Origin of the sequence: Streptomyces arenae, from assembly GCF_022343545.1 — a bacterium.
In the GTDB taxonomy this organism is placed as follows: Bacteria; Actinomycetota; Actinomycetes; order Streptomycetales; family Streptomycetaceae; genus Streptomyces; species Streptomyces humi.
On record NZ_JAKQYH010000078.1, the window covers coordinates 1 to 109,073 of the forward strand.

The following is a 109,073-nucleotide window of genomic DNA, read 5'->3' on the forward strand; positions in this document are numbered from 1 at the left end:
GGGATTTCATTCCCTCAGACACCCAACAGCGTGCCCGACACCCTCGCCTCTTCTTCATCCGTTCCACGCCGAAGCAGTACTGGGAAGAGAAAAGATCAAGTGTGCCGAGTAGTCAACGTTCCACCCATGAGCAACCGTGCAAGACATTTGCTTGCAGTCGGCTATGTGCTCCTTAGAAAGGAGGTGATCCAGCCGCACCTTCCGGTACGGCTACCTTGTTACGACTTCGTCCCAATCGCCAGTCCCACCTTCGACAGCTCCCTCCCACAAGGGGTTGGGCCACCGGCTTCGGGTGTTACCGACTTTCGTGACGTGACGGGCGGTGTGTACAAGGCCCGGGAACGTATTCACCGCAGCAATGCTGATCTGCGATTACTAGCGACTCCGACTTCATGGGGTCGAGTTGCAGACCCCAATCCGAACTGAGACCGGCTTTTTGAGATTCGCTCCACCTCACGGTATCGCAGCTCATTGTACCGGCCATTGTAGCACGTGTGCAGCCCAAGACATAAGGGGCATGATGACTTGACGTCGTCCCCACCTTCCTCCGAGTTGACCCCGGCGGTCTCCCGTGAGTCCCCAGCACCACAAGGGCCTGCTGGCAACACGGGACAAGGGTTGCGCTCGTTGCGGGACTTAACCCAACATCTCACGACACGAGCTGACGACAGCCATGCACCACCTGTACACCGACCACAAGGGGGCGCCTGTCTCCAGACGTTTCCGGTGTATGTCAAGCCTTGGTAAGGTTCTTCGCGTTGCGTCGAATTAAGCCACATGCTCCGCCGCTTGTGCGGGCCCCCGTCAATTCCTTTGAGTTTTAGCCTTGCGGCCGTACTCCCCAGGCGGGGAACTTAATGCGTTAGCTGCGGCACCGACGACGTGGAATGTCGCCAACACCTAGTTCCCACCGTTTACGGCGTGGACTACCAGGGTATCTAATCCTGTTCGCTCCCCACGCTTTCGCTCCTCAGCGTCAGTAATGGCCCAGAGATCCGCCTTCGCCACCGGTGTTCCTCCTGATATCTGCGCATTTCACCGCTACACCAGGAATTCCGATCTCCCCTACCACACTCTAGCTAGCCCGTATCGACTGCAGACCCGGAGTTAAGCCCCGGGCTTTCACAATCGACGTGACAAGCCGCCTACGAGCTCTTTACGCCCAATAATTCCGGACAACGCTTGCGCCCTACGTATTACCGCGGCTGCTGGCACGTAGTTAGCCGGCGCTTCTTCTGCAGGTACCGTCACTTTCGCTTCTTCCCTGCTGAAAGAGGTTTACAACCCGAAGGCCGTCATCCCTCACGCGGCGTCGCTGCATCAGGCTTTCGCCCATTGTGCAATATTCCCCACTGCTGCCTCCCGTAGGAGTCTGGGCCGTGTCTCAGTCCCAGTGTGGCCGGTCGCCCTCTCAGGCCGGCTACCCGTCGTCGCCTTGGTGAGCCACTACCTCACCAACAAGCTGATAGGCCGCGGGCTCATCCTTCACCGCCGGAGCTTTTAACCCTCACAGATGCCTGCGAGAGTGTTATCCGGTATTAGACCCCGTTTCCAGGGCTTGTCCCAGAGTGAAGGGCAGATTGCCCACGTGTTACTCACCCGTTCGCCACTAATCCCCACCGAAGTGGTTCATCGTTCGACTTGCATGTGTTAAGCACGCCGCCAGCGTTCGTCCTGAGCCAGGATCAAACTCTCCGTGAATGTTTTCCCGTAATCGGGACGACACCACGAGAGCGGAACGATCGGAGGAATGATCCGACCGTTCACAGCGTCCTCGCTGTGTTATTTCTTCAAAGGAACCACGCCCCAGCCGATGTCGGCCGGAGACGGGGTATCAACATATCTGGCGTTGACTTTTGGCACGCTGTTGAGTTCTCAAGGAACGGTCGCTTCCTTTGTACTCACCCTCTCGGGCTTTCCTCCGGGCTTCCCTTCGGTCTTGCGTTTCCGACTCTATCAGATCTTTTCTCGATCCGATTTCCTCGGCGCTTTCCAGGTTTCCGCTCTCGCGTTTCCCTTTCCGGCGGTTCCGACTCTATCAGATCCTTTCGGCGTCTGATTCCCAGTCAGCGGGAGTTGTCTTCCCGGCCGTTGGGCCGTTCCGACGAGTGAGACTTTAGCGGATTCCCAGCCTCCGAGCTAATCGGGGGCCGCGTCCTTTCGAACGTGGATTCCTCATTTCGCAAATACGCACACCGAGACAACACGACACCATGGCGCCGATTGCTGGTAGGTACTTGCGGAATGGCTGTCCGGGGACCGACCGGGGTCGGCGCTCACGTCGGACAACTCGGAGAACACTACGTATCCGGTCTGGGCGTGTCAACTTGCGGGCGGGACGGCACCCCGGCGGCGTATGGTGAGCGGCATGACTACGCGTACGTGCACCCAGCAGTGGTGGGCCGCCTGACGGCGGCCGCGCTCACGTACGCATTCAACGGCCGCCGCCTCGGCGGCCGTTCGCGTTTCCCTCTCCGAAGCTCCTGAGGGCCGGCCGCCCGGGACGGCGGCCGCGACCAGGAGGTGGAGAAGGAATGACACGGGTCTTCAGCGGGATCAAGCCGACCGGGCACCTGACCCTGGGGAACTACCTGGGAGCCATGCGCCAGTGGGCTGCCGTGGACCAGTACCAGGCGGACGCCCTGTTCTGCGTCGTCGACCTGCACGGGATGACCGTGGACCACGATCCGGCGCGGTTGCGCAGGCTCACCCGGCAGGCGACGACGCTGCTGCTGGCGGCGGGGCTGGATCCGGAGCTGTGCACCGTGTTCGTGCAGAGTCACGTCGACGAGCACACCCGGCTGTCGTACGTCATGGAGTGCGTGGCGACCGACGGTGAGATGCGGCGGATGATCCAGTACAAGGAGAAGGTCGCGAAGGAGGGCGTCCGGGGGCGCGGGGTGCGGCTGTCCCTGCTGACCTATCCGGCGCTGATGGCGGCGGACATCCTGGCGTACGGGGCGGACGAGGTACCGGTCGGGGACGACCAGACGCAGCACGTCGAGCTGACCCGGGACCTGGCGGTGCGGTTCAACCAGCGGTACGGGCACACGTTCGTGGTGCCGAAGGCCACCGTGCCGGCCGTGGCCGCGCGGGTCATGAACCTCCAGGACCCGACGTCCAAGATGGGCAAGAGCGATGACTCGGGGCCCGGGATCGTCTACCTCCTCGACGAGCCGGACGTGATCCGGAAGAAGGTCATGCGGGCCGTGACGGACAGCGGGCGGGAGGTCGTGTACGACCGGGAGGAGCGGCCGGGGGTCGCGAATCTGCTGGAGATTCTCGCTGCGTGCACGGGCGGGAACCCTGAGTCACTGGCAACCGTTCACGATTCGTACGGCGCTCTGAAGCAGGCCACCGCGGAGGCGGTGGTGGAGGTGCTCAGGCCCGTGCAGGCCAGGCACAAGGAGTTGTGTGCCGATCCGGGACATGTGGAGGAGGTGCTGCGGCATGGGGCGGAGAAGGCTCGGGCGATCGCCCGGCCGATCGTCGATACGGCTTACCGGGCGATCGGGCTGTTGCCGCCGGGCGCTTTCGCGGAGACGGCCGGGTCCGGGCCCGCGTTGAACGCGGCGCGGTAGGCGCCGGGGGCCCGGTGAGTGTCACCGGGCCGGGCGGGGCTAGTCCTTCTTGCCGGTGGCGAGTTCGCGGCTGCGGTCGCGGGCGGCTTCGAGGGCGGCGATGAGGGCGGCCCGTACGCCGTGGTTCTCCAGTTCGCGGATGGCGTTGATGGTGGTGCCCGCGGGGGAGGTGACGTTCTCGCGGAGCTTGACGGGGTGTTCGCCGCTGTCGCGGAGCATCACGGCGGCGCCGATCGCGGACTGGACGATGAGGTCGTGGGCCTTGTCGCGCGGCAGGCCGAGCAGGATGCCGGCGTCGGTCATGGCCTCGACCAGGTAGAAGAAGTACGCCGGGCCCGAGCCGGAAAGTGCGGTGCAGGCGTCCTGCTGGGACTCGGGGACGCGCAGCGTCTTGCCGACGGCGCCGAAGATCTCCTCGGCGTGGGCGAGGTGGGCGGCGGTGGCGTGGCTGCCGGCGGAGATGACGGACATCGCCTCGTCCACGAGGGCGGGGGTGTTGGTCATGACACGGACGACCGGGGTGCCGGGGGCGAGCCGCTCCTCGAAGAAGGAGGTGGGGATACCGGCGGCGCCGCTGATGACGAGGCGGTCGGCGGGCAGGTGCGGGGCGAGTTCGTCGAGGAGTACGCCCATGTCCTGGGGCTTGACGGTGAGGATCAGGGTGTCGGCGGTCTTCGCGGCCTCGGCGTTGGTGACCGGGGTGACTCCGTGGCGGGTGCGGAGTTCTTCGGCACGTTCGGGGCGGCGGGCGGTGACCAGGAGGTCGGCGGGTGCCCAGCCGGCGCGGATCACTCCGCTGAGCAGGGCTTCGCCGATCTTGCCGGTGCCGAGGACTGCGACTTTCTGGCTCATGCGGTTCAGTCTGGCACCGGGGTGGAGGCGGCGGGTGTGGCTGTCCGCTGGCCGGACGCCGTTCCGGGCGGCTATGCGGTGCGTCGCCTCAGGGTGGCCGCCCCCAGGGCCAGGACGAGCAGGGCGCAGCCGGCGACGATCAGGACGTCCCTGACGAAGGTGGTGGTCATGTCGGTGTGGTGGAGGACCTCGTTCATGCCGTCGACGGCATAGGACATGGGCAGTACGTCGGAGACGGCCTTGAGGGCGGGGTGCATGTCGGAGCGGGGTGTGAAGAGGCCGCAGAGGAGGAGTTGGGGGAAGATCACCGCCGGCATGAACTGGACCGCCTGGAATTCCGAGGCCGCGAAGGCCGAGACGAAGAGACCGAGGGCCGTGCCGAGCAGGGCGTCGAGCAGGGCGACCAGGAGCAGCAGCCAGGGTGAGCCGGTGACGTCGAGGCCCAGGAACCAGACGGCGAGGCCGGTGGCGAGGGCCGACTGGACGATGGCGAGGATGCCGAAGGCGAGGGCGTAGCCGGCGATGAGGTCGGCCTTGCCGAGGGGCATGGCGAGGAGGCGTTCGAGGGTGCCGGAGGTGCGTTCGCGGAGGGTGGCGATGGAGGTCACCAGGAACATCGTGATGAGCGGGAAGATGCCGAGGAGCGAGGCGCCGATGTTGTCGAAGGTGCGCGGGCTGGCGTCGAAGACGTAGCGGAGCAGGACCAGCATCAGGCAGGGGATGAGGAGGAGCAGCGCGATCGTGCGGGGGTCGTGGCGGAGCTGGCGCAGGACGCGGGCGGCGGTGGCGGTGGTGCGGGCGAGGTTGAGGGCGCTGACGGGGGCGGTTGCGGCTGTCGCGGTGGTCGCCGTCTGAGAGGTCATCGTGCTGTTTCCTTCGCGCGGGCGTGGGCGGCCGCTTCGTCGACCAGGTGGAGGAAGGCGGCTTCGACGGTTTCGGAGCCGGTGCGGGTGCGGAGGGCCTCGGGGCTGTCGTCGGCGAGGATCCGGCCGTCGCGCATGAGGAGGAGGCGGTGACAGCGCTCGGCCTCGTCCATCACGTGGGAGGAGATGAGGAGGGTGGCGCCGTGGTCGGCGACGAGGGAGTGGAAGAGGTGCCAGAGGTCGCGGCGCAGGACGGGGTCGAGGCCGACGGTGGGTTCGTCGAGGACGAGGAGTTCGGGGGTGCCGAGCAGGGCGACGGCGAGGGAGACGCGGCTGCGCTGGCCGCCGGAGAGGTTGCCGGCCAGGGCGTCGGCGTGGCTGGTGAGGTCGACTTCGCCGAGGACGCGTTCGGTGTCGGCGCGGCGGTCGGCGGCGGTGCGGGTGGGGTCGAGGACGGAGCCGAAGTAGTCGAGGTTCTGGCGGATGGTCAGGTCGCTGTAGACGGAGGGGGCTTGGGTGACGTAGCCGATGCGGGTGCGCAGGGTGGGGTGGCCGGCCGGTCGGCCGAGGACGTTCAGGGTGCCGGTGACCTTGGCCTGGGTGCCGACGACGGAACGCATCAGGGTCGATTTGCCGCAGCCGGAGGGACCGAGCAGGCCGGTGATCTGACCGCGGGGGACGGTGAAGTCGAGCCCGCGCAGGACGGCGCGGGAACCACGGGTCACATCGACCCCACGGGCTTCGACGGCTGGAGGCAGGGCTGTGCTGCCGGGGGCCTCGACGGGCTCCGGCGAATAATTCACCATGCGATGAATAATGCGCCGCCCCACGAACACCGTCAAGCGCCCCGTCAGGAACGCGGGACGCCTCCGCCAGAGGCACGAAGGCGTCCCGCCGGAGGGACCCCGTCGAGAGCGGGGGGCAGCCTCGCCACAAGCCCCCGCGGCAGCGCCCCGCCAGGGGCGCTGGGGGTACCCCCGGCCGAAGGCTGGGGGAGGAACTGCGCGACCAGCCCCCACCCACCCGCACCCGACTCCCGAACCGCGCACCCCGGGTGGCCCCCACCGGCACCCCGCTCCCGAAATCGTCATGCGCCCCGCCGAGAGCAGAGGGGCGGCGACCCCGTCACAAGCCCCCGCGGCAGCGCCCCGCCAGGGGCGCTGGGGGTACCCCCGGCCGAAGGCTGGGGGAGGAACTGCGCGACCAGCCCCCACCCACCCGCACCCAACTCCCGAACCGGGCACCCCACCCCCCTCGGGGCGGCGCTCAGGCGTTGCGGGCGACGAGCAGGAGGACGTCGTACGTCTCCTCCACGACCCCCTCGGGGAAGGCCTTCAGCAGGTGGGTGCGTTCCTCGGCGAGGAAGGCGGCGCGGTGGTCCTCCGGGATGACCAGGAACGCCGAGTGGCTGCCGATGTTGGCGAGATGGGTGTCGACGGGTACCCGCCGGCTCCAGCGGACCTCACGGCGGCTGAAGCGGAGGCGCCCTGTGGGGTCGGCGAGCTCCGTCTGGTCGGCCCTGCTGCGCTTCTCGGCGGCGACGTCGATGCCGAAGAAGCGGGCCAGCCGGTCGCCCTGCCCGGCGATCCAGTCGACGTCGACGGCGTTGGTGTTCCACCACAGTGCCAGCGCCCCGCCGGGGCGCAGCACGCGCAGGGCCTCCGGTACGGACTGCGCGGGGTCGGTCCAGTGCCAGGCCTGGGCGTAGGTGAGGAAGTCGGCGGTGGCGTCGGCGAGGGGAAGGGCATTGCCGTTGCCACGGACGACGGGGACGCCGGGCAGGGCGGCCCGGAACTGCGCCGCCATGCCCTCCCCCGGCTCCACCGCGACCACGTCGGCGCCGCGGGCGTGCAGCAGGGCGGTCGCGATGCCGGTGCCCGCGCCGACGTCGACCGCCCTGGCCCCCGCGAGGGCACGGCCGGCCTCCTCCTCGACGGCGTCCAGCAGGGCGGCCGGGTAGGAGGGGCGGTTCGCGGCGTACTGGGCCGCGGCGGCGTTGAAGGAGTGGGCGCGGGCGGCGTGGGAGGAGGGGAAGGGGGTGCGGGGGTTCGGCTGGTGTGTGGTCATGCGGCCATCGTCGCGGGGCCGGGACGAGCGCGACAGGGCGTCTCCGGGCCCTGAGGCGGCAGGGCCCGCGTCACTGCCGCACGTGCGGGCTCAGCGCTTCCGCTTCTTCTTCGACGGGTTGCCCGTGCGGCGGGTGGTGCGGCGTTCGTGGTCCTGGACGGCGGTGTCGTACTCGGCGCGGTGGAGTTTCTCGCCGGGTGCCTCGACGAGGGAGCGGAAGAAGTAGGCGAGCAGCGAGCCGACGAAGCCGATGGCGAGGAGGCCGCGCAGGGAGGCCTGGCGTTCGGGGTCGGGGCGCTTGCCGAAGGACTCCCAGGTGTTGCGGAAGGCCAGGGCGCTGCAGATGGCGAACATCGCGACGACGAGGACGGTGACGAAAGCGCCGGTGTCGGCGAGCTGTACGCCCTCGTAGGCGAGGCGCAGGACCAGGCAGGAGACGACGGCGGCGGCGAGCGAGCCGGCGGCGACGCCGATACGGCGGGCGGTGTAGCCGTCGTCGTGGTCGACCCAGGACGTGCCGAAGAAGCGGAGGGGCTCGGGGCGGGGTCCGCCGGTGGAGCCCGCGGAGGTGTCCGGGGTGCCTGGTTCGTCGCTCACGGGACGATTATGGCTCCGCCTGCTCCACGGGCTCCGGGTCGGGGTTGCTACGGCATCAGGCGCAGCGGTCGGCCACGTAGCCGTCGCTGCCGGTGTGGACGTAGGTGTCCGAGACGAATTCGCCGTTGCTGATGTTGTCCCAGATGTTCGACGTGCCGTAGTAACCGGACACCGTCGAGCCGGGGGTCTGGCAGTAGATCGGCACCTTGGCGCCCTCGGTGAGGACGCGGGTGACGGAGTAGCTGGTGCCGGGGCCGCTGCGGACGTTGAGGCGGATACCCGGGGCGGTGTCGTAGTAGCGGACACTGGCGGCCGCGTTCGCCGTGGCGGCGGAGCCGAGAAGCATGAGGAAGGCGCTGCCGGTGACCGCTGCCAGCAGGGTGGATCTGCGTCTGAGCGATGTCATGCGAATCCCCTGGAGACGAAGACCGGGTCAGGCGCAGCGGTCGGCCACGTAGCCGTCGCTGCCGGTGTGGACGTAGGTGTCCGAGACGTACTCGCCGTTGTCGATGTTGTCCCAGATGTTCGACGTGCCGTAGTAACCGGACACCGTCGTACCGGGCGTCTGGCAGAAGATGGGCACGCGGGTGCCCTCGGCCAGGGTGCGCGTGATGCTGTAGCTGGTGCCGGGGCCGCTGCGGACGTTGAGGCGGACGCCCGGGGCGACCGCGTACGTCTTGACGGACGCCGCCGCCAGCGTCGTGACGGCCTCGTCCTCGCCGCCGCCCGCCGCTTCCTGAACCTGTTCGACAGACATGTGGTGCTCCCCCCATTGGACCCATGAGTGTCATGGAGTCCCGTTGATTCCCCTGAATCGAGCCACGAAACACATGTTCGTAACTCGATCGTGGACGCTAGCAAGCCGCCTCTGTGTCGCACGCGTCATCGACTAGGCTCCGTGCGTCGCGCTCCGCGGAATCAGCACGGGGGTGGTCCCTTGACGCCACAGCGCAACACCGGAGCGGGCGCGGAAGCGGAACTTCCCGAGTACGCCGGGCACTACCGTCTGGAGTCCTGCCTGGGCTCGGGCGGCATGGGCGTGGTGCACCTGGCCCGTAGCACCTCGGGGCTGAAGCTCGCGGTGAAGGTCGTGCATGCCGAGTTCGCCAAGGACCGTGAGTTCAGGGGCCGTTTCCGGCAGGAGGTGGCCGCCGCACGGAAGGTCAGCGGTGCCTTCACCGCCCCTGTCGTGGACGCCGATCCGGAGGCCGACCGGCCCTGGATGGCCACCCTCTACATCCCCGGCCCGACTCTCTCCGAGCATGTGAAGCGGAACGGGCCGATGCCCCCCGCCCAGTTGCGCCGGCTGATGGCCGGACTGGCGGAGGCGCTGCGCGACATCCACCGGGTCGGCGTGGTGCACCGGGACCTGAAGCCGAGCAATGTGCTGCTCGCCGAGGACGGTCCCAAGGTCATCGACTTCGGGATCTCCCGGCCGAAAGACAGCGAACTGCGGACCGAGACGGGCAAGTTGATCGGAACGCCGCCGTTCATGGCGCCCGAGCAGTTCCGGCGGCCGCGTGAGGTGGGGCCCGCCGCGGACATCTTCGCGCTGGGGTCGGTGCTGGTGCACGCGTCGACCGGGCGGGGTCCGTTCGACTCCGACAGCCCTTATGTCGTCGCCTACCAGGTCGTGCACGACGAGCCGGACATCGCCGGGGTGCCGGAGGAACTGGCGCCGCTGGTGCTGCGCTGCCTCGCCAAGGAGCCCGAGGACCGGCCGACTCCCGACGAGTTGATGCGGGAGCTCAGGTCGTTGTCGGCGTCGTACGACACGCAGGCGTTCATACCGGCGCAGCGGATCAGGGACGAGGACGGCGACAGCGCGACGCCGGCCGAGCAGCCGCCGGCCGCCGCGCCGGAGCCGAAGCCGCGCGGTCCGTGGAAGGCCACTCGGCCGTGGAAGGCCACCCGGCGGCGGATGGCCGTCGCCGCCGGGTCGAGCCTGCTGGTGCTGGGCGGTCTGGCCGGCTCGGTGCTGTGGCTCGGGGGCGGCGATCCGACGCCCGCGGGCGCCACGGGGCAGGGCTCGGCACCCGCGTTCACGGCGTGGCATGCGGACGCGGCGGTCAAGGACGGCTCGGGGATGCCCCAATGCGTGGCCGGGGCGGGGAAGTTGCTGTGCGTCCGGTCGGGGCTGGCGTTCGCCCTCGACCCGACGGACGGCCGTCTGCTGTGGCGGCACAGGCTCGCGGACGAGCGGACGAGCGTCTCGCCGTCCCTGTCGGGCGGGCTTCTGCTGCTGCCGACGGACAGGCGCCGGCAGGTGACCGCCCTGGATCCCGCCACCGGTTCGCCGCGCTGGGAACGGGACCTCTCGGCGTTCCAGGGCATGGAGATCACCAGGAGCATGCTGCTGGCGGTCGGCGCCGACGGGAAGGTGACCGGCATGGACAGCACGTCCGGCCGCGCGAGGTGGAGCCGGTCCCTGTCCGGAAGCGGTACGCCGTCCCTCAGTTCGTTCGCCGGAGATCCGCTGGTGTACGTGACCAGCACGTCGGACACGGGAGCGCACACCCTGGTCACCGCGCTGGATCCGGTCACGGGTGCCCAGCGCTGGCAGGGCCGGCCTGCGGGGGACCTGCGGCCGGTCGGCAGTGCGGGCGGGTCCCTGTTCCTGCTGTCCCTGGACACGTCCGCCGGGGAGACGGACGCGGTCGTGCGCTACACGCCCGGCACCGGGGCGACGCGCCGGGTGGCGCTGCCCGTGCCCCGGGTTGCACCGGCCGCCACGGTGCGCGGCGACGTCGTCTACCTGCTGGCCGCCGGCGGCTCGCTGGAGGCCGTCGACGTCGGGAGCGGCCGGCGGCTCTGGGAGCTCCAGACGTCGGTGACGCGGGGCTCGGCGCCCGCTGTCGACGGCCGGTACGTCTACTTCACCGCGGCCGACGGACGCCTGCTCGCCGCGGACGCCCGCCAGGGGACCCTCGTCGGCCAGACCCCGGCGCGCCTGGGTGCGAACGCCGGCGAGGTGACCGCGTCGCTAGCGGCTCCGCTGGTCCTCGGCCCCCACGTCTACGCCACCGCCCCCGACGGTTCCGTCTTCGCCGTGGATGCCGGGGATCCCGAGGGCTGGTGACGTCGTAGCGGACTCGGACCCGGACGCAGACCCGGACTCGGACCCGAACGCGGACTCGGACCCGGACGCAGACCCGGACCCGGACCCGGACGCGAACGCGGACTCGGACCCGGACGCAGACCCGGACCCGGACGGTGAAGGGGCCGCCCCCCTGTGGGAAGCGGCCCCCGGTCGGGTGCTTTGGGTCAGCCGAGTTTGGAGACGTCGCGGACGGCGCCCTTGTCGGCGCTGGTGGCCATCGCCGCGTAGGCGCGGAGCGCCGCCGAGACCTTGCGCTCGCGGTTCTTCGGGGCGTACACGCCGTTCAGGGCCTGCTCGCGGCGGGACAGCTCGGCCTCGTCGACGAGGAGCTCGATCGTGCGGTTCGGGATGTCGATGCGGATGCGGTCGCCGTCCTCGACGAGGGCGATGGTGCCGCCGGAGGCCGCCTCGGGGGAGGCGTGGCCGATGGACAGGCCCGACGTGCCGCCGGAGAAGCGGCCGTCGGTGATCAGCGCGCAGGTCTTGCCGAGGCCGCGGCCCTTGAGGAAGGACGTCGGGTAGAGCATCTCCTGCATACCGGGGCCGCCCTTGGGGCCCTCGTAGCGGATGACCACGACGTCGCCGTCCGTCACCTGCTTGTTGAGGATCTTTTCGACGGCCTCTTCCTGCGACTCGCAGACGACCGCGGGGCCCTCGAAGGTCCAGATGGACTCGTCGACGCCGGCCGTCTTCACCACGCAGCCGTCGACGGCGAGGTTGCCCTTGAGGACCGCGAGGCCGCCGTCCTTGGAGTACGCGTGCTCGACGCTGCGGATGCAGCCCTCCGCCGCGTCCTCGTCCAGCGCCTCCCAGCGCTCGGACTGGGAGAAGGCCTCGGCGGAGCGGACGCAGCCGGGGGCCGCGTGCCACAGCTCGACGGCCTCGGGGGACGGGGAGCCGCCGCGCACGTCCCAGGTCTTCAGCCAGTCGCTCAGGGAGGGGCTGTGGACGGAGTGCACGTCCTCGTTGAGGAGGCCGCCGCGGTGCAGTTCGCCGAGGAGGGCGGGGATGCCACCGGCGCGGTGCACGTCCTCCATGTAGTACGTGCGGGTCTTGGCGACGTTCGGGGCGACCTTCGCCAGGCAGGGGACCCGGCGGGACACCTCGTTGATCTGCTCCAGGCCGAAGGGGACGCCCGCCTCCTGGGCGGCGGCCAGCAGGTGCAGGATCGTGTTCGTGGAGCCGCCCATCGCGATGTCGAGGGCCATGGCGTTCTCGAACGCGGCGAAGGTCGCGACGCTGCGGGGCAGGACCGTGTCGTCGTCCTGCTCGTAGTAGCGGCGGGTGATGTCCATGACCGTGGTGGCCGCGTCGACGTACAGCCGCTTGCGGGCCGTGTGGGTGGCGAGGACCGAGCCGTTGCCGGGCAGGGAGAGGCCGATCGCCTCGGTCAGGCAGTTCATCGAGTTGGCGGTGAACATGCCGGAACAGGAGCCGCAGGTCGGACAGGCGTTCTCCTCGATACGGAGGATGTCCTCGTCCGAGATCTTGTCGTTCACCGCGTCGGAGATCGCGTCGACGAGGTCGAGGGTGCGGACCGTACCGTCGACGAGGGTCGCGCGGCCGGCCTCCATGGGGCCGCCGGAGACGAAGACCGTCGGGATGTTCAGCCGCAGGGCGGCCATCAGCATGCCCGGGGTGATCTTGTCGCAGTTGGAGATGCAGACCAGGGCGTCGGCGCAGTGCGCCTCGACCATGTACTCGACCGAGTCCGCGATCAGGTCGCGGGAGGGCAGGGAGTACAGCATGCCGCCGTGGCCCATCGCGATGCCGTCGTCCACGGCGATCGTGTTGAACTCGCGCGGGATGCCGCCCGCCTCCTTGATCGCCTCGGAGACGATCCGGCCGACCGGCTGGAGGTGGGTGTGGCCCGGCACGAACTCGGTGAAGGAGTTGGCCACGGCGATGATCGGCTTACGGCCGATGTCCGCGCCGGGTACACCGGAGGCGCGCATAAGGGCGCGGGCGCCCGCCATGTTGCGGCCGTGGGTGACTGTGCGGGACCTCAGCTCGGGCATCGCGCTCGCTCCTTCAGACAGATAGGGCTGCTATTGAGCGTACGCCCGTTGTTCAGGCCTCGGGACGAGGTGTCCGGAATGCGGGACACATGTCTCAGCGGCGCAGGTCACGGCCCGGTCAGATGCCCCTGCACCACCGGGGCGATCCGCCGCACGATCTGCTCCAGGTCTGCCGACGCCAGCGGCTCCACCTTGATCACGTAGCGCAGCATCGCGCAGCCCACCAGCTGCGCCGCCGCCAGTGCGGCGCGCAGCTCCGCGTCCGGCAGGTCCAGCTGTCCGGCGATCCTACGCAGCAGCTGGGCGGCGACCAGGCGGCGGAAGACGGCGGCCGCGGCCTCGTTGTTGACGGCGGAACGGACGATCGCCAGCAGGGGGGCGCGGCTGGTGGGGTTCTCCCAGATACCGAAGATGAACCGGGTCAGGCGCTCGCCGACCCCGTCCAGCGGGCCGTCGGCGATCGCAGCCGGCGCGTTCACGGCGGGGGCGAAGGCCACCGAGACGGCGGCCTCGAAGATCTGTTCCTTGGTGCCGAAGTAGTGGTGGACCAGGGCCGGGTCGACCCCGGCGGCCTTGGCGATACCGCGCACGGACGTCTTCTCGTAGCCGCGTTCGGAGAACTCCTCGCGGGCGGCGGCGAGGATACGGTCCCGGGTGCCGGCCGACTCGGTGCGCGGCGGGCGGCCCCGGCGGCGGGCACCGGGGGCGTGGCCGACGTCGGAGCCGTGGTCGGCTTCGGTCATCGGCGGGGCACCTTCACCGCCGAGGCCAGGTGCAGGCGGGTGAAGGCCAGGGCCTCCGCCAGATCGGCCTCGCGCTCCGCGCCGGACATCGCGCGCCGGGTGTTGACCTCGATGACGACATGCCCGTCGAAACCGGTCAGCGCGAGGCGCTCCAGCAGCTCGGCGCAGGGCTGGGTGCCGCGGCCGGGCACCAGGTGCTCGTCCTTGGCGGAACCGCGGCCGTCGGCGAGGTGGACGTGGCCGAGCCGGTCGCTCATCCGGTCGAGCATGGCGAGGGCGTCCACCCGGGACGTCGAGGCATGGCTGAGATCGATCGTGAAGTGCCGGTAGTCGTCCTTGGTGACGTCCCAGTCGGGGGCGTACGCCAGCATCTCGCGGTCGCGGTAGCGCCACGGATACATGTTCTCCACCGCGAACCGCACATCCGTCTCGTTCGCCATCCGCCAGATCCCCTCGACGAAGTCGCGGGCGTACTGGCGCTGCCAGCGGAACGGGGGGTGCACGACGACCGTGCTCGCGCCCAGCTTCTCGGCGGCGGCCCGGGCCCGCTGGAGCTTGACCCAGGGGTCGGTGGACCAGACCCGCTGGGTGATCAGCAGACAGGGGGCGTGAACGGCGAGGATCGGGATGCGGTGGTAGTCGCTGAGCCTGCGCAGGGCCTCGATGTCCTGGCTGACCGGGTCGGTCCACACCATGACCTCGACGCCGTCGTAGCCGAGGCGTGCGGCGATCTCGAAGGCCGTCGCCGTCGACTCCGGATAGACGGAGGCCGTGGAGAGCGCGACCTTCGCATCCGGGATGCGGACGACGTGCCTTGGAATTGCCACGAGGGACAGGTTACGGGGTGGGGACGAGTGGGCAGGGGGCGTCTGCTCGCCGTTGTGACCACCGTCATGCGCGGCTCTCGTGCTCCGCTACGCCGAACCCATGTGGTCGAGGCGCCTCAGGATGACGCCCTCCCGCAGGGCCCACGGGCAGACCTCCACGCTCTCCACCTCGAAGAGGTCCATCGCGGCCTCCGCCACCAGGGCGCCCGCCACCAGCTGGTTCGCCCGGCCCTCCGACACTCCCGGCAGCGCGGAGCGCTGCGCCGTGCTCATGGCCGCCAGCCGCGGGACCCAGGTCTCCAGGGAGTTCCGCTTGAGTTCGCGCTGCACGTAGAGGCCGTCGGCGGAGCGGGCCGCGCCGGCGATGCGGGCCAGCTGCTTGAACGTCTTGGACGTGGCGACCACGTGATCGGGCGCGCCGAAGCGGCTGAACTCACCGACCGTACGGGCGATCTCGGCGCGTACATGGCGACGCAGTGCCCGTATGTCGTCGGCGGACGGCGGGTCGCCGGGCAGCCAGCCGGCGGTGAGCCGCCCGGCGCCGAGCGGGAGGGAGACGGCCGCGTCCGGCTCCTCGTCGATGCCGTAGCCGACCTCGAGGGAACCGCCGCCGATGTCCAGGACCAGCAGCTTTCCGGCGGACCAGCCGAACCAGCGGCGGGCGGCGAGGAAGGTCAGCCGGGCCTCCTCGGCGCCGGTGAGGACCTGGAGCTCGACACCGGTCTCGGCCTGCACGCGCGCGAGGACGTCGTCGGCGTTGCTGGCCTCGCGTACCGCGGAGGTCGCGAACGGCAGCAGGTCCTCGACGCCCTTGTCCTCCGCGGCCTGCAAGGCGCCCTTGACGACACCGACCAGTTTCTCGACGCCGTCGGCGCCGATGGCCCCGTCGCCGTCGAGGAGTTGGGCGAGGCGCAGCTCCGCCTTGTGCGAGTGCGCCGGGAGCGGGCGTGCGCCGGGGTGCGCGTCCACCACCAGCAGATGCACCGTGTTAGATCCCACGTCGAGGACACCGAGTCTCATGTACGGAACTGTACGGAACACCGCAGGGAGCGGGTGTCGAGCAGTCCCCGCGCGGACCTCCGGCGTCTTACCCTGGACGGGTGCCAAAGACGAAAAAGACGAAGGACCACAAGGGCGCCGAATCAGCCGACGGTTCTTCGCGGGTGACGCCACCGCGGCCGTCGCGGACGCCGAAGCTGTCGAAGAAGGCCCTCGCCAAGGACGAGAAGGGCCTCGACTTCGCGCGCGCGTGGGTGGAGTTCCCCGATCCGGCGGACGACGAGCAGGTGTTCCGCTGTGATCTGACCTGGCTGACGTCCCGCTGGAACTGCATCTTCGGCAGCGGCTGCCAGGGCATCCAGGCGGGCCGCGCGGACGACGGCTGCTGCACGCTGGGCGCGCACTTCTCCGACGAGGACGACGAGAAGCGGGTCGCCGAGCATGTGGCGCGGCTCACGCCGGAGATCTGGCAGCACCATGACGAGGGCACCCGGGGCGGCTGGATCTCGGAGGACGAGGACGGCTCCCGTCAGACCCGTCCCTTCAACGGCTCGTGCATCTTCCAGAACCGCCCGGGGTTCGCCGGCGGCGCGGGCTGCTCGCTGCACATCCTGGCGCTGAAGGAGGGCCGGGAGCCGCTGGAGACCAAGCCGGACGTCTGCTGGCAGCTGCCGATCCGCCGGACGTACGACTGGATCGACCGGCCCGACGACACACGCGTCCTCCAGGTCTCGATCGGCGAGTACGACCGCAGGGGCTGGGGCCCGGGTGGCCACGACCTCCACTGGTGGTGCACGTCGGCGACGTCGGCGCACGGCGCGGGCGACCCGGTCTACGTCTCGTACCGCCCGGAACTGACCGAGCTGATGGGCAAGGCGGGCTACGACCGCCTGGTGGAACTCTGCGAACAACGCCTGTCCTCCCACCTCCCCCTACTGGCCCCCCACCCAGCAGACCCGACGAGCTGACGCCCACGGCAGCGCCCCGAAAGGGGCGCGGGGAACTGCGCGAGCAACCACACCCCACCCGCACCCCCGACGCACAACAACCCCCACGGCGCCCACGGCCCGGGCGCCGCCGACCTCAGACGGGACCGGCGGGGGAAGGGGCCGGTCGGTTGGGTCATGGGGTTGGTGGGGGTGGGGCGGTGTCGGGGGGTGTCGGCGTAGCCGAATCCGGCGGGGTGCCGGTGTCCGACTCCGTCGGTGTCGGGCTGGGTTCGCTCGGCGTCGGGGGCTCGCTTGCCGGTGGCGGCGGCTGCGTCGGGGCGGAGGGTGTCGGTGTCGGCTGCCCCGGAGGGGTCGGTTTCGGTCCCCGGCGCGTCGGCGGAGCCGTCCCGTATCCGTGGATCGACACCACCGCTCCCGCCGGCGCCACCGCCACCCGCGCGCTCCAGTGCCCCGACGGCTCCCGCAGATGATCGACGTACACCTTGACCGTGAACGACTCGCCCGGCCGCAGCGTCCCCGAGGACCGCGAGAAGTACAGCCAGCCCGCCGGAGTGGACACCGACCACCGCACCGGCGCGTCCCCGGCCGCCGCCAGCGTGACCAGCGTCGTGTCGCCGTCGTTCTCGGCGGTCACCGTGAGGTGCCCCGCACCGGCCTGCTTCCGTCCGGCTCCGACGACGCTGATCACCTCCACCGACACGTCGGCCTTGCCGTCACCGCCGACGCGCGGCCCGGGTCTGGTGGTGGCGTTGCCGGCGTTCTCGTAGCCGCCCGCGTCGTCACCGCCCAGCACGCCCGGACCGGCGGCCTCGCGCGCGGTCGCGGACGGCCCGTCGTGCCCGTCCCCCGCCGGCGAGCCCCGGTAGGCGGCCCACAGGGCGAGCACCGGCGCCGCCACCACCGTCGCGACGACGGTCGTCGTGACGGCACGCGCGCGCAGCCGGTCGCGACGGGCGGCGTGGTCCTTCGGGTCCATCGGGAAACCGCGCCGGTCGAAGCGCGGGGCCGCCGCACCCCGCGCGCGCGGCTGGTGCGCCATCGCCATGTGCAGGGCCGCGCGGGGCGCCTCCAGGACGGGCAGCTCGGCGGGTGTGGTCATCGCGCCGGGCCACCGGCCGGGGGCCGCGCGTTCGGCGGTACGGCGGCAGCGCGGACAGTCGTCGACGTGCCGGACGAGTTCGCGGCGCAGGGCGCTGCTGAGCACCAGCTGGCTGTCCCCGGTGAGGTGGGAGACGCTCGGGCAGCCGCCGGTCTCGACCACCGCGAGGGCCGCGCGGGTGCGTTCGACCTCGCAGGCGGCGGAGGCGAGCAGTTCGCGGGCGCCGGCCAGGTCCATGCCGAGGACCGCGGCGACCTCCTCGGCGGTGAGGTGGTGGCGTACGGCGAGTTCGAGCGCCTCGCGCTGCTCGGGGGTGGTACCGGCGGCCTCGGGCCAGGCGAGCAGGGCGAGTTCACGGCTCCGCTGCTCCTGGTCGGCGGTGGCCGCCTGCGGTTCGGGCGCGTGGCGGCGGCCCGCCGCGTGGGTGGCCTGACGTTTCTGCTTGGCCTGGGCGAGCCCGCGCAGGCAGGCCCAGCGGGCCAGCGCGTACAGCCAGGCCCTGCGGTCACCGGCGGCCTCCGGGACGCGCTGGCCGCGCCGCTCGGCGACGGCGAGGACGTCCCCGAGGGCGGCGGTGGCCGTGTCGTGGTCGCACAGCACCGAGAGGCAGTAGGTGAACAGCCCGTCGAGGTACGGCTCGTAGCGCGCCGGCGGTCGCTGCGCCAGCGCGCGCGCCGCCGTACGGTCACGCGCCGCGCGCGCCTCCCGGTGCGCCCGGTGTGCACCGGTCATGCGGGTCGAGGTCTCCGGTGTGCTGCTCATCACCCGTGCGACCGTAGGCGGCGGCGTAACGTCCCTTCTTGCGGCTTGAGCACTTTTAATCCGTACGGGTGAAACGATCCCTCAATAGGGGACAGCGGGCCGCGATTGCGTGGCTCGTTCCCGACCCGGCATGGCCGGGACCGGTCCACCCACACCTGTCACGGGGGCCACTCCGGCCCCGGTGTCAGTGGCGGGGGCTACGGTTTCCGCATGGCCACCCGTACCAAGACCGCGAAGGACCGACCGTCGTACCGCTGCACCGAGTGCGGCTGGCAGACGGCCAAGTGGCTCGGCCGCTGCGCCGAGTGCCAGGCCTGGGGCACGATCGAGGAGTACGGCGCGCCCGCGGTCCGTACGACGGCACCCGGCCGGGTCACCACCTCCGCGGTGCCCATCGGCCAGGTCGACGGCCGGCAGGCCACCGCCCGCGCCACCGGCGTGCCCGAGCTGGACCGAGTCCTCGGCGGGGGCCTGGTCCCCGGCGCGGTCGTGCTCCTGGCCGGCGAGCCCGGCGTCGGCAAGTCCACCCTCCTGCTCGACGTGGCGGCCAAGTCGGCGAGCGACGAGCACCGCACGCTCTACGTCACCGGCGAGGAGTCCGCGAGCCAGGTCCGCCTGCGCGCGGACCGCATCGGCGCCATCGACGACCACCTCTATCTGGCCGCCGAGACCGACCTGTCCGCCGTTCTCGGCCACTTGGACGCGGTGAAGCCGTCGCTGCTGATCCTGGACTCGGTGCAGACGGTCGCCTCCCCCGAGATCGACGGCGCGCCCGGCGGCATGGCCCAGGTGCGGGAGGTGGCCGGAGCCCTCATCCGCGCCTCCAAGGAGCGGGGCATGTCGACGCTCCTCGTGGGCCACGTCACCAAGGACGGCGCGATCGCGGGCCCGCGCCTGCTGGAACACCTGGTGGACGTCGTCCTGCACTTCGAGGGCGACCGGCACGCGCGGCTGCGGCTCGTGCGCGGCGTCAAGAACCGGTACGGCGCCACCGACGAGGTCGGCTGCTTCGAACTGCACGACGAGGGCATCACGGGCCTCGCCGACCCGAGCGGACTTTTCCTGACACGACGTGACGAACCGGTCCCCGGCACCTGCCTGACCGTCACCCTGGAGGGCCGCCGCCCGCTGGTCGCCGAGGTCCAGGCGCTCACCGTGGACTCGCAGATCCCCTCCCCCCGCCGGACCACCTCCGGTCTGGAGACCTCCCGGGTCTCGATGATGCTGGCGGTGCTGGAGCAGCGCGGCCGGATCAGCGCGCTCGGCAAGCGGGACATCTACTCCGCGACGGTGGGCGGTGTGAAGCTCTCCGAGCCGGCGGCGGATCTCGCGATCGCGCTGGCGCTGGCGTCGGCCGCGAGCGACACCCCGCTCCCCAAGAACCTGGTCGCCATCGGCGAGGTCGGTCTCGCGGGCGAGGTCAGACGGGTCACCGGCGTCCAGCGCAGGCTCTCGGAGGCGCACCGGCTCGGCTTCACCCACGCGCTCGTACCGGGCGATCCCGGCAAGGTCCCGCCGGGCATGAAGGTCCTGGAGGTCGCCGACATGGGGGACGCGCTGCGGGTGCTGCCGCGCTCCCGTCGCCGGGAGGCCCCACGGGAGGCGGAGGAGCGCCGGTAGACTTTGCCCTGGTCTCGCCCGTCCGTACGAACCGAGTGCGGGTGCGGCGGCGCCTCAGAACCTGCGACCGGAGGAGTGCAGTGGCAGCCAACGACCGGGCAGCAGCTCCCGGAAAGTCCGGCGGGAGCGCCGGTTCCGATGGCCTGATGCGCGCCTCGCTGAGCGCCGTGGCTCCGGGCACGTCCCTGCGGGACGGCCTGGAGCGGGTCCTCCGTGGCAACACGGGCGGGCTCATCGTCCTCGGCTTCGACAAGTCGGTCGAGACGATGTGCACGGGCGGCTTCGTGCTCGACGTCGAGTTCACGGCGACCCGGCTGCGGGAGCTGTGCAAGCTCGACGGCGGCATCGTGATCTCCTCCGACCTGTCGAAGATCCTGCGGGCGGGTGTCCAGTTCGTACCGGACGCCACCATCCCGACGGAGGAGACGGGCACCCGGCACCGGACGGCGGACCGGATCTCCAAGCAGGTCGGCTTCCCGGTGGTGTCGGTCTCGCAGTCGATGCGGCTGGTCGCGCTCTACGTCGACGGGCAGCGCCGGGTCCTGGAGGACTCGGCGGCGATCCTGTCCCGCGCGAACCAGGCGCTCGCGACCCTGGAGCGGTACAAGCTCCGGCTGGACGAGGTGGCCGGCACGCTGTCGGCGCTGGAGATCGAGGACCTGGTGACGGTCCGGGACGTGTCCGCCGTCGCCCAGCGCCTCGAGATGGTCCGCCGGATCGCCACGGAGATCGCCGAGTACGTGGTCGAACTGGGCACCGACGGGCGGCTCCTCGCGCTCCAGCTGGACGAGTTGATCGCCGGGGTCGAGCCCGAGCGGGAGCTGGTGGTCCGGGACTACGTGCCCGAGCCGACGGCGAAGCGGTCCCGCACGGTCGACGAGGCGCTGTCCGAGCTGGACGCCCTGAGCCATGCGGAGCTGCTGGAACTGCCGACGGTGGCACGGGCGTTGGGGTACACGGGGTCGCCGGAGACGCTGGACTCGGCGGTGTCGCCGCGCGGTTTCCGGCTGCTGGCGAAGGTGCCGCGGCTGCCGGGCGCGATCATCGACCGGCTGGTGGAGCACTTCGGGGGCCTGCAGAAGCTGCTCGCCGCGAGCGTGGACGATCTGCAGACCGTGGACGGGGTCGGCGAGGCTCGGGCGCGCAGTGTGCGCGAGGGGTTGTCGCGGCTGGCGGAGTCTTCGATTCTCGAGCGGTATGTCTGATTTCGCCTGCTAGCTCGGGCGATTGCGATGTACGGCGACCGCGGGCCGATGGGGGCTGATCGCGCAGTTCCTCGCGCCCCTGACGGGGCGCTTCAACCGGGCCTCAGTCCGCCGACAGCACGAAGGACGCCTGGGCCTTCGCGTAGCCCGGGGTCGTTGCTTGCAGGAGGTACGTGCCCGGTCCGGCCGAGCCCGCCGGGGGTGTCGCGCACTGGGGCGCGCTCGGCTTGCGGTCCCACTTCAGGGTGTACGTGATGCTGCTGCCCGACGGCACCCGGTACCAGCGGCTCGCCGCCGCCTTCGGGCAGTCGGCCGAGGACCAGTAGCTGTCGTCCGCGGACGCCGCGGTGATCGTCAACACGGCGTTCTTCGGGCCGAGATCGATCTTGCAGTCGCTGGACGACGTGTTCTTCGCGGTGAGTTCGAAGGTCGGCGTCTGCTCCGGCGAGTACGAGTTGTGCAGGCTCTTCAACGTCAACGACACCGCGCCCGCCGTGCAGTTGGGGAGCGTGGAGGACCCCGGCAGGGAGGCGGCCGTACCGCCGGAGCCGGAGGTCACGTCGTTGCCCGAGCCGGCCGAGGAACCGCCGGAACCGGCCGAACCCGAGGACGAGCCGTCACCGGAACCGTCCGAACTCCCGTCACCGGCACCGGAACTCGCGCCGGCGCTGGACCCGGACCCGTTGCCGGATCCGCTCCCGCCGGACTCGTTCCGGCCGCCCGGCGCCTGGCTGATCGCGGGCCCGCTGCCGGACGGCCCCGGCGTGATCGTGGACACGGGATTCTTGCCGTTGGACCCGTCGGCGCCCTTCTTGCCGCCCCCGCCGCCCGAGGTGACGATCCACGTGATCACCAGCGCCAGGACGACGACCGCGGACAGCATGATGACCCTCCGTCGCCAGTAGATGGAGGAGGGAAGCGGCCCGACCGGATTGCGCAGAGATCCCACGGCGCAAACTGTACGAGAGATCCGTGCACTTCCTCGCCCCACCCGCCGCCCGAACCTCAACTTTTCCGGATCATCATTTCGGCAACTCCCCTCGACACGGCTCCTCTTCGTCGGCGACGCCGTCGGCCCCGGCCTCGTCGCCCACCACGTCCGCCCCAGCCGTCGCCGGACGTGGCAGGATCGGTAGGGCCATGACTGAGAAGCTGCACACCCCTGTGATCGCCTGGTTCGACGCCCACGCCCGTGACCTCCCCTGGCGCCGCCCGGAGGCGGGCCCGTGGGGTGTGATGGTCAGCGAGTTCATGTTGCAGCAGACGCCGGTCAGCCGCGTGCTGCCGGTGTACGAGCAGTGGCTGGCCCGCTGGCCGCGCCCCGCCGACCTCGCCGCGGAGGCACCCGGCGAGGCGGTCCGCGCCTGGGGCCGGCTCGGCTACCCGCGCCGCGCCCTCAGGCTGCACGGCGCGGCGGTCGCCATAACGGAACGGCACGGCGGGGACGTGCCCACCGATCACGCGCAGCTGCTCGCGCTGCCCGGCATCGGCGAGTACACGGCCGCGGCGGTGGCGTCGTTCGCGTACGGGCAGCGGCACGCCGTGCTGGACACGAACGTGCGGCGGGTCCTCGCGCGGGCCGTCACCGGGGTGCAGTACCCGCCGAACGCCACCACCGCCGCCGAACGCAAGCTCGCCCGTGAGCTGCTGCCGGCCGACGAGCGGACCGCCGCCCGCTGGGCCGCCGCCTCCATGGAGCTGGGCGCGCTGGTGTGCACGGCGAAGAACGAGACGTGCCTGCGGTGCCCCATCGCCGGCGAGTGCGCCTGGCGGCTGGCCGGCAAGCCGGAGCACGAGGGGCCGCCGCGGCGCGGGCAGACCTACGCCGGTACCGACCGGCAGGTGCGCGGCAAGCTGCTCGCCGTACTGCGCGAGGCGCACGCCCCCGTTGCGCAGGCGGCGCTCGACCGGGTGTGGCACGAGCCGGTGCAGCGGGCCCGCGCCCTGGACGGGCTGGTCGCGGACGGTCTTGTGGAGCCGCTCGCGGGCGGTCTCTACCGGCTCCCGCAGGGCTGACGTACAGCCACATCACAGGAGAACGGGCCGTGTTACGGCCCCGGGTGCCAGAAAAATCGCCCGATAACCGGGCATAGCAACCCGCCCGCTTACCCCGAACCTACTTCCGTTACACAACCGACGGACAGCCGATTGCTACCCGCAGGCTGCTCCGCACAGCGCCGTGACAACGAGTCCGTAGCTTCGTTTCTGTGCCCGCCACGACCGGCGGGACGGCAGGGACCACAGCAGGACCTCAAGGCCGAGGGCCGGGGAAAACGGGGATCGGGAGGCGGTTGATCATGGCGCAGGGCGAGGTGCTCGAATTCGAGGAGTACGTGCGCACCCGGCAGGACGCGCTGCTGCGCAGCGCCCGCCGGCTGGTCCCGGACCCGACCGACGCCCAGGACCTGCTCCAGACCGCGCTGGTGCGGACGTACGGCCGCTGGGAAGGCATCGCCGACAAGAAACTCGCCGACGCCTACCTGCGCCGGGTCATGATCAACACACGGACCGAGTGGTGGCGCGCCCGCAAGCTGGAGGAGGTCCCCACCGAGCAGCTGCCCGACGCCTCGGTCGAGGACGCCACCGAGCAGCACGCGGACCGCGCTCTCCTCATGGACATCATGAAGGTGCTCGCTCCGAAGCAGCGCAGTGTCGTGGTGCTGCGACACTGGGAGCAGATGTCCACGGAGGAGACGGCCGCCGCCCTCGGCATGTCGGCCGGAACGGTCAAGAGCACGCTGCACCGGGCGCTCGCCCGGCTCCGCGAGGAGCTGGAGTCCCGCGACCTCGACGCACGCGCGCTGGAGCGTGAGGAGCGGGAGCGTTGCGCGGCCTGACCGACGCGGGGCCCGACAAGGGCCCGGCAGGCGCACAGGCGGTGATCACGGCGGCGGCCGTGGTCGCCGCCGTCGCCCTTTTCGCCGCCGCCTGCGGCACCGGCGGCACCGGCGCCCGTGACGAGGGCCCAGCGCACTCCGACTCGGTCGGGCAGGCCCCGGCCGCCAAGGTTCCCGCGCCCAATCCGTCCCAGACGTACGCCAAGGTCGACGCGGTCGCCCTGGTGAAGGCCGACCCGGCGGTCTCGGCCACGGTGAAACGGGACCTGAAGCCGTGCGCAGGGGACGACTACCCGGTCGACGTGACCTACGGCGACCTGACCGGCGGCCAGGTCGACGACGTCGTCGTCAACGTACTGACCTGCGGGGACGCCGTGGGAGTGGGGGCGTACGTGTACCGCAGCGAGAGCGGCTCGTACAAGAATGTGTTCAAGGCCGAGGAGTCCCCGGTCTACGCGGAGATCGACAAGGGCGACCTGAGCGTCACCAAGCAGGTGTACGAGAAGGGGGACCCGGTGTCGAGTCCCTCGGGTGAGAACGTGATCACCTACCGCTGGACGTCGGGGCGGTTCGTCCAGGAGGACTTCCACCACACCGACTACGGCAACGCGGCCGGCGGCGACCCCACCGAGGCCCCCTCCACCGCCGGCTGAACCCGGCCCCGCCCCCACCCCAACGACGACACGAGAGAGCCGGATGGCAGACCAGACCCACGTCCTGTTCGTCGAGGACGACGACGTCATCCGCGAGGCCACCCAGCTCGCCCTGGAGCGGGACGGCTTCGCGGTCACCGCCATGCCCGACGGGCTGTCGGGCCTGGAGGCGTTCCGGGCCGACCGGCCCGACATCGCGCTGCTGGACGTGATGGTCCCGGGCCTGGACGGGGTGAGCCTGTGCCGGCGTATCCGGGACGAGTCGACCGTCCCGGTGATCATGCTGTCGGCGCGGGCCGACTCCATCGACGTGGTGCTGGGCCTGGAGGCGGGCGCCGACGACTACGTCACCAAGCCGTTCGACGGCGCCGTGCTGGTCGCCCGGATCAGGGCCGTACTGCGCCGCTTCGGGCATGCGAGCGGCGGCGAGAAGCCGCACGAGGACGCGGCGCCGGTGAACGGCGGGCTGCTCTCCTTCGGCGACCTGGAGATCGACACGGAGGGCATGGAGGTGCGCCGGGCCGGGCAGCCGGTCGCGCTCACCCCGACCGAGATGCGGCTGCTCCTGGAGTTCTCCTCGGCGCCCGGGACCGTCCTCTCCCGCGACAAGCTGCTGGAACGCGTCTGGGACTACGGCTGGGGCGGGGACACCCGGGTCGTCGACGTCCATGTGCAGCGGCTGCGCACGAAGATCGGCCAGGACCGGATCGAGACGGTCCGTGGTTTCGGCTACAAGTTGAAGGCCTGAGCGGGGCGGCCATGCGGGGGATCACCAGACACATCCGGCACAGCGGCCCGGGACTGCGCACCGGGCTCCGGTGGAAGCTGAGCGCGGCCATCGCGCTGGTCGGCGCGCTGGTCGCGATCGCGCTGAGCCTGGTGGTGCACAACGCCGCCCGGGTCTCGATGCTGGACAACGCCCGTGACCTGGCCAACGAGCGGCTCCAGATCGCGCAGCGCAACTACGAGCTGTTCGGCCGGGCGAACTTCCCCGACGTCAAGGTCAACGACCCGCTGCTGCCGGACGCCCTGCGCGACAGGGTCGACGCGGGCCGCCGGGCGACCGACGTCATCGACCACGGCAGCGGCGCGCCGGACATCTGGGCGGCCGTGCAGGCCAAGGACGGACGGGTGCTGTCCCTGCACGGCACCTTCCCGAACCGCAGCAGCAACGTGCTGAAGGATCTCGACCAGGCCCTCGTCATCGGCTCCATCGCGGTCGTCCTCGGCGGCAGCGCGCTCGGGGTGCTGATCGGCGGGCAGCTCTCGCGCCGGCTGCGCAAGGCGGCGGCCGCGGCCAACCAGGTCGCCCAGGGCGAGCCGGACGTGCGGGTGCGGGAGGCGATCGGCGGGGTCGTCCGGGACGAGACCGACGACCTCGCGCGCGCGGTGGACGCGATGGCGGACGCGTTGCAGCAGCGGCTGGAGGCCGAGCGGCGGGTGACCGCCGACATCGCGCACGAGCTGCGGACGCCGGTGACCGGTCTGCTCACGGCGGCCGAGCTGCTGCCGCCCGGCCGTCCGACCGAACTGGTCCTGGACCGGGCGAAGGCGATGCGCACCCTCGTCGAGGACGTCCTGGAGGTGGCCCGGCTCGACAGCGCCTCCGAGCGCGCCGAGCTCCAGGACATCATGCTGGGTGAGTTCGTGGCCCGGCGGGTGACGGCGAAGGACCCCGCGATCGAGGTGCGGGTGGTGCACGAGTCGGAGGTGACCACCGATCCGCGCCGGCTGGAACGGGTGCTGTTCAACCTGCTCGCCAACGCGGCCCGGCACGGCAAGCCGCCGATCGAGGTGACCGTCGAGGGCCGGGTCATCCGGGTCCGGGACCACGGTCCCGGCTTCCCCGAGGAACTTCTCGCGGAGGGGCCGAGCCGCTTCCGCACCGGCAGCGAGGACCGTGCGGGGCAGGGGCACGGGCTGGGGCTGACCATCGCGGCCGGGCAGGCACGGGTGCTGGGCGCCCGCCTGACCTTCCGCAACATCCGGCCGGCGGGCTCCCCCGCGCACGTTCCCGCGGAGGGCGCGGTGGCCGTCCTGTGGCTCCCCGAACACGCCCCCACAGCCACCGGCAGCTACCCCATACTCCCGGGGCCGGCCCAGGCGGGGGGCCGGTGAGCCGACGGGGCTCAGGGGCATGGGCGTGAGGGGATTTCCTGCGGGCCGATGGGGTCTGGTCGTCCTGCGGGCCGGTGGGGGCTGGCCGCGCAGTTCCCCGCGCCCCTGACGGGGCGCTTGAGGCGGCGGTGCCTTCAGGTGTGGGCCAGGAGGAGTTCCTCGCCTTGGGAAGGGCGTAGGCCGTCGGTGCGGGCGGTGAACCAGCGGGCCGTCAGTTGCTGCGCCGGGACGTGCCGGGTACGGCGGAAGCCGGCCGTGCGGGCCAGCTCGGCGATCCGCTCCGGCGTGTAGAAGCTGAGGAAGGGCGTGCCGGCGGCCCGTGCGCCCCGCTGGGCCACCCGCAGCTGCTCCCGCTGCTCGGGCTCGACGTCCTCGATCGGCCGCAGGAACGTCGTGACCAGCGTCGACCCCGGCGCGAGCCGCGCGACGCGCCGGAGGGTGGCGGCGAGGGCCTCCTCGGTGAGATACATGGTGACCCCGGCGGACGCGACCACGGCCGGCCGGCCGGGATCGAACCCGGCGGCCACCAGCTGCCCCCACCAGTCCCCCTCGAAGTCCACCGGCACCAGCCGCAGCCAGCCGGGCACGCCGTACCCCAGCTCCGCCAGCCGCCCCCGCTTCCACTCCACCGCGCCGGCGCGGTCGGCCTCGAAGACCCGCAGCCCCGCGGCCTCCGCGTCGGCCGCCCGGCGCTGCGCGAACGTGTCGAGCCCGGCGCCGAGGACGACGTACTGGTCCACCCCGCGTCCGGCCTCCGTCAGCACCAGGTCCTCCACGAACCGGGCCCGGGCCACGATGGACGCCCGGGTGCGCCGGGTCGCCCCGACGTCCATGTCCGGGCGCGCCCGCCAGTCGTCACCGGCGCCGGACAGCCGTAGCCCCACCTCGTCCTCGATGACGTGCGGCGGTGCGTCGGCGTGCAGGTGCAGCGCCCGCCACAGGGCGGTGCGGACGGCGGTGTGATCGGGCCCGGCCTCCACGGCCGGGTCCGCGGGCCGCTCCACGGTCGGCTCCGGGGTCGGCTCAGCCGGCATGCTCAGAACTCCTTGGAGAAGTCGAGCTCTTCGCTGCGCTGGGTCAGCGAGTACCAGTTGCCGTTGTCGTCGCGGAAGATCGCCTCGATGCCGTACGGCCGCTCCTTGGGCTCCTGGACGAACTCGACGCCCCGGGCCCGGAACGTCTCGTAGTCGCCCCGGCAGTCGTCGGTACGGAACGCGCCCGCACCGATGGCCCCCTTGGCGACCAGCCTGCGCAGCGCCTCGGCGGACTCGAGGTCGAGGCCCGGGCCGTCCACACTCATCAGGGCCAGTTCGACGCCGGGCTGGTCCTTGGCGCCGACGGTGATCCAGCGCATGTCGCCCATCGCGAGGTCGGCGCGGATCTCGAAGCCGAGCTTCTCGGTGAAGAAGGCCTTGGTGCGCTGCTGGTCGAAGGTCCACACGGTGCTGATGGCCAGGCCCTGGATCATGGCTGTGCTCTCCCGCTTCCCCGGCCTCTGTCGCCGGACGGCTGCTGTTCCTGTCCGTCACGGTAGGCAGCGGGCCGGCCGGCGCGCTTCTCGGGAATTGCGCTCCTGCCCGGGAACCCGCCGGCCCAGAGCAGGGCGTAGCAGCCGGGGATGAGGGAGGCGCCCCGGCCGACGTGTGCGATCCGGTAGTCGGTGGGGCTGAGCCCGGTACGGGCCTTGAACGTCGCCGAGAAGCTGCCGAGGCTGTCGTAGCCGACCAGGTGGCAGATCTCGGTGACGGTGAGGTCGGCGGCGCGCAGCAGTTCCTCGGCCCGCTCGATCCTGCGGTGCGTCAGGTACCGGCCGGGCGTCTCGCCGTACGCCTCCTTGAAGGCGCGGACGAAGTGGTACCGCGAGTACCCGGCGTGTGCGGCGACCGCGTCGAGGTCCAGGGCCGGGTCGGCCCAGTCCCGGTCCATGGCGTCCTTGGCCCGCCGCAGCTGACGCAGTCTGTCCATGAGGCCGATGGTGGCACGCGGCACTGACAACGCCGGAGGGCTGCGGAACCGGACAACGCCGGAGGGCTGGTTCCCCAGCCCTCCGGCGTGTGACAGGCGACCTCGTCAGACCTGACGGCCGACCTCGTCAGACCGCTTCGACCACCGGCATCGGCGCCACCTCGTCGGCGTCGCCGGCCTTCTGCGGCCCGCCCTTGAGCGGCACCTCCTTGACGAACACCGCCGCCACCAGCACCGCCACCGCGACTCCGGCGCCCAGCAGGAACGCCGAGTGCGTGCCGGCCGACACCGCGTGCTGGTACGCGTCGCGCACCGGGGCCGGCAGCTTCGCCAGGCTCGCCGCGTCCAGCGACGCGGACTTCTCGGTGACCTTGGCCGCCAGCGCGCCGCCGCGCTCGGCCATGACGTCCTTGACCCGGGCGTTGAAGATCGCGCCCATGATGGCGACGCCGAAGGAGGACCCGAGCGTACGGAACAGGGTGGTGGAGGAGGACGCGACGCCCATGTCCTTCATCTGCACGCTGTTCTGCGCGACCAGCATGGTGATCTGCATCAGGCAGCCCATGCCGAGGCCGACGACGGCCATGAACAGACCGGAGGTGAACCGGGTGGTGTCCGTGTCCATGGTGGACAGCAGGTACATGCCGACGGCCAGCAGCACACCGCCCGCGAGGGGGAAGATCTTGTAGCGCCCGGTGTTGGTGGTGACCCGCCCGGCGACCATCGAGGTCACCAGCATCGCGCCGAGCATCGGGAGCAGCAGCAGACCGGAGTTGGTCGCGGACGCGCCCTGCACGGACTGCTGGTACAGCGGCAGGAAGAGCGTGGCGCCGAACATCACGAAGCCCACGATGAAGCCGATGATCGACATCAGGGTGAAGTTGCGGCTGCGGAAGATGTGCAGCGGCAGCACCGGCTCGGCGGCCTTGGTCTGCCAGAAGACGAACCCGACCAGCGCGGCGACACCGATGGCGATGAGTTCCATGATGCGCGCGGACGTCCAGGCGTACTCCGAGCCGCCCCAGGTGGTGACCAGCACGATCGAGGTGATGCCGAGGGTCAGCAGGCCGGCCCCGAGGTAGTCGATGCGGGCCTTGGTCCGCTTCCTCGGCAGGTGCAGCACGGCGCTGATGGCGACCAGCGCGACGACGCCGAGCGGCAGGTTGATGTAGAAGGCCCAGCGCCAGCCCCAGTTGTCGGTGATGGTGCCGCCGACCAGCGGGCCGCCGATCATCGCGAGCGCCATGACGCCGGCCATCATGCCCTGGTACTTGCCGCGCTCGCGGGGCGGGATCAGGTCGCCGATGATCGCCATGACGCCGACCATCAGACCACCGGCGCCGAGCCCCTGAACGGCCCGGAACCCGATCAGCTCGCCCATGTTCTGGGCCATGCCGCTGAGCGCGGAGCCGATCAGGAAGATGACTATGGAGGTCATGAAGGCGCCCTTGCGCCCGTACATGTCGCCGAGCTTGCCCCAGATCGGGGTCGACGCGGCGGTCGCCAGGGTGTACCCGGTCACCACCCACGACAGGTGCTCGAGACCGCCCAGTTCGCCCACGATCGTCGGCATCGCGGTGCCCACGATCATGTTGTCGAGCATCGCGAGCATCATCGCGATCATGAGCGCGAGCAGTACGACCCGTACGCTCTTCGGCTGTTTCTCCGGCTGCTCCGCCGTTTCCGGTGCCCCCGGAGTCTCCTGGCCGGTGCCGGCCGCCTGGGTGTCCGCCATCTCTCCCACTCCCCCTGGCGGCAGGTACTTACTTGCCGCCCGGCTAGTTCACTACACTGGGAAGGTAGACCTGTCACTAGCCGGGCGTCAAGTAAGTTTCCCGGGGAGGCAGGCAGCCGGACGACGGCGTCCGACGGGGTGGTTTTCGCGGGAGTGCGAGGAGTAAGAGGATGGGCGTCACCATGGACGGCACCAAGCAGCAGCGGCGCGGCAACACCCGTCAGCGCATCCAGGACGTGGCCCTCGAACTCTTCGCCGAGCAGGGCTACGAGAAGACCTCCCTGCGGGAGATCGCCGAGCGCCTCGACGTGACCAAGGCGGCCCTGTACTACCACTTCAAGACCAAGGAAGAGATCCTGGTCAGCGTCTTCGAGGACCTGACGCGGCCGATCGGCGACCTGATCGAGTGGGGCAAGGGCCAGCCGCACACGCTGGAGACCAAGCAGGAGATCGTACGGCGCTACAGCAAGGCGCTCACCGACGCGGAGCCGCTGTTCCGGTTCATGCAGGAGAACCAGGCGACCGTTCGCGAACTGCGCATCGGCGACACCTTCAAGGACCGCATGCGCGGGCTGCGCGACATCCTCATGGACCCGGACGCACCGCTGACCGACCAAGTCCGCTGCGTGAGCGCGATGTTCACGCTGCACGCCGGGATGTTCGTGATGCAGGACATCGAAGGCGACCTCCAGAAGAAGCAGGAAGCCGTTCTGGAAGTCGCCCTGGACCTGGTGACCCAGGCCCACCAGGGGTCGGACCGGCCCGCTTAGACGGTCACGCCCTTGGCGCGCAGGAAGGCGACCGGGTCGACGGCGGAGCCGTAGTTCGGGGTGGTGCGGATCTCGAAGTGCAAGTGCGGGCCGGTGGAGTTGCCGGTGCTGCCGGACAGGGCTATGTGCTGACCGGTCTTCACGACCTGCCCGACCCGGACGTCGACCCGCGACAGGTGCGCGTACTGCGAGTACTGGCCGTCGGCGTGCTTGATGACGATGGCGTTGCCGTACGCGGGACCGTCACCGGCGCCGTTGCCGCCGGTCTTGACGACGGTGCCGCCGTGCGCGGCGACGACCTCGGTACCGGTCGGCACGGCGAAGTCCTGGCCGCTGTGCTTGGCGCTCCACAGGCTGCCGGACTGGGCGAAGCTGGCGGAGAGGGTGTACTTCTTCACCGGGTCGACCCAGGCGGCGGCGCTGGAGGTGGCCGCCGACGCGACCCCCGACCCCACGACTGCCGTCACTCCGACACCGGCGGCCAGCACGGCGGCACGCTTGCGGAGCGAGGACATACGGGGGGCACGGAGAGTGGCGCACAGGGACATCGGAACCTCGTGGGGTAGGCGACAGGGGGTCCCACCGGCGCACCGGCGCTCAGGGCGGCCGCGCTCCGGGTGGGGCATCCCTTGGTAACCCGGAGGCCGGTCCGCGCTCAAACGTCCCGGCTACGACTCCCCCTAGTATCCGGCGCCGGAATTGACCGTTTCTTGACAGAGCGGCCGGGCCGGGAAACCGGGCCCCCACGTCGTCGCCTCTCCCGGGCTTTCGGGCGGAATTTCCCCTTTACCCGCCCTATAGGTCCCACTATCTCAGCTAGTACCCGACATTTCGCCCGTGCGCTATGTCACCGGCCGCCGGGGTCCGCACCCGCGGAAATGTGACGGGCACTACTCCCGCCCGACCAGCGCCATTCGCGGGTTTCACGGACGCGGCCGGAAAGCCGGCGGCGACTCCTGGTGCACACCTCTAGCCACCTACCCACCGGTAACCCTACGGTTCCCCTCGCGCCACCTGCCCCGCTCATCATGCCCCTGACAGTCGTGGACGTGAGAGGACACCCCCACCGATGACCCCAGGCACCTGGCTCCACCGCATATCCGTCACCGCCGTCGCCGTGGCCGCGCTCGCCGGGGCGGCCGCGCCGGCCCAGGCCGCGACAGCACAGGCCGCGACAGCACAGGCCGCGACAGCTCAGGCCGCGACGGAGAGCGCCGCCACCACGGTCGACTACGCGACCTGGCAGCAGGACTGCCAGTCCGTGATGGACCAGGCCCTGCCGTACCTGAAGAGCCGTGTCGCCGCCGCGAAGCCGGGCGAGAAGCAGGCGATCGTCTTCGACATCGACAACACCACGCTGGAGACCGACTTCGGCTTCAGCTGGCCCCAGCCGGCCAACAAGCCGGTCCTGGACGTGGCCGAGTACGCCCAGGAGCACGGCGTCTCCCTGTTCTTCGTGACGGCCCGCCCGGGGATCCTCTACCTGCCCACCGAGTACAACCTCGAACACGACGGCTACGACGTCTCCGGCCTCTACGTCCGCGGTCTCCTCGACCTCTTCAAGGACGTCGCCGCCTACAAGACCGCCCAGCGCGTGGACATCGAGAACAAGGGCTACGACATCATCGCCAACATCGGCAACAGCGCCACCGACCTCTCGGGCGGCCACGCCGACCGGACGTTCAAGCTCCCGGACTACGACGGCCAGTTGTCGTAGTCCGCCGCTAGGCTCCATCCGTTCGCAGAGACGCACGGGGGTGGCGGATGGAGCCGACGGTACTGGGCGGCAAGCTGGCGTCGAGCCTGATGGGCCCGCTGCTGAAGAAGCTGTTCGTGCCGGACGGACCGGGCGCGGGACTGGTGGACCGGCCGGTGCGGCTGAGGAGCCTGGTGTCCTTCAGGGGCGAGAAGCGCGCACTGGTCGAGAAGGACGTGCACAAGCTCGCCGAGCACCTGGTCCGGCAGGCGGTCGACTCGCCCGGTGAGCCGCCCTTCCGGGGCGGGGAACAGATCGCGGTCGCCGACGCGCTGGCCCGCAGACTGCTCGCCCTCGGCGATCTCGACATGGACGACGTCCAGGCCGTCCGGCTGGGCCACCGCGAACTGGCCGCGAAACTCGAGCACGCGGCCCCCGCACCCGACGGCCTCTCCTCCGACGCCGTCCTCTTCCTCGACTCCGCGACCGCATGGGCCTGCCTCCAGATCCTGGAGTTCTTCACCCGCCGCTCCACCTTCGTGGCGCGCACGCTGGTGGAACAGAGCCGGGCCCAGGCGGAACTGATCGCCAAGACCGACGAGCTGATCGCCCGCGTCCCCCGGCCCGACGCCCGTGACACGGCCTTCGAGCGCCGCTATCTCCCGCACGTCGCCGAACACCACAACCACATCACCATCTACGGCATCGACCTGCGCGACTCCCCGGACCGCTGGCCCCTCGAGGTGGCCTACCTGAGCCTGGAGGCGACGACCGCCGAGAAGGCCGCCGACCGGCCGGAGGCCGAACACCTCACACCCGTCACCGTCCAGCTGCCGGCCGAGGAGGCCATGCACGGCCATGACCGGGTGCTGCTGCGCGGTGACGCTGGTTCCGGCAAGACCACGCTGGTCCAGTGGCTCGCGGTGACCACCGCGCGCACCGGCGAGCGCATCCCGTACGTCCTCCCCCTGCGCACCCTGATACGCGCGGGCGCACTGCCCACCCCGGCCGCCTTCCTGACCGCCGTCAGCTGCCCGCTCACGCCCCCCGAGGGCTGGACGGAACGCGTCCTGGCAGCCGGCCGGGGCCTGGTCCTGGTCGACGGCCTCGACGAGATCCCGGCGGCCGACCGCCACCGCACCCGCGACTGGCTGCTCGCCCTGATCCGGGCGTTCCCGGGCAACCGCTGGATGCTGACCTCACGTCCCACCGCCGTGCGCCCCGACTGGCTCGCCGCCGAGGGCTTCCGCGAACTCACGCTGGCCCCCATGCGCCGCCCGGACGTCGCGACCTTCGTGGAGCGCTGGCACACGGCGGCTCAGGCCCCGCAGTTCCAGGGTCCTCTTCTCGACGCCCTGCGCACCAAACGCGACCTGGCCCGCCTCGCCACCAATCCCCTGATGTGCGGTTTGATCTGCGCCCTGCACCGGGAGCGTCGCGGTTATCTCCCCACCGGCCGCAAGGAGCTGTACGACGCTGCCCTCGCGATGCTGCTGGCCCGCCGGGACCGGGAGCGGGGCATGGGAGTGGTGGACGAGGTGGAGCTGAGCGAGGAGGTACAGCTGGAGCTGCTGCAACGCCTCTCCTACGCGCTGGTGTTGAGCGGCCGTACCGAGATGGACCTGGAGGCGGCCGAGGGGATCGTGGAGCGCTGCCTGCCGTCGCTGGCGCTCAGCTCGGACGCGTCGACCGTCCTCCGCACCCTGTTGCTGCGCAGCGGCCTGGTCCGCCAGCCGGCCGACGGTGTCCTGGACTTCGTGCACCGCACCTTCCAGGACTATCTGGGCGCGCGGTGCGCGGTGGAGGAGGGCCACCTGGACGTCCTCGCGAGCCACGCGGCCGACACCCAGTGGGAGGACGTGATCCGCATGGCGGTGGCCCACGCCCGGTCCCGGGAACGCGTCTCACTGCTACGACGGTTGCTCAGCCACGACACCCCTCGGCTGACCCTGCTGGCGCTGGCCTGCCTGGAGCACGCGACGGCGTTGGATCCGGGGGTGCGGGCGGAGGTGGAGCAGCGGGCGGCGGCGCTGATTCCGCCGCGCACGACGGAGGACGCGAAGCTCCTCGCGGAGGCCGGCCCCCTGGTGCTGGAACTGCTGCCGGGGCCGGAGGGGCTGAGCGACGAGGAGGCCCGGGGAGTCACGGTCACGGCGTCGATATTGGGGGCGGAGGAACCGGCAGGGGCGGTAGGGGTCCTGCGACGGTTCCGGGACCATCCGGACCTGGACGTACGGCGCCAACTCGTGGGTACCTGGGGGCGGTTCGAGACCGAGGAGTACGCGAGGGAGGTGCTGGACCACCTGAACCGCGAGGATCTCTCCCTCACCTGCGAGTCGGCCGGACAACTGGGGGCACTTGCCGGGATGCGGCCTTGGCGACGCCTGGAATTCCGCGGTGAGCACCGGGGCGAGGAGATCGTGGCCGCGGTCCCGGCACCTGAGGCGGTGACCGCGCTCAACCTGAGGGACAACCCTCTGCTCTCCGACCTGAGTGTCCTCCTGCCGTTCGGTTCCCTCGACGCCCTCACGCTCTTCAAGTGCCCGGCCGCACATGGTCTGGCCGGCCTCGCGGAACTTCCTCTCACCTATCTCGACTGCGGGGAGATCGCGGATCTGACCGGTCTCGGATCGCTGCGCACCCTTGAATCTCTCTTCTTGCACAACCAGGAACTCCCCGGCGACAGCCTCACCGACGTGCTGCCACTCGACGCCCCCTTGCAGTCCCTGCTCCTGGGCGGCACCAGCACGAATCGCACCGGCCTGCGCGGGCTACAGCACTGGACGAGTCTCAGGCAGCTCAGCCTCTCCCCGCTCACCTCGGCACTGACGGCCGCCGACTGGCAAGCCGTCGTCGAGCTCCCCCTGCTGGCCGGTATGACCTTCAACGCGAAACTGATCAGGGAATCGCCGGACTTCATCGAGGCCATGCCCGAGTTGCCGGGAATCAAAGTTCTCTCCATCACCCCCCTGAACGGACACGAGGACCTCTCCACGTTGGCTTCCCGGCTACCGGGTCTTCAACGGGTGATCCTCCACGGCCTTCCCCACAAGAACCTCCCGGCCGACCGCTACACGCCCGTCTTCCCGAACGCCGCCGTCACCATGTACCAGCTCTGAGAACGCGAGAAGGGCCGGTGCTCCGAAAAGCACCGGCCCCTCACTCGGCGAATCCCCGAAGGGTTACGCCTCCTTGCTCAGGTTCGGGCCGGCTCCGCCGGCCGCCTGCTCGATCGGCGGGACGTCGGGGAGGGCCGACTTCTCCTCGCCGCGGAAGGTGAAGGTCGCGGTGTCGCCCTCGCCCTCCGTGTCGACGACCACGATGTGGCCGGGACGCAGCTCGCCGAAGAGAATCTTCTCCGAGAGCGTGTCCTCGACCTCGCGCTGGATCGTGCGACGCAGCGGACGCGCGCCCAGCACCGGGTCGTAGCCCTTCTTGGACAGCAGCTCCTTGGCGGACTGGGAGAGCTCGATGCCCATGTCCCGGTCCTTCAGGCGCTCGTCCACCTTGCTGATCATCAGGTCGACGATCCGCAGGATGTCCTCCTGCGTCAGCTGCGGGAAGACGACCACGTCGTCGACGCGGTTGAGGAACTCGGGCCGGAAGTGCTGCTTGAGCTCGTCCTGGACCTTGTTCTTCATGCGCTCGTAGTTGGTCTTCGTGTCACCCGAGGCCGCGAAGCCCAGGTTGAAGCCCTTGGAGATGTCCCGGGTGCCGAGGTTGGTCGTCATGATGATGACCGTGTTCTTGAAGTCCACGACCCGGCCCTGGGAGTCGGTCAGGCGACCGTCCTCCAGGATCTGCAGCAGGCTGTTGAAGATGTCCGGGTGGGCCTTCTCGACCTCGTCGAAGAGGACGACGGAGAACGGCTTGCGGCGGACCTTCTCGGTCAGCTGGCCGCCCTCTTCGTAGCCCACGTATCCGGGGGGCGAACCGAAGAGACGCGACACCGTGTGCTTCTCGCTGAACTCCGACATGTCGAGGGAGATCAGCGCGTCCTCGTCACCGAAGAGGAACTCGGCGAGGGCCTTGGACAGCTCGGTCTTACCGACACCGGACGGGCCGGCGAAGATGAACGAGCCACCGGGGCGCTTCGGGTCCTTCAGACCGGCACGCGTACGGCGGATCGCCTTCGACAGCGCCTTGACGGCGTCGACCTGGCCGATGACCCGCTTGTGGAGCTCGTCCTCCATGCGCAGCAGGCGGGACGACTCCTCCTCCGTGAGCTTGAAGACCGGGATGCCGGTGGCCGTGGCGAGGACCTCGGCGATCAGCTCGCCGTCGACCTCGGCGACGACGTCCATGTCGCCGGCCTTCCACTCCTTCTCCCGCTTGGCCTTGGCGGCCAGGAGCTGCTTCTCCTTGTCGCGGAGGGAGGCGGCCTTCTCGAAGTCCTGCGAGTCGATCGCGGACTCCTTGTCCCGGCGGACGGCGGCGATCTTCTCGTCGAACTCGCGCAGGTCCGGCGGCGCGGTCATCCGGCGGATGCGCATCCGGGAACCCGCCTCGTCGATCAGGTCGATCGCCTTGTCCGGCAGGAAGCGGTCCGAGATGTAGCGGTCGGCCAGGGTGGCCGCCTGGACCAGCGCCTCGTCCGTGATGGAGACCCGGTGGTGGGCCTCGTACCGGTCACGCAGACCCTTGAGGATCTCGATCGTGTGCGGCAGGGACGGCTCGGCGACCTGGATGGGCTGGAAGCGGCGCTCCAGGGCCGCGTCCTTCTCCAGGTGCTTGCGGTACTCGTCCAGGGTGGTGGCACCGATGGTCTGCAGCTCACCGCGGGCCAGCATCGGCTTCAGGATGGAGGCCGCGTCGATGGCGCCCTCGGCGGCACCCGCACCGACCAGCGTGTGGAGCTCGTCGATGAACAGGATGATGTCGCCGCGGGTGCGGATCTCCTTGAGCACCTTCTTCAGGCGCTCCTCGAAGTCACCGCGGTAGCGGGAGCCGGCGACCAGGGCGCCGAGGTCCAGGGTGTAGAGGTGCTTGTCCTTGAGGGTCTCGGGCACCTCGCCCTTGACGATGGCCTGGGCGAGGCCCTCGACGACGGCGGTCTTGCCGACGCCGGGCTCACCGATCAGGACCGGGTTGTTCTTGGTACGGCGGGACAGCACCTGCATGACCCGCTCGATCTCCTTCTCGCGCCCGATGACCGGGTCGAGCTTGGACTCACGAGCGGCCTGGGTGAGGTTCCGGCCGAACTGGTCGAGGACCAGGGACGTCGAGGGGGTGCCCTCGGCAGGGCCGCCGGCGGTGGCGGTCTCCTTGCCCTGGTAACCGGAGAGCAGCTGGATGACCTGCTGCCGCACCCGGTTGAGATCAGCGCCCAGCTTGACCAGGACCTGGGCGGCGACGCCCTCGCCCTCACGGATCAGGCCGAGCAGGATGTGCTCCGTGCCGATGTAGTTGTGGCCCAGCTGAAGGGCCTCGCGGAGCGACAGCTCCAGGACCTTCTTGGCACGGGGGGTGAAGGGGATGTGCCCGGACGGGGCCTGCTGGCCCTGGCCGATGATCTCCTCCACCTGCTGGCGGACCGCCTCGAGCGAAATCCCGAGGCTCTCAAGGGCCTTGGCGGCGACACCCTCACCCTCGTGGATCAGGCCCAGGAGGATGTGCTCGGTGCCGATGTAGTTGTGGTTGAGCATCCGGGCTTCTTCCTGAGCCAGGACGACAACCCGCCGCGCGCGGTCGGTGAACCTCTCGAACATCGTTAATCGCTCCTCAGAGCGGTCAGGCAGTGGGGGGAACTTCCCCTCCCTGTCCTTCCGCAGCTTAGTCCCGCAAGCGGGGACCGCTCATTCCAACTGCCGACACCGTCGATGGCCTCCTGACCCCGAACGCCGACATCTGCTCCAACCCGATGGTGCGAGACGATGTTCCCGCAGGCCAGGCAGTTACCCCTTCCGCCAGTACGCCCGTGGCGAACGTGAGACGGCCTCGCATGTGTGTCGCCCCCTCCCACTAGGGATGTCTTACCCGCTGCGACGGACAGTCCATGCCGTGAGCCCCCGGTCCCTCCGCTATGGGCGAACAACCTTGCGTCCCTCCGGACCCCCGAGGGCCGCCCTTTCCGGGACTCTGCGCGGTCGCACGCGCACTCAGCGTAACCCGCGCGGGTTTCCGGCGGTTTCAGGTGCATGGCTGGCTCGGCTCCCCTGGCTGCTTCCACGGTCCCTCACCCCCGTCGTCCTCTCGATCCCGTACGGCACTGGTACGAGAACGATCTGGGGTGGCCGACAGTGCCCGCGCCGCCCGGCGAGCCGCTGCGGCTGGTCACGGGCGTGCGTTTCGACGTGCTGGACGTGCCGGCCGGGGCGGGCGCGAAGGCGCTCAGGCATCTGCTGCCGGGCTCTCCGGTGGCGCTCCAGGGCGACCGGATGCGGCTGCTGGTGGCCGCGGGCAGCGCGGAGGAGCTGCCCGGGCTGCTGGACTGGCTGGAGTGGGGCGTGCCGGGCCTCGACCTGCGGGCGCTGGGCGCCGGGGGCCGGACGGAGGCTCCGGCGCGGCCGGGGCGGGCCGAGGGGACCTCGTGGGGGGAGGCGCAGCCCGCACAGGGGGCCGCCGTCTGGTTGCGGCCCCCCGAGCCGGGGCGCGAGGTCGAAATCTCGCTGCCGACGCTGTCGGCCGTGGGGGGCGGTGGGGGCGCCCCCGATCTCGTACGACTGGTGGACACGGTGGCCACCGAGTGCCACCGCATCCGGCTGCGGCGCGCGGACCGCGGGCCGGGGAGCCGTCAGGCGTTGGCGTCCTCGTAGGCCTGCCGAATGGTCGCGGGAACACGGCCGCGGTCGTTGACCTCGTAGCCGTTCTCCTTGGCCCAGGCGCGAATCTGCGCGGTGTCCTGGCTGCCGCCGGAAGCCGCACGGGCCTTTCCGCGTCCGCCCGAGGCACGGCCACCGGTACGCCGGCCGCCCTTGACATAGGGGTCGAGAAGACCGCGCAGCTTGTCCGCATTGGCGGTCGTGAGGTCGATCTCGTAAGTCTTGCCGTCCAGCGCGAACGTCACGGTCTCGTCCGCCTCGCCGCCGTCGAGGTCGTCGACAAGAAGGACCTGAACCTTCTGTGCCACCGGATTTCCTTTCATCGAAAACTTGAGGGCCGGGGGTCCGCGGCGTCCGCCGTTACGCCGCCCCCTGTTATATGCAGTACTGCAGTACGTCGGAAAGCAAACCGCTTTTGCGGAGAAAACACAAACCCCTGGGAGAGACCGAGGGGCCCGCTCCCACCCGGAAACATGCGCGTTTCGGACATAGGGCACCGGGGGAAGACGGGGGCCCGGAATAGCGGATCGATCTCCCGCCCTCTCGGCGATCACAGATGCAGAAGCATCCGGCTGTTGCCCAAGGTGTTCGGTTTCACTCGTTCGAGTCCGAGGAACTCCGCGACGCCCTCGTCATAGGAACGCAACAGCTCCGCGTAGACATCGGTGTCCACGGGCGTCTCGCCGATCTCCACGAAGCCGTGCTTCCCGAAGAACTCGACTTCGAAGGTCAGACAGAAAACGCGGCGAACACCGAGCCAACGCGCGGTCTCCACCAACTTCTCCAGCAACTGATGACCGACACCGGCGCCCTTGAGGCCCGGCTTCACCGCGAGAGTGCGCACTTCGGCGAGGTCTTCCCACATCACGTGCAGTGCGCCGCAGCCGACGACCTCGGCGTTGTCGTCGCGTTCCGCGACCCAGAACTCCTGGATGTCCTCGTAAAGCGTCACCGTGGCTTTGTCGAGCAGGATGCGGTCGCGGACGTACGCGTCAAGGAGGCGGCGCACCGCCTGGACATCGCTGGTCCTGGCCCGCCTGACGGTGATGGCTTTTGCGGTGACTTCGGGGCGCATCGCTGACATGAGCGGACGCTATCGCCCGCCGTGGTCCACCACCGAGCCGGGGTTCTCCTCTTGGCGGACCGGCCGGTCCCGGCGTTCTTCGGGCTCTTCCGGCCTATCCGGTCCCTGCACGATCCGCACGGCGTCGCGCAGAGCCTGGCGCTGTTCGTCGCTCATCATCCCGAAGAAGGCGACGAGAGCGGCGGCCGGGTTGTCGCTCTGTGACCAGGCGTCGTTCATCAGAGCGGCGGCGTAGGCGGCCCGGGTGGAGACGGCCTCATATCGATAGGCGCGGCCTTCGGCCTCCCGGCGGACCCAGCCCTTCTGATGGAGATTGTCCAGAACGGTCATCACGGTGGTGTACGCGATGGACCGTTCCTGCTGAAGGTCTTCCAGGACTTCCCGAACGGTCACCGGGCGGTTCCACTTCCACACCCGCGTCATGACCGCGTCTTCGAGTTCTCCCAATGGGCGAGGCACAGCTCAGACAATAGTGGGAGATCCCGCCAATGGCGTGCCGGACGTGCGCTTTCGCCAACAAACACGGGCAAAAAGGGCGTACGACGGCCCAGAAACCCAGGTGAGCGGGCCGGGGGAGGTGCGGGTCGGCGTCGGCCGGAGGCTCAGGCGTCGCTCTTCGGCGCGGCGGCCCGGCGGACGCCCTCCGCGTGGGCGAAGGCGGCGTCGACGGCCGCGTCCTCCTTGGCCTTGGCGGCGCCCCCCTGGGTCTTCACGATCACCCGGACCAGGCCGATGAAGAAGATGGCCATGACGACCGGAGGCAGCAGCGCGGCGGCGTATTCCATGGGGTCCAGAGTAGCCACGGGACACCGGGCGAAAGGGGCGGGGTGGGCAAACCGCGCCGCAACACTCCCGAGCTGCCCCTTCGCCTTGCGCACGCAGCCCCGGGCCGGTCTCGCCGCGGCCTCCACCCCGCCACTGCCCGCTCGCGCGGTCTCTCGGTCGGTGGTTCAGCCGGTGGTTCAGCCTGCGGCGAGCTGCTGCGGGGGGCCGGCGGGTGGCGGGGTGGGGCGGCGGCGGGGGAAGACCTCGCCCGGGGTGGGGATGGGGCGCTTCGGCGTGGCCGGCTCGGGGGCCGCGGGCCGGGGGGCGGGCCGCTCGGCGGGCTTCTCCTTGGGCTTGCGCTCCGGCTCCTCGGCCACACCGCCCGGCAGGGCCGTCAGACGGGCCCTGGAGGCCGGAACGGCGGGCGCCGGCACCCTGCGGGCACCCTGCGCGAGCCGGGCCCGCACATCGCGCTCGGCGAGGTCCTGGCACCGGGCCAGCAGCGCGGCGGCGCCGGGGTTCCCGCGCAGCGCCCGCAGCGCGGCGAGATCGTCCGGCGTGGGCCGGTGCCCGGCACCGAGCGCCTCCTCCAGGAGGGCCAGGTAGCCGGTGACGGTCCCCGGCAGGGCGGCCCGGTACCGGGCGAGATCGGCCACCAGGAAGGCTCGCAGCCGGGCCGCCTCACGCGTCGCCTCGTCGAGCGACTCGGCGAGCCGATGACAGTGCTTGATGTCGTCGGCGGAGGCGGGACCGGGGTGAAGGGCGAGGGCGAGAGCACGGCGGAGCACACGCAGCTCCTCCGCACCGAACGCCATGCCGCCGCGGGATCCATAGGGCGTGGGCATGGACCGAAGATACGCGTAAATCAGACAAACTCGACATACGGTGCGGGTGTGGCGCGGGAGGGCCACCCACCTGGACGGCGCTCACCGCCAACCCGCCCGCGTCTCACATCCGCGACACGTTCCGCTCGTACACCAGCCGCAGTCCCACCAGGGTCAGCCAGGGCTCGTGCTCGTCGATCACCGAGGACTCGCCCAGCACCATCGGAGCCAGCCCACCGGTCGCGATCACCGTCACGTCGTCCGGGTCGTCCGCCAGTTCCCGTGCCATCCGGCCGACCACCCCGTCGACCTGTCCGGCGAACCCGTACACGATGCCCGCCTGCATGGCCTCCACCGTGTTCTTCCCGATCACGCTCCGCGGCCGGGCCACCTCGATCTTGCGCAGCTGCGCGCCCTTGACGCCCAGCGCCTCCACGGAGATCTCGATGCCGGGCGCGATCACGCCTCCGACGTACTCCCCGCGCGCGGACACCGCGTCGAAGGTGGTCGCCGTACCGAAGTCGACGACGATCGCCGGTCCCCCGAAGAGCTCGACGGCCGCGACGGCGTTGATGATCCGGTCCGCGCCCACCTCCTTGGGGTTGTCGGTCAGGACCGGCACACCGGTCTTCACCCCCGGCTCCACGAGAACCGCCGGCACGTCGCCGTAGTACCGCCGGGTGACCTCACGCAGCTCGTGCAGGACGGACGGCACGGTCGCGCAGATCGCGATCCCGTCGATGCCGTCGCCCAGCTCGTCGCCGAGGAGCGGGTGCATGCCCATCAGGCCCTGGAGGAGCACCGCCAGCTCGTCGGCGGTACGGCGCGCGTCCGTGGAGATGCGCCAGTGCTCGACGATGTCCTCGCCGTCGAAGAGGCCGAGGACGGTGTGCGTGTTGCCGACGTCGATCGTGAGGAGCATGACGTCACTCCGCCGCGCGCAGGTCCAGGCCGATGTCCAGGATCGGCGAGGAGTGGGTCAGGGCGCCGACGGCCAGGAAGTCCACGCCGGTGTCGGCGTACGCGCGCGCGTTGTCCAGGGTGAGCCGCCCGGACGCCTCCAGGAGCGCGCGCCCGTGCACGATCGCGACGGCCTCCTCGCACTCCCCGGGCGTGAAGTTGTCCAGCAGGATCAGGTCGGCGCCCGCGTCGACGACCTCACGCAGCTGATGCAGCGTGTCGACCTCGACCTCGATGGCCAGGTCGGGGAAGGCCTCGCGGACGGCCTTGAAGGCCTGGGCGACGCCACCGGCGGCCAGCACGTGGTTGTCCTTGACGAGCGCCGCGTCGGAGAGCGACATGCGGTGGTTGACGCCGCCCCCGCAGCGCACGGCGAACTTCTCCAGGGAGCGCAGCCCCGGGGTGGTCTTGCGGGTGTCGCGCACGCGCGTGTCCGTGCCCTCCAGGGCGTCCGCCCACGCGCGCGTGGCGGTCGCGATGCCGGACAGGCGGTTCAGGATGTTGAGCGCGCTGCGCTCGGCGGTGAGCAGGTCGCGGGTGCGCGTGGTGACGGACAGCAGCGGCTGCCCGGCCTCGACCCGGTCGCCGTCCTCGACGTGCCGCTCGACCTCGAACTCGTCGGTGCAGACCACGGAGACCACGGCCTCGGCGACCCGGAGGCCCGCGACCACGCCCGCCTCGCGCGCGACGAAGTCGGCGGTCGCCACGGCCTCCTCGGGGATCGTCGCGACGGTCGTCACGTCCACGCCGTTGTCGAGGTCCTCCTGGATGGCCACGTTGGCGATGTCCTCGACCTCCAGGGGGTCGAGTCCGGCGGCGGCGAGGAGTTCGGCGAGCGCGGGGTCGAGCCCGCACTCCAGATACTCCTCGTCGCCCTCGGCGCCACAGGCACAGCCGTCGCCGCAGCCGCCGCCGTCGGCGAGGGGAAGGTCGTTGGTGCTCACGTCTGTCACTGCTCCTGGGATGGCTGGTGCGGCCGGGTAGGGGGGAAGTCTGCGGTGTCGGTGGTGCGTACGGCCAGCGAACGGTCCGGATTGAGCCGTACGACGATGTGCCGCCGCCAGTGTGCGTCGTCGCGGTCGGCGTGGTCCTCGCGCCAGTGGCAGCCGCGGGTCTCCTCGCGGCGGCGGGCCGCCTCGACCAGCACGCGCGCGACGCACAGGAGGTTGGTGGCCTCCCAGGTGTCCACGCCGGGCTCGGCGGTCTTGCCGTTCTCGTCGAGGGCGTCGCGGGCCTCGGTGTGCAGGCGCTGGAGCTGCTCGGCGGCCCTGCCCAGCGAGTCCTCCGAGCGCAGCACCCCGGCGCCCTCCGTCATGATCCGCTGGATCGCGAACCGGGCCTCGGGGACCTGGAGCGGGTGCGCGGGCCGGTCCGGGTGCGGTACCGGGACGGGCACGCGCGCGTGCAGGCGGTCCGCCGCGTGGCGCTCCGTGATGTCGGCGACGATGCGCTCGGCGTAGACCAGTCCCTCCAGGAGGGAGTTGGACGCGAGCCGGTTCGCGCCGTGCACGCCGGTGCACGCGACCTCTCCGCAGGCATAGAGCCCCGGCACGGTCGTGCGCCCGCGCGCGTCGGTGCGCACGCCCCCGGAGGCGTAGTGCGCGGCCGGCGCAATCGGGATGGGCTCGGTCACCGGGTCGATGCCGTGCGCCCGGCAGGCGGCCAGGATGGTCGGGAAGCGGTGCTCCCACATGTCCGCGCCGAAGTGCCGGGCGTCCAGGAACATGTGCTCGGCGTCCTGCTCCTGCATGCGCCGCATGATGCCCTTGGCGACGATGTCCCGGGGCGCCAGCTCGGCCAGCTCGTGCTGCCCCACCATGAAGCGCACGCCGGCCGCGTCGACCAGGTGCGCGCCCTCGCCGCGCACCGCCTCGGAGACCAGCGGCTGCTGCCCCTCCGCGTCGGCGCCGAGGAACAGCACGGTGGGGTGGAACTGCACGAACTCGAGGTCGCTGACCTCCGCGCCCGCGCGCAGCGCGAGCGCCACGCCGTCCCCCGTGGACACCGAGGGGTTGGTGGTCGCGGAGAAGACCTGGCCCATGCCGCCGGTGGCGAGGACCACCGCGGGGGCGTGCACGGCGCCCACGCCGTCGTGCTGGCCCTCGCCCATCACGTGCAGGGTCACGCCCGCCGTGCGCCCCTCGGCGTCGGTCAGCAGGTCCAGCACCAGGGCGTTCTCGATCATCCGCACGCCCCGCGCGCGGGCCGCCTCGACCAGCGCGCGGGAGATCTCCGCGCCGGTGGCGTCGCCGCCCGCGTGGGCGATCCGGCGCCGGTGGTGGCCGCCCTCGCGGGTGAGCTCGATGCCGCCGTCCGCGTCGGTGTCGAAGTGGGCGCCGGTCGAGATGAGCCGTCGTACCGCGTCGGGGCCCTCGGTGACGAGGATCCGTACGGCCTCCTCGTCGCACAGGCCGGCGCCCGCGACCAGGGTGTCGTCCAGGTGCTGCTCGGGGGTGTCGCCCTCGCCCAGGGCGGCCGCGACGCCGCCCTGCGCCCAGCGCGTGGAGCCGTCGTCGAGGAGCGCCTTGGTGACGACGACCGTGGTCAGTCCCGCGGCCTCGCAGCGCAGGGCGGCGGTCAGGCCGGCCACGCCGGACCCGACGACCACCACGTCCGCGTCGATGGACCAGCCGGGGGCGGGCGCGTGCAGTCGTATGCCGGTGCTGGTCACGAGGCGGCTCCGGGGGCGGCGAAGGTGAGGGGGATGTTGTCGATCAGCCGGGTGCCGCCGACCCGGGCGGCGACGGCGAGGACGGCCTCTCCCGTGAAGTCGTCGTCGATGTCGGTGAAGTCGGCGGGGTCGACCAGGACGAGGTAGTCCAGTTCGAGCGGCGGGTCGAAGTGCACGCCCTCGTCCAGGACCGCACGGGCGGCCGCGCGGACCGCCGCGGCGGCGTTCGGCACGGCCTTGGCGACGGCGTGCGCGTCGGCGGCGGCGCGGGACTCCCCTATGGCGCTGAGGGCCTCGGCACGCGCGCGCGTGGACGGCGTTTCGAGGGCCCGCGCGCGCAGTGCCTCCTGCGCCGCGTGCCGGTCGCGGCCGGCGAACAGCGCACGGGAGAGCGTGAGCGCCGTGCGCCGCTCGTCGGCCGACAGGTAGCGGTTGCGGCTGGACAGCGCGAGTCCGTCGCTCTCGCGCACGGTCGGCACGCCGACGATCTCGATGCCGAAGTTCAGATCGCGCACCATGCGCCGGATCACGGCCAGCTGCTGGGCGTCCTTCTGCCCGAACAGGGCCACGTCGGGGCGGGTGAGGTGCAGCAGCTTGGCGACGACGGTGAGCACGCCGTCGAAGTGACCGGGGCGCGAGGCACCCTCCAGGAGGGTGCCCATCGGGCCCGCGGTGACCCGGACCTGGGGCTGCCCGCCCGGGTAGACCTCGTCGACCGAGGGGGCGAAGACGGCGTCCGCGCCCGCCTGCTCGGCGATCTTCAGGTCGGCTTCCAGCGTGCGCGGGTAGCGGTCAAGGTCCTCGCCGGCCCCGAACTGGAGCGGGTTGACGAAGACCGTGACGACGACCTCGCCGTCCGGGCCCGCGATCTCCCGCGCGGTGCGGATCAGCGTGGCGTGGCCCTCGTGCAGGGCGCCCATGGTCATCACGACGGCGCGGCGGCCGCGGCGTACGCGCGCGTGCAGTTCGTCGGCGGTGCTCAGCAGGGCGGTGGTCATCGGGCGTTCCCCTCGGGGCCTTCGGTGCCGTCAATGCCGTCGGTGCCGTTCGCGTGACCGGCACGGTTCGCGAGGACGCCGAGGAGGTCCTCGGCGAGTTCCGGCTTCAGCAGGCCGTGCGCGAGGGCACGGTCGGCCGTCGCGCGGGCCATCGCCAGGTAGCCGTCGACGGCCTGCGGGGCGTGCCTGCGCAACTCCGTGACGTGCGCGGCGACGGTGCCCGCGTCCCCGCGCGCGACCGGCCCGGTCAGCGCCGCGTCACCGGAGCGCAGGGCGTTGTCCAGGGCGGCGCCCAGCAGCGGGCCGAGCATCCGGTCGGGGGCCTCGACACCGGCGGTGCGCAGCAGCTCCATGGACTGGGCGACCAGGGTGACCAGGTGGTTGGCGCCGAGAGCGAGGGCCGCGTGGTAGAGCGGGCGGTTCTCCTCGGAGATCCACTCAGGTTCGCCGCCCATCTCGATGACCAGGGCCTGCGCCGCCATCCGCAGTTCCTCGGGCGCGGTGACGCCGAACGAGCAGCCGGCCAGCCGCTGCACGTCCACCGGTGTCCCCGTGAAGGTCATCGCGGGATGCAGGGCCAGCGGCAGCGCGCCCACGCGCAGGGCGGGGTCCAGGACCTTCGCGCCGTAGCGTCCGGAGGTGTGCACGAGCAGCTGACCCGGGCGCACCGCGCCGGTCTCGGCGAGGCCGGTGACCAGGCCGGGCAGCGCGTCGTCGGGGACGGTCAGGAGCACCAGGTCGGCACGCTGGAGCACCTCGGCGGGCGGCACCAGCGGGACGTCGGGCAGCATCGCCTCGGCGCGCCGCCGGGAGGTGTCGGAGACGCCGGAGACGGCCACCGGACGGTGGCCCGCGAGCCGCAGGGACGCGGCGAGCGCGGGGCCCACCCGGCCGGCGCCGACGACGCCCACGGTGAGCCGTGCGGGGCGGTCGCTGGGATCTGGCTGTTGGACTGTGCTCACGCGGCAGTGCCTTCCCGTTCCAGTCCGCTCTGGGTACCGGACGATTTCTCGTCATGTTAACGCTATCGGGTCCGGGCCCAGTTGGCCGTCCACAGGCTGTGGGTGACCCGTCACACCGCAGCGGACACCGCCGGGACAGGGCGCCGGATGCCGCCGGGCGGAAAAAGCCGGGCCGCACGGACCCGCGCCACGGCATCATCCAGGGCATGAGCGACCAGCCCACCCCCCAGGACGGAACCGGCCCGGGCGACACCCCCGGGGACGAGATCCGCGGCACCGAGCGACCGGAGACACCCCTGTCGGCCGAACAACGGCTGAAGGAGCGGCGCGCGACCGCCTACCGGACGGCGGAACGCGTCCTCGCGCGCGTGAACCTGCGCGCCACCCTCAGGGAACAGCTCGCGCGGCTCCAGGAAGCGGCCCCTGGGGCCTACGACCTGGACGAGTCCGTGGACATCTACGGCAACGGTGTCGTCGAGGCCCTGGAGAAGCGGGTCGCGGACCTGCTCGGCACGGAGGCCGCCGCGTTCTTCCCGACCGGCACGATGGCCCAGCAGGTCGCCCTGCGCTGCTGGGCGGCCCGCACCGGCAGCCCCACGGTCGCCCTGCACGCCCTCGCCCATCCCGAGGTGCACGAACTCGACGCCTTCCGCGAGGTGGCCGGCCTGCGCACGGTGCGTGTCACCGGTGAGCCCCGGCTCCCCACCGCCCAGGAGATACGCGACTTCGAGGAGCCGTTCGGCGCCCTGATGCTGGAACTGCCGCTGCGGGACGCCGGTTTCGTGCTGCCCTCCTGGGAGCAGCTCACCGAGGTCGTCGAGGCGGCCCGGGAACGCGACGCGGTGGTGCACTTCGACGGCGCGCGCCTGTGGGAGACCACCGTCCACTTCGGGCGGCCGCTGCCCGAGATCGCGGACCTCGCGGACAGCGTCTACGTGTCGTTCTACAAGTCCCTGGGCGGTATCGGCGGGGCCGCGCTGGCCGGCCCCGGGAGCCTGGTCGAGGAGGCGAAGACCTGGCGCCACCGGTACGGCGGGATGGTCTTCCAGCAGTTCCCGACCGCCCTCGCGGCGCTCATCGGGCTGGACCGTGAACTGCCCCGCCTGCCGGAGTACGTACGGCACGCGCGCGTGGTGGCCAGGGCGCTGCGCGACGCGCTCCGGGAGACCGGCGTCCCCTGGTCCCGGGTGCACCCCGGGGAACCGCACACCCACCAGTTCCAGGTCTGGCTGCCGTACGACGCGGAGGTGCTCACGGAGGTGTCGCTCCGGCAGGCCGAGGAGACCGGCACCTACCTGTTCGCCGGCTTCTGGAACGCGAAGGGCCCGGGCGTCTCGATGACCGAGGTGACGGTGGCGGCGGCGGGCCTGGACTGGACGCCGCAGGAGGTAGCGGCGGCGGTCGCGGACTTCGCGGGCCGCCTGCCCGAGGCGCCGCTTTCCTGAAGCCAGGACCCGAACCATGGCCGCGGGAACGCCTGAGGGCGGCCCAGGGGAGCGTGTTCTTCGCGGGGCGGCCGCACGTGGCCAGGCCGGCGGGGCGTTGTCAGTGGCGGGGTGCACGATGGGGACATGAGCGTACGCATCGACATCGCGGGGCTGCGGCCCGAGCGGGTCGCTGTCGTGCCCTCACCGCTGGCCGAGCTCGGCATGGCGCTGCACGCGCTGTCCGAGCCGGGGCACCACCCCGGCCTCCAGGGCTGGGTGACGGGCGTGACCGCGCGCCTGGAACCGGACCTGGCGGACCGGATGTCCGAGGCGGACTTCCTGTGGCGGTCCACGTTCTCGGACCTGTTCCTGCCCTGTGCGGGCCTGCCGGGCGCGGTGCCGGCCGGGACGCTCGCGGAGGAACTTGACCAGCTGGACAAGCTGACGGACGCCCAGTTCGTGGACGCCGCCCTGGAGTTCACCTGCGTGTGGTCGTACGACACCCGGGCACCGGACATCCTGGCGGACCCCGTGGTGCGTCGGCGGGCGCTGGAGGTGGCGGCCTCGCGCGGCCCCCGGCAGGTCCGGTTCGCCCAGCGCCTGCTCGACGACCCGCCGAGCGTGCGCGCCTGGCTGCGCCGGTTCCTGGAGGACTGCGCGACCGCGTTCTTCGACGAGGCCTGGTCGCGGCTGCGCCACCAGCTGGCGGCCGACGCCCGGCACAAGACCGAGCTGCTGCGGCGCAAGGGGCTGGCCGAGGCGCTGACCGCGGTCTCGCCGTCCGTGACGCTGGACGGGACGGGTTCGCGCATCATCGTGGACAAGCTGACCGACGGGCACGCGGTGACGGACGCCGACGGGCTGCTGCTGGTGCCCACGAGCCTCGGCTGGCCGCACCTGATGGTGCTGCACCGGTTCGGCTGGCAGCCGGTGCTGCACTATCCGGCCGATGCGCCGGAGCTGGCCTCTCCGGCGTCCGTGGAGCAGCTGACGCTGCGGATGGCCGCGCTCTCCCACCCCGTGCGGATGCGGCTGTGCCGGTACCTGGCGCGCAGCGCGTACACCACCAGCGAGCTGGCGCAGGCGCACGGTCTGTCGGCACCCGAGGTGTCCCGGCATCTGGGTGTGCTCAAGAAGGCGGGCCTGGTCACGACGCGCCGCCGCGGGCGGTACGTGCTGCACCAGCTGGACGTCACGGTCGTCGCCCGCCTGGGCAGCGACTTCCTGGAGGGCATACTCCGCTAGCCCGCAAGCCGCGCGCGAGGGGGGCAGCGCCCGCGAAGGGGGCAGCGCCCGCGAAGGGGGCAGCGCGCTCGAAGGGGGCAGCGCGCTCGAAGGGTGTCAGCCGCGTCCGCCGCTCGCCCGGACCAGCCCGGTCTCGTACGCCAGCACGACGACCTGGACGCGGTCGCGCAGCCCGAGCTTGGTCAGGATGCGGCCCACATGGGTCTTCACGGTCGCCTCGGACAGCACCAGCCGGCCCGCGATCTCGCCGTTCGACAGGCCCTGCGCGACCAGCACCATGACCTCGCGCTCACGGTCGGTGAGCCGCTGCAGTTCCTGGTGCCGGGGCTCCTTGCCGGCCGAGGGCAGCATCGGCGCGAACCGGTCGAGCAGCCGCCTCGTGGTGGAGGGCGCGACGACGGCGTCACCGCTGTGCACGGACCGGATCGCGGCCAGCAGCTCGCCCGGGGGCACGTCCTTGAGCATGAAGCCGGAGGCGCCCGCCTTCAGCCCGGAGAAGGCGTACTCGTCGAGGTCGAAGGTGGTCAGGATGAGCACCTTGGGCGGATCGGGCTCGACGCAGATGCGGCGGGTGGCCTCCACGCCGTCCAGCTTGGGCATGCGCACGTCCATCAGCACCACGTCCACCTCGGTGGACCGCAGCACCTGGAGGGCCTCGACGCCGTCGCCCGCCTCCGCGACGACCTCCATGTCCGGCTGGGCGGCGAGCACCATCCGGAACCCGGTGCGCAGCAGCACCTGGTCGTCGACGAGCATCACGCGGATCGTCATCGGCTCCTCTTCCGTTTCCGTTCGTCTGTTTACGCCCGGATTCTCCGGGGCGTGACAGGTGTCAACCGGGGGCGTGCGTCAGTGTCAGTGCGCCGGTTTGAGCGGCAGCAGGGCACTGATGCGGAATCCTCCGCCAGGGCGGGGGCCGGCGTCGAGGGTGCCCCCCACCATGCCGACCCGCTCGCGCATGCCGATCAGGCCGTGGCCCTGGCCGTCGGCGCCGCCCTCCTCGTACATCTCGTGCGGGGCGCCCGTACCGTCGTCCTCCACCAGCAGGCCGAGGCCGTCGTCGAAGTACACCAGCCGCACGCTCGCGCCCGCGTTGGGCCCGCCGTGCTTGCGGGTGTTGGTCAGCGCCTCCTGCACGATCCGGTACGCCGTGAGCTCGACGCCGCTGGGCAGCGGGCGCGGGGTGCCCTCGACCTTGAAGTCGACGGGCAGTCCGGAGGTGCGGCACTGCTCGACGAGGTCGTCGATCTGCTCGACGTCGGGCTGCGGGACGTACTCGCCGACCTCCTTGTGCTCGCCGGTACGCAGCACACCCAGCAGGCGGCGCATCTCGGCGAGGGCCTGCCGGCCGGTGGACGAGATCGTCTCCAGGGCCTTCTTCGCCTGGTCCGGGGCGGCGTCCAGGACGTAGGCGGCGCCGTCGGCCTGGACCACCATCACCGACACGTTGTGCGCCACCACGTCGTGCAGCTCGCGCGCAATGCGGGCGCGCTCGGCGGCGACCGCGACCTTGGCCTGCGCCTCGCGCTCCTTCTCCAGCCGGGCGGCACGCTCCTCCAGCTGCGCGAAGTAGGCGCGGCGGGTGCGCATGGAGTCGCCGAGCACCCAGGCGAGCACGAACGGCACCGTCTGGAAGAGCACGATCGCGACATGGCCGGGGAGACTCGCGTCGTGCTGCGGCCAGCGGATCTCCGCCAGGGGCGCCGCGCACAGGCCGCCGTACAGGCCGAACCGGGACGCCCAGCGGGCGCCCACCGCGGCGTTGGTGCAGACGATCACCAGCATGGCGAAGTTGGCGACGGTCGTCTCCACGTCCAGCACCAGCTGGGCCAGGCCGGTGGCCGCGGCCAGCAGCAGCATCCGCTCCGGGAACCGGCGGCGCAGCGCGACGACGACGCCCATCACGACCGACACGGCGACCATGGCGGCGGTCGAGCCGTGGTGGTCCGGACCCAGGGCGAGCCTCCAGGCGCTCGCGCCGGAGAGCCCGAACAGGACGACGGCCCAGAAGGTGTCGACCCATGTCGGGTGCCTGCGGAGGAAGTCATAGAGGCGCTGCACGTAACCCAGAGTAGGGAAGCGTGATAGGTGCAGGGGTCAACCGGAGGGCCGATCCCTGTTCCGCACGCGTACTCCGCAAGGTGGAGAAGGTGATCACCTGTGCGCCTAGTCTGGCCCGGTGACGGATGAGGCGACGCGAGAGACGGCCGACGACGCCCGGGGCTGGCGTGCGGCCACCGAGGCGGCCCTGTACGGCCCCGGCGGCTTCTACCGCCGCCCGGAGGGCCCTGCCGGGCACTTCCGTACGTCGGTGCACGCCTCGCGGCTGTTCGCCGAGGCGGTGGCCGAGCTGCTGTGCCGGGTCGACGAGGCGCTGGGACGCCCCGAGGAGCTCGACTTCGTCGACATGGGCGCCGGCCGCGGCGAACTGGTCACCGGTGTGCTCGCCGCGCTGCCCGCCGAGGTGGCGGCCCGCACGCGCGCGTACGCCGTCGAGATCGCCGACCGCCCGGCCCGCGTCCCCGACCGGGTCACCTGGCTGACCGAGCTGCCGCGCACGGTCACCGGTCTGCTGTTCGCCAACGAGTGGCTGGACAACGTCCCGGTCGACGTCGCCGAGGTGGACCCCGCCGGGGTGGCCCGGCTGGTGCTCGTCCGGCGGGACGGCACCGAGCTGCTGGGCGAGCCGGTGTCGGGCGCGGACGCGGAGTGGCTGGCGCGATGGTGGCCGCTGGGCGCCGAGCCGGGGCTGCGCGCGGAGATCGGCCTGTCCCGGGACCAGGCGTGGGCGTCCGCGGTCACCAGCCTCCAGCGGGGGCTCGCGGTGGCCGTGGACTACGCGCACACCGCGGCCGCCCGTCCGGCCTTCGGGACGCTCACCGGCTTCCGCAGGGGGCGTGGGACGGCGCCCGTGCCGGACGGGGCGTGCGACATCACGGCGCACGTCGCGCTGGACGCGTGCGCGGCGCTCGACCCGGCGCTCAGGCTGCCCGAGGCGCTGCTGTGCACCCAACGCGACGCCCTGCGCGCCCTGGGCGTGGTCGGCGCCCGCCCGCCGCTCACGCTCGCCTCCACGCACCCCGCCGCCTACGTACGCGCGCTCGCCGTCAGCGGCGAGGCCGCCGAACTCACCGCCTCCGGCGGCCTCGGTGACTTCGGCTGGCTGGTCCAGCCGGTCGGGATCAAGGACGCACTCCTGTAGCAGCCGGCTCGGCGCCGTGCTGTGGCAGCCGGCTTGGCGCTGCCTACGTGCCGCTGCCTACGTGCCGCCGCCTACTTGTCGATGTCCCCGACGACGAAGAACATCGACCCCAGGATCGCCACCATGTCCGCCACCAGGGTCCCCGGCAGCAGTTCGGTCAGGGCCTGGATGTTGTTGTACGAGGCGGAGCGCAGCTTCAGCCGGTACGGGGTCTTCTCGCCCTTGCTGACCAGGTAGTAGCCGTTGATGCCGAGGGGGTTCTCGGTCCAGGCGTAGGTGTGGCCCTCGGGCGCCTTGAGGACCTTGGGGAGCCGCTGGTTGATCGGGCCGGGCGGCAGCTCGGCGACCCGGTCCAGGCAGGCGTCGGCCAGGTCCAGGGCGTTGTGCGTCTGCTCCAGGAGGCACTCGAAGCGGGCCAGGCAGTCTCCCTCGGACCGGGTGACCACCCGGAGGGTGTCCTGGAGCTCGCCGTACGCCAGGTAGGGCTCGTCGCGGCGCAGGTCGAAGTCGACGCCCGAGGCGCGCGCGATGGGCCCGCTCACGCCGTACGCGTGCACGGCCTCCGGCGCGAGTACACCCACGCCCCGCGTCCGCCCCCGGAAGATCTCGTTGCCGATCACCAGGTCGTCGAAGACGTCCATCCGGGAGCGCACGGCGGAGACGGCAGCACGCGCGCGTGCGGTCCAGCCGGCCGGCAGGTCCTCCTTGAGGCCGCCCACGCGGTTGAACATGTAGTGCATCCGCCCGCCGGAGACCTCCTCCATGACGTTCTGGAGCACCTCGCGCTCGCGGAACGCGTAGAAGACCGGCGTGATCCCGCCCAGCTCCAGCGGATAGGAGCCGAGGAACATCAGGTGGTTCAGCACCCGGTTCAGCTCGGCGAGCAGGGTGCGCGTCCACACCGCGCGGACCGGCACCTCCATGCCGAGCATGCGCTCGACGGCGAGGACCACGCCCAGCTCGTTCGAGAAGGCCGACAGCCAGTCGTGACGGTTGGCGAGCATGATGATCTGCCGGTAGTCACGCGCCTCGAAGAGTTTCTCGGCGCCCCGGTGCATGTAGCCGATCACCGGTTCCGCGGAGACGATCCGCTCGCCGTCCAGCACCAGCCTCAGCCGCAGCACGCCGTGCGTGGAGGGGTGCTGGGGGCCGATGTTGAGCACCATGTCGGTGCTCTCCGCGGCGCCGCCGATCCCGACCGTGGTCTCCGTCGTAGGAGTCATGCACCCAGTCTCCCCTACGTACGCTGGGCGCATGGAGACGGGGAGCGCCGCCGGCGCCGAGACCACGGGGACCGAGCCGGTGTGGACGGGGCTGCCGCCCGGCCTGCTCCGGATGCGCCGGCTGTTGCTGGTGGTGTGGCTGGGGCTGACCGCCCTCGCCGTGGGGCTGCTGCTGGGCCTGCTCGCGGGCGCGGTGTGGGCGGCGTTCGCGCTGCTGCCGCTGGCCGTGCTGGCGTGGGGCTGGGTGCTGCTGGGCCGCAACTGGCGGTCCTGGCGGTACGCCGAGCGGGCCGACGACCTGCTGATCAGCCGTGGTGTCCTGTGGCGCGAGGAGACCGTGGTGCCGTACGGGCGGATGCAGCTGGTGGAAGTGACCTCGGGGCCCGTCGAGCGGCACTTCAAGCTGGCCAGCGTGCAGCTGCACACCGCCGCCGCGGCCACCGACGCGACCATCCCGGGCCTCGACCCGGCCGAGGCGGAACGGCTGCGCGACCGGCTCACCGAGCTCGGCGAGGCCCGATCGGCGGGCCTGTGAGCACGTCCGGCGTCGACGACGCCATACGCCCGGACGGGCCGGACGGGATCGTCGCCGAGCGCCGGCTGCACCCCGTGACACCGTTCCGGCGGGCCTGGGCGCCGGTCGCGGTGATCGCCGGCTGGGCCGTGCACGACCCGAACCAGGCGCAGGAACAGCTGACCAGGCTGACCACGACCATGCTGCTCGGCGGACTCGCCGTCCTGGTCGCCGCGGGCTCCCTGTACGGCTTCCTCACCTGGTGGTTCACCTACTTCGCGGTGACCGAGAGCGAACTGCGCATACGCACCGGCCTGTTGTTCCGGCGCACCGCGCACATCCGGCTGGAGCGGATCCAGGCCGTCGACGTCACCCAGCCGCTCCTCGCGCGCGTGGCGGGCGTCGCCAAGCTGCGCATAGACGTCGTCGGCACCGACAAGAAGGACGAACTCGCCTTCCTGGGACAGGGCGAGGCACGCAGACTGCGCGCGGAGCTGCTCGCGCGCGCCGCCGGTTTCGCGCCCGAGACGGCGCACGAGGTCGGCGAGGCACCGGCGCACGAGCTGATGCGGGTGCCGCCGGCCAAGCTGGCGCTCTCGCTCGTGCTGACGGGCGCCACGTGGGGTTCGCTGGCCGCCGCGCTCGTCGTACCGCCCTTGCTGTGGCTGGCCACGCACAGTGTGTGGACGGTCCTCGCCACCGCCCTGCCGCTGCTCGGCGCGGCGGCCACGGCCAGCGTGGGGCGGTTCGTCTCGGAGTACGACTGGACGCTCGCCGAGTCCCCGGACGGGCTGCGCATCGACCACGGGCTGCTGGACCGCACCCACGAGACGGTGCCGCCGGGGCGGGTGCAGACCGTGCGGATCGTGGCGCCGCTGCTGTGGCGGCCGCTGCGCTGGGTGCGGGTGGAGCTGGACGTGGCCGGGTCGGAGAACTCCGTGCTGGTGCCGGTCGCCCCGCGCGCGGTGGCCGAGTCCGTCGTCGCGCGCGTGCTGGCCGGGGTGACCGTGCCGGGTGAGCTGTCGCGGCCGCCGCGACGGGCCCGCTGGTGCGTCCCGCTGTGGTGGCGCGGCCACGGTCTGGCGGTCACGGACGCGGTGTTCGCGGCGCGGCACGGACTGCTGCGCCGGAAGCTGTCGCTCGTGCCGCATGCCAAGGTCCAGAGCGTACGGGTGACGCAGGGGCCGTGGGGGCGGTTGTGGCGGCTCGCGGACGTCCACGTGGACACGGGAGCCAACAAGACCGTCACGGCCCGCCTGCGGGACGCCCAGGAGGCCGCGGGCCTGCTGCGCGAGCAGGCCGAACGCTCACGGACGGGCCGCCGCTCGGCCCGCCCGGACCGCTGGATGGCTTGACGCCCAGAGCACTGGGGCCGACAGGTCGTCGGCCGGGTGCGGCGCCGCCGTGGCCGATCGCGCAGTTCCCCGCGCCCCTTCGGGGGCGCCCTCGACAACCGCAAGCCCTGAACGAACGGATAGCTCATCGGCCGGGCGCGGCGCCGCCGTGGCCGATCGCGCAGTTCCCCGCGCCCCTTCGGGGGCGCCCTCGACAACCGCAAGCCCTGAACGAACGGATAGCTCATCGGTCGAGTGCGGCACCGCCGTGGCCGATCGCGCAGTTCCCCGCGCCCCTTCGGGGGCGCCCTCGACAACCGCAAGCCCTGAACGAACGGATAGCTCATCGGTCGGGCGCGGCGCCGCCGTGGCCGATCGCGCAGTTCCCCGCGCCCCTTCGGGGGCGCCCTCGACAACCGCAAGCCCTGAACGAACGGATAGCTCATCGGTCGAGTGCGGCACCGCCGTGGCCGATCGCGCAGTTCCCCGCGCCCCTTCGGGGGCGCCCTCGACGACCGCAAGCCCTGAACGAACGGGGGCTCATCGGCCGGGTGCGGCGCCGTCGTCGCTGGGCGCGCAGTTTGCCCGCCCCTTCGGCGGTGGTGCGGGAAGCGCCCCTTCAGGTGCGCGGGCGCACCCGAACGGCGACCCGTCGGGCCCGGAACGGTCTGAGCCGGGGCGCCCCGTGGGGTGCCCCGGCTCAGGATCGCCGCGTGTTCAGGACCCGGCGCTGCTTCAGGACGCGGCGCTGCGTAGGCCTCCGAGGTTGATCTGCTCCGTCTCGTCGTGCGCGGTCAGGTCGATGACCTGGCCGACGCCCCGGGACTCCGGGTCCGCGGGCTTGAAGTCCGCCTCGGACTCGGCCTTGTGGAGCGCGAGCGCCTCCTGGCCGACGACGTCCGCGAGGTCCTCGTTGTGCATGGAGTCGAGGCCGCCCGACGAAGCGCCCTTCTGCGTGCCGAAGAAGTCGAAGCCGCCGGTGACCAGCGGGCGCGGGATGGGCGCGGCCGGCAGCACGGCCACGGCGGTCGGCACCGTGAAGTGCCCGGAGGGCTGCACGGAGTTGGCGGACGGCGCCGTGCTGACGTGCACGTCCTCCTCAGCGCCGCGGACGTCCTCCTCGGTGCCGCGGACGTCTTCCTCGGCCTCCGCCGCCGGGGCGGTGGGCTCCGGCGCGGCCGGGGTGTCGGCGGCCGCGCGCGTGTGCCCGTCGGCCGCCTCGGGCTTCCCCTGTGCCTCGTCCTCCGGGGCCTCCGGCGCGGCCGCCGCCTTCGGCGCCGCGTGCTCGGTGGCCTGCTCCGGCGCGGCCTCGGTGTCCGCGTCGGCGGCGGCCGCCACCGCCGGGGCGTCGCCCTCGTCGAACCGGGCCAGTGCCACCTTGGCCCGCAGGAACAGCTTGGAACCCGCCGGTGAGAACACCGCGGGAACCTCGGGAGCGGTCCCCTCGGGAGCGTTCTCCTCGGAAGCGGTCCCCTCGGCCGCGTCCTCGGCCGCCGACGCCCCGTCCGTCAGCGCACCGTCCGTCGGCGCCTCGTCCGTCGGCTCCGCGGGGTCGTCCCCGCTCCGGGCGGCCGGCAGCGCGTTCGTCGGTTCGGCGGCCTCGATCTCCAGCAGGCGGCGGCCCTCCAGCGCGCTGGCCCGCTCGGTCTCGGCGGTGGCGTAACGGCGCAGCAGGGACGCGTGCTCGTTACGCAGGCCCGCCAGCTCGGTCCGCTTCGCGCGCAGCCGCTGCTCCAGCTTGGTACGCAGCTCCCGCGACTCCTCGAGGTCGGTCTCCAGCTCGGCGATCCGCTCCTCGTGGCGCCACTCGTCGCTCGCCCGCGCGCGGGACAGGTCGGCCACCTGCTTGCCCGCCTCGCTGTCCCAGCGGCGCATGACGGCGGCGCCGACCGCGGCGGTGGCCGCGGCTATCGCGGCCAGGGTGCGCAGCACCGTCCGATCCGAGAACAACCAGGGGCCCAGGGCGCAGACGAGGGAGACACCGGCGATCGCCGAAGGAGGCAACAGCCTGTGCAAGGGCGGGGAATGACGGTGGCGTCCACGTGGCATGGCCAGAAACTTACCGCGCGTAGGCGAATGATGGTGCCAGGGGCCGTAAAAACACGGCGACAACGAAGTCTTCACACGACTTCGCCGGCGCCCGCGTTCAGCGCTCGGCCAATCGCCCGCTGATCCACTCCAGTGTCGCGGGGATCTCACGGCGCCAGGTATTGAAGTTGTGACCTCCGCTGTCGAGGATGATCGACGAGATCCGGGTCCGGTTCGTGGCCTGCACGCGCGCGATGAATTTCAGCGTGTCCTTGTAGTTGGATTCCCCGACCTTGCTGCTGGTGACCAGCAGCGAGGTGTCCGGAGCCGGTTCGTGGGCGAGGAACCACCACAGGTTCGCGCGGTTCTTCAGTCCCTGGTCGCCCTGGAAGAGGTCTCCGGTCGTGGCGTCCTTGGGCGCCTTGTACGAGGGGGAGAGCCCGGCACCGGCCCCGTACACACCGGGGTGGTGCATCGCGAGCTTGAGCGCGCAGTAGCCGCCCGTCGAGTCGCCGACGATCCCCCAGCCGCCCGGCTTCCCGTCGACCCGGTAGTGCGCGCGTACGGCGTCGGGCAGGTCCTTGGCGAAGAAGGTCTCGGTCCCCGGCCCGTGCGGCACGTCGACGCACTCGGTGTCCCGGGGCGGGGCGACCGTGGGCCGCAGCATCACCAGGATCGTCGGCCGCATCCGGCCGGCCTGCACCAGGTGCTGCGCCGTGCGCGGGTAGTGCAGTTTGTCGACCAGCGCCCGCGCGGTGCCGGGGTAGCCGCTGAGGACGACCAGCACCGGGAACGTACGCGTGCGGTACTGCGGCTGGAAGTACTCCGCCGGCAGGTACACGTACGCGGGCGTGGCGATGTGGGTCGTACGGCCGACTATGTCGACCTGCTGGATCTGCCCTGCCGTCCGGGGCAGCGAACCGCCCATGCCGTGCACCTCGGACGTCGCCACCAGCCGGACCGGTCCGGCCGCCGAGCCACCCGGGGTGTGGTCGACGACGACCCCCTGGTCGGTTTCGGTGCCCATCAGGTCCGCCCAGCTCGCGTAGAAACCGAAAGCCTGGTTGACCGCTATCCCCACGCACGCGAAGAGCGCCAGCTGGGTGGCCAGCAAAAGACCGACGCGGCCGCTGACGGCGCGCCAGTTGCGCCGGGCGAGCCGGGGCCACAGCCACACCGTGCCTGCGAACAGCAGAACGGCGCACAAGATCGTCAATGCCAGCATTTTATTGCTCGTGAGACCCATGAGGTGCTTCCTGCCTGCGCTTTCCCCCGTGCCGCCCGCTGCTTTCAGCAAGGCTTGCCCCGGGCTTTCCCTGGCCTTTGAACCGGCTTTCCGGTGAGGAGTGAACCTCTCCCCCCGAGACACCGTCCTAGAGGGCGCAATGTCGCCGGATGCCCGAATCGGCACCGGAATCAAGGTCTCTCGCGGAACTACGGGATGCGATGTCTGTCAGGATAGATGGGGAAATGTCGGGCGAGGTTCCGAGCCGATCAGGCCGGGCGCGGCGCATAGTCCGTGGTCCGCGCCCCGAGGCCGTCCCCGCCCTGGTCGGCAGGGCGTGTGCCGTCGTGGGCGTCCTGGACATCGCGGCGGGCGTGTTCCCGCGCTTCCGGCACAGCCGCATGCACGCCATGGCCGAGGTGCTGCCCGGGTCGCTCGGGCCGTTCGCCGCCGCGCTGTCGCTCAGCGCCGGCGTGCTGTTGCTGCTGCTCGCGCACGGGCTCAAGCGGCGCAAGCGCCGGGCGTGGCGGGCCGCCGTGGCACTGCTGCCCGCCGGCGCGGTCTCGCAGTTCGTGTACCGGCACTCGGTCATCGGCGCGCTCATCTCACTGGCGCTGTTCGTGCCGCTCGTGATCCACCGAGACGAGTTCAAAGCGCTGCCCGATCCGCGCAGCCGATGGCGGGCGCTCGCCAACTTCGTCCTGATGAGCGCCGGTTCACTCGCGCTCGGCCTGGTCATCGTGAGCGCCCACCCGAAGCGCACGATCGGCGACCCGAGCCTGGCCGACCGCCTCACGCACGTCCTGTACGGCCTGTTCGGCTTCGAGGGCCCCGTGGACTACGAGGGCTCCACGTCCTGGACGGTCGCCTTCTCGCTCGGCGCGCTCGGCCTGATCACCGCCGTCACCACCATCTACCTGGCGTTCCGCCCCGAACACCCCGCCGCCCACCTCACCGAGCAGGACGAGGCCCAGCTGCGCGCCCTCCTCGAGAAGCACGGTGCCCGCGACTCCCTCGGCCACTTCGCGCTCCGCCGTGACAAGGCGGTCGTCTTCTCGCCCAGCGGCAAGGCGGCGGTCACCTACCGGGTGGTCTCCGGCGTGATGCTGGCCAGCGGCGACCCGATCGGCGACGTCGAGGCCTGGCCCGGTGCCATCGAACGCTTCATGGACGAGGCCAAGGCCCACTCCTGGACGCCCGCCGTCATGGGCTGCTCCGAGACCGGCGGCGAGGTGTGGACCCGCGAGACCGGCCTGGACGCCCTCGAACTGGGCGACGAGGCGGTGGTGGACGTGGCGGATTTCTCGCTCGCCGGACGCGCGATGCGCAACGTGCGCCAGATGGTCAAGCGCATCGAGCGGGCCGGCTACGAAACCCGGGTACGGCGTATCCGTGACCTCGGCGACGCCGAACTGGAGCGCATCCGCCGCGCCGCGGAGGACTGGCGCGGCACCGACACCGAACGCGGCTTCTCGATGGCGCTCGGCCGCATCGGCGACCCCGCCGACGGCGACTGCCTGATCGCCACCGCCCACAAGGCCGACGAGACACCCGGCCCCTACGGTGACCTCAAGGCGATCCTGCACTTCGTGCCCTGGGGCACCGACGGCGTCTCCCTCGACCTGATGCGCCGCGACCGTGCCGCCGACCCCGGCATGAACGAACTGCTCATCGTGGCCGCCCTCCAGGCCGCCCCGAAACTCGGCGTCGCCCGGATCTCGCTCAACTTCGCGATGTTCCGCTCGGCGCTCGCCCGCGGCGAGAAGATCGGCGCGGGACCGGTGCTGCGCGCCTGGCGCGGACTGCTGGTCTTCCTCTCCCGCTGGTTCCAGATCGAGTCGCTGTACAAGTTCAACGCCAAGTTCCAGCCGCGCTGGGAGCCGCGCTTCGTGGTTTACCGGGCCTCCGGCGACCTCCCGCGCATCGGGCTCGCGGCCATGCAGGCCGAGGGCTTCGTGAGCCTCGCCCTGCCGCTGCCGCGCTTCCTGCGCCGCGGCGGCGCCCCGGCCCGTCCCTGCCCGCACCACGCCGCCGAACGCGACATCCGCGCGGCCTGACCCGACAGACCGGCCCGAGCGGACGCCCCTCCCCCTCCAGCCCGGGGGGCTCCGCTCGGGCCACCGCCCGCGGGCCGCGCTCAGGCCACCGCCCGCGGGCTCCGCTCGGGCCACCCGGGCTCCCGGGCCCGGCCTGGGCCTACGCTGAACGTATGAGCAACCACAGCGGGCGTGGCCAGGTGACAGGGCTTCCGGCATGGGACCGGTGCGCGGTCATGGGTGTCGTGAACGTGACCCCCGACTCCTTCTCCGACGGCGGCCGCTGGTTCGACACGACGGCCGCCGTCAAGCACGGCCTCGCCCTCGTGGACGAGGGCGCCGACCTGGTCGACGTCGGCGGCGAGTCCACCCGCCCCGGTGCCACCCGCGTCGACGAGGCCGAGGAGCTGCGCCGGGTCGTGCCCGTCGTCCGCGGCCTCGCCTCCGAAGGCGTCGTGGTCTCCGTCGACACCATGCGCGCCTCGGTCGCCCGGCAGGCCCTCGCGGCCGGCGCCGCACTCGTCAACGACGTCAGCGGCGGTCTCGCCGACCCCGACATGATCCCGGCCGTGGCCGACTCCGGCGCCCCCTTCGTCGTCATGCACTGGCGGGGCTTCCTGGCGGGCGGCAACGTCAAGGGGGTGTACGACGACGTCGTCACCGAGGTCCTCGACGAACTGCACGCGCGCGTGGAGGCCGTGCTGGCCGGCGGCATCTCCCCGGACCGGATCGTCGTCGACCCGGGGCTCGGCTTCTCCAAGAACTCCGAGCACGACCTGATCCTGCTCGCCCACCTCGACCGGCTGCACGCCCTGGGCCACCCGCTGCTCGTCGCCGCCTCCCGCAAGCGGTTCCTCGGCCGGGTCCTGGCCGGACCCGAGGGGGCGCCCCCGCCGGCCCGGGAGCGCGACGCGGCCACGGCCGCCGTCTCCGCGCTCGCGGCGCACGCCGGCGCGTGGGCGGTACGCGTGCACGAGGTGCGCGCCACGGCGGACGCGGTACGCGTCACGCGCGCCATAGAAGACGCGCGCACGGCGACCGCCACGCCCGGCGTGCCCGCCACGCCCGGCGTGCCCGGCGCCGAGCGCGCAGAGGGAGCCCGGTGAGCGCCCCCCACACCGACGTCGAGCACGTCGAGGCCGCCAACACCGCCTTCTACGAGGCACTGGAACGCGGGGACTTCGAAACCGTCTCCGGCCTCTGGCTCACCCCCGCCGACCTGGGCGTCGACGAGGAGTACCACGACCCGGCCGACACCGGCGCGATCTCCTGCGTGCACCCGGGCTGGCCGGTGCTGACCGGCCGGGGCGAGGTCCTGAGGTCGTACGCGCTGATCATGGCGAACACCGACTACATCCAGTTCTTCCTCACCGACGTGCACGTCTCCGTCACCGGCGACACCGCCCTGGTGACCTGCACCGAGAACATCCTCAGCGGCGGCCCGGCCCCCGAGGGCAGCCATGAGCTCGGTCCGCTGGTCGGGCAGCTGGTCGTCGCCACGAACGTCTTCCGGCGCACCGACGACGGCTGGAAGCTCTGGTCCCACCACGCCTCCCCGGTGCTGTCCGAGGCCGACGAGGACGAGGAGGAGGACACCCCTTCCTGAGGAGGAAGACGTTCGTCCTGACACGGCCCGGGTGCTCCGAACGGCCCCCACGGCCCGCACCCGCCGCAGAAGTGGCTGGAATCACGAACTCGCCGGTAGCTCCGGCCACCGGCCCGTGAGCCACCGGGTTCTACCGGGGAAACTCGCGGTGAACCCTGGCCCGCCCGGCACACGCCACCGCCCTGTACCCCCGGCACTGTCGGTGCCCGCAGGTAGATTCGTCAGTGGCCGGTCCATCGTCCGCACGCGATGCGTCCGCGCCGTCACCGACGATTGCAGGAGTGATTCGCGTGGATCGTGTCGCGCTGCGCGGCCTGAGGGCCCGCGGGCACCACGGTGTCTTCCCGAAGGAGCGCGAGGAGGGCCAGACCTTCCTCGTGGACCTCGTCCTCGGCCTGGACACCCGGCCCGCGGCGGCCGACGACGACCTGGCGAAGACCGTGCACTACGGCATCGTGGCCGAGGAGGTCGTCGCCGTGGTCGAGGGGGAGCCGGTGAACCTGATCGAGACGCTCGCCGAGCGGATCGCCCAGGCCTGCCTGAAACACGAGGGGGTAAGAGAGGTCGAGGTCTGCGTTCACAAGCCCGACGCACCCATCACCGTCCCCTTCGACGACGTCACCGTCACCATCACCCGGAGCCGAGTATGACCGCATCCTCCCTGCGCGGGCCCAGCGACCCGACCGTACAGCCGGTGCCCGCCTCCGTCGTCGAGCAGGTCGACGCCGCCGACACCACCCTGTCCAACCCCAAACGCGCCGTGGTCGCCCTCGGCTCCAACCTCGGCAACCGCCTGGAGACCCTCCAGGGCGCCGTCGACGCGCTGGAGGACACCCCCGGCGTCCGCATCAAGGCCGTGTCCCCGGTGTACGAGACGGAGCCGTGGGGCGTCGCCCCCGGCAGCCAGCCCACGTACTACAACGCGGTCGTCGTGCTGAAGACCACCCTCCCGCCGTCCTCCCTGCTGGAGCGGGCGCACGCGATCGAGGAGGCCTTCAACCGGGTGCGGGACGAGCACTGGGGCCCGCGCACCCTCGACGTCGACATCGTCGCGTACGCCGACGTCGTCTCCGACGACCCGCGGCTCACCCTCCCCCACCCGCGCGCCCACGAACGCGCGTTCGTGCTCGCGCCCTGGTACGACGTGGACCCCGAGGCACTGCTGCCCGGCCGCGGCCCGGTGGCCGAGCTGCTGACGGCCGTCACGCGGCACGGTGTGGAAGCACGCGGGGACCTGGAACTCCGACTGCCCGAGTAGTCGTTAAGGTCGAGACGACCACATCGCTGCGGGGGAGCTGAAGGAAGACAGTGAAAGAGCTGCGGATCAGGGTGCTGGCGGGCGTCTTCGTCGTGGCGGCGGTGCTGTCCTGGGCGGCCGCCCGCCTGTGGAACTCGGTGGGGACCCTGCCCAGCGTGCCGGTGGCCGCCCCGATCGTCCTGGCGCTGATCGCGGTGGTCCTGCTCTCCACGGCGCTCTCGCTGCGCGCCCGCTTCCGGGCCCAGCGCGAGCGCCGCCCGGGCGCCAAGGGCGTCGACCCCCTGATGGCCGCCCGCGCGGTGGTCTTCGGCCAGGCCAGCGCCCTGGTCGCGGCCCTGGTCGCCGGCATGTACGGCGGTGCGGGCCTGTTCCTCCTGGAACTCCTCGACATCCCCGCCCGCCGCGACCAGGCCCTCTACGCGGCCTTCTCGGTCGTCGCCGGCATCGCCGTCATAGCGGCAGCCATCTTCCTGGAACGCGTCTGCAAACTCCCGGAGGACGACGACGACAACCACACCGGGGCCGAGCCGGTGGCCTGACCCCTGTCAGGGATCAGCAAGAATCAGCGGGCCATGATGAGGCTCATCGCCTCGTTCCGCGTGGCCGCGTCCCGCAGCTGGCCGCGCACCGCCGACGTTATGGTCTTCGCGCCGGGCTTGCGGATCCCCCGCATCGACATGCACATGTGCTCGCACTCGATGACCACGATCACGCCCCGCGGCTCCAGGATCTGCATGAGGGAGTCGGCGATCTGCGTGGTGAGTCGTTCCTGCACCTGCGGACGGCGCGCGTAGACGTCGACCAGCCGGGCCAGCTTGGACAGCCCCGTGATCTTCCCGCTCTCCGACGGGATGTACCCCACGTGGGCCACGCCCCGGAACGGGACCAGATGATGTTCACATGTGCTGTAGACCTCGATGTCCTTGACCAGCACCATCTCGTCGTGGCCGATGTCGAACGTGGTGGTCAGAACGTCCTCGGGCTTCTGCCACAGCCCCGCGAAGATCTCCTTGTACGCCCGTGCCACCCGCGCCGGGGTTTCCCGGAGGCCCTCTCGGTCGGGGTCTTCGCCGATTGCGAGGAGGAGTTCGCGTACGGCGTTCTCGGCGCGTTTCTCGTCGAACTCGCCGATGGTTCCCTCGCCGTCCAGGGTCACGGGGTCGGTCATGTGTGCCTCGTTCCTCAACCTGTACACGTGTGGATCACGCGCCTCATGTGCGGGCATTACCGAAATGCCGCGCCCCCCAGGCTAGGTCCTGGGGGGCGCGGCATCCATTCCGGGCCGGGTGGGGCCGGTGAGGTCAGCTCTCGGGGCGGTCCTCCGGGGCCGGCTCGGTCGCCGGGGCGGACTCGGCCGCCGTGGACTTCACCGTGCTGATCGCCGGCGTGGAGCCGTTCGCCCCGTTGGTCAGTGCGAGCTCCTTGGGGGAGAGCACCGGCGGGCGGGTGGACGGCGTACGGCGGGAGGAACCGGTCCAGGCGGGCCGGGCCGGGCGCTTGACGATGGCGGAGAAGATCTCGGCGATCTCCTCCTTGCCCAGGGTCTCCTTCTCCAGGAGCTGGAGAACGAGGTTGTCGAGGACGTCGCGGTTCTCGACCAGGATCTCCCAGGCCTCGTTGTGCGCGTTCTCGATGAGCTTCTTCACTTCCTCGTCCACCAGGGCGGCGACCTCTTCCGAGTAGTCGCGCTGGTGGGACATCTCACGGCCGAGGAAGGGCTCGGTGTTGTCGCCGCCGAACTTGATCGCGCCGAGACGCTCGGTCATGCCGTACTGCGTGACCATGGCGCGCGCCGTGGACGTGGCCTTCTCGATGTCGTTCGCGGCGCCCGTGGTCGGGTCGTGGAAGACCAGTTCCTCGGCCGCGCGGCCGCCCAGCATGTAGGCGAGCTGGTCGAGCATCTCGTTGCGGGTGGTGGAGTACTTGTCCTCGTCCGGCAGGACCATCGTGTAGCCGAGGGCGCGCCCGCGGGACAGGATGGTGATCTTGTGGACGGGGTCGGAGTTCGGGGAGGCCGCCGCGACCAGGGCGTGTCCGCCCTCGTGGTACGCGGTGATCTTCTTCTCCTTGTCCGACATGATCCGGGTCCGCTTCTGCGGGCCCGCGACCACACGGTCGATCGCCTCGTCGAGCATCTGGTTGTCGATGAGCTTGCGGTCGCTGCGGGCCGTGAGCAGGGCCGCCTCGTTCAGCACGTTCGACAGGTCGGCGCCGGTGAAGCCCGGCGTGCGGCGGGCGACCGCCGCGAGGTCGACGTCGGGCGCTACCGGCTTGCCCTTCTGGTGGACCTTGAGGATCTCCAGACGGCCCTGCAGGTCCGGCGGGTCGACCGCGATCTGGCGGTCGAAGCGGCCGGGGCGCAGCAGCGCCGGGTCGAGGATGTCGGGCCGGTTCGTCGCGGCGATGAGGATCACGCCGCCCTTGACGTCGAAGCCGTCCATCTCGACGAGCAGCTGGTTCAGGGTCTGCTCGCGCTCGTCGTGACCGCCGCCGAGGCCGGCGCCGCGGTGGCGGCCGACCGCGTCGATCTCGTCGACGAAGACGATCGCCGGGGCGTTCGCCTTGGCCTGCTCGAAGAGGTCACGCACCCGGGAGGCACCGACACCGACGAACATCTCGACGAAGTCGGAACCGGAGATCGAGTAGAAGGGCACCCCGGCCTCGCCGGCGACGGCACGCGCGAGGAGCGTCTTGCCGGTACCGGGGCGGCCGTAGAGGAGCACACCCTTGGGGATCTTGGCGCCGACGGCCTGGAACTTGGCCGGCTCCTGCAGGAACTCCTTGATCTCGTGGAGTTCCTCGACGGCCTCGTCACAGCCCGCGACGTCCGAGAACGTCGTCTTCGGGGTGTCCTTGGTGATGAGCTTCGCCTTGGACTTGCCGAAGTTCATGACCCGGGAGCCGCCGCCCTGCATCTGGTTCATCAGGAACAGGAAGACGACCACGATGAGGACGAAGGGGAGCAGGGAGAGCAGGACACCGACGAAGGCGTTCTGCTTGGTCGGCGAGACGGTGTAACCGTCGGGGATCTGCTTGTCCTGGTACTTGGTCTGCAGCGTATTGGCGATGGTGACGCCCTGGTCGCCGATGTAGCTCGCCTGGATCTTCGAGCTGCCGTCGACCTTCTGGCCGTCCTTGAGCGTGACCTTGATGGTCTGCTCGTCACCGGTGGTCAGCTTCGCCGATTCCACCTTGTTGTCGTTGATCGCCGCCACGACCTGGCCGGTGTCCACCGTCTTGTAGCCGCCGGACGAGCCGACGACCTGCATCAACACGACCACGGCAAGGACGGCCAGCACGATCCACATGACCGGCCCACGGAAGTATCGCTTCACGTCCATCCATACGGAGCGGTGTCGCCCCGTCCCTCCTGCCATAGTGAGTTTGATAAGACAGTTCTTCTGACGGTACCCCAGCATTGTCGCCCGAAGCCGCACGAAGCTGCTCGGACGGCTGGCAAACCCGCCTCTGCTTGCTCCAACGGCGCGAAACCCGCTGGGGTTCCCGATCGTCTTACGTAAGTGGACCCTCCGGCGTATCAGCCGGGGTTCAGCCGCCGTAGACGTGGGGCGCGAGCGTACCGACGAACGGGAGGTTGCGGTACTTCTCGGCGTAGTCGAGGCCGTAGCCCACGACGAACTCGTTGGGGATGTCGAAGCCGACCCACTCGACGTCGATGGCCACCTTGGCCGCGTCGGGCTTGCGCAGCAGGGTGCAGATCTTCAGGGTCTCGGGCTCGCGGGAGCCGAGGTTGTTGATCAGCCAGGACAGGGTCAGCCCGGAGTCGATGATGTCCTCGACGATCAGGACGTGCCTGCCCTTGATGTCGGTGTCGAGGTCCTTGAGGATCCGCACCACGCCGGAGGACTGGGTGCCCGCGCCGTAGGAGGACACGGCCATCCAGTCCATGGTGACGGGGGTGGACAGCGCCCGGGCGAGGTCCGCCATGACCATCACCGCGCCCTTGAGGACGCCGACGATGAGCAGGTCCTTGCCCGCGTACTCCGCGTCGATCTTCGCGGCCAGCTCGGCCAGCTTCGCGTCGATCTCTTCTTTGGTGATGAGCACCTGCTGGAGGTCGGCACCCATGTCTTTCGCGTCCACCCGCATCACTTTCGGTCGGTCGTCCCACCGGCCTACCCAGCCCTCGGAGGGGTCCTCCGGGAGGCCGGGATTCAGCCTTGCCGAATCACCAGTCTGCCACCCTGCCGCTGGGCGACGACTTTGCCGGGGAGATTGATGGCTCCCTGGCCGCGCCAGCCGGTGATCAGGCGGTCGACTTCCTCGATGTGCCGGGCGAACAGGGAACCGGCCGGTGCGCCCGCCTGGATGGCGGCACGGCGCAGGATCCGGCGGCGCACGGCGGGCGGCAGGGCGTAGAGCTTGGCGCACTCCAGCATGCCCGTGGCGTCGCGTACGGAGGCCTCCGCTTGGCTGGCCCAAGTGTCGAGGGCGTCGGCGTCGTCGCGGGAGAGCTGGGCGGTGCGGGCGAGGGCCTCGACGACACCCTTGCCGAGCGCCTTCTCCAGGGCGGGAAGTCCTTCGTGGCGGAGCCGGGAGCGGGTGTAGGCCGGGTCCGCGTTGTGAGGATCGTCCCAGACGGGCAGGGCCTGGACCAGGCAGGCCTTGCGGGCGGTCTGCCGGTCCAGCTGGAGGAAGGGGCGCCGGTAACGGCCGTCGGCCCCCGAGACCGCGGCCATTCCGGACAGGGAGCGGATGCCGGAGCCGCGGGCGAGTCCGAGCAGGACGGTCTCGGCCTGGTCGTCCCTGGTGTGGCCGAGCAGGATCGCGGTGCCGCCGTGCCGTTCGAGGGCGGCGTCCAGGGCGGCGTAGCGGGCGTCGCGGGCGGCGGCCTCGGGGCCGCCGTCGCGGCCGACGGTCACCGTGATGGACTCCACCGGGTCGAGGCCGAGTTCGCGCAGTCGCAGGACGACTTCCTCGGCGCGCAGGTCGGAGCCCGGCTGGAGGCCGTGGTCGACGGTGATGCCGCCCGCGCGGACGCCGAGCTTGGGGGCTTCGAAGGCGAGGGCGGAGGCGAGTGCCATGGAGTCGGCGCCGCCGGAGCACGCCACGAGGACGAGCGGGGAGGGGGTCCGCTCGTTCGGGGCCTGGCCGTTCGGGGCCTGGTCGTTCGGGGTCTGCTCCGGGATGTCCCCGGCGGGGCGTGCGAGGCGCGCGGTGATGCGCCCTCCGGTGCGTTCGCCGGTGGTGCGGCTGAGACGGCTCTGGTCGGTGAGGATGTCGTGGAGGACGCGGCGGACCGCCAGGCGTATCGCCGCGACCGCAGGATGGGGACCCATGTCCGGTTCCCTTCATGAAGTTTTCGGGGGGTGAGCCCGGGATCGGTCACTCAGAGTGTGTCGATGGTGACAGAAACGGGCCGTTCCCCGAGCATCGCACGCCTACCCATCGCTCACGGTCCCTCGGACGGGTGATTGAAGGGGCGTTCGCCTGCCGCGTGCCGGATCCGGTTCACCCCGTCCCGACCGGTTCACGACTCGGCCCTGCGGTGCACCCGCGCGACCCAGTCCGCCGGTTTGGCGATCTCCGCCTTGGTCGGCAGGGTGTTCGGGGAGGTCCACACGCGGTTGAAGCCGTCCATGCCGACCTGGTCGACGACGGCCCGTACGAAGCGCTCGCCGTCCCGGTACTGGCGGAGTTTCGCGTCCAGGCCGAGCAGTTTGCGCAGGGTCATGTCCAGCCGGGAGGCGCCCTTGGCGCGCCGCTGCTGGAACTTCTCGCGGATCTCCGCGACGGTCGGTACGACGGCCGGCCCGACGCCGTCCATGACGAAGTCGGCGTGGCCCTCGAGGAGGGACATGACGGCGGTGAGCCGGCCGAGGATCTCGCGCTGCGCCGGGGTCTGCACCAGTTCGACGAACGACCGTCCGCCGTCGTCCTCCTCGGTCTCGGGGCGGCCGCCGGCGAGCGACTGGGCGGCGTCGCGGACGCGTTCGAGGACGGTCATCGGGTCGACGTCGGTCTCCGACAGGAACGCCTGGATCTCGCCCTCCAGATGGGCGCGCAGCCAGGGCACCGCCGTGAACTGGGTGCGGTGCGTCTCCTCGTGCAGGCACACCCAGAGGCGGAAGTCGTGGGGCTGCACGTCGAGTTCGCGCTCCACGTGGACGATGTTCGGGGCGACGAGCAGCAGCCGGCCGCCGCCGTGCTCGTCCGCCGGGAGGTCCCCGGAGGCCGGGGCGAAGGTCTCGTACTGGCCGAGGACGCGGGAGGACAGGAACGAGAGCAGCATGCCGAGTTCCACGCCGGTGACCTTGCCGCCGACGGCGCCGAGGACCGCGCCGCCCGGGGTGCCGGAGCGCCGCTCCTGCATCTTCTCGAGGAGCGGCTTGAGCAGTTCGCGGAACCCGGCGACGTTGGCCTTCACCCAGCCGGGGCGGTCGACCACCAGAACGGGGGTGTCGTGGACGTCGTCGGTCCCCATACGAGTGAAGCCCCGGACGTGTTCCTCCGAGGCTTTCGCGTGTCGTCGCAGTTCCGCGACGATGGCCCGGGCCTCGTCGCGGCTCACCTCGGGTCCCGGCCGCACGAGCCGGGTCGCGGTCGCGACCGCGAGATTCCAGTCGACCATCCCAGAAGAAGCAGCGCCACCGATGCTCGTCATGCGTCAACCGTACGTTAGCGCTACCGCTTGGGGCAGGCCGTGGAGGTTGGTGGGGCTGGCGTGACTTGTCGGTCCCCGGCGCGGCCGGCGGCGGCTACAGCCCCGCCAGGGCCGTGGCCGTCCGGTCCAGTGCCTCCTGGGCCTCCTGCGGGTTCGTGGTGTCCGACATCAGGAACGCGAAGGCCAGCAGGCGGCCGTCCCGGTCGACGAGGGTGCCCGCCAGGGTGTTGACGCCGGTCAGGGTGCCGGTCTTCGCGCGGACGACGCCGGCCGCGCCGTCCGTGTAACGGCTGGCCAGGGTGCCGGTGAAGTGGGCGACGGGGAGGCCGGTGAGGACCGGGCGCAGGCCCGGCAGGTCGGCGTCGGCGGCCTTGGCGAGCAGGGCGGTGAGGAGGTCCGCGGTCAGCCGGTCGTCGCGGTCGAGGCCGCTGCCGTCGTGGAAGGAGGCTCCGGTCATCGGCAGGCCCAGCTTGGTCAGCCGGGCGTCGATGGCGGCCGCTCCCCCGTCGAAGCCGGCCGGCCTGCCGGTCGCCAGTGCGGTCTGCCGGGCCAGCGCCTCGGCGATGTCGTTGTCGCTGTTGGTGAGCATGCGTTCGACGACGGAGGACAGCGGGGGCGAGGAGACGGTGGCGAGGGTGCCGGCCCGCCTGCTCGCCTTGGCGGTGCCGGGGGCCGAGGTCTTGATGCCGGCGTCGGCCAGGAAGGCCGCGAACTTCCGTGCCGCGTCGGCCGCCGGGTCGCTCACCCGGGCCGCCGGGCCGCTGACGGAGCCGTCGGTGCGGCCCTCGTCGGCCATGAGGGGGCTCACGCGCGCGAGGTTGTCGTTGACGCCGATGGGGTGCTGGTCGGGGCCGGTGTAGAGCGAGGTGTCGTAGGAGAGCGTGATCTGCCGGATGCCGCGCTCGGTCAGTGATCTGGCCGTCTCGGTGGCGAGGGTGCGCAGGCTGGCCCAGCCGCCGGAGTCCTGGCGGGCGGTGAGGGTCGGGTCGCCGCCGCCGATCAGGACGACCTGCCGGGTGCCGGGTTCGAGGACGGCGCGGGTGGTGAGGCGGTGGTCGGGGCCGAGGGCGGAGAGAGCGGCGACGGCGGTGGCGATCTTGGTGGTGGAGGCGGGGGTGAGGGCCGTGTCGGCGCCCTCGGCGTAGAGCCGCTTGCCGGTGGCCACGTCGAGGACGACGGCCGTGCGGGTGCGGCCGAGCTCCGGGGCGTCCAGGAGGGGCCCCAGGAGGTCCGTGAGGGCCGCCGGGGAGGCGCCTGCGTCGTCCCCGGTGGATCCGGTGGCGTTGGCGGTCGGGGCCGACTTCACGGTGTCCGTGGCGCTTCCCAGGCCGGTGAGGACGGGACCGGCGCTCGGGGCGGCGGCCGGGTCCTGGGCGGCCGTGCGGGAGCCGGTGCCGTGATCTGCGCCACCCGGCCGCTCCAGGGCGGCCGCCCGGTCCCGCTCGGCCGTACGCTGGCCGTCGGCGTCCCAGGGGCCCGCCGCGGTCGCCACTCCGGCGGCCAGCGCGAGCCCGGCCGTGGTGGCGCCCGCGGTGTACTGCCAGGTCCTGAGGGTCCGGGACCCTCGAGGGCCCTGGGGTCCCTGAGGACGAGGAGCACGGGGGAGGCGGACCAGGGTGGCAAGCCGGGGTCCACTCGCGCGCGTGATGCGGGCAAGCCGCGGTCCTACTGCCTGCCGAAACCGCGTGACCTGCGGTTTCGTGGCGGTCGCCAGGCGTGCCAGACGCGGTCGCACGGCGCCCGCGATCTTCCGCACCCGCGGTTTCGCGGCCTGCCAAGGCCTCAGCTCTGGCACGACCACCAGCCCCTTTCGCGATCACACACCTGCGTGAGGGACACTTAACCACCAGAACTATGTGTTGATCATGGAGGAGCCACCGGTGGAGTTCGACGTCACGATCGAGATCCCGAAGGGTTCGCGGAACAAGTACGAGGTGGACCACGAGACCGGTCGGATCCGCCTGGACCGTCGTCTCTTCACCTCGACCGCCTACCCGACCGACTACGGCTTCGTCGAGAACACCCTCGGCGAGGACGGCGACCCGCTGGACGCGCTGGTCATCCTGGACGAGCCCACCTTCCCGGGCTGCCTCATCAAGTGCCGGGCGATCGGCATGTTCCGGATGACGGACGAGGCCGGCGGCGACGACAAGCTGCTGTGCGTTCCGGCCACGGACCCGCGCGTGGAGCACCTGCGCGACATCCACCACGTGTCGGAGTTCGACCGCCTGGAGATCCAGCACTTCTTCGAGGTCTACAAGGACCTGGAGCCCGGCAAGTCCGTCGAGGGCGCCGACTGGGTGGGCCGCACCGACGCCGAGGCCGAGATCGAGCGGTCGTACAAGCGCTTCAAGGACCAGGGCGGTCACTGACCCCCCGGACGTCCTCGGAAGGCGGGCCGCACACGCGTGTGCGGCCCGTTTTTCGTGCCTGGTGTGGGGCAGTGCGCATACTGAGGCGTACGTGAGGATGTCGTTCAGGGAGCGTTACAGCAGTGACGGAGGCGGAGGACCGCAAACCCAAGTCGGACGAGGCGAGGTACGACCCGGAGATCACGTCGGAGTTCGCCGTTCCGGCGGGCGTCGCGGTCTCCGAGGCCGGGACCGAGCCGGAGACCACGTCCGAGTTCGCGGTGCCGGACGGGTTCCAGGCGCGGGAGCCGGTGAGTGCGGAGCCGGAGGGCTCGGCGTTCAGCGTGCCGCGTACCTACAGCGCCCATGACGCCCCGGCCGCCTTCACGCCCGCCTCCGGGTTTCCCGCCGCCAGTCTGATCAAGGACGCTCCCTGGCAGGACCGGATGCGCACGATGCTGCGCATGCCGGTGACGGAGCGGCCGGCGCCGGAGCCGGTGCAGAAGGCCGAGGAAGGCGGTCCCGCCGTCCCGCGCGTGCTCGACCTGACGCTGCGCATCGGGGAACTGCTGCTGGCGGGCGGGGAGGGCGCGGAGGACGTGGAGGCCGCGATGTTCGCGGTCTGCCGTTCCTACGGCCTCGACCGGTGCGAGCCGAACGTCACCTTCACGCTGCTGGCGATCTCCTACCAGCCCTCGCTCGTCGAGGACCCGGTGACCGCGTCCCGGACGGTACGGCGGCGCGGGACCGACTACACGCGCCTCGCGGCCGTCTTCCGGCTCGTGGACGACCTCACCGACCCGGAGACCGGTGTCTCGCTGGAGGAGGCCTACCGGCGGCTCGCGGAGATCCGCCGCAACCGGCACCCGTATCCCGGCTGGGCGCTGACCGGTGCGAGCGGACTGCTCGCCGGGGCCGCCTCCGTGCTGGTCGGCGGTGACCTCCTGGTGTTCGTGGCCGCCGCGATCGGCGCGATGCTCGGTGACCGGCTGGCGTGGCTGTGCGCGGGGCGGGGGCTGCCGGAGTTCTACCAGTTCATGATCGCCGCGATGCCGCCGGCCGCGATCGGGGTCGCGTTCGCGCTCGCCCACATCGACGTCGCGGCGTCCGCCGTGGTCACCGGTGGGCTGTTCGCGCTGCTGCCCGGGCGGGCGCTGGTCGCGGGCGTCCAGGACGGGCTGACCGGCTTCTACATCACCGCCTCCGCGCGGCTCCTGGAGGTCATGTACTTCTTCGTCGGCATCGTCATCGGGGTGCTGACGGTCCTGTACTTCGGCGTGAAGCTGGGCGGCCGGCTCAACCCGGACGCGGCGCTGACCGGCTCCGACCGGCCGTACCTGCAGATCGCCGCGTCGATGGTGCTGTCGCTGACCTTCGCGGTACTGCTCCAGCAGGAGCGGTCCACCGTGCTGGCGGTGACCCTCAACGGCGGCGTGGCGTGGTCGGTGTACGGCGCCATGCGCTACGCCGGGGAGATCTCGCCGGTCGCCTCCACGGCCGTCGCGGCGGGTCTCGTGGGGTTGTTCGGGCAGTTGCTGTCCCGGTACCGGTTCGCGTCCGCGCTGCCGTACACGACGGCGGCGATCGGGCCGCTGCTGCCGGGGTCGGCGACGTATTTCGGGCTGCTGTCGATGGCGCAGAACCAGGTCGACAAGGGGCTGGTGTCGCTGGCCAAGGCGGCTTCGCTCGCCATGGCCATCGCGATCGGGGTCAACCTGGGGTCGGAGATCTCGCGGTTGGGGCTGCGGGTGGGGTCCGCCGGGAAGCGGCGGGCCGCCAAGCGGACCAGGGGGTTCTGAGCGCCGTCCGTGGGGGCCGGTGAGGTGCGTCGGCGGGTGCGGGTTGCGTTGTGGCTGGTCGCGCAGTTCCCCGCGCCCCTTTCGGGGCGCTTCAGCTCACGGGGCTCGGTACTGCTGTTCCTCGTTGTACGGGTACTGCTGCTGGTCGTAGTAGCCGTTCTGGTCGTAGTACTGCTGCTGGGGCTGGGCGTACTGCTGCGGCTGGGGCTGGGCGTACTGCTGCGGCTGCTGCTGCTGTTCGTACGTCGGCTCGATCCTGCGGAGCCGGGTCGTGGCGTCGTCCATCACCGGGGCCGGCGGGTACTGCTGGAAGGGCTGGAACTGCTGCTCCGGCGGGGCGGCCGCGGCCTCCTTCTTCGCCTTCGAGCGGGCCCGCAGGAACTCGATGGCGATCGGGACCACCGAGATCAGGACGATCAGGATCAGGATCGCCTCGATGTTGTTCTTGACGACGTCGATCTTGCCGAGCCAGGAGCCGAGCAGGGTGACGCCGGCGCCCCAGAGGACACCGCCGATGACGTTGAACGTCAGGAACGAGCGGTAGGCCATGCCGCTGACGCCGGCGATGATCGGCGTGAAGGTGCGGATCACCGGCACGAAGCGGGCCAGGATCAGGGACTTCGGGCCGTGCTTCTCGAAGAACTCGTGCGCCTTGGCGACGTTCTCCTGCTTGAAGAGGCGGGAGTCCGGGCGGTTGAAGAGCGACGGGCCGACCTTCTTGCCGAACATGTAACCCGCCTGGTCACCGAGGACCGCGGCGAGGCAGATCAGGGCGATGGCGCCCCACAGCGGGAAGTCCAGCTGGTGCGAGGTGATCAGCAGGCCGCAGGTGAACAGCAGGGAGTCGCCCGGCAGGAAGAAGCCGATCAGCAGCCCGGACTCGGCGAAGACGACCAGGAGCAGGCCCCAGATGCCGAACGAGTCGAGCAGGTTGTTCGGATCCAGCCAACTCGGGCCGAGTGCGAGCGTCATCGCGGTTCCGGTCGTCACGGTTCCGGGCTCCTGAGGGGTGAAGGCACGTCGAGGTCCTCGTGCCGGGCGCACAAAGCTATCAACGTAATGTGTCCACCCCAGGTTCCACCGGTGGAACCTGGATGCACTGTGCCCGCCCTGGGGAACACCTGTGGACATGGGTATCGAAGAATACGGCGGCGGCCAGGGGCCCCAGCCGGACGTGCTGGTCGTCACCACGAACGACGTCCCCGGGTACCGCGTGCGCGAGGTCGTCGGCGAGGTCTTCGGACTGACCGTGCGCTCCCGGCACCTGGGCAGTCAGATCGGCGCGGGCCTGAAGTCGATGATCGGCGGGGAGCTGAAGGGCCTGACGAAGACCCTGGTGCAGACCCGCAACCAGGCCATGGACCGGCTGGTGGAGCAGGCACGCGCGCGGGGCGCCAACGCGGTGCTGGCCTTCCGGTTCGACGTGACCGAGGCGGCGGACGTGGGGACCGAGGTGTGCGCGTACGGGACCGCCGTGATCATCGACAGGGACGGCTAGCTCACCCCGCGTGCCGGGCCGCGTTCGCCTCGATCGCCTCCTTCAGGTGTTCGGCGAGGCCCGGGGCCATCGCGTCGTAGAACGCCTTGAAACGCTCGTCCGCGACGTACATCCCGCCGAGACAGCGGTGCGTCTCGTACGGGCAGTCGTAGAACCAGACGCGGATGTGCCGGCGGTGTTCCTCGGCCATGTCCATGGCCCGTTCGCCGCCCGGCGGCTCGGCCGCGGTCACCAGGGCGGCGTAACGCGCGCCCCAGTCGTCGGCCTCGGCCTTCATGCGCTGCCAGTCGGCCTTGGTGTAGCGGGCCGCGCGGCGCTGCGACTCGGCGAAGGCCTCGGTGCCGCCCCAGCGCCGCTCGGCCTCCTGCGCGTACTGTTCCGGGTCCTTGTCGCCGAAGACCTCGAAGCGTTCCTCGGGGGTGAGGTCGATGCCCATCCTGCGTGCCTCCATGGCGTCTTCCACGGCCTCGGCCATCTTCCGCAGCTGTTCGATCCGGGCGGTCAGCAGGTCGTGCTGCCGGCGCAGGTGCGCGCGCGGGTCCGCGTCGGGGTCGTCCAGCAGGGCCGCGACCTCGTCGAGCGGGAAGCCGAGCTCCCGGTAGAACAGGATCCGCTGGAGCCGGTCGAGGTCGGCGTCGCCGTAGCGCCGGTGCCCGGCGGCGCTGCGCTCGCCCGGGACCAGCAGGCCGATCTCGTCGTAGTGGTGCAGGGTGCGCACGGTGACCCCGGCGAAGCCCGCGACCTGTCCTACGGAGTAGCTCACTTCCGCTCCTTTCCGCGCTCCACCCTGGGTCCTCACGCCACGTGAGGTGCAAGCCCGGTCACGCTCCGGATGTTGTGCCGGTTTTGCCCGCTTATGGTGGGCCCGTGGCCCAGGACACCGCGCGGCAGGCGCTCCCCACCCCGCCCTCGGCCCCCGCGCGGGCCCTGCTGCCGCTGATCCTGCCCGCCCTGGTCGTCGGCGTCGGCAGCAGCCTGCTGTTCGTGCTGGTGAGCTCGCTGGCCGAACGGCTCCAGCACGTGCTGTGGAACACCCTGCCGGACGCACTGGGCGTCGGGCGGTACTCGGTGCTGTGGATGCTGGTGATGCTGACCGCCACCGGGATCGTGGTGGGGCTGGTGGTGTGGAAGGTGCCCGGGCACGCGGGACCCGATCCGGCCACCATGGGCCTGGAGGCGGTGGCGCTGCCGCCGGCCGTGCTGCCGGGGCTGGTGCTGGCGACCGCCCTGATGCTGGCGGGCGGGCCGAGCCTCGGTCCGGAGAACCCCCTCATCGCCGTCAACGTCGGGCTCGCGCTGTGGCTGGGGCGGCTGGCGATGCCCCGGCTGCCGGGTTCGCTGTGGCCCGCGCTGGCCGACGCGGCGACACTCGGCGCGCTGTTCGGGACGCCGGTGGCGGCGGCCCTGGTGATCTCCGAGGCACTGGCCGGGAAGCCGCTGAGAGGCGCCCTGTGGGACAACCTCTTCGGGCCGCTGACGGCCGCGGCGGCGGGCGCGATGACGACCGACCTGCTGGCCCGTCCGACCCTGGACCTCGGGCTGCCCGCGCTCGACAGGACGCGCTGGCCCGATCTTCTGGCCGCCCTGGTGATCGCGCCCGCGGCCGCGCTGCTCGGCATGTGCGCCGTCCGCGCCTTCCCGTACGTCCACGGCGTCTTCAGGCGCCTCGGGCACCCCATGGTGGCGCTTCCGGTCGGCGGGCTCGTGCTGGGCCTGCTGGGGGCGCTGGGCGGCCCTCTGACGCTCTTCAAGGGGCTGGACCAGGTCGCGGCGCTGGCGAAGGACCCGGAGGGCTGGTCGGCGGGACAGTTCGCCGTGATGACGGTCGTCAAACTGGCCGCGCTGACGGTGGCCGCCTCCTGCGGATTCCGCGGTGGCCGGATCTTCCCTTCGGTGTTCATCGGCTCGGCCTTCGGGCTGTGCGCCCACGCCCTGGTGCCCGCCGTCCAGCCGTCGGTGGGCGTGGCGGCGGGTGTGCTGGGCATGTTGTTGGCGATCACCCGGCAGGGCTGGGTGAGCCTGTTCACCGCCGCGGTGCTGGTGGCCTCGCCGACCGTGATCGTCCTGCTGTGCGTCGCGTCGCTGCCCGCGTGGCTGCTGGTGACCGGGCGGCCGAGAATGCAGTTGCGGACGGACGGTACCGCGCTGCGCTGACCCCCTCGAAGCGAACCATGTGAACTCTCCCAGGAGGCACCACTCATGCCGCTCCACAAAGGCCCCGAGAAGCACCAAGAGCGACCGATGTCCGTCAACCCGTTCTTCGGGGAGGCGAATCCGGTCGGCGGCATGACCGAGGCCCCGCCCACGCACCGGCTGCCGGACGCCCCGCTGCCGCCGAACACGGCGTACCAGCTGGTCCACGACGAGCTGATGCTGGACGGCAACGCCCGGCTGAATCTGGCCACTTTCGTCACCACCTGGATGGAACCCCAGGCCGGCGTCCTGATGCAGGAGTGCCGGGACAAGAACATGATCGACAAAGACGAGTACCCGCGCACCGCCGAACTGGAGCGGCGCTGTGTGGCGATGCTCGCCGACCTCTGGAACGCGCCGGACCCGTCGGCCGCCGTCGGCTGTTCCACGACCGGTTCCAGCGAGGCCTGCATGCTGGCCGGGATGGCGCTCAAGCGCCGCTGGACGCAGCGCAACGCCGACCGCTACCCGGGCGGCGCCCGGCCGAACCTGATCATGGGCATCAACGTCCAGGTCTGCTGGGAGAAGTTCTGCAACTTCTGGGAGGTGGAGGCCCGGTTCGTGCCCATGGACGGCGACCGCTACCACCTGGACCCGCAGGCCGCCGCCGACCTCTGCGACGAGAACACCATCGGGGTCGTGGCCGTCCTCGGCTCCACCTTCGACGGGTCGTACGAGCCGGTCGCCGACCTCTGCGCCGCCCTGGACGCCCTCCAGGAGCGCACCGGGTACGACGTCCCGGTGCACGTGGACGGCGCCTCCGGGGCGATGATCGCGCCCTTCCTAGACGAGGACCTGGTGTGGGACTTCCGGCTCCCCCGGGTGGCGTCGATCAACACCTCGGGGCACAAGTTCGGCCTGGTCTACCCGGGCGTCGGCTGGGCGCTGTGGCGGGACAAGGAGTCACTGCCCGAGGAACTGGTCTTCCGGGTCAACTACCTGGGCGGCGACATGCCGACCTTCGCCCTCAACTTCTCCCGCCCGGGCGCCCAGGTGGTCGCGCAGTACTACACGTTCCTGCGCCTGGGCCGGGACGGCTACCGGGCGGTGCAGCAGGCGTCCCGGGACGTGGCGACCGGGCTCGCCGAACGCATCGAGGCGCTCGGCGACTTCCGGCTCCTCACCCGGGGCGACGAGCTGCCCGTGTTCGCGTTCACCACGGCCGACCACGTGACGGCGTACGACGTCTTCGACGTGTCCCGGCGGATGCGTGAGGGCGGCTGGCTGGTGCCGGCCTACACCTTCCCGGCGAACCGGGAGGACCTGTCGGTGCTGCGGGTGGTGTGCCGCAACGGGTTCTCGAAGGACCTGGCGGACCTGTTCATCGAGGACCTGACCCGGCTGCTGCCGGAACTGCGCCGCCAGCCGCATCCCTCGACCCGGGACAAGGACGCGGCCACCAGCTTCCACCACTAGGGGTTCACGAACCCTGTTCCAGGGCCACCAGTTCGAAGGCCGTCTTCCCGTCCAGGGACTCGCGGATGATGTCCGCGTGGCCGGCGTGGCGGGCGGTCTCGCGGATCAGGTGGAGGCAGACCCAGCGCATGGAGACCCGGCCCTCCGGCGGGAACCAGGGCTGCGGCGGGAGCGGGAAGGTGTCGTCGAGGCTGGGGACCGAGCGGATGAACTTCTCGGTCTCGGCGGCGACCTGTTCCCAGTGGGCGAGCTGGGAGGCCACCGTCTCGTCGCCGACCAGCTGGAAGGTCTCGTGCCAGTTGGACTGGTCGCGCTGGATCGCCGGGGGCTCCTGCCTGGCGCGGGCGATCCAGCTCTGCTCGACCTCGGCGCAGTGCTTGAGCACGCCCGCCAGGGACAGCTCGCTCGCGCTGGGTTTGCTCGACGCCTGCTCGTCGGTCAGGCCGAGCAGCGCCCGGCGGACGCCGCCGCGCTGCTCCTCGATGAAGGAGAGCAGTGCTCCGCGCTCGTCGCCCTGTGCTTCCGCGGGAACGTGGGTGACCATGGCCGGCCGCCTTTCCTCGGGTCGTGTTTCCCTGTCCCGACCGAAGCTACGGGCCCTCTAGGACAGAACGCGTCCTAAAGGGCCCGGGGCACGCGGATTCGCCGGCTGGGCGGACGCGCGGGCTAGAAGGGGAAGCCGCTCCGGCCGTGCTGCACCGAGATCCACTTCAGGGTGGTGAAGGCCTCCAGGGTGGTCTCGCCGTTCAGGCGGCCGATGCCGGAGTGCTTCTCGCCGCCGAAGGGGACCAGCGGCTCGTCGTGCACGGTGCCGTCGTTGACGTGGAACATCCCGGTGTCGATCCGCTTGGCGAAGGCCACGCCGCGCTCGACGTCCCCGGTGTGCACGGCACCGCTGAGGCCGTAGGGGGTGTCGTTGACGATGCGTACGGCCTCCTCCTCGCCGTCGAAGGGGACGAGGAAGGCGACCGGGCCGAAGACCTCCTGGCGGAGCAGCGCGGAGTCGGCGGGCACGCCGGTGAGGACCGAGGGCTCCACCAGGTTGTCGGTGGTGGCGCCGTGCACGAGGGCGGTGGCGCCCTCCGCGAGGGCCTGCTCGACGGTGGCCGAGATCGACTCCGCCTGCTGGGAGTTGATCACCGGGCCGATGATCGTCCGGGGGTCGCTCGGGTCACCGGTCCTGAGGGTCCGCACCTTGGCGACGAACTTCTCGGTGAACGCGTCCGCGATCGAGCGGTCCACCAGCACGCGGTTGGCGGCCATGCAGACCTGCCCCTGGTGGACGTACCGGCTGAAGACCGCCGCGTCCACCGCGTAGTCGAGGTCGGCGTCGTCCAGGACCACGATGGCGCTGTTGCCGCCCAGTTCGAGCACCGAGCGCTTGAAGAGCGAGGCGCACACGGTGGCCACGTGGCGGCCGACCTTGTCGGAGCCGGTGAAGGAGATGACCTTGGGGACCGGGTGCTCGATGAAGGCGTCGCCGATCTCCGCGATGTCGGTGACGACGACGTTGAGCAGGCCACCGGGCAGACCGGCGTCCTCGAAGATCTTCGCGACCAGGGTGCCGCCGACGATCGGGGTGTTCTGGTGCGGCTTGAGGACCACCGCGTTGCCGAGCGCGAGGGCCGGGGCGACCGACTTGATCGAGAGCAGGAAGGGGAAGTTGAAGGGGCTGATCACGCCCACGACACCGACCGGTTCGCGGTAGAGGCGGTTCTCCTTGCCGTCCACCGGGGAGGGCAGGATCTTGCCCTCGGGGCGCAGCGCCAGGTGCACGGACTCGCGCAGGAACTCCTTGACGAGGTGGAGTTCAAAGCCGGCCTTGAGGTGCGTGCCGCCGAGTTCGGCGATGATCGCCTCGGTGATCTCGCCCTCGCGCTCCTCGACGAGGCGCAGGGCCTTCTCGAAGACGGCACGGCGGGCGTAGGGGTTGGTGGCGGCCCACTGCTTCTGGGCCCGCTGGGCGGCCTGGTAGGCCTGATCTATCTCCTCGACCGCGGCTATCGTGATCGACGCGAGCTTCTCCCCGTCGTAGGGGTTGAAGTCGATGATGTCCCAGGAACCGGTCCCCGGGCGCCACTCACCGTCGATGTACTGCTGGGCCAGTTCAGTGAAGTACGACGACATGTGCACCCCAAATCAGTAGCAGACACATGATCGACATCACGGTCTGATCACGCGTCATCCTACGTGCGTCACAGGGCAGTTGGGGACGGAGAGCGAACTTCTGGGGAGAGCTGCGGGAAGGCTCCGGGAGAGCGGGAAGCCCTAGGAGAGCTGGAGGAGGCCGCGCAGCAGGTCCCGGCTCTCGTCCGGTCCCGGGCTGTCCTGCTGGAGCTCCTTCAGTGCCTGCTCGTACTGGGCGACGTCCTCGCGCTTGTCGAGGTAGAGGGCGCTGGTGAGCTGCTCCAGGTAGACGACGTCCGACAGGTCCGACTCCGGGAAGCTCAGGATCGTGAAGGAGCCGCCCTCCCCGGAGTGGCCGCCGTAGCTGAACGGCATGATCTGGAGCCGTACGTTGGGGCGTTCGGAGATCTCCACGAGGTGCTGGAGCTGTCCGCGCATCACCTCGCGGCCGCCGTAGGGCCGGCGCAGGGCGGCCTCGTCGAGGACGATGTGGAAGTCGGGGGCGTTCTCGGCCACCAGGTACTTCTGCCGCTCCAGGCGCAGGGTGACCCGGCGTTCGACGTCCGCCTCGCCGGCCCCCTTCATACCGCGGCGCACCACCGCGCGCGCGTAGTCCTCCGTCTGCAGCAGACCGTGGACGAACTGCACCTCGTACGCGCGGATCAGGTGCGCCGCGCCCTCCAGGCCGACATAGGTGGGGAACCAGGTCGGCAGGACGTCGGAGTAACTGTGCCACCAGCCCGCCACGTTGGCCTCCCGGGCGAGGGAGACGAGCTGCTCGCGCTCGGCCTCGTCGGTGATGCCGTACAGCGTCAGCAGGTCTTCCACGTCCCTGGTCTTGAAGCTCACCCGGCCCAGCTCCATACGGCTGATCTTCGACTCGGAGGCACGGATCGAGTACCCCGCGGCTTCGCGGGTGATCCCCCGCGCCTCGCGCAGCCGCCTGAGTTGCGAGCCGAGCAGCATTCGCCGCACCACCGATCCGGGCTCTCCCGCGCTCACGTTCGCCAGCCTCCCCAACCGTCTTCAGGGCCCGCAGTCTGCCACTAAAACACTTCGAGCAGTACTCGTCCGGTTACGGAAACGGAAAGCGGCCAAAGTTTAAGCACAGGAACTGGCAAGCAGGTAGTGAGCCATCGGCACGAAGTTGGCGGAAAAAATGGCCAACAAGCGGTACGGGAGGGTCCAATTCGGTCTCGTGCACGTGCATCTGCCCTTGCATCTGCTGTACGCATCCGAAACCATGGTCCCGCGCCACCGCTGCATCGCAACGACCGCGAATTCCCGGGAGTGCCTCGCATGGGGACGAATGGATCGACCATGCTCAAGCCGTTACGGCAGGGCCTTCCGCCGCTTGATCCCGCGGCTGTGTCCAACGCCGCCTCCTGCGCTCTGCCCGCCCGTTACGAAGCCGTGCGCGAGGCCCGCCTGTTCACCCGCAGAACGCTCGGCCAGTGGGATGTCGGCGACCGCTTCGACGACGTCTGTCTCGTCGTGTCGGAGCTGGTCACCAACGCGCTGCGGCACGCGGTGCCCGGCGAGAGCGAGTGCGCGGACGCGCCGCAGGCACCGGCCGTGCGACTGCATCTGCTGCGGTGGACCGAGCGGCTGGTCTGCGCGGTGCGCGACCCCAGCCACGCGACCCCGACCCCCCGTGACTCCGACGACTTCTCGGCGGAGTCGGGCCGCGGGCTGTTCCTGGTCGACTCGTTCAGCGACAGCTGGGGCTGGCACCCGCTGGCCGGCACCCTGAGCGGCAAGGTCGTCTGGGCGCTGTTCCGGCTCCAGTCGCCCGAGTAGCGGACCCGGCGCCTTCTGACGCCGGGTTTCTACGCGCGTTACCGAGCGTTGTGCCGCGAATGCACCGGGTTGCCCCCGGCCGGGACCGCCGTCAGCTCGTGATCAGGTGGTCGAACTCGCCGTCCTTGACGCCCAGGAGCATCGCCTCTATCTCCGCGCGCGTGTAGACGAGGGCCGGGCCGTCCGGGAAGCGCGAGTTGCGGACCGCGACGTCACCGCCCGGCAGCCGGGCGAACTCGACGCAGGAACCCTGCGAGTTGCTGTGCCTGCTCTTCTGCCAGGCGACTCCGTCCAGCTGCGTCGCAGCCATGCCGTTGTACACGTCAAACCCCTCGTACACGCCGTCAACGTCGAGGTCCACAGGTCGCTCCCCGGTGGTGCACTAACTGGCTGATGTGACCATTGATGCTGTGGTCAACTGACCCGGATCATAACCCTGTTCATGTGCAGATGCATGAGCAGATGCACGTGCACGCGGGGTGTTCCTGCGGTTACAGCTTTGACGTCCGCTTTACCCAGCCCGTTCCTGCGTCTGCCCCAGAGCTGCGAGGACATGCGGCCACCGGCCCCCGTCCAAGATCACGCGCGCCGTCTGCCGCGGGATCGTCCAGATCGAAACCATCGTGTACTAGGAACAGACGCGTACCGCGGCCGGGGTGTTCCAGTGTCCGTGTGATGGTCCGGTGAGCGAGACGCACAGGACCGGCCACAGCGGATCCCTACCCGGCATACACAGGTCCCCCGGGTGCGTGCTGGTAGCTTGCCGCTGTCGCCCGGGCAGCCGGGCGGCCGACCCCCTAGAACCCGGGAGCGTTGCGGTGACTACGGCTACGGCTACGGCGAGTACGCCCATGACGCGTACGGCTACGACGCGTACGGAGACGGTGGCCGGGCGGTCGGCCGTACGGCTCGCGGTGGCCGCCGCCGGGCTGGCGGGCGCGCTCACGCTGACCGCGTGCAGCGGCGGTGACTCCGGCGGCGGCTCCTCCGCCACCCCCTCCGGGACGTCGTCCGCGGCCGCGACCGCCTCCGCCGGTTCGGGCAGCGCCACCGCCTCGTCGGACGCGTTGCAGGGCAGCTGGATCACCACGAGCGGCGGCAAGATCGTCGCCCTGGTGGTCACCGGGAAGCAGGCCGGGCTCTTCGAGACCGGCGGAGCGGTGTGCTCCGGGACCGCGGGCGAGGAGGCCGGGATGCGGATGATCCACCTCGCCTGCACGGACGGCAGCAAGAACCGGGTCACCGGAATGGTCGACACGGTCAGCAAGGACAGCATGAAAGTCACCTGGTCAGGTAAATCCGGCGAGGAGACCTACACCAGGGCCGAGGGCGGCAAGCTGCCGTCCGGGCTGCCCACGGCGAGCCTCGGACAGTAGGGCCGGGTGAGCGGGACCGGGCCGTGGGCGTGATGATGCAGGGACACGTCACGACCTCGATGGGGATCTGCTCATGCGCGCCATTCCGCTCACCGTCACCGCCCTAGCCGCCGCCCTCGCCCTGACCGCCTGCGGCAACGACGGCTCGGGCACCAACAGCAAGAACGGCTCGGCCTGCGAGATCGGCACGGTCTCCGTCCAGGTCGGCTCCGCGAGCGTGGCACCGGCCACGGGGGACACCGGCGAGGTGCCGGTGAGCATCACCAACCAGAGCGCGCCGTGCACCCTGGACGGTTTCCCCGGGGTCACGCTGAAGGCGGGCGGCACCTCCGTGACCGTCGCCGCGCAGTCCGGCGCGAAGACCGGCAAGCTCAAGCTCGCCAAGGGCGACTCCGCGACGTTCTCGGTCAGCTACGTGCGCGGCAAGGACGGCGACAAGGCGAGCCTCGCGGCCACCTCCATGACGGTGTCCCTGCCGGGCAGCGACGCGACGCAGAGCTTCCCGTGGAAGTACGGCCCGGTCGCCGGCAAGGGCTCCGCGGAGAAGGTGGACGCGACGGTGAGCACGTTCCAGCAGGCGGGGGACTGACTGACCGCAGGCCGCCGGGCGCCTCATGACGGCCGGAGCTGTGCGCCTCATGACGGCCGGAGCCGTGGGCGTCATGACGGCCCGAGTTGTGCGCGGGACCGGACCTGTGCCCGGTCCGCCGCCCGCGTGCCCTCCGTCCAGCCCGCCTCGTCGGTCACTCCGCGCAGCCGGGTCGTGGTCGTCTCCGGGAACATCCGCTCCATGCGGCCGGTGACGGCCACCGCCCTGCTCGCCAGGACCGGGAGCAGGTCCGCCGACGCCGCGGTCCCGGACACCGCCGCCTCGGCGGCGGCGGCCAGGCGGTCTCCGACGCGGTGGGCGTAGGCCGCCAGGAAGGACTGCCGGAAGGTCTTCGTCCGCTTCCGGCCGCCCGCACGCTGGGCCGCCTCCGCCTTCGTCATCGCGTGCGTGGCCTGCACCAGCAGCGAGGTGTAGAGGAGTTCGACCGACTCCAGGTCCGGCTCGAAACCGACGACCGTGGAGAAGGCCAGCGGCTCGTTCCACACCGCGCGGCAGTGGTTGGCGGTGGCCACCGCGTCCAGCAGCACGGCCTTGGCCTGTTCGTACGGCGGTTCGACGCCTATCCGGCAGGCGCCGGGCGTGTCCGGGGCGGGCGCCCCCGCGGCGAGCAGCGCCTCGTCGACGCTGTGCCGGGCCATCAGCTCCTGCGCCTTGGCGCTGAGCGCCTCCGCCTCCTCCGGGAAGCCGGTCGCCTCAGCCTTGGCGAGCAGCGCCCGGATCCGGGTCAGCATGCGGGACTCCGGCCGGTGCGCGTCCGCGCGGTGTCCGGGTTCGTCGAGGGGCTCCAGGGCGGGCAGCCGCAGCAGCAGCCGGTACAGCTCCAGGACGGCGGTGGCGTGCGAGAAGCGGTCACCCACGCGCGCGGGGCCGTCCGGCAGCGTGTCGAGCTGGGCCCGCCAGCGGGGGCCGCGCGGCCGGTCGTCCGGCACCTGCGCCCTGATCAGGCCGGCGGTGAGCCGCAGGTGCGGTTCGTCCAGCTCGCGCCGGACCAGCCGTACGACGTCGGCGGGCTGCCAGCCGCGCCGCCAGGCCGCCGCGACGAACTCCCGGCCCCGGCGTTCGAGTTCCGCGTCCGCGCCGGAGTCGGCCGCGAGGAGGGACGCGCCCGTGTCGAGGCCGGAGTCGGTGCCGTCGTAGAGCGCGGCCTGGAAGGCTCGGTCGACGGTGCTGGGCTCGGTGCTGGTCACCTGTCGATCGTGCCATGCCGTGCGGACCGGGCGCGGCGGCCGTCCACACCCTGTGGACAACATGCGGAGCACCCGCCTCGGGGTGTCAACGCCGGGTTGACACCTAGGGGGTGTCAACCTATGGTTGACACATGGCGACCAACCCGAACATCACGGCATCCGTACGCCTCGACGACCTGATCGCGGCGATCAAGAAGGTCCATCCGGAACCCCTCGACCAGCTCGAGGACGCGGTGATCGCCGCCGACCACCTGGGCGACGTGGCCGACCACCTGATCGGCCACTTCGTGGACCAGGCCCGGCGCTCGGGCGCGTCCTGGACCGACATCGGCAGGAGCATGGGCGTGACCCGGCAGGCGGCCCAGAAGCGCTTCGTGCCGAAGGAATCGGCCGACCTCGACCCCAACCAGGGCTTCAACCGCTACACCCCGCGCGCCCGCAACGTGGTCATGGCGGCCCACAACGAGGCGCTCGCGGCCCGCAACCCGGAAGGCCGGCCCGAGCACCTGGTCCTCGGCCTGCTGGCCGAGCCGGAGGGCATCGCCGCGAAGGCGATCCTCGCGCAGGGCGTCCTGCTCGACACCGTGCGCCAGACGGCGACGGCCGCGCTCCCGCCGGCCGCGGACGAGGTCCCCGACCTCGTCCCGTACGGCCCGGAGGCCAAGAAGGCCCTCGAACTCACCTTCCGCGAGGCCCTGCGCCTCGGCCACAACTACATCGGCACCGAACACCTGCTGCTGGCCCTCCTGGAGCACGAGAACGGCGACGGTGTCCTCAGCGGTCTGGGCATCACCAAACCCGCGACCGAGGAGTACATCGCGAAGGTGCTGGGACTGCTGCTGGAACAGAAGAACGCGGCGGCGGAGGCGGCGGGCGCCGCGGAGGCCGCGGCCGGCGGGCCCGAGGAGCCGGAGGCGTGAGCAGCCGGCCGAGAAGCCCTCGGAGTCGGTGAATCGGCAGGTCAGAGCGATTGTCAGTGCCGCCTGCGACACTCTCGGCATGACCGACCGGTGGGCTCTCGCTCCGGCCGAGGACGGTGGCGTGGACGTCGCCCCCCTCGGCCCGGACGGGCTGCCCGCCGGGCCGGTGCGGCGGGAGCCCGATCCCGCCGCGGCGGTCGGGGGCCGCCCGGAGGTCACACGCTGGGTGTGGCGGTCGACCGCCGAGGTCTACCCGCGCCTGCTCGCCACGGGGGTGCGAGTGGAGCGGTGCTACGACATCGAGGACGCCGAGACACTTCTGCTGGGCCACGAGGGACGGTCCGGTGAGCCGCACTCGGCCGCCGCCGCCCTGGCCCGCCTCCGCGGCGGCCCCGTACCGCCCGATCCACCGCAGCGCGCGGCCGAACCGGGCGCCCAGTCCCCGCTGTTCGAACCGCACGGCGGCACGGCCCCCCTGACACTCGACGAACTCCTCACCGTCTACGCCGAGCAGCAGCGCCGCCACGACCGGGCCGAGCACCCGGAGCGGATGCGGCTGCTGACCGCCGCCGAGTCCGCGGGGATGCTGGTCGCCGCGGAGATGAACCGCGCGGGCGTGCCCTGGAGCGCCGGGGTCCACCGCGAGGTGCTGCGCGAACTGCTCGGCGAGCGGTACGCGGGCGGCGGCGAGCCGCGGCGGCTGGCCGAACTGGCGGACGAGGTGTCGGCCGCGTTCGGCAGGCGGGTCCGCCCCGACCTGCCGGCCGATGTGATCAAGGCCTTCGCGCAGGCCGGGATCAAGGTGAAGTCGACCCGCCGCTGGGAGATCTCGGCCGTCGACCACCCGGCCGTGAAACCGCTCCTGGAGTACAAGAAGCTGTACCGGATCTGGGTGGCGCACGGCTGGACCTGGCTCCAGGACTGGGTGCGCGACGGCCGGTTCCGGCCCGAGTTCCACGCGGGCGGCACGGTCACCGGGCGCTGGGTGACCAACGGCGGCGGCGCGCTGCAGATCCCGAAGGTGATCCGGCGGGCCGCGGTCGCCGACCCCGGCTGGCGGCTGGTCGTCGCCGACGCCGACCAGATGGAGCCGCGGGTGCTGGCGGCGATCTCCCGCGACCCCGGTCTGATGGAGGTCGCGGGCCGGGAGACCGACCTCTACCAGTCCGTCTCCGACCGCGCGTTCTCCGGTGACCGCGCACAGGCCAAGCTCGCCGTCCTCGGCGCGGTCTACGGCCAGACCTCGGGCGACGGCCTGAAGAACCTGGCCGCGCTCAGGCGCCGCTTCCCCAGAGCGGTGGCCTACGTCGACGACGCGGCGCGGGCCGGCGAGGAGGGCCGGCTGGTGCGCACCTGGCTGGGCCGGACCTGCCCGCCGGCGGCCGGTGCGGGCGACGGCACCGAGGAGGGCGGCATGCCCCAGGAGGAGGCGGAGGACCCCTCGGCCGACGGCTGGGTGCCGGGCTACGCGTCCACCAACTCCCGTGCCCGGGGCCGCTTCGCGCGCAACTTCGTCGTCCAGGGCAGTGCCGCCGACTGGGCGCTGCTGATGCTCGCGGCGCTGCGCCGGGCCTGTGCGGACATGGCGGCGGAGCTGGTCTTCTTCCAGCACGACGAGGTGATCGTGCACTGCCCGGCGGAGGAGGCCGAGACCGTCGTGGCGGCGATCCGGGAGGCGGCGGAGCTGGCGGGGCGGCTGACGTTCGGGCAGACGCCGGTCCGCTTCCCGTTCACCACGGCGGTGGTGGAGTGCTATGCCGACGCCAAGTGATCAGTCCGGCCGGGCCAGCAGGTCCCCCAGCTCGGCGATGACCTCGGTCTCGTCCGTGCCGTCCAGGGCCGTCAGGGCCTCGCGCCAGACCTGGTGCGCCTCGCTCGTACGGCCCTGCTCCCGCAGGAGCAGACCCAGTTGGTGGCGCGCGAGACCTCCGCTGTAGCGGTCGGCGCGGGCGTCGGCGCGCCGGAGGAGTTCGGCGCACTCCTCATGGGCGCGGTCGGTGCGGCCGAGCCCGCGCAGCGCGCGGACCAGGCCGAGCCGGGTCTGGGACTCGCCGTGCCAGTCGCCGTGCCGGCCGAGGATGCGCAGACTCTCCTCGAAGTGCACGGTGGCCGCGGCCGGTTCGCCGAGCGTGAGATGGGCGAAACCGATGTTGCAGTGCGCCGAGTGCCGCACGATGACGGCGCCGATCGCGTCCCCGATCGCCAGTGAGCGCCGGTGCTGCTCGATGGCGGCCCGGGGGTCGGTGTGCTCGTAGAGGTTGCCGAGGTGGCTGCGGGTGACGGCCTCGCCGTAGGGGTCGTTCAGCTGCCGGGAGCACTCCAGGCTCTGCCGCAGCGCCTCGCCCGACTCCTCGTACCTGCCGAGCCCTTCCAGGAGCAGGCCCCGGTTGTTCAGGCAGCGCCGGATCCAGGACGCGGCCTCCAGCCGCCGCCAGATGGCGAGCGCCCGGTCGGTGAGGTCGAGGGCCTCCCGCTGGCGGCCGGTGAGGAAGCGCAGCCCGGCGAGGTCGCCCAGGGCGTAGGCCTCGGCGGGTTCGTCGCCGAGGCGGCGGGCGGCGGCCAGGGCGGCCGTGCCGAGCACCTCCATCTCGGCGACCCGGCCACGGCGCAGCACGTACGGGAAGAGCAGCCGGACCAGCACCGAGAGGTGGGCGTTGATCCGCGCGTCCGCCGTGTCGGCGTACCGGGCCACCAGGGCGACGATGTTCTCCAGCTCCAGATCGCCCCAGGCGAAGGCGTGCTCGGCGCATTCGAAAGGGGGCACGGCGGCGGTGTACGCCTGGTGCCCGGGCGGCTGGGCGGTGGTGGGGCGACGGCGGTCGCCCTGGTCCGGGCCGGGTTCGAGGATCGCGACGAGGACGTGTTCGGCGACGGCGGCGAACCAGCGCAGGGCGGTGAGCGCGGGTTCGGTGCGGTCGGCGCCCGCCGTGAGTTCCCGGGCGAAGTCGCGTACCAGGTCGTGCGGGGTGTAGCGGCCGTACGCGGTCTCCTCAAGGAGGGCCACGTCGACCAGCCGGTCCAGGGCGGCCTCGGCGCGGTGCTCGTCGGTACCGGTGAGCCGGGCGATCAGGGGGGCGCCGTAGGTGGGGAGGTCGAGGGCGCCGATGTGGCGCAGGGCGTCGGCCGCGTCGCGGTCGGGGGCACGGTCGGCGGCGGCGAGGGCGTCATGGGCGACGGCGAGGGACCGCCGGACGCTCAGGTCGTCGTACTCGAGGTGGCGCAGCCTGCCCTCGGTGGCGGCCAGTTGACCGGCCAGCACATCGGGTGTGAGGGCCCGGCGGGCCGCCAGCCGGGCGGCGACCACGCGCAGCGCGAGGGGCAGCCGGCCGGTGAGCCCGACGAGCGGGTGACCGGCGCCGATCTCCTCCCGCCCGCTGACCGCGCGCAGCAGCGCCGCGCTGTCCTCGCCGGTCAGCGGTCCGAGCGGAAAACGCCGGGCGCCGTCCAGCGTGGTGAGCGGCGACCGGCTGGTGACGATCACCGCGCAGCCGGGGCCGCCCGGGAGCAGCGGCCGTACCTGCGCGGCGCTCGCGGCGTCGTCGAGCACCAGCAGGGTGCGGGTGGGCGCCAGCAGGGAGCGCAGCAACGCGGCGGCCGCGTCGGGGTGTCCGGGGATGTGCCGGGGGTCGACGCCGAGGTCGCGCAGCAGCGCGGCGAGTGCCTGGCCGGGGGCGAGCGGGGGCACGCCCGGGGTGGCGCCGTGCAGGTTGAGGTGGAGCTGACCGTCGGGGAAACGTTCCCGCACCTGGTGGGCGACGTACAGGGCGAGCGCGCTCTTCCCGACCCCGGCCATACCGCTGACGACGACGAGGGCGGGAGCGGGCGCCGACGCGAGGGCACCGCGCAGCTCCTCACGGACGGCGACCCGCCCGGTGAAGTGAGCGGGAGCCGGGGGAAGTTGGGCGGGCGCCGGCGCCGAGGAGTCGGCGCGCGTAGACCCGCCACCGCCGACTGACGCAACGAACGCACCGGACCCCCCGGCTTCACCGACACGGGCAGCCGATTCGGCGGCCGGGCTGGACTCCGTGGATTCACCGGCACGGACGGGCGATCCGGCACGCGGGGTGGACTCCGTGGGTCCACCAGCGCGGACGGGCGATCCGGCAGGCGGACCGGCTTCCCCAGACTCACCGGCACGGACGGGCGATCCGGCGGGCGGGCTGGACTCCGTGGGTCCACCAGCGCGGACGGGCGATCCGGCGGGCGGGCTGGACTCCGTGGGTCCACCAGCGCGGACGGGCGATTCGGCAGGCGGAACGGACTTCGCGGTTTCCCCGGCGCGGGCGGGCGATACGGCGGGCGGGCTGGACTCCGTGGGTTCACGGGCGCCGTCGCCTTGCTGCTGACGGCTCACCGACGCGCCCCCCAGGGGCGCGGGGAACTGCGCGACCGGCCACGACGGCGTCGCACCGGCCTCGTCTCCGCCACCCACCACTTCGGACGCCGCCCCTTGGGGCGCCGCTTTTTCGGACGGCCCGGCTTCGGACGGCCCGGCTTCGGACGGCGCGGCTTCGGACGGCGCGGCTTCGGACGGCCCGGTTTCGGGCGCCGCTCCTCCGGGCGGTGTCGGCTCTCGCGTTCCGCTCCCCCGCAGCACCTCCACGTGGGCCGCGCGGATCGCCGGCCCCGGTTCGATGCCCAGTTCTTCTCTCAGGCGGTTGCGCAGGTCCCGGTGGACGGCCAGAGCCTCCGCCTGCCGGCCCGTGCGGTGCAGGGCGAGCATCAGCTGCCGGTGGTAGGCCTCCCGGAACGGGTACTCGGCGACGAGCGCCGCCAACTCCGGTACCAGGCCCCCCGGTCGGTCGTCGCCGAGGGCGAGCTCCGCGTCGTAGCGCCATTCCAGCAGGAGCAGCCGGGCGGCCTCCAGCCGCTGGACGAAGGAGTAGCCGCCGAAGTCGGCGGGAAGCCCGCTGAGCGGGGCGCCCCGCCAGAGTGCGAGCGCGTCGTCGCAGGCACGCAGCACCACCGGCCATTCCTGCCGTCCGTGCGCGGCCCGCGCCTGCGCGACCAGGGCGTCGAACACGTCGGCGTCCAGCTCACCGTCATCGACCCGCAGCAGGTACCCGGGGGCAACGGCCCGAAGCCGCTCAGGGTCGTCGAGGAGCCGGCGCAGCCGGGTGACGTGGTTGTGCAGCGAGGCCTGCGCGGACACCGGGGGCGCCCCGCCCCACAGCGCCTCCTTGAGCGACTCGACGGAGACGACCCGCCCGGCGGCGAGCAGCAGTGTGGCGAGCAGTACCCGCACCTTGGGGCTGCCGATGGGCCGTACGTCGTCGGTGTCGACGAGTACAGGAGGGCCCAGCAGTCCGAACCGCAGCTCGTACCGCCGCATCGCTCCGCCCATCGCCTTTCCGCGGTCATGACAGCCCGCGTCACACGGCGGGGGTGTCCGCCGGTCCCTGGATCCTGCCCGGGGATCCTGGCGGAATCCCATCACGTCGGGGTCGGATTCCCGCCATCTTCTGTGTGCGGTCGGAGCCGGAGAACGCCTGGTTTCCGGTGTATTTCGGGAGTCGTACGACCGCTTCTCGCCAACCGGTCGGCGACCTCCGGGAGAACCGCTGGCCACATGTTAGCGATCCGTTGGCGAGCCTTGATGTGATCTTCGCATCGGATCGGGTCCGACGGCGCGCGCGTATGCCGCGCTGACTCGGGGGAGTGTCGCCGCAGGCCTTGATCCGGGGACGCGAGAGGGTTCCGGTCGGCGGAGGTGATCGACCGGAACCCTCGTCCCGTATCCAGGACCGCTTTTCACAGTCCCGTTTGCCGCAGGGCCGTTTGCCGCAGGGCCGTTCTCAGATGATCGGCGGGCGTCCGAGGCGGGTGAGCTGCCAGACCGTGCGCCAGCGCATGGGCCGCCGCTCGCCCGCGGGCTCCCGCAGGCCCTCGACGAAGCCAGCGAACCAGGCCCGCAGCCCGGCCGCCGAACGGGCGCGCAGCAGGGTGATGAGTGTCCAGACACCCAGGTGGACCGGGATCAGCGGCAACGGCAGCCGGCGGCGGGTCAGCCAGACCCGGTTGCGAGCGGTGACCCGGAAGTAGACGGCGTGCCGCGCGGGCGAGGTGCGAGGGTGCCGGAGAAGCAGCTCGGGCGCGTAGAGGATCCGCCAGCCCGCGTCGGCGGCCCGCCAGGCGAGGTCCGTCTCCTCGTGTGCGAAGAAGAACTCGGCGGGCCAGTCGCCGATGTCGGCCAGCATGTCCATGCGCAGGGCATGGGCGCCGCCGAGGAAGCCGGTGACGTAACCGCCGCGCATCGGATCGGAGTTGCCGACCCGCGGCACGTGCCGCCGCTGGGTGGCGCCGTGCTCGTCGGCGATCCGGAAACCGACGATGCCGAGGCGGGGGTCGGCCGCGTACAGGTCGCGGACCTGCCGGAACACCTCGACGTCCACGAGCAGCCCGTCGTCGTCCAGCTCGACGACCACGTCCACGTCGCCGAACGCGCGCAGCCGGGCGAGGGCGACGTTGCGGCCGCCGGGGCAGCCGAGGTTCTCCTCGACCTCGACGGTGGTGACCTCGCCGGGCAGGTCGAGACGGCGGGCGAACTCGGGAAGCCGGCAGCCGTTGCCGACGATCACGATCCTGGTGGGGGCGAGATCCTGTTTGGCGACGGACCTGAGCAGGGCGTCGACTTCGTCGGGACGGTTCCCCATGGTCACCACGGCGACCCCGAGTCCCGGCTCCTGCATGGCCTTCACCCCATCCGGACGACGGCGGCTTTCGCACCTGCCCTCAAGGATGATTATTGTTCACCAAGGCGTCACCACTGGTCGGTCGATACTCCATAAATGGGCCCTGCCCCGCGGCGCCGGGCGCACCGTCGCATTCGCGTCACACCCACGTTCACGCGCGCCGTCACACCCACGTTCACGCGCCCCGTCACACCCCGTTCACACGCACCGTCACCCGCGCCTCGGACACGCCATGGAGCGCCTCCGAGGGGGCGAGGCTGCGCGGTAAATTGCCGGTCCATGCTCTGTGTTCAGGTCCTGGGACCGATCGGTGCCGACATCGACGGTGCACCGGTCCGCCTGGGAAGTCCCCGGCAGCGCGCGGTCCTCGCCCTGCTGGTGGCGAACCGCGGCCGGGTGGTGCCCGTCGACCGGCTCATCGACCGGCTGTGGCGGGGCCGGCCCCCGGAGAAGGCGGCGGCCTCCCTGCACGTCTACGTGTCCAACCTGCGCCGGGCGCTCGAACCGGGCCGGGCGCCCCGTACCCCCGCCGGTGTCCTGGTCAGCGTCGCCCCCGGGTACGCGGTGCGGTTGCCCGAGGACGCGGTCGACGCCTGGCGGTTCGAGGCGGCGGTGCGGCGGGCCCGTACGGCGCCTCCGGCCGAGGCCCGGCACCTGCTGGAGGAGGCCATCGGGTGGTGGCAGGGGGCGGCGTACGGCGAGTGGGCCGACGAGGAGTGGGCGGTCACCGAGGCCGCCCGGCTGAACGAACTGCACCTGACGGCACGGGAGCTGGCGATCGGGGCGACCCTCGCGTCCGGGGCTCCGGCGGAGGCGGTGCCGGCGGCCGAGGCGCTCGTGCGGGAGCACCCGCTGCGGGAGGAGGGCCGGCGGCTGCTGGCCCTCGGGCTGTGGGCCGTCGGGCGCCGCGCCGACGCGTTGGCCGAGTTGCGGCGCGCCGCCGCCGTCATGGCCGACGAGCTGGGTCTGGGGCTGGGCGACGCCCTGACCGAACTGGAGAACGCACTGCTGACGGGGCGGACCGAGGTCCTGCGCGCGTCGGTACCGCCGGCTCCGGTGCCGTCGGCTCCGGTGCCGTCGGCTCCGGTGCCGCTTCCGGCTGTCCCGCACATACCGTTCGCCCACACCGGGCAGGGTTCGGCCGGCGGGGCGGACGGCCAGGGGGTGACAGCCGGGGCCGCGCCGGAGCGGTCCGTACCGGCCCCGGACAGCGCGCCAGGGGGGTCGGACGCGGAGGTCGCCACGGCGGGGTCGGCGGGCGCCGAGGGCATCACGCCGGGGTCGTCGGTCGCGGGCTCCGGGACGGCTGTCGACGTCACGCCCGGCCGGTCCGGGGCGGTGCCGGCCGGTACGCCGGGGTCGTCCGCGGAATCCACGGTCACGGCCGGCGGGGTTCCGGCAGGCGAGGAGACTTCGGCGGGTGAGGAGTTGTTCGTGGGGCGGGAGGGAGAACTGCGGAAGCTGGACGAGGTCGCGCGCGACGCCCGGCGGGGCGGGGGCGTCGTCCTGGTGACCGGGGAGGCCGGGGCGGGCAAGTCGGCGCTGCTCGGCCAGTATCGCCGGCGGTTGCGGGAGCGGGGCTGGACCGTGGTGGTCGGCCGCTGCCCCGAGTTCGACGGCGCTCCCTCCGCCTGGGCCTGGGTGGAGGCGCTCGGCGAGCTCGCCCGCCGCGTGCCGCCCACCGACCCCGCCGCGCTCGGCGCCCTGCTCCAAGAGGCCGACTACGCCCACCGGGACGCCGGTGGCGAGGACGGCGCGGTCCCGGGTCCGGACGGTGGCAGGGCGTCGGCGGGGCGGTTCCGGCTGCACCGGGCGTTCGGCGCGTGGCTGCGGGAGGCCGCCGCGGGCGCACCGCTCGCGGTCGTCGTCGACGACCTGCACCGTGCGGACGGCGAGACGCTGGCGCTGCTGGAACGCGCCGCCGAGCTGGTCGGCTCCCCGGTGCTGGTGATCGCCGCGTACCGCCCGGCCGACGCGGCGGACCGGCTGACCAAGACCCTCGCCGAACTCGCCCACCGCTCGCCGTTCCGGCTGGCGCTCGGCGGGCTGCCGCTGCCGGACGTGGCCACGCTGGTCGGGGCGGTGTGCGGGGAGCCGGTCGACTCGGCCATCGTGACCGCGCTCGCCGAGCGCACCGGCGGCAACCCCTTCTACGTCCGCGAGAGCGCCCGGCTGCTCGCCGGTGAGGGCGCCCTGGTGGCGGTCTCCGAGGTGCCGCAGGGCGTACGGGACGTGCTGCGGCGCCGGTTGCGGCAGCTGCCCGAGGGGGCACCGGCCGTCCTCCAGCTCGCATCGGTGGTGGGCCGGGAGACCGAGGTCGGGGTGCTCGTCGAGGCCGCGGACCCGGCGCGGCACGGCGAGCACGAGGTGCTCGACGCCGTCGAGGCCGCCGTCGTGGCCGGGCTGCTGACCGAACCGGCGCCGGGGGTGGTGAGGTTCGCGCACGCGCTGGTCCGCGACACCCTCTACACCGACCTGGTCGGTGTACGGCGCGCACGGCTGCACGCCCGGCTGGCGGAGGTCCTGCGCCGGCGCCGGCCGGACGACCTGACGGCCCTCGCACACCACTTCGCGCGCGCGGCGAACGGGCGGACGGCCGCGCTCGCCGTCGAGTACTCGCTGGGGGCGGCCGACCTGGCCGAGCGGCGCTATGCCCACGACACGGCGGTCGAACTGCTGACGCAGGCGATCGAGTCCTTCGCCCTGATACCCGCCGGCACCGTGGACGACGACACCGCCGGCGTCGCCGGCGTCGGCGGCGGCGGCGGCGTCGGCGGCGGCGGCCGGGAGGGCCGGCTGGTCGCCCTGCTCGGGAGGCTGTTGCGGGCCGAGATACGGGCCGGGGCCATCATGGCGGCGCGGTACACCCGGCAGCGGGCGCTGGCGGCGGCCGAGGGGGTCGGGAAGGACGAACTGGCGGCCGCGGCCCTCGGTGCGTCCATGGGACCCGAGCGGTTGCCGGGCGGGGCCCTCAGCGGGCCGTGGGGGCTGGTCGGACCGGCGGCGGTCGACGCCTTCGTGGACCGCCTCCTGGCCCGCGCCGACCTGGACCCAGCCGTCCTCACCACCCTCCCCCACCAGGTTCCGGGTGCGGGGGGCAGCAGGGAGGCCGCCGACAGGTGGGACGGTGACGGTGAAGCGGGCGGGGTGGGAGCCGGTGTCGGGCCGGCACCCGGTGAGGCAGGGGCCGGTGGCGGGGCAGGGGCCGACGGCCGGGCGGATACCGATGGCGGGGCAGGCCCCGGCGGGGCCGGGGCGGATGCCGGTGGCGGGGCAGGCCCCGGCGGGGCCGGGGCGGATGCCGGTGGCGGGGCAGGCCCCGGCGGGACCGGAGCGGATACCGGTAGCGGGGCAGGCCCCGGCGGGACCGGAGCGGATACCGGTAGCGGGGCAGGCCCCGGCGGGACCGGAGCGGATACCGGTAGCGGGGCAGGCCCCGGCAGGACAGGGGCGGATACCGGTAGCGGGGCAGGCCCCGGCGGGACCGGAGCGGATACCGGTAGCGGGGCAGGCCCCGGCGGGGCCGGGGCGGATGCCGGTGGCGGGGCGGGTGCCGGTGGCTGCGCGGGTCTCGGTGGGGTGAGGGCCGGTGGCCGGGCGGAGGCCGGTGGTGGGGGTGGGCTTGAGGAAGGGGTGGCTCGGGGGTTGGCTGTTGCGCGGGCGGTGGGGGATCCGTTGCTGCTCTCCTCCGCGCTGACCGTCGCGTCCGTCGTCACGCCCGGCACGTTCCCGGACCGACGTGCGGCGCTGGCGACCGAACTGCGACTGCTCGGATACGCCCACGACCTGCCCGCCAACAGCTGGGTGCGGGAGCACATCGGGGCCATGGCCGCCGGTGCCCGCAACGACGTGGCGCAGGTCCGCCGGCACACCGAGGAGGGCCGGACCGTCGCCCGGCGGCACCGGCTGGCGGAGGCGGAGGTCATGAACCTGACCACCCTCGCCATGCTGGCCCGCGTCGAGGGCCGCTTCGCCGAGTCCGAGGCCGGCTACGCGGAGGTGCGCGAGCGGCTGCGTTCCCGCGGATCGCCGTACGGGGACCTGGTGCACGTCCTGGGGCTGACGACCGTACGGCTCGGGCAGGGCCGAGCGCGGGAGGCCGAACCGCTGCTACGGGCCCTGCTCACCGGCCCCGAACCGGAACCCACCGCCGAGCTCGCCCTCGGCGTGGTCCTGGCCCGGCTGGGCGAGCACGAGCAGGCGCACGCGCTCGGCCGCCGCACCGAGGCCGCCGTACCGCTCGTACCCGACCACCTGTACGGCATCGCCCTGTCCCTCCGTGCCGAACTGGCGTTCCTGCTGGGCGACATGACCACCGCGCTGGAACTGGTCCCGCTGCTGCTGCCGCTGCGCTCCCAGCTCGCCGGGGCCGCCAGTGTCTCCTTCACCACCCGGCCGTTCGCGCACTCGCTGGGCGAGTTGTACCGGCTGCTGGGTGATCGGACGGAAGCGGCACGGCAGTTCGCGCTCGCCGAGGACGTGGCCCGGCAGTGGGGCTCCCCGCACCTGGTGGCCGCGGTCCGGGCCGCCGCACGGGACACGGTCCCACGGAGATGACGGGACGGCGGCCGGGATCAGGCAAGGTGCCACTTCTGGTTGGACGTTCCGGCGCAGTCCCACAGCTGGAGCCGGGTGCCGTTGGCGGTGCCCGAGTCCTTGGCGTCCACGCACTTGCCGATCACGGAGTTGACCAGGTCGTGCGAGCTGTTGAGGTTGAACTTCTGGGCCCAGCCGCCGTTGCAGGTCGCCAGCTGGACGGTCGCGCCGTTGTCCTGGGAGGCGTTGGCGATGTCCAGGCACAAACCCATGGAGCGCACACTGCCGTCGGACTTGAAGACCCACTTCTGCCAGGCGTCGCCGTCGCACCCCCACAGTCGTAGCGGGGAGCCGTCCACGCCGGCGTGGGCGCTCACCTCGATGCACTTCGAGGACGCGTAGCCGGCGATCGCGTCACCGGGCGCGGTGGCCGAGGAGGCGGCGTGGGTGGCGGCCGGCCGGGACGTCGACGTGCTCGACTTCGTACCGCCGCTGCCGTTGCCGCCGCTGCTGCCGGCGGCGTGGGTGGACTTGGCGCCGGACGCCTTGTCCGGGTGGGCGGGGTCCGCGTCCGCGGACGAACCGCCGGTGGTGTGCGCGTCCTTGTCCTTGCCGGACTTCGAGCCCTTCGGGTCGTGCGCCGGGCGGTGGCTGCCGGACGCCGACGCGGACGCGGAGCCGGTGGGCCATGCCGAGGCGCCCTCGGTGAGCTGGGGGGCGGCGCCGTCACCGACGGCGGCGGCGTGCGGCGTGGCGTCGTCGTGCTGGGGCAGCGCGACGAACGCCGCGCTGCCGAGGCCGAGGACGAGCAGGACACAGGCGGCGACCACGGCTCCGACGACCCGCGCGCCGCGTTCCGGCCGGGCGTCCCCTGAACTCCCGTCATCCTGTGCACCGGCCTGCCCCACCGGACCGCCCGCCGACCGGAACAGCCCCCCGGCCCCACCTTCTGAGCCCACGGGCACCGACCCGGGAGCGGGGGTGGAGGCAAGCGGGGATGCGGGGGCCGACGTGAGCGCGGGAGTGGAGGCCGTCGTGGGTGCGGAGGTGAGGGCCGGCGTCGGCGCGGGCGTGGTCCCGCCGCTGCTCTCGGTCCCGGCACGGGACGGGGACCGTACATCGGCCGTCTCGGAGACGGCACCTGTCTCGGCAGCACCTTCGGACACCGGCTCGGAGACGGTTTCTGACTCAGGCCTCTCGGGCTCGGGGGCGTGCTCGGGCTCCCGCTCCGGTCCCGTTGCCGACTCCGGTCCCGTTGCCGACTCCGGCTCCGTTGCCGGTTCCGGGGCGGTTTCCTGGAGCCATGGCAGTGGCCGTTCCCAGACGGCCGGTTCCTCCGGTGTCTCCGGCTGTTCTGCGGTGTGCCCCATGTCTGCCTGCCCGTCTCCGCGTGTGATGTTCCCCGGCGCGCGAATCTAGGGGTGCGGTGAGGGGCGGCCCGCCGATCGCCGCGGACTCTGCCCCGCAGGACCGGAAACCCTTCCCCTGCGGGCCGGTGGGGTTGCTCGCGCAGTTCCCCGCGCCCCTACGGGGCGCGCTGCCGATCCCAGGCAACACCTAGGTTCCCCGAACCACCCCCGTAAGCCCGCCCGCAGCCCACACCCCCACCCGCACGGTCGCCCTGGCCTCCGCCCACACCCCCGCCGTCGCCCGTACCCTTCACCCACGCCCAAGCGGTCGCCCACACGCCCGCCTACACGCGCCCCGACTCACGCCCACGCGGTCGCCCACACCCCCGCGCACCCACATCCCCGCCCACACGCGCCTCTCCCTCTCCTACAGCGTTCCCGTGCGGAGGGCGAAGGCTACTGCGTGGGTTCGGTTGCGTAGGCCCAGGCGGTTCATCATGACGCTGACGATGCTTTTGATGGTGCGCTCGGAGTAGTTCAGCTTCTGGGCGATCTCCGTCGTCTCCAGACCCTCGGCGAGCAGCCGCAGCACGTCCACCTCGCGGGCTTCCAGACCGGACGCGGTCAGCCCGTGCGGCCCGAGCACCTCGCGCTGGACCGCCCGTACGTGGTCGACGAGCCGGCCCTGGACCGCGAGCGGCAGCGCGGCCCCGCCGTCGGCCACCGCCCGCACCGCCTCCGCGACCTTGTCGTACGTGGTCTCCTGGCGCCACATCACCCCGCGCAGGCCATGGTGCAGCGCCCGGAGCAGGTGGGCGTCCCCGATGTACCCGGTGACCAGCACGACCCCCATGCCGGGGTTGGCCGACCTGGCGGCCACCGACTCCATCAGCAGGACCGTCTCCTCGGTCACCTCCGGCGTGATCACGAGGACCACGTCGGCGTGCCGGTGCTCCTCCTGGGGCACCACCTTCAGGCCCGGGTACCTGCGCAGGCACGAGACCGCTCCCTCACCGGTCAACGGGTCACCGGCGAGGACCGCTATCGAGATCATCCCCAACGTTCTTGCTTTCCTTCCGGGAGTGGACCGTCGCTCACGAGCGGCGCGCGAGGATCGTCACCGGACCGCCTTAACGCCGACTTGGCGTGTACTTGGCGAAGCTGCCCCTCCGGCCAGGCTTCGCTGTCCGCGCGGGCGGACATCGGCCCGTGCGGCACGGACGCCGGCGGCCGCCTGCCTAATCTCCACGCGCGGACCCCCCGCGCGCACGCCACGAAAAGCCGGAAGCAGAAGAGAAGAGAGCACGTTGAGCACCGTCGTCGCCAAGCGCTCGCCGCGTGCCGAAGGCCCTCCGATGCCGGAGGGCCAGGTGGAACTGGCCGAGCCCCCGGTCCTCGGCGAACCGGCCACCGCCGACTTCGGCTCGGTGCTGACCTACCTGCCGATGGGCCTGGGCGCCGGGGCCATGGTGCTGATGTACTCGGTCGGCAGCGGCGGTACGTCCATGTACATGATGACCGGGATGATGGGCATCGCCATGGTCAGCATGACGTTGACCCAGATCGGCCGGCCCGGCGCGGAGCGGCGCCGCCGGATGCGCGCCGAGCGCCGGGACTACCTGCGCTACCTCGGTCAGAAGCGCGCACAGGCCCGGCAGGCGGCCGACGCGCAGCGCGCCGCGCTGCTGTGGGACAACCCCGAGGCGTCCGAGCTGTGGGCCCTCGCCGGCGGTCCCCGGCTGTGGGAACGGCGGCCCGGGCACGAGGACTTCGGCCGGGTCCGCATCGGTCTCGCGACCCGCCGCGCCGCCCTGGAGTTCCTGCCGCCGCAGACCCGGCCGGTGGAGGACCTGGAGCCGCTGTGCGCGATCTCGCTGCGCCGGTTCACCAAGGCCCACCAGACCGTGCCGCTGCTGCCCGTGCCGGTCTCGCTCCGGCGTTTCACCAGCGTCGAGTTCACCGGCGGGACGGCGGAGGCGGTGGCCCTCGCCCGGGCGATGCTCGGACAGCTGGCGGTCCTGCACTCCCCCGACGAGCTGCGGATCGCGCTGCTCGGCGACGAGGCCGCCCGCCAGGAGTGGGACTGGCTCAAGTGGCTGCCGCACAACGCCCATCCGACGGCCGAGGACGCGGCGGGGCCGGTACGGCTGGCCGCCGGGGACCACGACGAGCTGATGGACCTGTTCGGGCCGGACCTCCGCGACCGCCCCGACCACGACCCGGCCTCCTCGCCCAGCGTGGCCGAGCCGTTCACGGTGATCGTCGCCCAGGGCGTGCCCGTCCCCTCCACGTCGAGGCTGTCGGGCGGCGGCATCCGCGGGGTGGTGCTGCTGGACCTCACCGGCGCGGTGCCCGGCGGCCCCAAGGTGCTGCGGCTGACCGTGCGCGGCGGCCGGGTCGACTTCCCGAGCGGCACCGAGAGCGTGAGCGGCCGGGCCGACCGGCTGGGCCCCGTCGAGGCCGAGCACCTGGCGCGGGCGCTCGCCCCGATGCGCACCGGCGGCGTCGTCGACCTGGTGGACCGGCCGCTGGAGTCCGACTTCGACCTGGCCACCATGCTCGGCATCCGCGACGTGCGGAACTTCGACGTGGCGGCCAAGTGGCGGCCCCGGCTGGCCCAGGAGGCCCGGCTCAAGGTGCCGATCGGGGTCACCGAGGACGGTGAGGTCGTCGAGCTGGACCTGAAGGAGTCCGCGCAGGGCGGCATGGGCCCGCACGGACTGCTGATCGGCGCCACCGGCTCCGGCAAGAGCGAGCTGCTGCGCACCCTGGTGACCGGCCTGGCCGCCACCCACTCGTCCGAGATCCTGAACCTGGTCCTGGTGGACTTCAAGGGCGGCGCCACCTTCCTCAACATGGACCGGCTGCCGCACACCTCGGCCGTCATCACCAACCTCGCCGACGAACTCCACCTCGTCGACCGCATGCGGGACTCCATCAACGGCGAGATGATCCGCCGGCAGGAGCTGCTGCGGGAGGCCGGGTACGCCTCGCTCTACGAGTACGAGAAGGCCCGCGCCGCCGGGGCGGCCACCCTGGCGCCGCTGCCCTCGCTGCTCGTCATCGTCGACGAGTTCTCCGAACTGCTGGCCAGCAAGCCGGAGTTCGTGGAGCTGTTCGTCTCCATCGGACGGCTCGGACGCAGCCTCGGCGTCCACCTGCTGCTGGCCTCGCAGCGGCTGGACGAGTCCCGGATCCACCGGGTCGAGGGCCACCTGTCGTACCGGCTGGCGCTGCGCACCTTCTCCTCCATGGAGTCGCGCAGCGTGATCGGCACCTCCAGCGCCTACGAGCTGCCGTCCGCGCCCGGCAACGGCTACCTCAAGGTGGACACCACCAACCTGGTCCGCTTCAAGGCCGCTTACGTCTCCGGGCCCGCGCCCGCAGCGCCGGGTCCCGAGGAGACCGCCGGGCGGCAGGGCGTCGTACGGGAGGTGACCGCGTTCGGGCTGGAGCGGCACGGACCGCCGGCCGCGGACCAGGAGGCGGAGGAGGCCGCCCGGCTGGTCTCGCTCGCCGAGGAGAACCTGCGCGACCAGGAGACCGGGACCGCGGAGGAGGAGACCGACGGCGGCGAGGACAGCCTGCTGGAGGTGTTCGTCGGACGGCTGGAGGACAGCGGCCCGCCCGCCCGGCAGGTCTGGCTCTCCCCGCTGTCCGAGTCGCCCGGCCTGGACCAGCTGCTGCCCGGCATCGTGCCCGACGCCGACCGGGGCATGGGTGCCGCCGACCCGCACGTGCAGGGCGCGCTGCGCGTCCCGCTGGGCATGGTGGACCGTCCCTTCGAGCAGCTGCGCGAACTGCTGACCGCCGACCTGTCCGGCGCCGACGGCCACATCGGCCTGGTGGGCGCGCCGCAGACCGGCAAGTCGACCCTGCTGCGCACCCTGATGCTGTCCCTCGCCCTGACCCACACGCCCCGCGAGGTCCAGTTCTACTGCCTGGACTTCGGCGGCGGCGGTCTGGTCTCGACGGCCGGGCTGCCGCACGTGGGTTCCGTCGCCACCCGCCTGGAGCGCGACCGGGTGCTGCGCACGGTGGAGGAGCTGACCCAACTCCTCGAACAGCGAGAGCAGTTGTTCACGTCCCGGGGCCTGGAGTCGATGGCCGCCTACCGGGCGCTGCGCGCGGACGGCTCGGTCGACGACCCGTTCGGTGACGTCTTCCTCGTGGTCGACGGCTGGGCCACGCTCCGCCAGGACTTCGACGACCTGGAGCAGCGGATCATGGAACTCGCCGCGCGCGGCCTGTCGTTCGGTCTGCACGTGGTCGCCTCCGCGGTGCGCTGGTCCGAAGTACGGCCCCGGCTGCGGGACATGCTGGGCACCAAGCTCGAACTCCGCCTCGGTGACTCCATGGAGTCCGAGGTCGGCTCGCGGGCCGCAGCCGGCGTCCCGCACCGGCCGGGACGCGGTCTGACCGGTTCGGGCCACCACTTCCTGTCCGCGCTGCCCCGGCTCGACAGCTCCTCGCGCACCGACGACCTGACGGCCGCCACCAAGGCCGCGGTCGCCGAGATCGACACGTTCTGGACCGGCCCCCGGGCCCCCGGCGTACGGCTGCTGCCGACCCGTCTCGACGCCCGCCGGCTGCCCGCCCCCGCCGACACCCGCGACCTCAGGTTCTGCCTGGGCTGGGACGAGCAGCGGCTCGCCCCCGTCTGGCACGACTTCGGCGCCACCCCGCACCTGCTGGTCTACGGCGACGGCGAGACCGGCAAGACCAACGCCCTGCGGCTCGCCATCCGCGCCATCACCGCCCGCTACCGCCCCGAGGAGGCCAGGATCCTGCTGGCCGACCCCGGCCGCGGGCTCCTCAAGGACGTCCCCGAGGAGTACCGGGTCGGGTACGTCGTCGACAACGACGCCCTCGGCAAGCTCGCCGACAGCGCCGCCGTGTCCGTGGCCAAACGGGCCCCCGGCGCCGACGTCACCCCGGAGCAGCTGGAGAAGCGGGACTGGTGGACCGGCCCGCTGCTGTTCGTCCTCGTCGACGACTACGACCTGTTCGCCGGCGCCCCCGGCACGCCCTCCCCGATGATGCCGCTGGTGCCGCTGCTGGCGCAGGGCGCCCACATCGGGCTGCACCTGGTCGTGGCCCGCTCCACCTCCGGCGCCATGCGGTCCGTGATGGACCCGCTGATCCGCCGGATGTGGGAGCTCGGCAACCCGGCGCTGCTCTTCTCCTACCCCAAGGAGGAGGGCAAGTTCATCGGCGAGGCCAAGCCCCGCACCCTGCCCGCCGGCCGGGCCCAGCTCGTCACCCGGCGCACCGTCCAGCTCGTCCAGACCGGCCTGGTGTCGGCGGCGCCCGTCCCCACAGGAGCACGATGACCACCGCCGCACCCGTCACCGGGTCCGCCGCCGGATCCCCGACCGGATCCCCCACCGGTCCGGGCAGCACGTCCGCACCGCCCGTCCGGGCCACCGAGGTGTGCCGTCTCACGGTGGAGGCGCCGGCCGGCCGGGCCGACCTCGCCGTCCCGGTCACCACCCCGGTCTCCGCCCTGCTCCCGGTGCTGCTGCGCCAGGCCGTCGGCCCCGACCTCCAGGGCACGCCCTGGGTCCTGCAACGGCTCGGCGCGGACCCCCTCGACCCGGAGGCGACCCCCGAGAGCGCCGGGCTGCGCGACGGTGACGTGCTGCACCTGCGGCCGGCCGACGCGACGCTGCCCGCCCTGCACTTCGACGACGTCTCCGACGGTGTCGCGCACACCGTCGGCGCCGGACCCGGCCGCTGGCAGCCCGGACTCACCCGGCAGCTCGGTCTCGCCCTGTCCTGCCTGGCGCTCGCCGCGCTCGCCGCCACCCTGCTCGGCGCCGGCCCCGGACCGCTCACGTCGGCGGCAGCCGGGGCGGTCGCCCTGGTGCTGGCCGCGTGCTGCGCGGTGGCCGCCCGCGCGCGGGCCGACCGCGGCGGCGTCCTGGTCACCGGCGTGGGCGCGTTCGGCTTCGCCGCACTGGCCGGGGCGGCCCTGCGGGAGGGCCCGTCCGGCGGCTTCGCCCCGGGCACGACGGGGACGCTGCTGGCGGCCGGGTTCGTGGTCGCGCTGGCCGGCCTGCTGCTGGCGCTGGGCGCGCTGCCCCTCGTCGTACCCGGCACCGTGCTGCTCACGGCGGTCGCCGCCGCGATCGGCGCGGGACTCGCCCGGGCCACCGGGCTGCACGGGGTCCAGGCCGCCGCGGTGGTCGCGGTGGGCCTGTTCGTCCTCGGGCACCTGGCGCCCCGCCTCGCCCTGCGCACGGCCCGGCTGCGGGTACCCCAACTCCCGCATGACGCCGAGGAACTACAGCTCGACATCGAACCCGAGACCGGCGGGACGGTGGCGAACCGGGTCGCCGTGGCCACCGCCTGCCTCGACATGATCGGCATCTCCTCGGCGCTGGTGTGGGCGGTCGCCCTGTGGCTGCTCGCCGACCGCGAGCACGGCTGGGCCGGCTGGCTGCTCCCGGTCTCGCTCAGCCTGGCCGTCCTGCTCCGCGCCCGCGGCACCAACGGCACCCTCCAGCGGGTGCCCGCCGTGCTGGCCGGCGCCTACGGCCTCGGGCTCGTCCTCATCGTCCGGGTCGCGCCGACCGGCCCCGGCGGCCGGGCCGCCGTCCTCGCGGTGCTCCTTGCCGCCGCGCTGCTGCTGCTCGTCGGCGCCTGGCGGCTGCCGCGGGCCCGGCTGCTGCCGGTGTGGGGGCACTTCGGCGACCTGCTGGAGACCGTCACGGCGATCGCGCTGCTGCCGCTGCTGCTCCAGGTGCTGCACGCGTACGGCTACTTCCGCGGTCTCGCGGGCTAGGGACGGCGGGATCCATGCAGACGCGACGCGATCACGTACAGGCCTACCAGTTCGCCATGGGCCGGCTCGCCTCCGCCCTGGTCAGCGGCGACCCCGGCCGGGGCGACAGCCCGACCCGGCGGTCCGCGCTCGGCTCCGTCTTCGGGGTGGGCGCGGCGGTACTGCTGTGCGCCGGGTTCGGGGTGTACGGGCTGATCTCACCGGCCGCCAAGGACGACTGGCGCAAGGACGGGGCGATCGTCCTGGAGGAGGACACCGGGAACCGGTACGTGTACGCGCGCGGTGAGCTGCGTCCCGTACGCAACTACGCCTCCGCGCTGCTCATCGCGGGCGGGCGCACCGCGCCGCGGACGGTGTCGGCGACATCCCTGGCGGGGATCCCGCACGGCACCCCGGTCGGCATCCAGGGCGCACCGGACACCGTCCCGGACGCGACCGCACTGGCGACCGGCGCGTGGGCACGGTGCCTGGCGGCACAGGGCCCGGGGGGCACGGGGACGGAGAGCACGGGCGCGGGGGGCACGGGCGCGGGGGGCACGGGCGCGGACCGCCGGGTCGGGCTGTCGACCCGGCCGGGGTCGCCGCTGACCAGGGCGGAGGCGAGCCGGCCCATGGCGAACTGGTAGC

General features: G+C 72.0%; 91 protein-coding genes and 1 rRNA gene. 40 read left to right on the forward strand and 52 right to left on the reverse strand.

Features of this window, described 5'->3' with window-relative positions; translation table 11 throughout:
* Positions 1-176 precede the first annotated feature (176 nt).
* Positions 177-1,701: ribosomal RNA gene (locus MB828_RS37815) — 16S ribosomal RNA — on the reverse strand.
* A 49-nt stretch (positions 1,702-1,750) separates the two neighbouring features.
* On the opposite strand from MB828_RS37815, the gene MB828_RS37820 reads away from it, so the two are divergent.
* Positions 1,751-2,059 (forward strand): hypothetical protein, encoded by a 309-nt coding sequence (locus MB828_RS37820; protein ID WP_301652120.1) that lies wholly within the window; start codon positions 1,751-1,753, stop codon positions 2,057-2,059.
* A 475-nt stretch (positions 2,060-2,534) separates the two neighbouring features.
* Positions 2,535-3,581, forward strand: coding sequence for a tryptophan--tRNA ligase (gene trpS, locus MB828_RS37825; protein WP_301652121.1), 1,047 nt, complete (start codon positions 2,535-2,537; stop codon positions 3,579-3,581).
* Between the two features lie 39 nt (positions 3,582-3,620).
* Here trpS and proC read toward each other — a convergent pair whose 3' ends face one another.
* From proC to MB828_RS37860, 7 genes are all read right to left on the reverse strand, one after another.
* The gene (gene proC / locus MB828_RS37830) at positions 3,621-4,433 is read right to left on the reverse strand and encodes a pyrroline-5-carboxylate reductase (protein WP_133023232.1); all 813 of its coding nucleotides are present in this window, start codon (positions 4,431-4,433) and stop codon (positions 3,621-3,623) included.
* A gap of 71 nt (positions 4,434-4,504) precedes the next feature.
* A complete protein-coding gene (locus MB828_RS37835) occupies positions 4,505-5,296 on the reverse strand; it encodes an ABC transporter permease (RefSeq protein WP_301652122.1) in 792 nt (263 codons plus the stop codon).
* Positions 5,293-6,102, reverse strand: coding sequence for an ABC transporter ATP-binding protein (locus MB828_RS37840; RefSeq protein ID WP_301652123.1), 810 nt, complete (start codon positions 6,100-6,102; stop codon positions 5,293-5,295). The genes MB828_RS37835 and MB828_RS37840 overlap by 4 nt, the downstream gene beginning before the upstream one ends.
* 460 nt (positions 6,103-6,562) lie before the next feature.
* Positions 6,563-7,363 carry a class I SAM-dependent methyltransferase gene (locus MB828_RS37845; protein WP_301652124.1) on the reverse strand — a complete coding sequence of 267 codons (801 nt, stop codon included), beginning with the start codon at positions 7,361-7,363 and terminating at the stop codon, positions 6,563-6,565.
* Between the two features lie 90 nt (positions 7,364-7,453).
* Positions 7,454-7,960: an EamA/RhaT family transporter gene (locus MB828_RS37850; RefSeq protein ID WP_301652125.1), complete on the reverse strand. Its 507-nt coding sequence runs from the start codon at positions 7,958-7,960 to the stop codon at positions 7,454-7,456.
* A gap of 55 nt (positions 7,961-8,015) precedes the next feature.
* A complete protein-coding gene (locus MB828_RS37855) occupies positions 8,016-8,306 on the reverse strand; it encodes an SH3 domain-containing protein (protein WP_343236229.1) in 291 nt (96 codons plus the stop codon).
* A gap of 87 nt (positions 8,307-8,393) precedes the next feature.
* Positions 8,394-8,717, reverse strand: a complete 324-nt coding sequence (locus tag MB828_RS37860; protein WP_133023237.1) for an SH3 domain-containing protein — start codon at positions 8,715-8,717, stop codon at positions 8,394-8,396.
* Positions 8,718-8,897: 180 nt separating this feature from the next.
* Here MB828_RS37860 and MB828_RS37865 point away from each other — a divergent pair, with 180 nt between their 5' ends.
* Positions 8,898-11,039: a serine/threonine-protein kinase gene (locus tag MB828_RS37865; RefSeq protein ID WP_301652127.1), complete on the forward strand. Its 2,142-nt coding sequence runs from the start codon at positions 8,898-8,900 to the stop codon at positions 11,037-11,039.
* Positions 11,040-11,224: 185 nt separating this feature from the next.
* Here MB828_RS37865 and ilvD read toward each other — a convergent pair whose 3' ends face one another.
* From ilvD to MB828_RS37885, 4 genes are all read right to left on the reverse strand, one after another.
* Positions 11,225-13,078 (reverse strand): dihydroxy-acid dehydratase, encoded by a 1,854-nt coding sequence (gene ilvD / locus MB828_RS37870; RefSeq protein WP_301652128.1) that lies wholly within the window; start codon positions 13,076-13,078, stop codon positions 11,225-11,227.
* A 107-nt stretch (positions 13,079-13,185) separates the two neighbouring features.
* Positions 13,186-13,821, reverse strand: a complete 636-nt coding sequence (locus tag MB828_RS37875) for a TetR/AcrR family transcriptional regulator (protein WP_301652129.1) — start codon at positions 13,819-13,821, stop codon at positions 13,186-13,188.
* Complete coding sequence (locus MB828_RS37880) at positions 13,818-14,642, reverse strand: sugar phosphate isomerase/epimerase family protein (protein WP_133023900.1); 825 nt, start codon at positions 14,640-14,642, stop codon at positions 13,818-13,820. The genes MB828_RS37875 and MB828_RS37880 overlap by 4 nt, the downstream gene beginning before the upstream one ends.
* Before the next feature lie 93 nt (positions 14,643-14,735).
* Positions 14,736-15,668 (reverse strand): Ppx/GppA phosphatase family protein, encoded by a 933-nt coding sequence (locus tag MB828_RS37885; RefSeq protein WP_301652130.1) that lies wholly within the window; start codon positions 15,666-15,668, stop codon positions 14,736-14,738.
* 80 nt (positions 15,669-15,748) lie between these two features.
* Here MB828_RS37885 and MB828_RS37890 point away from each other — a divergent pair, with 80 nt between their 5' ends.
* The gene (locus tag MB828_RS37890; RefSeq protein ID WP_430381490.1) at positions 15,749-16,615 is read left to right on the forward strand and encodes a hypothetical protein; all 867 of its coding nucleotides are present in this window, start codon (positions 15,749-15,751) and stop codon (positions 16,613-16,615) included.
* 154 nt (positions 16,616-16,769) lie between these two features.
* On the opposite strand, the gene MB828_RS37895 is transcribed toward MB828_RS37890, so the two are convergent.
* On the reverse strand, positions 16,770-18,461 hold the full coding sequence (locus MB828_RS37895) for a BACON domain-containing protein (protein WP_301652131.1): 1,692 nt from the start codon (positions 18,459-18,461) through the stop codon (positions 16,770-16,772).
* A gap of 207 nt (positions 18,462-18,668) precedes the next feature.
* Here MB828_RS37895 and radA point away from each other — a divergent pair, with 207 nt between their 5' ends.
* Both radA and disA read left to right on the forward strand, forming a co-directional pair.
* Positions 18,669-20,078, forward strand: coding sequence for a DNA repair protein RadA (radA, locus tag MB828_RS37900; protein WP_301652132.1), 1,410 nt, complete (start codon positions 18,669-18,671; stop codon positions 20,076-20,078).
* Positions 20,079-20,158: 80 nt separating this feature from the next.
* Positions 20,159-21,283, forward strand: coding sequence for a DNA integrity scanning diadenylate cyclase DisA (disA, locus tag MB828_RS37905; RefSeq protein WP_133023244.1), 1,125 nt, complete (start codon positions 20,159-20,161; stop codon positions 21,281-21,283).
* A 103-nt stretch (positions 21,284-21,386) separates the two neighbouring features.
* Here the strand turns inward: disA and MB828_RS37910 are convergent, their stop codons facing one another.
* Entirely contained in the window at positions 21,387-22,232 is an 846-nt protein-coding gene (locus MB828_RS37910; RefSeq protein WP_301652133.1) for a hypothetical protein, read from the reverse strand.
* Positions 22,233-22,423: 191 nt separating this feature from the next.
* On the opposite strand from MB828_RS37910, the gene MB828_RS37915 reads away from it, so the two are divergent.
* The 5 genes from MB828_RS37915 to cseC all read left to right on the forward strand — a co-directional run bounded on the left by MB828_RS37915 (position 22,424) and on the right by cseC (position 26,891).
* The gene (locus MB828_RS37915) at positions 22,424-23,299 is read left to right on the forward strand and encodes an A/G-specific adenine glycosylase (protein ID WP_301652134.1); all 876 of its coding nucleotides are present in this window, start codon (positions 22,424-22,426) and stop codon (positions 23,297-23,299) included.
* 281 nt (positions 23,300-23,580) lie between these two features.
* A complete protein-coding gene (locus MB828_RS37920) occupies positions 23,581-24,120 on the forward strand; it encodes a SigE family RNA polymerase sigma factor (RefSeq protein ID WP_133023246.1) in 540 nt (179 codons plus the stop codon).
* The gene (locus MB828_RS37925; protein WP_133023247.1) at positions 24,108-24,773 is read left to right on the forward strand and encodes a hypothetical protein; all 666 of its coding nucleotides are present in this window, start codon (positions 24,108-24,110) and stop codon (positions 24,771-24,773) included. Before MB828_RS37920 ends, MB828_RS37925 begins: the two co-directional genes overlap by 13 nt.
* A 43-nt stretch (positions 24,774-24,816) precedes the next feature.
* Complete coding sequence (gene cseB, locus MB828_RS37930) at positions 24,817-25,521, forward strand: two-component system response regulator CseB (RefSeq protein WP_133023248.1); 705 nt, start codon at positions 24,817-24,819, stop codon at positions 25,519-25,521.
* An 11-nt stretch (positions 25,522-25,532) separates the two neighbouring features.
* Entirely contained in the window at positions 25,533-26,891 is a 1,359-nt protein-coding gene (cseC, locus tag MB828_RS37935; protein WP_133023249.1) for a two-component system sensor histidine kinase CseC, read from the forward strand.
* A gap of 134 nt (positions 26,892-27,025) precedes the next feature.
* Here the strand turns inward: cseC and MB828_RS37940 are convergent, their stop codons facing one another.
* The 4 genes from MB828_RS37940 to MB828_RS37955 all read right to left on the reverse strand — a co-directional run bounded on the left by MB828_RS37940 (position 27,026) and on the right by MB828_RS37955 (position 30,591).
* A complete protein-coding gene (locus MB828_RS37940; RefSeq protein ID WP_301652135.1) occupies positions 27,026-27,925 on the reverse strand; it encodes a class I SAM-dependent methyltransferase in 900 nt (299 codons plus the stop codon).
* Positions 27,926-27,927: 2 nt separating this feature from the next.
* Complete coding sequence (locus MB828_RS37945; protein WP_301652136.1) at positions 27,928-28,359, reverse strand: VOC family protein; 432 nt, start codon at positions 28,357-28,359, stop codon at positions 27,928-27,930.
* On the reverse strand, positions 28,356-28,856 hold the full coding sequence (locus MB828_RS37950) for a helix-turn-helix transcriptional regulator (protein ID WP_133023252.1): 501 nt from the start codon (positions 28,854-28,856) through the stop codon (positions 28,356-28,358). The genes MB828_RS37945 and MB828_RS37950 overlap by 4 nt, the downstream gene beginning before the upstream one ends.
* 127 nt (positions 28,857-28,983) lie before the next feature.
* Positions 28,984-30,591 (reverse strand): MDR family MFS transporter, encoded by a 1,608-nt coding sequence (locus MB828_RS37955; RefSeq protein ID WP_301652137.1) that lies wholly within the window; start codon positions 30,589-30,591, stop codon positions 28,984-28,986.
* A 170-nt stretch (positions 30,592-30,761) separates the two neighbouring features.
* Here MB828_RS37955 and MB828_RS37960 point away from each other — a divergent pair, with 170 nt between their 5' ends.
* Positions 30,762-31,361 carry a TetR/AcrR family transcriptional regulator gene (locus tag MB828_RS37960; protein WP_133023254.1) on the forward strand — a complete coding sequence of 200 codons (600 nt, stop codon included), beginning with the start codon at positions 30,762-30,764 and terminating at the stop codon, positions 31,359-31,361.
* Here the strand turns inward: MB828_RS37960 and MB828_RS37965 are convergent.
* Entirely contained in the window at positions 31,358-31,909 is a 552-nt protein-coding gene (locus MB828_RS37965) for a M23 family metallopeptidase (RefSeq protein ID WP_133023255.1), read from the reverse strand. The two genes, MB828_RS37960 and MB828_RS37965, sit on opposite strands and share 4 nt — an antisense overlap.
* 521 nt (positions 31,910-32,430) lie before the next feature.
* Between MB828_RS37965 and MB828_RS37970 the strand changes: the two genes are divergently transcribed.
* Complete coding sequence (locus tag MB828_RS37970; protein ID WP_301652138.1) at positions 32,431-33,078, forward strand: HAD family acid phosphatase; 648 nt, start codon at positions 32,431-32,433, stop codon at positions 33,076-33,078.
* 47 nt (positions 33,079-33,125) lie between these two features.
* Positions 33,126-36,176, forward strand: a complete 3,051-nt coding sequence (locus MB828_RS37975) for an NACHT domain-containing protein (protein ID WP_301652139.1) — start codon at positions 33,126-33,128, stop codon at positions 36,174-36,176.
* A gap of 63 nt (positions 36,177-36,239) precedes the next feature.
* On the opposite strand, the gene MB828_RS37980 is transcribed toward MB828_RS37975, so the two are convergent.
* Positions 36,240-38,765: an ATP-dependent Clp protease ATP-binding subunit gene (locus tag MB828_RS37980; protein ID WP_132889358.1), complete on the reverse strand. Its 2,526-nt coding sequence runs from the start codon at positions 38,763-38,765 to the stop codon at positions 36,240-36,242.
* A gap of 429 nt (positions 38,766-39,194) precedes the next feature.
* Between MB828_RS37980 and MB828_RS37985 the strand changes: the two genes are divergently transcribed.
* A complete protein-coding gene (locus MB828_RS37985; protein WP_301652140.1) occupies positions 39,195-39,812 on the forward strand; it encodes an SCO3374 family protein in 618 nt (205 codons plus the stop codon).
* On the opposite strand, the gene MB828_RS37990 is transcribed toward MB828_RS37985, so the two are convergent.
* From MB828_RS37990 to MB828_RS38035, 10 genes are all read right to left on the reverse strand, one after another.
* A complete protein-coding gene (locus MB828_RS37990) occupies positions 39,791-40,126 on the reverse strand; it encodes a histone-like nucleoid-structuring protein Lsr2 (RefSeq protein WP_046730878.1) in 336 nt (111 codons plus the stop codon). The two genes, MB828_RS37985 and MB828_RS37990, sit on opposite strands and share 22 nt — an antisense overlap.
* A 242-nt stretch (positions 40,127-40,368) precedes the next feature.
* On the reverse strand, positions 40,369-40,902 hold the full coding sequence (locus tag MB828_RS37995) for an amino-acid N-acetyltransferase (RefSeq protein WP_133023259.1): 534 nt from the start codon (positions 40,900-40,902) through the stop codon (positions 40,369-40,371).
* Positions 40,903-40,911: 9 nt separating this feature from the next.
* A complete protein-coding gene (locus tag MB828_RS38000) occupies positions 40,912-41,325 on the reverse strand; it encodes a BlaI/MecI/CopY family transcriptional regulator (RefSeq protein WP_430381491.1) in 414 nt (137 codons plus the stop codon).
* Between the two features lie 179 nt (positions 41,326-41,504).
* Positions 41,505-41,687, reverse strand: a complete 183-nt coding sequence (locus MB828_RS38005) for a hypothetical protein (RefSeq protein ID WP_133023261.1) — start codon at positions 41,685-41,687, stop codon at positions 41,505-41,507.
* Between the two features lie 177 nt (positions 41,688-41,864).
* Entirely contained in the window at positions 41,865-42,482 is a 618-nt protein-coding gene (locus MB828_RS38010) for a hypothetical protein (RefSeq protein WP_301652179.1), read from the reverse strand.
* 133 nt (positions 42,483-42,615) lie between these two features.
* Positions 42,616-43,413, reverse strand: a complete 798-nt coding sequence (locus MB828_RS38015) for a type III pantothenate kinase (RefSeq protein WP_046730883.1) — start codon at positions 43,411-43,413, stop codon at positions 42,616-42,618.
* A 4-nt stretch (positions 43,414-43,417) separates the two neighbouring features.
* The gene (gene nadC, locus MB828_RS38020) at positions 43,418-44,395 is read right to left on the reverse strand and encodes a carboxylating nicotinate-nucleotide diphosphorylase (protein ID WP_301652141.1); all 978 of its coding nucleotides are present in this window, start codon (positions 44,393-44,395) and stop codon (positions 43,418-43,420) included.
* A gap of 5 nt (positions 44,396-44,400) precedes the next feature.
* Complete coding sequence (locus MB828_RS38025; protein ID WP_301652142.1) at positions 44,401-46,122, reverse strand: L-aspartate oxidase; 1,722 nt, start codon at positions 46,120-46,122, stop codon at positions 44,401-44,403.
* Positions 46,119-47,120, reverse strand: coding sequence for a pantoate--beta-alanine ligase (gene panC, locus MB828_RS38030; protein ID WP_301652143.1), 1,002 nt, complete (start codon positions 47,118-47,120; stop codon positions 46,119-46,121). Before panC ends, MB828_RS38025 begins: the two co-directional genes overlap by 4 nt.
* Positions 47,117-48,082 (reverse strand): Rossmann-like and DUF2520 domain-containing protein, encoded by a 966-nt coding sequence (locus MB828_RS38035; RefSeq protein ID WP_301652144.1) that lies wholly within the window; start codon positions 48,080-48,082, stop codon positions 47,117-47,119. Before MB828_RS38035 ends, panC begins: the two co-directional genes overlap by 4 nt.
* A 206-nt stretch (positions 48,083-48,288) precedes the next feature.
* Between MB828_RS38035 and MB828_RS38040 the strand changes: the two genes are divergently transcribed.
* Both MB828_RS38040 and MB828_RS38045 read left to right on the forward strand, forming a co-directional pair.
* On the forward strand, positions 48,289-49,527 hold the full coding sequence (locus tag MB828_RS38040; RefSeq protein ID WP_301652145.1) for a threonine aldolase family protein: 1,239 nt from the start codon (positions 48,289-48,291) through the stop codon (positions 49,525-49,527).
* A 126-nt stretch (positions 49,528-49,653) separates the two neighbouring features.
* A complete protein-coding gene (locus MB828_RS38045; protein ID WP_301652146.1) occupies positions 49,654-50,754 on the forward strand; it encodes a DUF5937 family protein in 1,101 nt (366 codons plus the stop codon).
* Positions 50,755-50,850: 96 nt separating this feature from the next.
* Here MB828_RS38045 and MB828_RS38050 read toward each other — a convergent pair whose 3' ends face one another.
* Both MB828_RS38050 and MB828_RS38055 read right to left on the reverse strand, forming a co-directional pair.
* Positions 50,851-51,525 (reverse strand): response regulator, encoded by a 675-nt coding sequence (locus MB828_RS38050; RefSeq protein ID WP_133023268.1) that lies wholly within the window; start codon positions 51,523-51,525, stop codon positions 50,851-50,853.
* Between the two features lie 84 nt (positions 51,526-51,609).
* Positions 51,610-52,815, reverse strand: coding sequence for a sensor histidine kinase (locus MB828_RS38055; protein ID WP_301652147.1), 1,206 nt, complete (start codon positions 52,813-52,815; stop codon positions 51,610-51,612).
* 118 nt (positions 52,816-52,933) lie between these two features.
* Between MB828_RS38055 and MB828_RS38060 the strand changes: the two genes are divergently transcribed.
* Positions 52,934-53,956, forward strand: a complete 1,023-nt coding sequence (locus MB828_RS38060; protein WP_301652148.1) for an SAM-dependent methyltransferase — start codon at positions 52,934-52,936, stop codon at positions 53,954-53,956.
* A gap of 71 nt (positions 53,957-54,027) precedes the next feature.
* Here the strand turns inward: MB828_RS38060 and MB828_RS38065 are convergent, their stop codons facing one another.
* A complete protein-coding gene (locus MB828_RS38065) occupies positions 54,028-55,179 on the reverse strand; it encodes an NADH-quinone oxidoreductase subunit D (protein WP_301652149.1) in 1,152 nt (383 codons plus the stop codon).
* A gap of 31 nt (positions 55,180-55,210) precedes the next feature.
* Between MB828_RS38065 and MB828_RS38070 the strand changes: the two genes are divergently transcribed.
* Both MB828_RS38070 and MB828_RS38075 read left to right on the forward strand, forming a co-directional pair.
* On the forward strand, positions 55,211-55,714 hold the full coding sequence (locus MB828_RS38070; RefSeq protein ID WP_301652150.1) for a PH domain-containing protein: 504 nt from the start codon (positions 55,211-55,213) through the stop codon (positions 55,712-55,714).
* On the forward strand, positions 55,711-57,048 hold the full coding sequence (locus MB828_RS38075; protein ID WP_301652151.1) for a PH domain-containing protein: 1,338 nt from the start codon (positions 55,711-55,713) through the stop codon (positions 57,046-57,048). Before MB828_RS38070 ends, MB828_RS38075 begins: the two co-directional genes overlap by 4 nt.
* Before the next feature lie 714 nt (positions 57,049-57,762).
* Here MB828_RS38075 and MB828_RS38080 read toward each other — a convergent pair.
* Both MB828_RS38080 and MB828_RS38085 read right to left on the reverse strand, forming a co-directional pair.
* Positions 57,763-59,043, reverse strand: a complete 1,281-nt coding sequence (locus MB828_RS38080) for a hypothetical protein (protein WP_301652152.1) — start codon at positions 59,041-59,043, stop codon at positions 57,763-57,765.
* A gap of 130 nt (positions 59,044-59,173) precedes the next feature.
* Positions 59,174-60,301, reverse strand: a complete 1,128-nt coding sequence (locus tag MB828_RS38085) for an alpha/beta hydrolase (RefSeq protein WP_133023275.1) — start codon at positions 60,299-60,301, stop codon at positions 59,174-59,176.
* Positions 60,302-60,525: 224 nt separating this feature from the next.
* Here MB828_RS38085 and MB828_RS38090 point away from each other — a divergent pair, with 224 nt between their 5' ends.
* From MB828_RS38090 to MB828_RS38115, 6 genes are all read left to right on the forward strand, one after another.
* Entirely contained in the window at positions 60,526-62,337 is a 1,812-nt protein-coding gene (locus MB828_RS38090) for a phosphatidylglycerol lysyltransferase domain-containing protein (protein ID WP_133023276.1), read from the forward strand.
* A 152-nt stretch (positions 62,338-62,489) separates the two neighbouring features.
* Positions 62,490-63,422, forward strand: a complete 933-nt coding sequence (folP, locus tag MB828_RS38095; protein WP_301652153.1) for a dihydropteroate synthase — start codon at positions 62,490-62,492, stop codon at positions 63,420-63,422.
* Positions 63,419-63,922, forward strand: coding sequence for a nuclear transport factor 2 family protein (locus MB828_RS38100; RefSeq protein ID WP_301652154.1), 504 nt, complete (start codon positions 63,419-63,421; stop codon positions 63,920-63,922). The genes folP and MB828_RS38100 overlap by 4 nt, the downstream gene beginning before the upstream one ends.
* 290 nt (positions 63,923-64,212) lie before the next feature.
* Positions 64,213-64,572 carry a dihydroneopterin aldolase gene (gene folB / locus MB828_RS38105; protein WP_046730900.1) on the forward strand — a complete coding sequence of 120 codons (360 nt, stop codon included), beginning with the start codon at positions 64,213-64,215 and terminating at the stop codon, positions 64,570-64,572.
* A complete protein-coding gene (gene folK / locus MB828_RS38110) occupies positions 64,569-65,180 on the forward strand; it encodes a 2-amino-4-hydroxy-6-hydroxymethyldihydropteridine diphosphokinase (protein ID WP_301652155.1) in 612 nt (203 codons plus the stop codon). Before folB ends, folK begins: the two co-directional genes overlap by 4 nt.
* Before the next feature lie 50 nt (positions 65,181-65,230).
* On the forward strand, positions 65,231-65,719 hold the full coding sequence (locus tag MB828_RS38115) for a DUF3180 domain-containing protein (RefSeq protein ID WP_301652156.1): 489 nt from the start codon (positions 65,231-65,233) through the stop codon (positions 65,717-65,719).
* A 23-nt stretch (positions 65,720-65,742) separates the two neighbouring features.
* On the opposite strand, the gene folE is transcribed toward MB828_RS38115, so the two are convergent.
* From folE to dacB, 6 genes are all read right to left on the reverse strand, one after another.
* Complete coding sequence (folE, locus tag MB828_RS38120; protein ID WP_301652157.1) at positions 65,743-66,348, reverse strand: GTP cyclohydrolase I FolE; 606 nt, start codon at positions 66,346-66,348, stop codon at positions 65,743-65,745.
* Between the two features lie 133 nt (positions 66,349-66,481).
* Positions 66,482-68,521, reverse strand: coding sequence for an ATP-dependent zinc metalloprotease FtsH (gene ftsH / locus MB828_RS38125; RefSeq protein WP_301652158.1), 2,040 nt, complete (start codon positions 68,519-68,521; stop codon positions 66,482-66,484).
* Positions 68,522-68,729: 208 nt separating this feature from the next.
* Positions 68,730-69,290, reverse strand: a complete 561-nt coding sequence (gene hpt, locus MB828_RS38130; RefSeq protein ID WP_093500061.1) for a hypoxanthine phosphoribosyltransferase — start codon at positions 69,288-69,290, stop codon at positions 68,730-68,732.
* 65 nt (positions 69,291-69,355) lie between these two features.
* A complete protein-coding gene (tilS, locus tag MB828_RS38135) occupies positions 69,356-70,480 on the reverse strand; it encodes a tRNA lysidine(34) synthetase TilS (protein ID WP_301652159.1) in 1,125 nt (374 codons plus the stop codon).
* 191 nt (positions 70,481-70,671) lie between these two features.
* The gene (locus MB828_RS38140; protein ID WP_133023283.1) at positions 70,672-71,805 is read right to left on the reverse strand and encodes a zinc-dependent metalloprotease; all 1,134 of its coding nucleotides are present in this window, start codon (positions 71,803-71,805) and stop codon (positions 70,672-70,674) included.
* 94 nt (positions 71,806-71,899) lie between these two features.
* Positions 71,900-73,606 (reverse strand): D-alanyl-D-alanine carboxypeptidase/D-alanyl-D-alanine endopeptidase, encoded by a 1,707-nt coding sequence (gene dacB, locus MB828_RS38145; RefSeq protein ID WP_301652160.1) that lies wholly within the window; start codon positions 73,604-73,606, stop codon positions 71,900-71,902.
* A gap of 79 nt (positions 73,607-73,685) precedes the next feature.
* On the opposite strand from dacB, the gene MB828_RS38150 reads away from it, so the two are divergent.
* Together MB828_RS38150 and MB828_RS38155 are read left to right on the forward strand one after the other, a co-directional pair.
* Positions 73,686-74,177 (forward strand): inorganic diphosphatase, encoded by a 492-nt coding sequence (locus MB828_RS38150; protein ID WP_059193998.1) that lies wholly within the window; start codon positions 73,686-73,688, stop codon positions 74,175-74,177.
* Positions 74,178-74,299: 122 nt separating this feature from the next.
* Positions 74,300-75,955 carry a threonine/serine ThrE exporter family protein gene (locus MB828_RS38155; RefSeq protein WP_301652161.1) on the forward strand — a complete coding sequence of 552 codons (1,656 nt, stop codon included), beginning with the start codon at positions 74,300-74,302 and terminating at the stop codon, positions 75,953-75,955.
* Between the two features lie 96 nt (positions 75,956-76,051).
* On the opposite strand, the gene MB828_RS38160 is transcribed toward MB828_RS38155, so the two are convergent.
* Positions 76,052-76,927 carry a DedA family protein gene (locus MB828_RS38160; RefSeq protein ID WP_301652180.1) on the reverse strand — a complete coding sequence of 292 codons (876 nt, stop codon included), beginning with the start codon at positions 76,925-76,927 and terminating at the stop codon, positions 76,052-76,054.
* Positions 76,928-77,084: 157 nt separating this feature from the next.
* Here MB828_RS38160 and MB828_RS38165 point away from each other — a divergent pair, with 157 nt between their 5' ends.
* Positions 77,085-77,453 carry a YbjQ family protein gene (locus MB828_RS38165; protein ID WP_046730929.1) on the forward strand — a complete coding sequence of 123 codons (369 nt, stop codon included), beginning with the start codon at positions 77,085-77,087 and terminating at the stop codon, positions 77,451-77,453.
* A gap of 1 nt (position 77,454) precedes the next feature.
* On the opposite strand, the gene MB828_RS38170 is transcribed toward MB828_RS38165, so the two are convergent.
* Positions 77,455-78,216 (reverse strand): MerR family transcriptional regulator, encoded by a 762-nt coding sequence (locus tag MB828_RS38170; protein ID WP_301652162.1) that lies wholly within the window; start codon positions 78,214-78,216, stop codon positions 77,455-77,457.
* 104 nt (positions 78,217-78,320) lie between these two features.
* On the opposite strand from MB828_RS38170, the gene MB828_RS38175 reads away from it, so the two are divergent.
* Positions 78,321-79,607: an ion channel protein gene (locus MB828_RS38175; protein ID WP_301652163.1), complete on the forward strand. Its 1,287-nt coding sequence runs from the start codon at positions 78,321-78,323 to the stop codon at positions 79,605-79,607.
* 45 nt (positions 79,608-79,652) lie between these two features.
* On the forward strand, positions 79,653-81,062 hold the full coding sequence (locus MB828_RS38180) for a glutamate decarboxylase (RefSeq protein ID WP_301652164.1): 1,410 nt from the start codon (positions 79,653-79,655) through the stop codon (positions 81,060-81,062).
* Positions 81,063-81,066: 4 nt separating this feature from the next.
* On the opposite strand, the gene MB828_RS38185 is transcribed toward MB828_RS38180, so the two are convergent.
* From MB828_RS38185 to MB828_RS38195, 3 genes are all read right to left on the reverse strand, one after another.
* Entirely contained in the window at positions 81,067-81,606 is a 540-nt protein-coding gene (locus MB828_RS38185) for a DinB family protein (protein ID WP_301652165.1), read from the reverse strand.
* A gap of 122 nt (positions 81,607-81,728) precedes the next feature.
* Positions 81,729-83,189, reverse strand: a complete 1,461-nt coding sequence (locus tag MB828_RS38190) for an aldehyde dehydrogenase family protein (RefSeq protein ID WP_133023289.1) — start codon at positions 83,187-83,189, stop codon at positions 81,729-81,731.
* Positions 83,190-83,330: 141 nt separating this feature from the next.
* Positions 83,331-84,155 carry a helix-turn-helix domain-containing protein gene (locus MB828_RS38195; protein WP_046730915.1) on the reverse strand — a complete coding sequence of 275 codons (825 nt, stop codon included), beginning with the start codon at positions 84,153-84,155 and terminating at the stop codon, positions 83,331-83,333.
* Positions 84,156-84,488: 333 nt separating this feature from the next.
* On the opposite strand from MB828_RS38195, the gene MB828_RS38200 reads away from it, so the two are divergent.
* On the forward strand, positions 84,489-84,989 hold the full coding sequence (locus MB828_RS38200; RefSeq protein WP_301652166.1) for an ATP-binding protein: 501 nt from the start codon (positions 84,489-84,491) through the stop codon (positions 84,987-84,989).
* 91 nt (positions 84,990-85,080) lie between these two features.
* Here the strand turns inward: MB828_RS38200 and MB828_RS38205 are convergent, their stop codons facing one another.
* Entirely contained in the window at positions 85,081-85,350 is a 270-nt protein-coding gene (locus MB828_RS38205; RefSeq protein WP_207920554.1) for a DUF397 domain-containing protein, read from the reverse strand.
* 490 nt (positions 85,351-85,840) lie between these two features.
* Here MB828_RS38205 and MB828_RS38215 point away from each other — a divergent pair, with 490 nt between their 5' ends.
* Together MB828_RS38215 and MB828_RS38220 are read left to right on the forward strand one after the other, a co-directional pair.
* On the forward strand, positions 85,841-86,365 hold the full coding sequence (locus tag MB828_RS38215; protein WP_301652167.1) for a hypothetical protein: 525 nt from the start codon (positions 85,841-85,843) through the stop codon (positions 86,363-86,365).
* 73 nt (positions 86,366-86,438) lie between these two features.
* Positions 86,439-86,954 (forward strand): DUF4232 domain-containing protein, encoded by a 516-nt coding sequence (locus MB828_RS38220; protein ID WP_133023291.1) that lies wholly within the window; start codon positions 86,439-86,441, stop codon positions 86,952-86,954.
* Between the two features lie 71 nt (positions 86,955-87,025).
* Here the strand turns inward: MB828_RS38220 and MB828_RS38225 are convergent, their stop codons facing one another.
* Positions 87,026-88,162, reverse strand: a complete 1,137-nt coding sequence (locus MB828_RS38225) for a DUF2786 domain-containing protein (RefSeq protein ID WP_301652168.1) — start codon at positions 88,160-88,162, stop codon at positions 87,026-87,028.
* Positions 88,163-88,293: 131 nt separating this feature from the next.
* On the opposite strand from MB828_RS38225, the gene MB828_RS38230 reads away from it, so the two are divergent.
* Both MB828_RS38230 and MB828_RS38235 read left to right on the forward strand, forming a co-directional pair.
* The gene (locus MB828_RS38230; protein ID WP_301652169.1) at positions 88,294-89,082 is read left to right on the forward strand and encodes a Clp protease N-terminal domain-containing protein; all 789 of its coding nucleotides are present in this window, start codon (positions 88,294-88,296) and stop codon (positions 89,080-89,082) included.
* A gap of 79 nt (positions 89,083-89,161) precedes the next feature.
* Positions 89,162-90,853: a bifunctional 3'-5' exonuclease/DNA polymerase gene (locus MB828_RS38235; RefSeq protein ID WP_301652170.1), complete on the forward strand. Its 1,692-nt coding sequence runs from the start codon at positions 89,162-89,164 to the stop codon at positions 90,851-90,853.
* Here MB828_RS38235 and MB828_RS38240 read toward each other — a convergent pair whose 3' ends face one another.
* Together MB828_RS38240 and MB828_RS38245 are read right to left on the reverse strand one after the other, a co-directional pair.
* On the reverse strand, positions 90,854-94,426 hold the full coding sequence (locus MB828_RS38240) for a BTAD domain-containing putative transcriptional regulator (protein ID WP_301652171.1): 3,573 nt from the start codon (positions 94,424-94,426) through the stop codon (positions 90,854-90,856).
* Between the two features lie 451 nt (positions 94,427-94,877).
* Entirely contained in the window at positions 94,878-95,771 is an 894-nt protein-coding gene (locus MB828_RS38245) for a glycosyltransferase family 2 protein (RefSeq protein ID WP_133023295.1), read from the reverse strand.
* 282 nt (positions 95,772-96,053) lie between these two features.
* Between MB828_RS38245 and MB828_RS38250 the strand changes: the two genes are divergently transcribed.
* On the forward strand, positions 96,054-100,331 hold the full coding sequence (locus tag MB828_RS38250; protein ID WP_301652172.1) for a BTAD domain-containing putative transcriptional regulator: 4,278 nt from the start codon (positions 96,054-96,056) through the stop codon (positions 100,329-100,331).
* 17 nt (positions 100,332-100,348) lie between these two features.
* Here the strand turns inward: MB828_RS38250 and MB828_RS38255 are convergent, their stop codons facing one another.
* Complete coding sequence (locus tag MB828_RS38255) at positions 100,349-101,140, reverse strand: RICIN domain-containing protein (RefSeq protein WP_301652173.1); 792 nt, start codon at positions 101,138-101,140, stop codon at positions 100,349-100,351.
* A gap of 946 nt (positions 101,141-102,086) precedes the next feature.
* The gene (locus tag MB828_RS38260; protein ID WP_301652174.1) at positions 102,087-102,713 is read right to left on the reverse strand and encodes a response regulator transcription factor; all 627 of its coding nucleotides are present in this window, start codon (positions 102,711-102,713) and stop codon (positions 102,087-102,089) included.
* Positions 102,714-102,966: 253 nt separating this feature from the next.
* On the opposite strand from MB828_RS38260, the gene eccCa reads away from it, so the two are divergent.
* From eccCa to eccB, 3 genes are read left to right on the forward strand one after another with little or no spacing between them, the layout of a single operon-like run.
* The gene (gene eccCa / locus MB828_RS38265; RefSeq protein ID WP_301652175.1) at positions 102,967-106,992 is read left to right on the forward strand and encodes a type VII secretion protein EccCa; all 4,026 of its coding nucleotides are present in this window, start codon (positions 102,967-102,969) and stop codon (positions 106,990-106,992) included.
* Positions 106,989-108,446 carry a type VII secretion integral membrane protein EccD gene (gene eccD, locus MB828_RS38270; RefSeq protein WP_301652176.1) on the forward strand — a complete coding sequence of 486 codons (1,458 nt, stop codon included), beginning with the start codon at positions 106,989-106,991 and terminating at the stop codon, positions 108,444-108,446. Before eccCa ends, eccD begins: the two co-directional genes overlap by 4 nt.
* Before the next feature lie 14 nt (positions 108,447-108,460).
* Complete coding sequence (gene eccB / locus MB828_RS38275) at positions 108,461-109,072, forward strand: type VII secretion protein EccB (RefSeq protein ID WP_301652177.1); 612 nt, start codon at positions 108,461-108,463, stop codon at positions 109,070-109,072.
* Position 109,073: the final 1 nt, after the last annotated feature.

Excerpts from the sequence above, each read along its gene's own strand:
- MB828_RS37945 (WP_301652136.1), bottom strand. The coding sequence starts at position 28,359 with ATGATCCAGGGCCTGGCCATCAGCACCGTGTGGACCTTCGACCAGCAG.
- MB828_RS37960 (WP_133023254.1), top strand. The coding sequence starts at position 30,762 with ATGGGCGTCACCATGGACGGCACCAAGCAGCAGCGGCGCGGCAACACC.
- eccD (WP_301652176.1), top strand. The coding sequence starts at position 106,989 with ATGACCACCGCCGCACCCGTCACCGGGTCCGCCGCCGGATCCCCGACC.
- MB828_RS38050 (WP_133023268.1), bottom strand. The coding sequence starts at position 51,525 with ATGACGATCCGCGTGATGCTCGTCGACGACCAGGTGCTGCTGCGCACC.
- radA (WP_301652132.1), top strand. The coding sequence starts at position 18,669 with ATGGCCACCCGTACCAAGACCGCGAAGGACCGACCGTCGTACCGCTGC.
- hpt (WP_093500061.1), bottom strand. The coding sequence starts at position 69,290 with ATGCGGGTGGACGCGAAAGACATGGGTGCCGACCTCCAGCAGGTGCTC.
- MB828_RS38200 (WP_301652166.1), top strand. The coding sequence starts at position 84,489 with ATGGGGACGAATGGATCGACCATGCTCAAGCCGTTACGGCAGGGCCTT.
- MB828_RS38065 (WP_301652149.1), bottom strand. The coding sequence starts at position 55,179 with ATGACTCCTACGACGGAGACCACGGTCGGGATCGGCGGCGCCGCGGAG.
- folK (WP_301652155.1), top strand. The coding sequence starts at position 64,569 with ATGACCGCATCCTCCCTGCGCGGGCCCAGCGACCCGACCGTACAGCCG.
- ilvD (WP_301652128.1), bottom strand. The coding sequence starts at position 13,078 with ATGCCCGAGCTGAGGTCCCGCACAGTCACCCACGGCCGCAACATGGCG.
- MB828_RS38045 (WP_301652146.1), top strand. The coding sequence starts at position 49,654 with ATGAGCGTACGCATCGACATCGCGGGGCTGCGGCCCGAGCGGGTCGCT.
- MB828_RS38245 (WP_133023295.1), bottom strand. The coding sequence starts at position 95,771 with ATGCAGGAGCCGGGACTCGGGGTCGCCGTGGTGACCATGGGGAACCGT.
- MB828_RS37985 (WP_301652140.1), top strand. The coding sequence starts at position 39,195 with ATGGCTGGCTCGGCTCCCCTGGCTGCTTCCACGGTCCCTCACCCCCGT.
- MB828_RS37835 (WP_301652122.1), bottom strand. The coding sequence starts at position 5,296 with ATGACCTCTCAGACGGCGACCACCGCGACAGCCGCAACCGCCCCCGTC.
- tilS (WP_301652159.1), bottom strand. The coding sequence starts at position 70,480 with ATGGGTCCCCATCCTGCGGTCGCGGCGATACGCCTGGCGGTCCGCCGC.
- MB828_RS37855 (WP_343236229.1), bottom strand. The coding sequence starts at position 8,306 with ATGCTTCTCGGCTCCGCCGCCACGGCGAACGCGGCCGCCAGTGTCCGC.
- MB828_RS38090 (WP_133023276.1), top strand. The coding sequence starts at position 60,526 with ATGTCGGGCGAGGTTCCGAGCCGATCAGGCCGGGCGCGGCGCATAGTC.
- MB828_RS38070 (WP_301652150.1), top strand. The coding sequence starts at position 55,211 with ATGGAGACGGGGAGCGCCGCCGGCGCCGAGACCACGGGGACCGAGCCG.
- cseC (WP_133023249.1), top strand. The coding sequence starts at position 25,533 with ATGCGGGGGATCACCAGACACATCCGGCACAGCGGCCCGGGACTGCGC.
- cseB (WP_133023248.1), top strand. The coding sequence starts at position 24,817 with ATGGCAGACCAGACCCACGTCCTGTTCGTCGAGGACGACGACGTCATC.
- MB828_RS38040 (WP_301652145.1), top strand. The coding sequence starts at position 48,289 with ATGAGCGACCAGCCCACCCCCCAGGACGGAACCGGCCCGGGCGACACC.
- panC (WP_301652143.1), bottom strand. The coding sequence starts at position 47,120 with ATGACCACCGCCCTGCTGAGCACCGCCGACGAACTGCACGCGCGCGTA.
- MB828_RS38190 (WP_133023289.1), bottom strand. The coding sequence starts at position 83,189 with ATGTCGTCGTACTTCACTGAACTGGCCCAGCAGTACATCGACGGTGAG.
- MB828_RS38085 (WP_133023275.1), bottom strand. The coding sequence starts at position 60,301 with ATGGGTCTCACGAGCAATAAAATGCTGGCATTGACGATCTTGTGCGCC.
- MB828_RS37875 (WP_301652129.1), bottom strand. The coding sequence starts at position 13,821 with ATGACCGAAGCCGACCACGGCTCCGACGTCGGCCACGCCCCCGGTGCC.
- MB828_RS38230 (WP_301652169.1), top strand. The coding sequence starts at position 88,294 with ATGGCGACCAACCCGAACATCACGGCATCCGTACGCCTCGACGACCTG.
- MB828_RS37885 (WP_301652130.1), bottom strand. The coding sequence starts at position 15,668 with ATGAGACTCGGTGTCCTCGACGTGGGATCTAACACGGTGCATCTGCTG.
- MB828_RS38185 (WP_301652165.1), bottom strand. The coding sequence starts at position 81,606 with ATGGTCACCCACGTTCCCGCGGAAGCACAGGGCGACGAGCGCGGAGCA.
- MB828_RS38250 (WP_301652172.1), top strand. The coding sequence starts at position 96,054 with ATGCTCTGTGTTCAGGTCCTGGGACCGATCGGTGCCGACATCGACGGT.
- folE (WP_301652157.1), bottom strand. The coding sequence starts at position 66,348 with ATGACCGACCCCGTGACCCTGGACGGCGAGGGAACCATCGGCGAGTTC.
- MB828_RS37845 (WP_301652124.1), bottom strand. The coding sequence starts at position 7,363 with ATGACCACACACCAGCCGAACCCCCGCACCCCCTTCCCCTCCTCCCAC.
- MB828_RS38180 (WP_301652164.1), top strand. The coding sequence starts at position 79,653 with ATGCCGCTCCACAAAGGCCCCGAGAAGCACCAAGAGCGACCGATGTCC.
- MB828_RS38240 (WP_301652171.1), bottom strand. The coding sequence starts at position 94,426 with ATGGGCGGAGCGATGCGGCGGTACGAGCTGCGGTTCGGACTGCTGGGC.
- ftsH (WP_301652158.1), bottom strand. The coding sequence starts at position 68,521 with ATGGACGTGAAGCGATACTTCCGTGGGCCGGTCATGTGGATCGTGCTG.
- MB828_RS37975 (WP_301652139.1), top strand. The coding sequence starts at position 33,126 with ATGGAGCCGACGGTACTGGGCGGCAAGCTGGCGTCGAGCCTGATGGGC.
- MB828_RS38215 (WP_301652167.1), top strand. The coding sequence starts at position 85,841 with ATGACGCGTACGGCTACGACGCGTACGGAGACGGTGGCCGGGCGGTCG.
- MB828_RS37920 (WP_133023246.1), top strand. The coding sequence starts at position 23,581 with ATGGCGCAGGGCGAGGTGCTCGAATTCGAGGAGTACGTGCGCACCCGG.
- folP (WP_301652153.1), top strand. The coding sequence starts at position 62,490 with ATGAGCAACCACAGCGGGCGTGGCCAGGTGACAGGGCTTCCGGCATGG.
- MB828_RS38195 (WP_046730915.1), bottom strand. The coding sequence starts at position 84,155 with ATGCTGCTCGGCTCGCAACTCAGGCGGCTGCGCGAGGCGCGGGGGATC.
- trpS (WP_301652121.1), top strand. The coding sequence starts at position 2,535 with ATGACACGGGTCTTCAGCGGGATCAAGCCGACCGGGCACCTGACCCTG.
- MB828_RS37940 (WP_301652135.1), bottom strand. The coding sequence starts at position 27,925 with ATGCCGGCTGAGCCGACCCCGGAGCCGACCGTGGAGCGGCCCGCGGAC.
- MB828_RS37970 (WP_301652138.1), top strand. The coding sequence starts at position 32,431 with ATGACCCCAGGCACCTGGCTCCACCGCATATCCGTCACCGCCGTCGCC.
- MB828_RS37980 (WP_132889358.1), bottom strand. The coding sequence starts at position 38,765 with ATGTTCGAGAGGTTCACCGACCGCGCGCGGCGGGTTGTCGTCCTGGCT.
- MB828_RS38160 (WP_301652180.1), bottom strand. The coding sequence starts at position 76,927 with ATGACGCTCGCACTCGGCCCGAGTTGGCTGGATCCGAACAACCTGCTC.
- MB828_RS37955 (WP_301652137.1), bottom strand. The coding sequence starts at position 30,591 with ATGGCGGACACCCAGGCGGCCGGCACCGGCCAGGAGACTCCGGGGGCA.
- MB828_RS37995 (WP_133023259.1), bottom strand. The coding sequence starts at position 40,902 with ATGTCAGCGATGCGCCCCGAAGTCACCGCAAAAGCCATCACCGTCAGG.
- proC (WP_133023232.1), bottom strand. The coding sequence starts at position 4,433 with ATGAGCCAGAAAGTCGCAGTCCTCGGCACCGGCAAGATCGGCGAAGCC.
- MB828_RS38005 (WP_133023261.1), bottom strand. The coding sequence starts at position 41,687 with ATGGAATACGCCGCCGCGCTGCTGCCTCCGGTCGTCATGGCCATCTTC.
- MB828_RS37820 (WP_301652120.1), top strand. The coding sequence starts at position 1,751 with ATGATCCGACCGTTCACAGCGTCCTCGCTGTGTTATTTCTTCAAAGGA.
- MB828_RS38000 (WP_430381491.1), bottom strand. The coding sequence starts at position 41,325 with ATGACGCGGGTGTGGAAGTGGAACCGCCCGGTGACCGTTCGGGAAGTC.
- eccB (WP_301652177.1), top strand. The coding sequence starts at position 108,461 with ATGCAGACGCGACGCGATCACGTACAGGCCTACCAGTTCGCCATGGGC.
- MB828_RS38015 (WP_046730883.1), bottom strand. The coding sequence starts at position 43,413 with ATGCTCCTCACGATCGACGTCGGCAACACGCACACCGTCCTCGGCCTC.
- MB828_RS37950 (WP_133023252.1), bottom strand. The coding sequence starts at position 28,856 with ATGGACAGACTGCGTCAGCTGCGGCGGGCCAAGGACGCCATGGACCGG.
- MB828_RS37840 (WP_301652123.1), bottom strand. The coding sequence starts at position 6,102 with ATGGTGAATTATTCGCCGGAGCCCGTCGAGGCCCCCGGCAGCACAGCC.
- MB828_RS37860 (WP_133023237.1), bottom strand. The coding sequence starts at position 8,717 with ATGTCTGTCGAACAGGTTCAGGAAGCGGCGGGCGGCGGCGAGGACGAG.
- MB828_RS38260 (WP_301652174.1), bottom strand. The coding sequence starts at position 102,713 with ATGATCTCGATAGCGGTCCTCGCCGGTGACCCGTTGACCGGTGAGGGA.
- MB828_RS38010 (WP_301652179.1), bottom strand. The coding sequence starts at position 42,482 with ATGGCGTTCGGTGCGGAGGAGCTGCGTGTGCTCCGCCGTGCTCTCGCC.
- MB828_RS38140 (WP_133023283.1), bottom strand. The coding sequence starts at position 71,805 with ATGACGAGCATCGGTGGCGCTGCTTCTTCTGGGATGGTCGACTGGAAT.
- MB828_RS37915 (WP_301652134.1), top strand. The coding sequence starts at position 22,424 with ATGACTGAGAAGCTGCACACCCCTGTGATCGCCTGGTTCGACGCCCAC.
- MB828_RS37965 (WP_133023255.1), bottom strand. The coding sequence starts at position 31,909 with ATGTCCCTGTGCGCCACTCTCCGTGCCCCCCGTATGTCCTCGCTCCGC.
- MB828_RS38235 (WP_301652170.1), top strand. The coding sequence starts at position 89,162 with ATGACCGACCGGTGGGCTCTCGCTCCGGCCGAGGACGGTGGCGTGGAC.
- MB828_RS38220 (WP_133023291.1), top strand. The coding sequence starts at position 86,439 with ATGCGCGCCATTCCGCTCACCGTCACCGCCCTAGCCGCCGCCCTCGCC.
- MB828_RS38165 (WP_046730929.1), top strand. The coding sequence starts at position 77,085 with ATGGGTATCGAAGAATACGGCGGCGGCCAGGGGCCCCAGCCGGACGTG.